Below are 100,399 nucleotides of genomic sequence, written 5' to 3' on the forward strand. Positions count from 1 at the left end.
ACGTCCTGCACTGGTCGACATGGCGACGAACAAGCCAAACCCGTGCCCGGATCAGCCACCACAGAAAGCGCGGGTATCACGACCTGTCGTTGTCGTACTAAGGCGAGCTCTATGAATCCGGGCACGCTCAGCCGGGCCGATACCTGTGGGGATCGGCGCGCGCAGCCGGCGCGGAACGCGTCCTGCACGTCGCCATCACCGCTCATGCTGGCTTCCCGGACACCACAGCCGCACCGGAGAGCGTGCCGTCGACCCACTGGACGAACTTCAGCGGCGAGCCGCCGAAATGCACGCGGACACAAGCCTGGATAGCACGCACATCGTGACCAGGCAGGAAGTCCCAATCGGACTTCTCGCCTCAATCGCAGGCGCACGGCCGCAGCAGGAACGCCTTCTCCTCGGGCAGTTCGCAGTAGCTGACAGGATTCTGTGAGCCGTTGGCCACCGGTCCGGCTTGCCGATGTAAGCGTCGTAAACGGAGTGTCCGGCCTGCAGTGGCTGGCTCTCCAGCGCGATCATCGCCGTGCACAGTGACCGCGGTGATCTCGCCGAACGGACGACGGCTTCAGTCGTCGGTGCCGGCAACTTGACCGTCTACCGCACGGTGAGCAGAAGCCTCGCCGGTCCGGGAACACTTCGCGGTGAAGACGGCCGTCGCGGCGACGAGCTGCCAGGTGGTGATCGCGTAGACGGAGCCGCGTTCCTACGTGCCGTTGTCGAACAGCAGGGACGTCCCGGAGGCGGTGGTGACGCCGAGCGCGAGCAGCGAGGTGATGCCGATGCCACCCAACGTGAAACCGGCGAGCCGGGTGAAGCGGGCTACGGCGTGCTGGTGGAGCAGGAAAGCCAAGGCGACGGTGGCCAGGTTGCCGCCGAGGATCGCCATCACCGCACCGATGGGGTGGAGAGCGGCGGTACCGCCGTCCGCCGCTTGCTGACCACTGTGGAAGGTGGCGACCAGGACGTTGCCGACCGCGTGCGCGGCCGCCAGCGCAACGAAAGCAGTACGGCCCCGGCCGGCGGGCAGTGCCCGGGCCGCGAACACCGCGCCGAGCAGGAAGAACAGGCCTTGGTGCAGGAAGCCGAGGTTCATGACCTCCGCCAGCGGCGAGTCGACCGACCGCTCGTTCAGAGGGTCCTTCCGCACGGCGCCGAGATCGCTGATGTAGTTGCGCGCATAGCTGTAGTTCGGGAAAGCGGACGCCGCAACAGCCTCCGACAGCAGGTACCAGGTACTTCCCAACACCCACAGCGCCGCTGCGGTGATCAACGGCTCGCGTCTCAGCCCACCCGGCCACGCCATCCTGCTCCTCAACCGCACCGATCACCCCCGTTGGAATCGGGCATCGACGGCACCCTGATCGCCGTGCCAACCCGTCCCAGGCGCCGATGGAGGCCGCCTGGGACGAGTCTGCGCCGAAGCGCGCCTAAGGGGTGGGAAGGCACGCTCCGGCGCGTGTGGCTGGCTTGGAGATCAGCGGCGGCCGAGGCCCAAGTCCAGGTCGATGCCCAGGTCCAGGTTCAGGCCGAGCAGGCCGCCCTTCCACGTCTGGAAGGCGCCACAGGCGGCCGGCGAGGTGGCTTCCAGGGGCAGGGACGGGTCCAGGTCGCTGGGCGCGCTGCCGTCGTAGGCGCCGCTGCGGTTGGGGTCGATGCCGTGTACGACCAGTACTGCCGTGCCGTTGCGGATGTTGGTCGCGACGTCGGCGGTCACTGTGATGGTGCGCCGGTAGTTGTAGGAGGTGCCGTCGGGCGTCGGGAAGCGGTCGATGGCCAGGCCGCTGGCGGGGCTGGTGTCGCCGTTGGTGGTCAACGAGGTGCCGATGTGGCCGTAGAAGGGGTGGCCTTCGATGGTGTTGACGATGCCGTCACCGCTGGTGTCGGCGCGTTGGGTGGGGCAACGCCCCTGTGCGCCGATGTGGATGTGCTGCGCGTGCGGGGCGTCGGCGAGCACGCCGCGCACCCGGAAGGCGATGTCGACCTGGTTGCCGCGCAGGACAAGAGCTCCCTGCCCGAAAGCGCCGCTGTGATTGAGCTGCCGAAGCTGCACCTTGGCCACCGTGGTGCCACCGTCACGCCCGGATCCGGTGCCGTGATCGCCCTCGTGAGCCGAGGCCACCGCGGGCGAGGCGAGAGCCATCCCCAGCGCGAGCGCAGGAACCGCCGCACGCAGTGCCTTCGTCTTGAACGCTGTCATCGTTCGTTCCTTCCACAGGTGGATCGAAACGATCTGCCTTACAGAGTGCGTTCGGCGCCGAGCCCGCTCCAGATTGCCCCCAACCACGAGATAACCCGCCACCGCGGACGCCGCAGCGGGAGGACGGAGCTGTACCCACGGCCCGATGTTTGCCAGTCCCACACACGGGAACTCGGCTCGGGAACTGCCTGATCGGGCCGAGCAGGCGACCGGCCAGTAAATCCCGGCCTCAATGAAAGTGGGAACGGCAATGAACGTTCTGGGTGCCGTGGGCGTAGGACTGGCCGCGGGTCTAGTTGGCACGGCCGTGCTGACGATCTCTGAGACGGTCGAGGCGCGGCTGACGAAGCGTGAGGACAGCACTGTGCCCGGGCAAGTCGGGGCGAAGTTGTCCGGGCGTGGGGAAAACCCCGTAGTCGTGAAGCGGTTGAACGGGCCGGTGCACTGGGCGCACGGAATTACCTTGGGCGCGGTACGTGGTCTGATCGGACTTACCCCGCTGGGGCCGGTGTCGGCCACGATCGCGCACTATGCCGTGGTGTGGGGTGGCGACGTGCTGCTCTACCGCAGTCTCGGCATCGCTGAGTGGCCGTCGAAGTGGCAACGCCGGGAGCTGGTCACGGACCTGTTTCACAAGGGCGTCTACGCCGTCGCCACGGGGGTGGCATTCGAGTCGCTGCGACCCGCGGTCTCCTGACGGCAGGAACCGCTGTCGGATCACAGCCACGACTGTGCGCCGACAACGGCTCGAGCCAAGGGCCGCACCTGGTGACAGCACCTCACGCGAGGACGGCAGTACGAGCAGACGAGCGTCGTCGGCCTGCGGGAACTTCGGGATCACGGGAAGACCGGCGATGCGAGCGACGCCGCGTACAGCAACGGGCGTCATTCCGGCCCGGTCGGCGACGGTGGCAACGCTGAGACATGGGCCGTGTGCTGTAACAACGTGACAGCGATCTGGGTGGGACCGCATCAGCCAGTCCCACCCAGATCGTAATCGCGCCGTACATGCAAGCACTGTGCACTCGCGGCTGGCCTGGGTCTGACGACGGTGTCCGCGTCAGGAGGGCGGGTACGGGGTGTCGCGCAGCAGACGGGCGAGGTGGGCGGCGTTGGCCGCGAGGGTCTTCGTGGCGGCGCCGGTGGTGTCGGGTTTGGGGCCGGCCCGGTCGTAGTCCAGGGTCTGCATCGCTTCGCCGACCCAGTAGGTGCCGCCCGCCGCGGGGATGGTGAACCCGACGTCGTTGAGCGCTTGAAAGACCTCGGCGGTGACGTGATGGGCCCCGTCCTCGTTGCCGACCACACCCAGGACCGCGACCTTGCCGTAGGTGCTCAGGCGTCCGGCGTCGTCGGTTTCCGACAGCTCCGCGTCCAGCCGTTCGAGCACCATCTTGCACACGCTCGACGGCTGCCCCATCCAGATCGGGGTGGCGATCACCAGGATGTCGGCCGCCATGATCCGCTCGTGCAACCCCGGCCAGCCGTCACCGTCGCCCTCGTCGAGGCTCACCCCGAACCGCACGTCGTGATCCACCACCCGGACCAGATCGCCGTCGACATCGTGATCGGCCAACGCGGCGAGAATCTCCCGCGCGATCAACTCCGAACTCGACCCGGCAGGCGACTTCTTCAACGAGCAACACAGCGCGAATGCGCGCAACGACATCTCAGGCCTCCATGAACGTAGGTCTCGATCGTGTCATCGACTCGACCGGTACGCCTGTCGACGAGCCTGGGGGATCTCGGTCTCGTGTTCCGGAGTACGGCGACCTGCGGCGGGGCGGGCTGAGCTACACGGCGAACACGAAGCACATGACCGACCGTCCCGGTGGTGGCCTAGGAAAGCGTGCCGGGCGCGCGGCCACGCAAAGACCTGCCCACTCGGTTTCACGGCACACGGTCGCGACACCGGCCGTGCGGGTGTCGGTTGTGACGGGCACGACCGGTGACGTCATGTGCTGTCCGGTGTCGGTCAGGGGCGGGCGTTGATCAGCGTGGCGTAGGCCACGATGTTGTCGCGATAGCTGCTGCGTGAGCTGTCGAATTCGCCGCCGCAGGTGATGAGGCGAAGACCTGCGTGGTCGATCGCCCCGTAGACCTCGTCGGTCGGGAACGCATCCTTCGGGTACTGCTGCACCGATGTCACGGCGAACGTGGCGGTGCTGTCGTCCTCGCGACGGACTTCGATCTGGTCGCCCGGCCGGAGGGCTCCGAGCCGGTGGAACACGCCGGGTTCGCCCTTCCAGTCGACGTGGCCCGCGATGACCGCCGGCCCCAGCGCACCGGGGGTCGGGGCGCCGGTGTACCAGCCGGCGTCTTCGCCGTTGACGGGAACTTCCATCGCGCCGTCGTTCTGCAGACCCAGGTCCACCAGCTGGGAGGACACCGCCAAGGCGGGAATGGTGATCTCGACCGGAGTGGCCGAGTCCATCAGCGGCCCCGTGGTCAAGGCGCGAGGTGCCTCGGGTGACGGCTGTGCTCGCGTCGAGGTGGTCGAGGTGGTTGATGTCGGTGGCGCGGCGGCTTGCCCGGCCGGTGCCGGCGGTGCCGCCGGACGGGCCAGCAGACCGAGCAGTAGCAGCACGACACCGATCACGGCGAGGCCGACGGCCGCCACCACGCCCCGGTGGGCGCGGCGACGGTCGCCGGAGGCTTGCAGGGTCATCACAGGGTGTCTCTGCTACTGCCGGCTGGTGCGTCGGCGCACCAGCGCCATCCCGGCCGCGCCGAGCAGCACGAGCCCGCCGGAGAGCAGCAGTGCCTGCCTGCCGGTGTCTGCGCTCGGACCGGATCCGGTCTCGACACCGCCGACCGGCACCGAGCCTGGAGCCGCGCCGGAGACCATGCCGCAGGTGGCCGGGTTGGTCGCCTCCTCCGGGATACCGTTGACCCCCAGCGACTTGGCGAAGGTCGACTCGCCGAGAGCTTCCATGTCGTAGGTGCCGTTGCCGTTGACGTCGATGCCGTGCTGCACGACATGCAGGTCCTTGAGGTGTTCGATGGTGCCGGCGGGCAACGCGCTCGCCTCGATGGTGCGCTCGTAGGTCAGCACGCCCTGGGCGTTGGCCATGGGCATGCGGTCCACCGCCAAGCCGCTGGCCTTGGTTGTGTCGCCCTGCGTGGTCAGCGAGACGAAGATGTCGCCGTAGGCGGGCAGACCTTCCTCGGTGTTGACGAACCCGTCGCCGTCGGCGTCAGCGGACTTGGTCGGGCACATGAAGTCGTGGCCCGACGCCGATCCGTGGATGTGCTGGGCGTGCGGCGAGTTGGGGGTCATCCCGCTCGCTTTGATCGACACCGTCAGCGCACCGCCGGCGGCCGGCGTCAGGGTGGCGGTGCCGGTGGCGCCGGTGCCGTTGAGGTCCTGCAACTGGATCTGGACCGCTTCCTGCTGGGCATGGGCGACAGGGCCGAACATCAACGCCAACCCCACCGCAGGCACTGCCAATAGAGCGTTTCGTGACTTCATCGTCGAAGTACCTTCCGATCGCTCGAGTCTGATACAGGTAGTTCGTCGTCGTCGGCGGATCGGTTCGGAGCAAAGACGGCAGGCACCCGGCCGGCGCCGCGACAACGCCTGGGCGCCAACCAACCCGACCGGAGCATCGAGTCGGGCAACCTTGGGGCGCTCCGCTCTCCCGCGCAGGGACGACCGGAGCGGCGGTACCACCCTGTTTCCGGCCACGCCGCCTGCGTCCGTGGCGCCGGGCACGTGCGCGTGAACACGGCAAGGCCGCTTTCGGGCGGACCGGCCGGCTCCGGCACGGGGAAAGTTGAAACTCTGCAGGAAGCGCGGCGGTTCGAGGAAGCCACGGAAGGACTGCACGCGTTCGGCGACGCGGCGGCCGGCGAGGGCGAAGATCAGCAGCGGGATGGCGGCGCCGACGGCGAACGTGAGCGTGAGGATGACGCAGATCCACGGCCACCACTCCTGACCCAGGCGTCGTGGAACGGGCGCTCTGGGTGCCGCCGGAGAAAAAGATGACGGGCAAACAAATAACGGAGTGCTCATGTGGCAGAAGTGCCTGCGACATAGAGGAGTGAGTCGCAGTGACTGTCGACTGTGGATGGTGGCTTTCCGGCGCGGTATCTGCCCTGTTCGCGCGTGATCCGCAATCTCGTTGTAACAGATCGATAACCAGACCCATCCGTTCTCCGAGGGGCGGCGAATCACGAGCAACAACCTCCCCCGTTCACTCCTTGGAGATGTCCGTCATGAACAAGACCGTCCGCAACACCGCTCTCGCCATCGGCACCGCTTCACTCGCGCTGTTCGGCGCGGCGTGCGGTTCGGGTGACATGGCCAGCAGCAGCTCCAGTACCGCGCCCACCTCGGCGACCTCGATGGCGCCGTCGTCCTCAGTGATGGCCGACCCGGCCTCGAACCTCGTCGGTCCCGGTTGTGCCGACTACGCGAAGCAGGTTCCGTCCGGTTCTGGCTCGGTGTCGGGCATGGCCGCTGACCCGGTCGCCGTCGCCGCGAGCAACAACCCGCTGCTGACCACGCTGGTGAGCGCGGTGTCGGGCAAGTTGAACCCGAAGGTGAACCTGGTCTCGACGCTCAACGGTGCTGAGTTCACGGTGTTCGCGCCGGTCGACTCGGCGTTCGCGAAGATCGACGCCGCGACGATCGAGAAGCTCAAGACCGACGACGCGCTGCTGACCAAGATCCTCACGTACCACGTCGTCCCGGGCCAGATCTCGCCCGACAAGATCGCTGGCGACCAGAAGTCCGTGCAGACCCGGCACTGTGAAGGTCACCGGTTCCGGCAACGCGATCAAGGTCAATGACGCCAACGTGATCTGCGGTGGCGTGAAGACCGCCAACGCCACCGTCTACCTCATCGACTCGGTCCTGATGCCCGCCTGACATCTCCAGGGCAGCAGTACCGCGACTCCGGGAACCGCGCTGTACAGGCGGTTTCCGGAGTCTTCATGTCTGCCGGTCGTCTGGGGGTTGTTGCTTGTGGACGGTCACGATCCCGTCGGAGGTGAAGATCGCGTGGTTCACCGGTTCGCGGATGACGACCACGATGAGGGTGTCGGGGTTGAGTGGCCGGACCGCTCTCGTGATCAGGAACGCGTTGAGGTCGTCCGGGACCGCGACGATGACACGATCGGCGATGTCGGCTGCAGCTTCGTCGAGAGCACATCTGTCTCGCCCATCACCGACCACCGCGGCGACACCGTTGGCCGTTGCCTCGACGGCGGCGAGAAAGTCGATGTCCAACACGGTCAGCCGCGCGTCCGACTGTGATGCCAGCACGGAGTTCACGGCGCTGCGTCCGGTGTCGCCGTAGCCGATGACGAGAATGTGATCGGTCACAACCGGGATTCGGCTTGCTGCTCGAACCGGATTGCGTCCGATTCAGCGAAGAGCGATGGTGAGAACCCGAGAGCCGGTCGGGCTCGGGGAACCGCCCGCCAGCTCGACGGTGAGAACGGCTTCGCCGGCCCCCTCGATCCCGCTCACGAACAATGAAGTTACATTGCCCGCCGGACGCGCGATGCCCGCTGATCGCGAACCGTGGTCGTCGATCAACCACAACTGGTAGACGCGGTCGCGCGACAGCGTGTGCAGGCCGTGTGCCAGGAAGAGCATCTCGTTGCGGCCGGGCGACATCGCCGCGGTAGCCGCCGGCTCTCCTGTCGTGACGAGCCGCAGGTCCGGCGCCGCCAGCAGATCACCGATCTGCGTGCGAGGAGAGGCGGCCACAGGAGTGATCGCTGACGTGGTCGCTGCGCCGTACGCACCGCCCACCGCCGCAGCGACCACGCAGGCAGCCGAGATGAGCATCGCGGCGCGTCGAAAGCTCTGGCGCGGCGGAAGAACTCTCTCGAGCTGAGGGGTCGGCGGCACCTGCCTCGCGCGCCGGATCGCGCGCAGCACCTCTGGCCGAAGGGCTGCGGGGACGACGTGGCCCACGGCGCTGCCAAGTCGGGCCGCGGTCTCAGCCAGTCCGGCCATCTCGGCCGTGCAGCCCGGGCATCTGTTCAAGTGTGCTTCGAACTCGGCTCGCTCGGAGTCTGGCAGCGCGCCGAGCGCGTGAGCACCGGTCAGCAGGTGCGGATTGGTCGCACGTGTCTCTCCCGGTTTCACGCATCCTCTTCGTATCCGCTGGCTGATCGGATTGCACACCACCTGTTCATGGCGAGCCTCATTGTCCCGATAGGACTGTCTTCGTAGGTAGGTTCACATGAGCGCAGGGCCGCAGCACTGATCAGCAATTCGCCTATCACTTCTGCGGCCCGCGCGCGGCTTTGAGAGCGGCTCACCCAATTGGTGTGACACACGACGGGCTCCGGTCGCTGTATCGGTTCTGTCAGTTCAGTTTGCGGGTGTCGGAGGGTAGGCCGCCGCCCGAGTAGACGTCCTCGGCGAGCTTGGCCAAGGCGGTGAGTGCGACGTTCTGGCTCCACGGCCCGTAGGACACGCGCGAGATGCCGAGCTTTTGTGCTGTGGCCAGGGGGATCGAGCCGGGGATGCCGATCAGGTTGACCTTGCGTTCGCCCAGCCCTTCGACCAGCCGCTCGACCTGTGTGGTGTCGAGCTTGCCAGGGACGAAGACGTTCGAGGCCCCCGCGTCGAGGTAGGCGCGGCCACGGGCGATCGCGTCCGTCAACACGTCCTCGGGGTCGCGGTCACCTGCTTTGACAAATGCATCGGTGCGGGCGTTGAGCACGAAGTCGACCCCGGCGGCCTGTGCGGCGGCGACCGCGGCCTCGACAGCCCGCACCGACTCGTCGAGCGGCTTCATCTGGTCTTCGAGGTTGGCGCCCACCGCACCGACGTCGATGGCCCTCGCGATGGTGCCGCCCGGGTCGTCGTAGCCGGCTTCCAGATCGGCACTGACCGGCAGGTCACCGGCTACGCGCACGATCAGCGCGATCTCGGCGATCATCTCGTCACGAGGGATCTTCTCGCCATCCGGATAGCCGCGGACGCCGCGATGCCATGGCTCGGCGTGGCCAGCGCCTGAGTGCCGGGCGCCTCGGCGATCACTTTCGCGGTGATCGCATCCCAAACGTTGACGACGAGCAACAGCTCCGGTGCCGCGTGCAGGGCCTGAAGGCGCGTGGCCTTGTCTGCCGTTGAGGTCATGTCAGCCTTTCTACAGTCACTTGGCCGGACGCGTCGGCTTGAGCGACCAGGGCGGCGTTGCGGCTGCGGTGGCGTTGGTGGACTTCACCGGATCGCCTGTGTGGTCCACATCGCGTTTGGCATAACGAGACCGCTCATGGCCAGTACTGCCCGTCGCCGATGGCCAGCGAGGAGAGCTGATCGGAGTCAAAGGACTCACCTACGAGCGCCTTAACGCGAATTTGACAACGATGATTCGGAACGCGTTCGCGCCTGGATTTGTGATCACTGTGCGTTGACGCGGTCGGGTAGATGACGTGTCGCAAAGTAGTCAAAAATACATGTTTCGAACTTTTTCACCTCGCTGATCTGCGACAACAGAAAACTTCCACTTTCGAGTGAACCGGCGCGGGAGTGGCTCCGAATAAGAGCATGTACGGGTGCTGATTCGTCGGAAGGGGGTGATTACATGAAGACGACGTGCTCTACAACGCTAAGGCGCACACTGGGTATAGCCGGCTTTCTCATCGGTTTCGGTCTGCTCTCGGCGGGAGTCGCGAGCGCTGATGAGGGCGACTCGCCCGGCTTGCTGGGTGGGGTTGGCGCGCTCATCTCCCCGGTGACCGACGTGGTGGCACCGGTGGCACAGCAGGTGGCGCCGGTGACGAGAGGTGTTGCGGCGGTGACCGATCCGGTGCTCAAGCCGGTTTTGAAGGCCGCCGCGCCGGTGACCGAACCGCTGCTGGCACCGCTCGCACCGGTCGTTGACACCGTGGTGCGGCCCTTGAACCCGGTGCTGGATTCACTTCAGCCCGTCACGGCGCCGCTGCTCGCCCCTGTGGTGGGCACGGTGCAGGACGTGCCGGTGGTGCCGCGGATTGCGGAACCGTTGGTGACACAGCGATCCGCTCCGGCGGATGTTCCGCAGCCGGCTCCTGTGCTCGAGGTTCCCGTTGGCGTGCCTGCGGTTCCTGAGGCGCCGTGGACGCCGGTCATCGCGCCGGATGCCTACGCTGTGGCGCTGCCAGACCGAGTCGCGGTGGCGATGTTCGATCAGCAGCAACAGATCTCCGCATCTGATGTGGTGCCACCGGCCGAGGCGCCGCTTCCACCGTCACCTGACGTGCCGTTCGCTTTGCCCGGCACGATGGGATCGGTGTCGTCGAGTGGATCGACGAGTCCCGCTGTCTCGGATCTCCCCGCGGGTTCAGGAGTTCGTCCGGACAACGGATCGCTTGTGGTGAGTGCAGATCACCAGGTCTACGGGTCGTGGTGCTACTACTACGGCCGAAGTCATCCCAGTTGATCAGTCCTGACAACCAAGCCGACAGATCACCAAGCTTGTTTGACAGGAAGGTTCGACAATGCACAGCTCTGTGCGACGCGGTCTGATGGCCGCAGTGTTCTCGGGAGGCTTCCTCCTGGCCGGCTCGGCAATCGCAAGCGCTGACACGGGCGGCAACGGCCTGCTCGGCGGCGTCGGCGATGTCGTGCACTCGGTCGTGAACGGTGGCAACGGCGGTAACGCGGGCAACGGCGGTAACTCGGGCAAGGGCGGCAACGCCACTAGCTCGAACAACGCCACGACCGGCAACTCGGGCAACTCCGGGAACTCCGGCGCCACCGGTGGCAACAGCGCCTACGGCGTCTGCGTGCTCGCCAAGTGCAACACCCAGGTGAGCTCGGGCAACTCCGGGAACACGGGCGCGACGGGTTCGACCGGCGACGCCTCCAACCACAGCAACACGGTGGGCGGCAAGTCCGGTGCGGCAGGCAACGGTGGCGACGCCACCGCGGCTGGTCGTTCGCAGAACACGAACGCGACCGCGGGCAACGGCGGTAACTCGGGCGACGGCGGCAACGCCACCAGCTCGAACAACGCCAAGTCCGGCAACTCCGGTAACTCGGGCAACTCGGGTGCCACCGGCGGCAATAGCGCCTACGGCCTGTGCGTGCTAGCCGAGTGCAACACCCACGTCACCTCAGGCGACTCGGGCAACACCGGTGCGACGGGTTCGACCGGTGACGCCTCCAACCACAGCAACACCGTGGGCGGAAACTCGGGTCCCGCCGGTGACGGCGGTGACGCGGCGGTCGTGAGCAAGAACCAGAAGTGGAACAACCACGGCAGGTCTGGTTCGGCTGAGGCGACCGCGGGCAACGGCGGTAACTCGGGCAAGGGCGGCAACGCCTCCAGCTCGAACAACGCCAGGACCGGCAGTTCGGGCAACTCCGGGAACTCGGGCGACACCGGCGGCAACAAGGCCGTTGTCCGCTCGATCGGCTCGGACAAGGGCCACGGCAAGTCCTGGAACAGCACCAAGTCCTGGACCACCGTCACCTCGGGTGACTCGGGTGACACCGGCGCGACGGGTTCGACCGGTGACGCGTCCAACCACAGCAACACCGTGGGCGGCAACTCCGGCCCGGCCGGCGACGGCGGCAACGCCTGGGCCGTGACCGAGCAGGGCAAGTCCTGGAACCACGGCAAGTGGAGCCACCGCAACAACAACTCCGGCTCCACGGACGCCACCGCGGGCAACGGCGGTAACTCGGGCAACGGCGGCAATGCCACCAGCTCGAACAACGCCACGACCGGCAACTCGGGCAACTCCGGGAACTCGGGCGACACCGGCGGCAACACGGCAGTGGTGAAGTCCGAGAACAAGAAGAACAGCTGGAACAACCACGGCTGGAAGCACGACGGCTGGAAGAACAGCTGGAAGCACGACAGCTGGAAGCACAACAGCTGGAAGAACCACGGCACCAAGTCCTGGACTGAGGTCACCTCGGGCAACTCCGGTGACACCGGCGCCACTGGTTCGACCGGCGACGCCTCCAACCACAGCAACACGGTCAGTGGCCACTCCGGTCCGGCGGGCGACGGCGGCAACGCCAAGTCCTGGACGCACGGGAAGCACTCCGTGAAGGCGTGACCACGAGGTGATCACAAAGGGCGGGGCCGGTGGAAACCGGCCCCGCCTTTCACATGCGAGCTGGAAACGTCAGCGCCGCGAGAACGTCGAGGCCAGCGTGATCATGCCGGTGGCGTCGCGCACGACGAAGCCGGACGCGTCCGAGCGCAGCACTGAGCTGTTCAGGTTGCAGTGCATGAGGTTTGCGCCGGTGCCGATGAACGAGCCTGCGGAGACTTCGGCGCCGTCGTTGCCGGTGACGGAGACCTGGTAGGTCTGCCCGGAGGCGAATCCCTGTCCGTCGAGTTTGATCTCCACTCCCCAGATGTGCGGGACGATGGACGCCTCCGCGGTCACTCCCGGAGCCTGCTGGACGAGCGCGACCGGTTCGAGTGGTGCGGCAGGGCGCAGGTACCACCAGGCCGCGCCCGCGATCACCACCGCGGCAGCGGCGGTGAGCAGAAACGTCGTACGCGTCCGCCGTCCGCGCCTGGCATCGATCCGCCGCACGACCAGCTCTTCTAGATGCGCGGGCACGGTGACGTTGTCGGCGTTCACGCCGGCCAGCGCGCGTGCCACAGGAGCGAGCTTGGCGACCTCGCCCTGACATTCCGCGCAGTCGTCGAGATGGTCCAGCACCGCCGCGAGCTCAGACCCCTCAAGGTGGTTCAGGACGTAGGCGCCAAGCAGTTCGGTTCGCCTCCGGTGCACGAAGTCGTTCACAGCCGCACCCCCATCTCCTCCATTGCCAGCCGCAGCGCCTTCAAGCCGAAGAAGACCCGGCTGCGCAGCGTCACCTGCGACACGCCCACCTCGGCGGCGACGTCCCGGTAGGACCGGCCGCGTAGATAGGTCTCCACGAGCGCCACGCGGTGGTTGTCGCTGATCCTCAGCAGCGCTTCCTCCACTAGGCGCTGATCGAGCACCGCGTCGGCGAAGTCGGAGATGTTCGTGGGCGGGTTTGCTGCCACCGCGTGGAGTCGCCGGTTGTGCCGGGCCCGCGCCCGCGCTTCGTCGATGACGACGTTGCGGGCGATCGCGAACAGCCACACGCGCAGGCTCGCCCGGCTCGGATCGAACCGTTCGGCGGACCGCCAGGCTCTCAGGAACACCTCCTGCACGGCTTCCTCCGCTGCCTGACCGTCCCCGAGCTGCCGGAGCGCGAAGCGATAGATCTCCGGGCCGTGCGCGGCGTAGACCTCCCGGAGGTCCAGATCCCCCCGCTTGCCAGTGATCGCCATGAGCTCCCCGTCGTCGCTCCTGAAAGCCAGTTCGGCGCCGAGGAGGGGTCGGATGGGTCTGAATTTGTTTTGTTGGCGCTTCAACATCGGCCATGGACGTTGCCGTATGCACCCGTGTTCCGCGTTCACAGCCCTGGGAGAAACCATGCGCATCGCTCGCACGACCGCCATCGCCGCAGCGGCAGCACTGCTCGCCGGTGTCCTCGGCGCGGCGCCGGCCTCGGCGTCCAGCGACCGGCTCCGCGTCCACCTGCTCACCGACGACGGCGTGCTCAGCACCCGGACCTGGGCGTCCCCGCTGTTCGCCCAGCACCGCGTCCGCGTCACCGGCCTGAAGGCCCACGAGCGGCTCGTCGGCATCGACGTGCGGCCTGCCACCGGCGTGCTCTACGCGATCGGGCGCTCCGGCCAGCTCTACACCCTCGACATCCGCACCGGCCGCGCCACCGCCGTCGGTGTCCCGATCACGCTCAACGGTACGGCGGTCGGCTTCGACTTCAACCCGGCCGTGGACCGCATCCGTCTGGTCACCTCGACCGGCCAGAACCTGCGTCTGGTCCCCGACACGGGCGCACTCGCCGCCACGGACGGCCTGCTCGCCTACGCGCCGGGCGACCGCGATGCAAGCTCCACGCCCAAGGTGTCTGCCGCCGGCTATACGAACAGCGTCGTCGGCGCGACGTCCACCACTCTCTACGACCTTGACAGCCGCAAGGACACGCTCGTTACCCAGGGCACCGGGGCTGGTGTCACCCCGGTCGTCTCGCCGAACACCGGTCAGCTGTTCACCGTTGGCAAGCTCGGTGTCGACGTCGACAAGGCCAACGGCTTCGACATCGCCACCGTCAACGGCCGACACCACGCACTCGCCGCCGTGCGGCCGAGCCTGTCGTTGCTGGGCGGGTCGCTGCTGGTGAAGATCAACCTGGAGACCGGCCGAGCCTCGGTCGTCGGACTCGCGGGCGGCGAGGTCGTCGGCGTCGCGTTCGCGAAGTAGCTGTCGAACTCCAGGAACAGCGCCACGACGCTGTTCGTGGAGTTCATCGGCTCGCGAAGGCCTGACGCAGGAACTCCAGCACGACGAAGCGCGCGGTCTGGGCGGAGATCGAGCGCCAGATCAGGTCGAAGCAGTGGTCGGCGCGCTTGAGAGCGACGAGCGTCGGGAGTTCCGGCGCCACCATGTACGGAGTGATCGTCTCCAGTGGAACCCACTGGTCGCGTGCCCCGGTGACGACACAGACGTGCGCGGGCGCGGACTCGACATGGGCGATGGGCGAACTCCACTCCCAGCGCTCCGCCACCTCGTGCGGTGTACCGCCGAGGAAATCCACCAGCGGAGACACCTCCCGACCGGCCCGGCTGATGCGCTTGCGGCGCAAGGCGTCGTAGAGCGACAGCAGATCTACCGGCCCGTACACCGACACGACCGCGCGGGGCCGCGGTTGTTCACCGAGACTCGCGGCGAGCAACGCCAGGTGTCCGCCCGCGGACGAACCGAACAACGCGATCCGATCCGGATCGACACCGAGTTCGTCGGCGTGCGTTTCCACCCAGCGCACCGCGTCGATCACGTCGAAGGGAGCGACGTCCCAGCGTGCCGGGGGACCCAGCCGGTAACTGATGCAGACCGCGCGATAACCGTTGTCCGCCAACCAGTTCGCGTACGCGCGCAACTGCCGCCAGTTCCCGCCCGCCCAACCTCCGCCATGCACGAGCACGACCGCGGGCCCTGTCTCCGTGCGATCGGCGGGATGCCAGACGCCAAGCGGAAGACGTGCGCCGTCCCGTGAGACGAGCTCGTGCGTTTCCGGCGCACGCGCGCGAAGGAACCCGGTGAGGTCGAAGAGTGCGGCGAACAACGACGGGCGCGCACCCATCGCTAGTGCTTGTCCCCACTGCGCTCCAGCCACGCAGACCTGTGCGCCTGCGGTGACCGCCGCAATGACCGCGAAGACGAGATATCCGTTGAACACGGCCACGACCGCCATCGCTGTAGCGAGAAGGGCCAGGGGAGGGGCCAGGCTCAGCGTCAGAGCGGTCGCGGGCTGATTCGGATGACAGCAGACACGACTGAACCCGGTGGGTGTGGCGCGCCGATGCTGGCTCCGTGAGCCGTTGGAGGCCAGCGGCGGCGGCATTCCCTCCTAGCGGTAGGTGATCTCGGTACGTGCCGCCGCCCTGGCCGGACCTCGGGGAGGGCACCACCCTGCGCGAGATCGTTGTGCGGAGGGCCGGACTTTGGGCGGGAGTACCAAAGGATGGGAGCAGTGCTGACCTGCGGTTTCGTATCGACAATCTAGTAGTCGAGTCGCGTTTCGAGTTGTCGTCGCATTCGTGACGGCCATCTGGGGCGGGACAACTGGCCCGCCCCAGATGGCAGGGTCGCCTGTCAGGCGGCCCGCGAGACGTCTTACGCCGCTTGTGTCCAGCAGTTGCCTTGGCGATCGCGCTTGCCGTGCTTCGTGTTCGTCCTGATCATGCCGCGCGGCGTGGCCCTTCGTAAGATCGGTGACAGGGACGGGTGCGGATTTCTCAGTGAGGTGTTCAGTGACTGCGAGCGAGACGGCGTCGACGGCCAGCGTTCAGACCAGCGACCGCGACGGCGTGCTTGTCGCGGTGATCAGCGGCGAACTGGACATGGTCACCGTTGATGCGATCGGAACTGCCCTGTTCGATCACTTGGGCAGTCATCCGGGCGGCTTGGTGGTGGAGTTGGCCGTGGATTTCATGGGCTCGTCGGCGTTGTCGATGCTGCTGGAGCTGTACGGGCGGGCACAGCGCGAGGGAGTGGGATTTGCCGTCGTTGCCGTGCAGCCTGCGGCGGTACGGCCCATGATGGCCAGCGCTCTGGGCCAAGTGCTGCCGGTATGTCAGTCGGTGGACGATGCCTTGAAGTTGATCCAAGAGGGGCGGGAGTCGGGTCAGCAGTCCGTTTAGTGATCCTGCGGTGGCGCAAGCCTGGACCAGTCGGTGCGGTGCTCCTGGTTCGCGACGGCCACGTTGCCCGCCTCAGTCTCCTCGTCCGGATCGACGACGGTGCCGCGTTCGGCAGCGGGTAGCTTGAACCAGCCTGAGCACCCGTTGACGCACGGGTGGTTCATCTCGGTCAAGGTCAGCGCGTCGTCAGGACCGGTCACCGGTTGTTGCCAGGTCATCGTGCCTGTGTCGCCGCACAGGTCGCAGGACGGATCTTGCTCCACGCGGTTCAGCGTGCCTCACAGTTCGACAAAATCCGAATCGTATCGCTGGAACGGGCTAACAACGACCTGCGTGCTCCGTTGATACTGCCGGCGTATGCGACGCATTACCGGGTACATGGTGGGGTGCCGCACCGGGGGTGCCCATCGGCACCAGGAGGCCGTGGCCCGCATCGAGGGCAGCGCGATGACCAGTCGGTTCTTTCAACACACACGCGTGCCCACCTTGCTGCAGACCGAGGCCTACCGGCTCGCGGTCCATGGAAACACGCCGGCGCGGGAGCAGGAAGCTGTGATCAACGCGCTGCAGGTTCGCCGCAGCCACATGGACGACCTCGGCAAGCGCTTCGTGTTCGTGCTCACCGAGGCCGTATTGCGCTGGCGGATGGGGCCTGCAGAACTGATGTGCGGGCAGCTCGACCATCTGGTCGAGATGTCACGACGACCGAGCGTGCTGCTCGGCGTAGTGCCGTGGTCGGTGAACATGGTCACGGTCGCCCCAGCGGTTTCCACGTATATGACGAACGTGTCGTCACGTTGAGCGTCCTGACCGGTAATGCCACCATCATCGACCCGCACGATGTAAGTGAATACCTCGCGATGTTCGCACGACTGGAACGGCTCGCGGTGCGCGGCGAGATACTGAAGGACTTGCTGGACCAGATCGCCAGAGACCACCGCAACCTCGGCTAACGATCATCCTATTCAGGCGCGGCGTGCCGACACGCGGGCCGCCGCCCGCTTGGGGCAGAACAAATCTGGACGTGTCGTGAACATTCGATCACACATGCCAAATAGGCAGGTAGTGAAAGGCTGGCCGACTGCCGCTTTGGCGGCGATCGCTCACCGGTACTTACTCATCACCAACCGCGAAGGAGTCGGTAACGATGCCCAACAGCGAGTCTGCCAAACGAACGGCTCTGGCTCGTAGTCGGTGGTGATGTGGAGTAGTTGCTCGCGATCATGATCTTGTGATGGCTGTCGATTCCCTTATGGGGGCTGTGTTCTCCGGTGCCAACCGAGTCACCGGCATCGCGCATAACGGCACCCAGGCCACAGGCGTCGCACCGTTCCAGCGGATGGGCGGCTTCCGCCGTGAGAGCTCAGGACGCTTCCTGACGGATCGCTCTCAGAACTGGTCGATGTTCCGACATGATCCTGCTGTGCACGGTCCTGCTGTTGCTCGTCGTAGCCACCAACCGTAGCCATGCCTCCCGGACTATCCATCCGGTCGTGAGCGATGGGTGGCGAGTGATGCCGGTGAGCCGGGAAGTCGGACCCGGTGTGCAGCGGTCCGGTCACCGACGCGGCCGTCCCGGGCGCCGATGGAGGGCGCCCGGGACGGGTTGGGCGCGGGAGCGCGGCTAAGGGGTAAGAGGACGCGCTCCCACATGTGTGGGAGGCTCGGGGGGTCAGCGGCGGCCGAGTCCCAAACCGAGGTCGATGCCCAGGTCCAGGCCGAGGCCCAGGCCGAGGTCACCGCCCTGCCAGGTGCGGAACGGGCCGCAGGCGGCCGGCGAGGTGGCCTCCAGGGGCAGGGACGGGTCCAGATCGCTGGGTGCGCTGCCGTCGTAGACGCCGCTGCGGTTGGGGTCGATGCCGTGTACGACCAGCACTGCCTTGCCGTTGCGGATGTTGTTCGCGACGTCGGGGGTCACCGTGATGCTGCGCCGGTACTTGTAGGAGTTGCCGTCCGGGGTCGGGAAGCGGTCGACGGCCAGGCCGCTGGCGGGGCTGGTGTCACCGTTGGTGGTCAGCGAGGTCCCGATGTGGCCGTAGAACGGGTGGCCTTCGGTGGTGTTGACGATGCCGTCACCGCTGGTGTCGGCGCGCTGGGTGGGGCATCGGCCCTGTGCCGATGTGGATGTGCTGTGCGTGCGGGGCGTCGGCGAGCACGCCGCGCACCCGGAAGGCGATGTCGACCTGGTTGCCGCGCAGGACAAGAGCTCCCTGCCCGAAAGCGCCGCTGTGATTGAGCTGCCGAAGCTGCACCTTGGCCACCGTGGTGCCACCGTCACGCCCGCCATCGCTGCCGTGGTCACCCTCGTGTGCCGAAGCCACTGCGGGCATCGCGAGCGCGAGTCCGAGCGTGAGCACCGGAACCGCCGCACGAGCAGCCTTGGTTGTGAACGCTGTCATCGTTCGTTCCTTCCTGAAGGGGTCGAAACGATCTGCCCTTGCAGGTGGCATTCGGCGTCCACTCCCATGCGGATTGCCCTCACCACGCAGTAACCTGATGATCCCGACGCCACGACGGGACGACGCACCTACTTCACCTCATCGGGTGATCTGTCGACAGCGTGAGTCCGAAGCCCGTCGTTGCTGGCTGACCAGCCTCGACGCGCGGGACTTGCCGACCAGTCGGCTATTGCGCACCGAGCGATCCGGAACGGCAGGAGCGCAGTCTTGGTTATCCGGGTTCTTCGAAGCAGGCGTTTGCCGACCTCACCCGATCCGGCACGCGCCTCCGGACCTGGTGTCCTTTGGACCGGACGATGACCCTGACCTGCTGAACAGGTCCGAAGCATCCAGTACGGCCCGGTGGGACTCACGCTGGACCCGGATGTGGCCACATCGTGTAGTCGTGGATCGAATGACGTGCATGCTCCGGGATGACGGCGAGACAGTGGCGGGTTGGTGGCGCAGCCGGTGCATCGCCGACAGCCGCAGCCATGGCGCCCTTCCGGAACGACCGTGGCCACGTTCGCGCAGGACGGTCGTGTCGGTGTCCGCGCCGCATCCGGGCGTGGGCGAGTCGGTGGTCGCCGGAGACCGGTGCGGCGGGAGTTTTGAGTGATCCGCACGGGAGAACCCACTACCGGAGGGTCTACTCGTCTGGAAGGCAGGCTCACATGACCACAGGCCTCACCTCCGCGACACGAGATCCTGCTACCCGGCGCGGCAGCGATTTCGCGCGCTTGACGCAGGAACTCAAGGACGCCGGCCTGTTGGACAGGCGGCGGGGCTACTACGCCCTGAGGATGGCGGTCAACGTCCTGTTGCTCGCGGCGGGCGGCTCGGTGTTCGTGCTGGTGGGTGACTCGTGGTGGCAGGTGCTGACCGCGGTGTTCCTGGCGCTGGTGTTCACCCAGTTCGCGTTTATCGGCCACGACGCCGGGCATCGGCAGATCTTCCGCGGTCGCCGCCGCAACGACCTGGTGGGGCACCTGCACGGCGCCGTCACCGGGATCAGCTACCAGTGGTGGGTGGGCAAGCACAACCGCCACCACGCCAACCCCAACCACGAGGACGAGGATCCGGACATCGAGATCCACGCGATCGCCTTCAGTCGCGAGCAGGCCGGCGACAAGCGGGGCCTGTACCGGTGGATCACCAAGTACCAGGCCTTCCTGTTCTTCCCGCTGCTGCTCGCCGAGGCCGTCGTGCTGCGCCTGTCCGGCCTGCAGGCCCTCCTGCGCGGCGAGCTCAAGCGCCCCTGGCGGGAAGCCGCGCTGCAACTCCTCCCGGCGGCCGCGTACCTGACTGCGGTGTTCTGGGTGCTGTCCCCGCTCAAAGCGGTCGTGTTCATCGCGGTGCACCAGGGCTTGATGGGCGTCTACCTGGGCTGCTCCTTCGCCCCGAACCACAAGGGCATGCCCATCATCGCCCAGGGGCAACGCCTGGACCACCTGCGCAAACAGGTGCTGACCTCCCGCAACGTCACCGGCGGCCGGTGGGTCGACGCGCTGCTGGGCGGCCTGAACCACCAGATCGAGCACCACCTGTTCCCGCACATGCCGCGGCCCAACCTGCGCCGCGCCCAGCCCATCGTCAAGCCTTCTGCGCACGGCACACCATTCCGTACAGCAAGGCGAGCCTGCGCTCCTCCTACGCCCAGGTCCTGCGCCATCTCCACGACGCCGGGGCACCCCTGCGCCGCCGCCGGACCGCGTAGAGCGCTGCCGCCGCGGCGTGTCGCCTTGCTCGGTGCAGGGAAACTTCGCATCCGGGAACTGCACACGGCGCGGGGCACATGCTCCAGCGGCAGCGCCCGGCACTCGCAGACGTGGCCTTGGTCGAGTGCCTGGGCTTCGGTCAGGCCGCTGAGGCGATTCGCGGGCTGGTCGCGATCGCGGTCGGAGTGGCTGTCGACGGGCTCGTGGTGATCCGGGAGTGCGGTGGCGTCGTCGCGGCATCGGCCCGGACCTGGGCTGCTGCCACCCTGTTCCAGGACCAGCACGGCTCGTGAGCCCACACATCGAGGACCGGGCGTCCGTTGTTCGGCCCGTCGTCGACCGCCGCGCCACTTGCCGCCGGTACGACGCGCGCGCTCGCCGTCGGCAACGGGAGCCGGCAATCGGCCGGACAGCCGTCTCGTGTCGTCGGCCGTCACGGAAGCGATACGACTTGGCCGGGCAAGTTCACCCATAGGTGTGACAACCGCTTCTCGGATTTCTCCGAAGTCAGGATGACTGGGGTGCAAAAGCTGCTTGTAGTGCTGGAGGCGACTGAAGACCGTAGCTACCCGCGCGTTCGACCGTAGCGGCCGTTATCGGGACGATGTGTGTGCTCGATCGCAGATCGTCATTCCGGCTGTGTCCCCAGGCTGGCGTTCGACCTGGGGCGCCGTCGGTGACTGACCACCCGGACCCCGTCCCCACGGTGTCGTCCGATCCCGGTGGGGTGCTTTTCGTGCTGGTGGAGCCGACCGGAAAGCTGGTGCGGCGCAGGGTGTCCGGCCGGGTGGTGGACGACGGGTGGGGCGGGAACTTCCAGCCGGAGCTGTGGGCGGCGGTCGCCGCCGCGGTGGATCCGCACCGGGGCCTGGTCAACGGCGTGGCGTTGGTGGAGGGGATGTGGGCGAAGGTGGTCGACGTCTCCGAGGACGCCGCCGCGCTGCTGTCCGACCTGTACCCGCCCAACCCGGTCGCTTGGACGATGCTGACCGCGCTCGGGCACCCGGCGCGGCGCTGGTTCGGCACGATCGCCCTGCTGGGCACCGAGAACGAGGACGGCGTCACCGCGTCCCTCACACCGGACCAGCTCGACCTGATCTCCATGCCCACCGCAAGGCCCTTCAACCCCGCCAGTGACCCGCACGGCGCGCCCGGCCCGCTCGTGCGGGGCGAACCCGTCGCGCAGCCCGACGGCCTCCCGCCGGCGGTCGCGTCCCTGGCCTCAGACCGCGGGTGACCGGCACGCGCCGGAGGACGCCGGTGGGGCCACCGCAGCAGGGTGCGCAGTTGTTCCAGTGCGGCGTGTACCCGGCTATTGACGGTGCCCAGCGGCACGTCCAGGGTGTGCGCGGCCTCCCGGTAGGTCAGGCCGCCGTAGTAGGTCAGCAGGAGCGCCTCGCGGTGGCAGCGGCTCAGTGCCCGGACGCACTCGTGGACGCGGCGGCGTTCGGTGTTGTCGATCACCGACTCGGCCGCCTGGTCGAACGGGCCGGTGTAGTCCCAGGCGGCCACGACGTAATCCCGCTCGGCGCTGCGCTGGGCGCTGCGGACCCGGTCGACCGCACGCCGCCGGGTCAGCGTCATCGCCCAGGTGGTCGCCGTGCCATGGTCGGCCCGGTAGCGCGGTGCGGTGCGCCACAGTTCCAGGAACACCTCCTGGGCGACCTCCTCGGCCTGGGCGTGATCACGCACCACCGCGTGGGCCAGCCCCAGCACCGACGGCGCCAACCGCTGGTAGAGCGCGGCGAAACTATTCCGGTCACCGGCGCCCACCGCGAGCAGCAACTGCTCCTGCGTGGTGGACGGATCCGACAGATCCCGCGCTGCATCCACACCGGGTAATCCTTTCGCACCGTCTGCCCCTCTGCCACTTGTACGGGGACCGATCGCGACCATCGGCCTACCGTCAGTCACCATGCTGGGCGGTCGGCGGGGATGCCGCCGGAGGAGGGGACGTGGGCGAAGAGCATCGATGTCTTCGAGGACGTCGATGCTCGGCTGCCGTCCTATCCCCGCTCAACCCTGCCACCGCGACGATGCCGACCGCACCGGTCCGTCCAGGCCGCCGCTGGTTCGGCACGACCGTCTCGGTCGCCAAGAGCTCGGCACCGAAGACTCCGACGGCATCATCGCCTCGCCCGACCTCGTCGGCTCGACCTGATCGCCCGCGTCCGCCACGAGGCGCTTCGAAACCGCGGATGACCTCCCGGCCGGACCGGTCCAGGGAACAGTCCTGTCGGCGGCACTCCGGCGCGGCACCGCCTCACCGGTCCGGTGGAGCGCGATGGTCACACCGGTGCTGTGCCCGGCGGTGACGGCCGCCGTCGCGGCCGTCGTGGTCGATTCCGACGGCCCGGTTGCCGCGGGTGCGTGTCGACCCTGGCGACGATCGCCGGCCACCCGCCGGTCCAGCCCGCGGAGGCGGACCCGGCGGGCGCACCCCGCGTCACCGGCCAAGAAGGCCGGGGTTCATGTCTGCGGTCGCGTGCGGGGCCGGTGGAGGACCGGCTCCGCGGGGTGGTGTGCCTGTCGCCTGTGGATGCCGGGCGCGCCGGGTCAGTGGTGTGAGGTCGCCCGCGCGTTCGCGGCCTTGCCCAGCACGAGCCCGACGGCGAGCATCCCGAGGCCGAGCACGAGGTGCAGCACGTTGTCGGCGGGGTTGAGCGGGACGAAGTTCGCCGGGCTGTCGTGGCCGATGACGAGCCCGTAGACGGTCAGAGCGAGGTAGATCGCGCCGCCGCCGATCAGGAACCACCGCGCGGCGTCGACGGTGCGTGCGGCGAGGACGCCGGCCACGCCGAAGAGCAGGTGCACGATGTTGTGCAGGACGCTGATCTGGAACAGACCCAGTAGGTGGGCCTCGGACTGGTGCCCGGCGAAGGCGAGCTCACCGAACTGGGTGGTGATGCCGGGGACGAACCCGAGCACACCGACGAGGGCGAATACCGCGCCGGTGAGCAGTGCGGCGGTCTGGACGGGGTGGCGGTTCTTCATCATCTCTCCTGGTAGGGGTGACGCGGTGACTCACGGTCGGGAGCTGTGGTGGAAGAGTTGGTGCGGCGGTGCTGAGGGCGCAGTCGTCGCCCGTCCACGAGGAGCGGAACGGGGCCGGCCTCAGCCGGCGTCCTTCTTGTCCGCCGGGAACAGGTCGGTCTCGGACTCGTGCCACACCGGGGAATCGGTGGCGGTCTCGACGTTGAACCCGTGGTCGTAGACCAGCGATCCGCCGATGGCCGCACCGATGCCGGTGAGCCCGGCCGCGACCAGGGACAGCACGAGCACCGGTGCGGGGGTGGCGGTCGCGTCGGCGTAGACGGTCAGACGCAGGGCGATGGTCGCCAGGACGACGAGGGTGACGATGGTCATCACCAGCGCGTGGGCGTTGACGGTGCGCCACGCCTGGGTGCGGCGCGGGGTCGAGCCCAACCAGTCGGCGACGCCGGTCGCGGCGGCGAGCAGGGAGACCGCGCCGCCGCCGATCAGGGCGAACGTACCGGCCCGGTACAGGTCAGCGGCCAGTTCCCCGCCGGTGAGCACCGAGATGACGTCGAACGCGGCGGCCAGCACGTAGGCGCCCACGGGGATGTCGGTCAGCGGCGGGTGCAGGGGCTTGCCGGCCAGACCGCGCAGCCCGTGGGCCTTGCGACCGCGGAGGGTGAAGGCGGGGCGGAACGAGAACAAGCGCATCGCGTCCTCCACAGGCACCAGTGATTTCCGACAACGCACATTGTCTAATGCCGGAACCGTCTTTTTGTCAACACTGGTTGTTAGAACGCGACGTGCGACCTACCGTGGTGACATGGAGCCAGGAGCGGACGACTTCAGCGCGCTGGGTGTGCTCGCCGAGCCGCAGCGCGCGCGCATCTACGCCCAGCTGGCCGCGGCGACGCAGCCGCAGACCCGGCAAGAGGTGTGCGAGGCGCTCGGACTGGGGCGGACACTGGTCGCGTTCCACCTCGACAAACTGCAGCGGGCCGGGTTGGTGCACGCGGTGCGCCCCGAGGCCGCGCCCGGCGCGCGGGGACGCCCGCCGCAGCGGTACGCGGCCACCGACCGCGAGGTGATCGCGACGGTGCCGCCGCGGCGCTACGAGCTGCTCGCCCAAGTCCTCCTGCGTGCCACCCGCGAGCAGGCACCCGGAGAGCCGATCCACGCGGCGGCCGTGCGGGCCGCGCGGGCCCGGGGCGTCGAGCTGGCCCAAGGGCTGGAGCCGGCCGGCGAGGACCACAGCGGGACCGCGGAGGACGCGCGGCCGTGGGAGGCGCTCACGCGGCTGCTGTCCCGGATTGGCTACCAGCCGCGCCGCGACGGGGACGCGCTCATCCTCACCAACTGCCCGTTCCAGCGACTGCGCGTCACCGACACCGAACTCGTCTGCTCGATCAACGCCGCCCTCAGCGCCGGCTACCTCGACGGGCTCGCGATGAACGAAGCGGTGACCCCCCGGCTGCGCCCCTGCCCGGTCAATTGCTGCATCGTGCTCGAACCAGCGGCATGAGCACAGACCACCCGACATGACAGACCACGACGCCACGAGCGCGATCTCCCGGTGATAGTGTCCCTAACCCCGCCGGTGGAGGCGCCGCGCCGTAGCGGTCAGCGCTGCCAGGACGCGGATGACGACACCCCGGCACGCTCACCGCCGCCTTCACCCGCCACGCCGCACACCGCCTGACCCGCGGTCGTCACGAACTCGGTCGGCCACACCGCACCCCGTCGACCCGATTCGGGCACGTCCGCATTTTCCGGTTACCACCGGAACCTCGGGGCCGACGCGACGGCGTGGCGTGCCCGCGACCGGTTGGTGCGCCCGGTGCCACGGCCTGGCCCTGTGTGGGCGCCGACCCTGTTCACCGACGGGACCCGCACCCGGCTCGCCGCAGCCAAGCTTCGCTGCACGTGCGGTTCCGCCGGTGTTGGCGACGGGAGTGGAAGTCTTGAAGGCTCGGCGGAGATTGTCCGCCGCGTGACAGTTGCCGGGTTGGCGGGTGTGCGGCGGGGAAGTCTGTGACCGATGGGACCGGGGGTCCCCGGCGGCCGTGCCGGTACCCCCACCGGGCCGCAGACAGGAGAGAAGTTCATGTCCACCCACAGCAAGCCCGCCACATCGTTCGATCCGAGGCGCACGGCGGTTCTGGTGATCGATCCCGTCAACGACTTCCTGCACGAGGACGGCGCCGCGTGGGAGATGACGAAGTCGACGGTGAAGAAGAACGACGTCGTCGCCCAACTCGCGCGGCTGGCCCGAGGCGCCCGTGAGGCGGGCGTGCCGGTGCTGTTCGGGCCCATGGCCTACACAGCCGAGGACTACGCCAACGAGGAGTTGCAGCGCCGCAGCGGTATCAACCGGCTGATGTTCGAGAACAGGATGTTCCTCGCCGGGTCCTTCGGCGCCGACTTCCACCCCGACATCCAGCCGCAACCGGGCGACATCATCCTCGCGCCGCACAAGGGCACCGACGTCCTGCAGACCGACCTGCGAGAACACCTCGACCGGCTGGGCACGACACACCTCGTCATCGCGGGGATGACCGCGAACCTGTGCGTGGAGTCCACCGGCCGCCACGCCACCGAGCTGGGCTACGACGTCACCTTCCTCTCCGACGCGATCGGCGCGGAGAGCCTGCCCGCCTACGAGGCGTCGATCCACCTGAACTTCCCGCTCATCGCCAACGCGGTGCTCGAAGTCAACGAATTCCTCGGCTCGATCGCGCCCGGGATCACCCCCACCGAGCGGGGTGTGCAGCCCGGCGACACCGTGTACGGCTCGGACCGCGGCGAGGTCGGCACCGTGGAGGACGTCGTCGCGGCGACCGAGGACGTGCCGGGGTACCTGGTCGTGCAACGGGGAGCCATCTTCGACAAGCACCTGTTCGTGCCGCTGGACGCCGTCACGCACCGCAGCGGAACCAGCACCTTCATCAACATCCCCAAGCTCGTGGTCTCCAAGCTGCCCTGGGACGAGCGCCCCACGGCACAGACCGCCGCCGCCAAGCTCGGCACACCGGCCGCCGAGATCGCAGCGCTCTACCGCAGCCACGCACCGACCGGCGGCTGAGACAGACGACTCGGACCGGCGCAATCCCACCGTGGCCGCATCCCGCTGCCCTCAGCTTCAGGTGATTGTCCGGATCTGCTCATCGAGATTCCCCGCAGTCTCGTGGCGCGGTGCCGGCGCTGATCCCTCGATGATCGGGCACACCGCCGCGTCGCTGTTCGGACCCGGCCTCACGGCACAGGCGGCTTCCAAGGCTGTCCGCAGGGCCAGCAGGTCCTCCACGGCCGCGTCGATCTCGGCGATCCGGGTACGGAGCAGTCCCCGCACCCCAGCGCACGGCGCGGCGTGGTCGTGCTGCTCGGTTACCAGGACGTCCTGGATCTGGGCCAGTGACATACCGAGTGCCCGTGCGCGGCGGATGAACACCGCGAACCGGACCGTTTCGGGCGTGAACAACTGGTAGCCGGTGCTCGTGTGGCCACACACGGTGAGCAGGCCCCGTTGCACCCAGACCCGGATGGCCTTGCGGCTCACCCCGGCCGAGGCGGCCAGCCTGCCGATCGTCAAGGTGTCCGTCGGCATGCATCCTCACCTCCTGCGGACCAGTGATGATCGTTCCGCTGGGGCACGGTTCTGGGGTCGGTCTTGTCCACATCGGATGGCAAGTGATGGAGGTGCGTGATGCCCTTGCGGGAAGGCGAGGTCTACCGCTGCCCGGACGAGGCGTGCGGATGCGAGGTCACCGTGACCAAGGGCGCCCCGGCCGACTGCGCCGGGCAACAGAACCCGACGTGCTGCTGCGGCCGGACCATGACCAAGATCAGCGCAGCGGCTGGAGCAGTGTCCGCGGGCTGACACTCGCGCTGCGCCCGGTCGTGATCCCTGGTGGGCTGGTGCTCACGGGTGGACCACGACCGGAAGCGGGTGCGGCGCATGACATCGGCAAAGCGGGATCGCGACGAGGTGTTCATCGAGTACACGAAGAGCATCTGCCCGGTGTGCAAGGTCGTGGTCGATGCTCAGGTCAACGTCCGCGACGACAAGGTATACCTGCGTAAACGCTGCCGCGAGCACGGGCGGTTCGAGGCGCTGGTCTACGGCGACGCACAGGCCTACCTGGCGTCGGCGCGGTTCAACAAGCCGGGCACGATTCCGCTGACCTTCCAGACGGTGGTCAAGGACGGGTGCCCGTCGGACTGCGGGCTGTGCCCGGAGCACAAACAGCACGCCTGCCTGGGAATCATCGAGGTCAACACCAACTGCAACCTGGACTGCCCGATCTGCTTCGCCGACTCCGGCCACCAGCCCGACGGCTACTCCATCACCCTCGAGCAGTGCGAACGGATGCTCGACGTGTTCGTCGAGTCCGAGGGCGAGCCGGAGGTGGTGATGTTCTCCGGCGGCGAGCCCACCATCCACAAGCACATCCTCGACTTCGTCGACGCGCGCAGGGGTCTGTTCCCCAAAATTGACCACACGCAGCACCAGAAGTCGCGCTGGTCAATTTAGGGAACAGACCCCTGCAGGGCCGTAAAGGTCCGATGACTCCCTTAGGGCTGGGAGCAAGCGTCGTTTGTCCAAAGCGTTGATCTCCGCAAGAGAGTCAACACCATTGTTGGCGCTCGGTTGTTGCCAGGCGAGGGCAGAGCTGGCTGAGGCCGCCCTCCTGCCGCGAGTAACGCTGGCCATGTGGCCTGCGATCCCGGTGAGTAAGTGATCCGCTGCGTGCAACTTCGCGATAGAAGGAGGTGAAGGATGGCACGGAGTAATCCCGCTGCCCGGTTTCTGGGCAACCTCAATCCTGCACATCTCGGTGACTCGTTGACCGAGATCGGCCTGTTTCGTGGTTGTTCAGCGCGCGGATCCGCTGGCCCAGTCGAGTGACCTCGGCCTCGACCGTGGAGTACGTCGGGATGACGGTGAAGTCGAGGTTTCCTGATCATGCGGGTGTTGCTGGCGCTGGCGCGGATCATGGCTCGGCTGCCGGCCGCGCGGCCGTGACCACTTCTGCGACGCAGCCGCGTCAGGCCCTCCAAGCCCGTCCGCGTAGCAATCGCATGCCATTGAGCGCCACGAGGACGGTGGATCCTTGGGCCTTGGGGCCGTGCATCGGTTCGGCCGCGGCGGCGCAATTCGGCGCGGCACCGCCGAGTGGGACGTCACGCGTCGGGCCACTCCTGCCGCCGCCCAGGCATTGGGCGTACCGGCCTTGGGGCGGTGGCCGGGGTCGGCTCGGAGTGTGGTGGTGTCAGGCGAGGTGGACGGTGATGATTTGGTCCAGGCCGCCGATGCGCAGCGCTTTGGCGATCTTGGCGGGGACGGCGCTGATGGCCAGGGTGCCGCCGTGGGCGTGCAGGTGTCTCCAGATCCCCAGCAGGGCGCTCATCCCGGAGGAGTCGCAGAACCCGACGCCGGAGAAGTCCAGCTGCAGGTGGATCGTGCCGCCGCTGGTCAGGGCAAGCACGTCGTCGTGCATCCGGTGGGCGGTGGCGTGATCGATCTCGCCACCGACGCCGATGACGACCCGGTCTTCGGTGGCGGTGGTGAGGGAGACCGTGACCGCGGGCTCGGGAATCATCCGTGGTCCCCGACTTCGGTGGTGGCGGTGGTCTCTGTCCGCGTGACGCCGTCGTGTGCCGAGGTCGGCGGCATGCTCAGGGTGAGCAGGGCGACATCGTCGGCGCGGCGCGGGTCGAACCGGTCCAGCAGCGTGACCAGGTGTCCGGTCAGCTCGGCGGCGCGGCATCCAGTGTGGGTGGCCAGGAATTCCTCCAGTGGCTGCTCGCCGAACTCCTCGCCGGTGTGGGTACGGGCTTCGGTAAGTCCGTCGGTGTAGAACACCAGCGCGTCGCCAGGACGCAGCCGTGCGGTGCAGGTGATGAACCGCGCGTCGGGCAGCATGCCGATCAGCATCCCGTGCGGAGTCGCCAGCGCCTGCGCGCCGCCGGCTGCTGGCAGCAGATAGGGCGGCGGGTGCCCGCCGGCGGCCACGACCACCTCGAACTCCGTCGGATCGCCGTCGTCGGGGTTCGGGGAAAGCACGGCGAACGCGGCGGTGCAGAACTTTGGAAGGGTGTCGAGACTCTGTTCGGCGATCATCGCGGCGTTGAGCTCCGACAGCACCGCGACGGGGTCGTCGTGGTGGGTGGCCAGCGATCGGAGGGTGTAGCGGATGAACGAGGTCAGCGACGCCGCCGCGGCGCCCTTGCCGCAGACGTCCCCCAGCACCACGGCCCATCGGCCGCCGGCCAGTGGGAACACGTCGTAGAAGTCGCCGCCGACCAAGCGGGCGGAGGCGGTGCGGTAGTGCGCGGCCAGTTCCAGGCCGGGGATACGGGGCAGGGCGGGCGGGACGAGGCTGCGTTGCAGGGTGGTGGCGAAGGATTCGATCTCGGCACGGTCGCGTTCGGCCTGCTCGCGCAGTTCGCGTTCCAGTCGCAGCCGGTGCAGCGCCGACAGCCGCAGCTCCAGCTCGTCCATCACTACCGCGGCCAGATCCCGCAGTGTGGCCATGCCTGCCTCATCGATCCCGCGCGGTTTGGTGTCGATCACGTTCACGGTGCCCAGCCGGTGCCCGTCGGCGGTGGCGATCGGCGCGGCGGCGTAGAACCGGACCCCGAGTTCACTGGCCACCAGCGGGTTGTCGCACGCGCGCGGATCGTTGACCGCGTCGGTGACGACATAGGTGTCATCGTCCAGGATCGCCGACCCGCACAGCCCGGGGTCGCGCCCGATCTGGGTGACGCCGTCCAGGCCGTGGGCGGACTTGAACCAGATCCGGTCCTCATCGACGATCGTCACCGACGCGATCGGCACGTCGAACCAGCGGGCCGCCAACCGCGCGACCCGGTCGAACGCGCCGTCCGGCGGGGTGTCGAGGATGTCGTATCGGCGCACCGCCTCCATCCGCGTGGCTTCCATCCGCGCGGCTTCCACCTGTGCGGCTTCCGCCGCAAGCGGCGAGGCGTCCCGCTGGCCCGCCACCACGCTCGAGGTCCACGACCCCTCGTGCCGAGCGATCCCCACCTCGAACCCCACCCCTCGCGAGCTTCCTCGGCTTCGCCGCGAGCGTCGCACACTGTCCGGTTACCTGCCAGCGCCGGTTCGTTTCCGCGCGCAGGACGACCGTACCGGCCGGGCCGATCCCGGCTAACGGTCCTTACCTGCACCAACCGTGCCGCAGACGCCATGCCGGGTCATCCGCCCCTGCCCATCGGCGGGCCGTGCTGCACCGCCACCTCGCCGCAGCCCGCGACGCCTAGATGATTGATTCCTGGATCTTCAGTGGTCATAGGCGATCAGTGAGCGTTTGACGGCGACCCGCGGGCCGACAAGTCGATGACCGAGGAGAAACGCCGGGACTTCTCGAACTTGATACTTCTGTGCGGCTACCACCACGAGGTCGTTGACGGTGAGGAGACCCGCGACGAGTACACGGTTGAGATGCTGACCGAGTGGAAGACCGCGCGGGAGAGCGAACTCGGAGTCGACCTCAGTCCTCTCAACGGTGTGCTCAACGAAGGCAACCTGGAAGCGCGCTGAAGGCCACGGTCACGAACGTCGTCATCCAGACAAAGACTGAGGTACTTGGGGCGATAGAGCGAGTTGAGGATCTCGGTCAGGAAAGCGTTCGCTTGCTGCGAGCCCTGATAGAAGAGGTCTTCGACCGGCCCTACATCGATCTCGACGCGGTTGCTTCGCTGGCCGAGTCGGCACAGCTGCTTGAGCATCTCCCGGCCACGGCCGGCGTGCTTCAGGAAACCTCGCGTTCCTTGAGTCACCTGCCGGACAGCGCAGACACGTTGTCGTCCTCGTCTACGCGACTCATCTCGACGACCGACTACATCGGGATGCTCAGCACCGCAGTGCATTGCCTGCCTGACTACACAGAGCAGCTGCGATCAGCCCTATCGCCGCTGCTGGACCTGTCTGATCACACGGGCAGCTTGGTGTACTTCGCCAATAGTCTCACCGAGACTCGTGACTCGATCAGCGACTCCATTCGCGAGATCAGTTCATCATGTTGGCGCGTTGGAGCTTACCCGACCGCATAAGTGACCTGTGGGACCGGAGTACGGCACGTCCTGCCCGCCTTCCTTTTGCGCCCAACTGGGGTTCGTTGCGATTGTCCTCGTTGAGGGAGTCGGTCGGCGCGAAATGACGCTTGTCGCCCTTCGTGGTCCTCTTGCGGATGGCTCGCCGGGCTGACCGGCGTGTGCCTTTTCTGGGCAGAAGGGCTCCCGCGTGCCATGGGTAGCGGAGGGGGCAGGGCCAGCCATGGTGGACGGCGTGAGGTTAGACCAATCCCTCTCCTGGAGGGTCTATTGTGGACGGCAGTAGCCGTCCACAATAGACTTCCCGGTGCATTCTGGGGGCATTTGACGTCGGGACCCAATGGGAATCTATGGGGTCTGACCAGGTATGACATGCCTGTGGGGCCGTTTTCGGAAGTTGTCCCGAAAACGGCCTCATCGTGACCCGTCAGGTCTGGCCGGCCCACCACTTCTGGCCGGCCTCGCCCAGCGTCGAGATCGGGTCGTAGTAGGGGTAGCGGCGGTCGAGCGCCTCGGGGTCTTCGAGCTCGATTCCGGTGCGGTAGTTCTTGGTCCAGTAGGAAATGCCCAGCTCACGGTCATATTCGGCGAGCTGGTGCACCCACCGCTTGCCCACGTACGGAACGTCGCACACGATCCGCGGCGTGGCATAACCGGGCAGGTAGCCCATGATCGCGTGCTGAAGCTCCTGGGCTTCCCAGACGGACACCCTCCAGTGCTCTGCGTTGGGGATCATGTCGCACATGTAGAAGTAGTACGGCAGGATGTTCGCTTCCCCTTGCAGCGCGAAGCAGAGGTCCAGCAGGTCGTCGGGTGTGGCGTTGACGCCCCTCATCAGCACGCCCTGGTTGCGCACGTCCCGCACGCCCACCTCGCGGGCGGTTCGCGCGGCCTCGGCGACCAGCGGGGTCACGGACTGGGCGTGGTTGACGTGGGTGTGGATCGCGAGGTTCACGCCGCGGCGTGCGGCCGTGCGGGCCACGCGTTCCAGGCCTTCGACGACGCGCGGCTGGAGCCAGTGCTGGGGCAGGCCGGCCAGTGCCTTGGTGGCCAGGCGGACGTCGCGGACGGTCTCGATGTCCAGCAGGCGCATCAGGAACGACTCGAGCTGCGGCCACGGCACGTTCGCGACGTCGCCGCCGGAGACCACGACGTCGCGGACGCCGGGGGTCTTCTTCAGGTACTCGATCATCTGGTCCTGGCGGTCGACCGGCTTCAGGGACAGCTTGTGCTTGTCGACCAACGGCGTGGAGTTGCCGACGAGGTCCATGCGGGTGCAGTGCCCGCAGTACTGCGGGCAGGTGGACACCATCTCGGCGAGGACCTTGGTGGGGTAGCGGTGGGTCAGCCCTTCGACCACCCACATCTCCGCCTCGTGCAGTGAGTCCCGCTGCGAGTGCGGGTGTGACGGCCAGCGCGGGTCGCGGTCGGAGGAGACCGGCAGCATGTAGCGGCGGACCGGGTCGGCGAGGAACGCCTCGGTGAACTCGCCGGGGGTCAGGGCGGCGTCGACGGCCATCGTGTTGACCATCTGCGGGGGGATCAGCATCGACATCGTCGCGAGCTTCTGCTGGTCCGCGGCGAGGTCGTCGTAGAACTCCTCGGTCAGCAGGTCGCCCGCGACCTTGCGGAGCTGCTTCACGTTCTTCACGCAGTTCACGCGCTGCCACTGGGCGTCGCGCCACTGCGCCTCGGTCACGTGCGCCCAGCCGGGGAAGCGCCGCCAGTCGGGTTCGACCAGCTCACGGCGGACGTACGTGTACGGCTGTCGGTCGAGCCGCTCCAGCGCGGTGGGGGCGTCGTGCAGCGCGGTCATCCGTACTCCTCAGCGTCGAGGTGGCGTGAAGATATCCTGTCACACCGCTAGGTCGCCGTAAATATTTCTGATCAAGCCCTGGTGGAGTCCTGGTCGGGAGCAATTCGGCGGGTCCGTGCGTTGTCCAGGCATGGCCCTCTTCGCGCTGCTGCTGCTCGGGTTCTTCGCCGAGGTCGCGGTCCTGGTCGCCGTCGGCAACGCCATCGGCGGGCTGTGGATGATCGCGCTGCTGTTGCTCGGCACCCTCGTCGGCCTGTCGCTGGTGCGCAGGCAGGGGGCGCAGACGATGGCCGCGTTCTCCGAGACGGTGTGGAAGCGCCGGCAGCCGCACCAGGAGATGGCCGACGGCGTGCTCATCGCGGCGGCCGGGGCGTTGATCATGGTGCCGGGCTTCCTCAGCGACGCGGTGGCGTTGTTCCTGCTGTTCCCGCCCACGCGCCGGCTCGTCAGCAGGCGGATCGCCCGCAAGGCCGAGGCGGCGGCGCTCAAGTTCGAGCACGAGCGGCGGTTCGGGGCCGGTCAGGTCGTCGAGGGCCAGGTGGCCGACGTCGACGCGGGTCCGGTGATCATCACGGAGCGGCGCGAGCTGACGTGATCCGCGCGTACCGGCCGGCCGATCTGGGCGCGCTCTACGACATCTGCCTCGACACCGGCGACGGTGGGCGGGGTGCACGTCATCTGTTCGACGACCCGCGGCTGCTCGGTCACGCCTACGTCGGGCCCTACGTGGCGTTCGAGCCTGATCTGGCGTTCGTGGTGGAGGACGACCTCGGCGTTTGCGGCTATGCGGTCGCGGCGTCCGACAGCGAGGCGTTCGAAGACCGCTGCGACCGCGACTGGTGGCCTGACCTGCGCATCCGCTACCCGTTGGGGACGAACGCGAACCGGGTCGTGCAGCAGATCCACCACCCGGTGCGTGTCGATCCTTTCCTGGTTCACGACTATCCGGCGCACATGCACGTGAACTTGCTGCCGCGCGCGAAAGGCAAGGGGTTCGGCCGTGGACTCGTCCGGACCGTGCTCGAACGCCTGGAAAAGGGCGTCCATGTGCACGTCCGGCGCCACAACACACACGCGCTCGGCTTTTGGGAGCACGTCGGCTTCCGTGTGATCGACTCCGCGGACGAGCTCGTGCTCGGGCTGCGCCTCTAGGCGAGCAGGTCCTTGAGCAGCAGCTCGAAGTCGACGACCTCGGCACCGGCCGGCACCGCCGCGTAGGTGGACCGCAGGAACCGGCGCAGCTCGTCGGCCGGCAGGTGGAACACGGCGTGCGAGTCCTCGGTGTGCAGCTCCAGCACGAGGACGTCCCCGTCCGCCGGCCTCAGCCGCACGTCGCCGAGCCCCGCGGGGGACAGCAGGCCGTTCGACAGCAACTCGCGGCCGACGAGCCACGTCGACTCCTGGTCGTGTGCGTGGAAGCGCATCGTCACCGCGTGGGGATCGTCCGACCGGTACTGGAGGTCGACGTCCATCGGCTCGATCGTGCCGTCCGGCCGGATGAACTCGACGACGGTGGCTGTGCCGACCCGGGTCTCGTTGAACATCGCCGTTCCTCCTCCGCTTCGAGGGTGCTGAGGTACACACGGACGTCGTCCCGGATCGGTTCAAAGCTTCTAAAACCGGCACATTGGGTACTGAAGGCGCATGACCGTCTACGGCATCCACGCATCACACGAGCAGATACACCCCACCGACCTGCTCTCCGCAGTGCGCAGGGCCGAGGAGGCCGGGTTCGGCGCGGCGATGAGCTCCGACCACTTCTCACCGTGGAGCTCGCGCCAGGGCCAGTCCGGGTACGCCTGGTCCTGGCTGGGCGCCGCGCTGCAGGCGACGAGTCTGCCGTTCGGCGTGGTCACGGCGCCGGGCCAGCGCTATCACCCGGCCATCAGCGCGCAGGCGATCGGCACGCTGGCCGCGATGTACCCCGGCCGGTTCTGGGCCGCGCTCGGCACCGGCGAGGCGAGCAACGAGCACATCACCGGCGACGGGTGGCCGCGCAAGGACATCCGCACGGCCCGTCTGCGCGAATGCGTCGACATCATCCGTGCGCTGCTTTCCGGCGAGGAGGTGAGCCACGACGGCCTGGTCACCGTCGACCGCGCCAAGCTGTGGACGTTGCCCGAGCAGCCCCCGTTGCTGATCGGCGCGGCCGTGAGCCCGGAGACCGCGCGCTGGTGCGCCTCGTGGGCGGACGGCCTGATCACCGTGAACGCCTCTCCCGACCGGCTGCGCAAGGTGGCCGACGCCTACCGCGACGCCGGCGGCCGGGGCAAGCTGCACCTGCAGGTGCACCTGAGCTGGGACCCCAGCGAGGACGCCGCGATGGAGATCGCGCACGAGCAGTGGCGCACCAACGTCTTCCGCCCGCCGGTGTGCTGGGACCTGGAGATGGCCGAGCACTTCGACGTGGTCGGCGAGCAGGTCAGCACGGAGCAGGTGGCCGAGGTCGTCAACGTCTCGTCCGACCTGAAGTGGCACGCCGAACAGCTCCACGCGTACGCGGAGCTGGGGTTCGAGGAGATCTACCTGCACCACGTCGGCCAGGAGCTGACGCCGTTCATCGATGCGTTCGGCGAGCACGTCCTGCCGGAGGTGACCGCGTGATCAGCACGTCTGACGTCTGGTGGAAGAACGCCGTCCTCTACTGCCTCGACGTGGAGACCTTCTCCGACAACGGCTTCCGCGGGGCCACCGAGCGCATCGACCACCTTCACTCGTTAGGCGTTACGTGTGTGTGGTTGATGCCGTTCTACCCAACCCCTGAGCGCGATGACGGCTACGACATCACCGATTACTACGGCGTCGACCCCCGGCTCGGCTCGCTCGGCGACTTCGTGGAGTTCGTGCGCGCGGCACGCGACCGCGGCATGCGCGTCATCGCCGACCTCGTCGTGAACCACACGTCCGACCAGCACCCGTGGTTCCACGACCCCGACAAGCGCGACTGGTACGTCTGGGTCGACGAGCCGCCGGCCGACGGTCCGCAGGGGATCACGTTCCCGGACGAGGAGAACAGCCTCTGGGAGTACTCGGAGGAGGTCGGCAAGTACTACCTGCACCGCTTCTACAAGCACCAGCCCGACCTCAACGTGTCGAACCCGGCGGTGCGCGACGAGATCGCGCGGATCATGGGCTTCTGGATGGAGCTCGGGCTGAGCGGCTTCCGCGTGGACGCCGTGCCGTTCCTGCTGGAGCACACCGACCGCCTGGACGCCGCTGCGCTGCCCGACCCGCACGACTACCTCACCGACCTGCGGGCGTTCCTCAACCGCCGCAACGGTGAGGGCGTGCTGCTGGGCGAGGTCAACCTGCCGTACAAGGACACGATGGCGTTCTACGGCCAGGGCGTCGGTGACGAGCTGACGATGTGCTTCGACTTCGTCGGCATGCAGGCGATGTACCTCTCGCTGGCGCGGCAGTCGAGCGGACCGCTGGTCAAGGCCCTGCAGGAACGCCCGGAGCCGCCCCGCGACGGGCACTGGGCGACGTTCGTGCGCAACCACGACGAGCTGACCTTGGACAAGCTGCCCACCGACGAGCGCCAGGAGGTCTTCGACGCCTTCGGGCCCGAGAAGTCCATGCAGCTCTACGGGCGGGGCCTGCGCCGGCGGCTGCCCGGCATGCTCAACGGCGACCAGCGCCGCATCCGCATGGTCTACAGCCTGCTGTTCACGCTGCCGGGCACGCCGGTGCTCTTCTACGGCGAGGAGATCGGGCTCGAGGAGGACCTGTCGCTGGAGGGCAGGCTCGCGGTCCGCGTGCCGATGGACTGGGAGGCCGTGGGCAAGCAGCGCCACGACCCCGACTCGCTGCTGGGCTGGATGCGGCTCATGATCCAGCGCTACCGGGAGTGCCCGGAGCTCGCGTGGGGCACGTTCCAGGTGCTCGACACGGAAGAGCCGTGCGTGTTCGCGCACCGCGCCGACTGCGACGGCGGCTCGGTGATCGCCGTGCACAACCTCGCGGACCAGGACGTGACCGTGCGGGTTCCGGCCGAGGGCGTGCTCGCGGACCTGCTGACCGGCGGCACCGTGAAGCCGGCGAAGAGCGGCGCCAAGGTGGACCTCGCTCCGTACGACTGCCGGTGGTACCGCCTGATCACCGAGTGATGCTTGCGGGATCTCCTCGGTTCACGTGAAGATATCTTCGAGACAGCGTCGTCGACCGAAGGATTTTCAGGTGAGCGCGTATGGACTGCACCGCGTCCTCGAGCCGGCGGGCGTGCTGCCCCAGCAGGCGTGGCGGCTGGACGCGGAACCCGTGCCCGCCGCCGACGAGGTGATCGTCGCGGTCGAGCGGCTCAACCTGGACGCGGCCTCGTTCCGGCAGCTGCGGGAGCAGCACGGCAGCGGCGACGCGGTCCGGCAGGCCGTGCTCGACATCGTCGGCGAGCGCGGCAAGATGCAGAACCCGGTCACGGGCTCGGGCGGCATGCTCCTCGGCACGGTCCTGGAGGTCGGGCCGTCCTCGCCGCTCGGGCTCAGGGCGGGTGACCGGATCGCGACGCTGGTCAGCCTCACGCTGACGCCGCTGAGGATCAACGACGGGTTGCAGGACTGGTCCGGCGAGGACGAGCAGGCGCCGTGCCGGGGGACCGCGGTGCTGTTCGGGCGGTCGATCGCGGCCGTGCTGCCGGACGACCTGCCCGACGAGCTGGCGCTCTCCGTGCTCGACGTGTGCGGCGCACCGGCACTGACCGACCGTGTGGTGAGGAAGCACCCCGGTGGGTCGGTGCTGGTGCTCGGCGGTGGCGGCAAGTCCGGATCGCTTTCTCTCGCGGCGGCACGTCAGGCGGGTGCTTCGCGCCTCGTGGCGTTGGTGCCCACCGAACGTGAGGCTGCGCAGGTCCGTGCGGCGGGTCTGGCTGACGAGGTCGTGATCGCCGACGCGCGCAATCCCGTGGCTGTGGCCGAGGCGGTCGGCAAGCAGGTCGACGTCACGGTCGTGTGCGTGGACGTGCCGGGTTGCGAGCACGGCGCCATCCTCGCGACCGCGGACGGCGGGACCGTGATCTTCTTCTCCATGGCGACGTCGTTCAGCGCCGCGGCACTCGGCGCCGAAGGGCTGGCGGCCGACGTGGAGATGCTGGTCGGCAACGGCTATGTGCCCGGTCACGCCCAGTTTGCATTGGACCTGGTCCGCACGCAGGCGGGTGTGCGCTCGCTGTTCGAGCAACGGCAGACTGCGTGACGTGAGTACGCAACTTTTGGTCGGCGGTCGCATCTACGCACCGGAGGCGACGGCGATGGCCGTCACGGACGGTGTCGTCGTGTGGATCGGACAGGACTCGGTCGGCCGTGCGCTGCACCCCGGCGCCGAGGTCATCGAGCTCGACGGCGCCTTCGTCGCACCGGCGTTCGTCGACGCCCACGTGCACGCGACGTCGGCGGGCCTGCTGCTGACCGGCCTCGACCTGACCCGCACGTCCTCGGTGGAATCGGTGCTCGACCGGATCCGCGCCGCCCCCGGCCCGCTCGTGTGGGGGCACGGCTGGGACGAGACGCGCTGGCCGGAGAACCGGCCGCCGACGCGCGCGGAGATCGACGAGGCCGCCCAGGGCAAGACGGTGTACCTGTCGCGCATCGACGTGCACTCGGCCCTCGTCTCGTCGAACCTGATCACCGACGAGGCCCGCGACGCCGACGGGTACTCGGCCGACGGTCCTCTCTCGCGGGCAGCCCACCACCACGTGCGCGGCACCGCGAAAGCAGCCATCACGCCTGAGCAGCGCAAGGCCGCGCAACTGGCGTTCCTGCGCCACGCCGCGTCGATGGGCATCGCGTCGGTGCACGAGTGCGCCGGTCCGGACATCTCCGGCGAGGACGACCTGCGGGACCTGCTCCAGCTCGGCGAGGGCCCCGAGGTCGTCGCGTACTGGGGCGCCCACGACCTGCCCGGGGTTCCCGTGCGGGGCCTGGCTGGTGACCACTTCGTCGACGGAGCGATCGGCTCCCGCACGGCCGCGCTGGTCGAGCCCTACGCCGACGCGGACACGTCCGGCGCGCTCTACCTGGACGGCCCGCAGATCGCCGACCACCTGGTCAGGTGCACGGGACTGGGGGTGCAGGCCGGGTTCCACGTCATCGGCGACGCGGGCATGGCCGCGGTCGTCGAGGGCTTCGAGATCGCCGAGAAGATCCTCGGCGCGCCGGCGCTGGCGAGCGCGCGCCACCGCCTGGAGCACGTGGAGATGGTCTCGGCCGACCAGGCGGCCAAGCTCGCCGCGTGGGGCGTCATCGCCTCCGTCCAGCCCCTCTTCGACGCCGAGTGGGGCGGCCCCACCGGCATGTACGTCCAGCGCCTCGGATCCGAGCGCGGAGTGGGGCTCAACCCCTTCTCCCGCCTGGCCGCGGCCGGCGTGATGCTCGCGTTCGGCTCGGACACCCCGGTGACCGCGATCGACCCGTGGGCCGCCGTCAAGGCAGCCGTGCACCACCGCACCGAAGGCCACGGCATCTCACCGCGGGCCGCTTTCACCGCGCACACCCGCGGCGGCTGGCGCGCGGCGGGCGTGGACGACGGGCTGACCGGCACGTTGCAGCCCGGCGCGCCCGCGACCTACGCGGTGTGGGAGACCGGCGACCTCGTGGTGGCCGCGAGCGACTCGCGGGTGCAGCGCTGGTCCACGGACCCGCGGTCCGGGGTGCCCGGGCTGCCCGACCTCACCGGTCCCGCGCCGGTCTGCGTGCGCACCGTCCTGAACGGCCGGACGATCTACGAGAGGAAGTGACTTCATGGCGTTGCTCGGCCTCGACCCGAAGGTGGTCGCCACCGCGCGCGAGCTCGCGGCGCGGGCGGCCGAACCGGTGGTGTCCATCGCGAAGGCGCACACCACCGTCGCCGTCGAGCGCGCCACACTCCGCCTGGCCGGCATCACCGGCGCGGACTCCACGCACCGCGCCGGTGACGTGCCCTGGGTCAACCGCGTGATCGACGCGGTCCGCGAGCAGTGCGGGCTGGAGCACGGCGTGGTGCTCCCGGCGTTCCACGCGCTCCGCCGGCACGACCTCGGCAGCCTCACCGAGCTCGCGGAGGCCACCGCGGCGGGCCAGGTCCGGTTCACGATCCCCACCGGCAAGGAGCTGACCGCGGCGAAGAAGGCAGCCACCGGTGCTGTCGCCAAGGGGATCAGGACGATCGACCGCAACCGGGTCCAGCGGGACAAGCTCGTCGCGAAGCTCGGCGACCCCGCGCAGCGCCCGTGGATCTACCTGATCGTCGCGACCGGCGACATCGACGAGGACGTGGTCCAGGCCCAGAACGCGGCGCGCGCGGGCGCCGACGTCATCGCCGTCATCCGCTCGACCGGGCAGTCGCTGCTCGACTACGTGCCGGAAGGCGCGACGCACCACGGTTTCGCGGGCACGTACGCCACGCAGGAGAACTTCCGGATCATGCGGGCGGCGCTCGACGACGTGTCGAAGGAGGTCGGCCGGTACGTGCGGCTGACCAACTACGCGTCCGGCCTGTGCATGCCCGAGATCGCCGTGCTCGCGGGCCTGCAACGGCTCGACATGATGCTGAACGACTCGATGTACGGCATCCTGTTCCGCGACATCAACCCGATCCGCACGTTCGTCGACCAGCGCTTCAGCCGGCAGGTCCACGCCCGCGCCGGGATCATCATCAACACCGGCGAGGACAACTACCTCACCACCGCGGACGCCGTCGACGCCGCGCACACCGTCACGGTCTCCCAGCTCCTCAACGAGCACTTCGCCCACGAGGCGGGACTGCCCGACCACCTGCTGGGCCTGGGGCACGCCTTCGAGATCAACCCGAAGGTGCCCGACTCGTTCCGCCTCGAGCTCGCGCACGCGCTGCTGGCCCGCGAGCTCTTCCCGGACGCGCCGCTCAAGTGGATGCCGCCGACCAAGCACATGACCGGCGACGTCTTCCAGGGCTACCTGCTGGACGGCTTCTTCAACCTCGCGGGTGTCCTCACCGGACAGTCCATTCTGCTCGTCGGCATGATGACCGAGGCCGTCGTGACGCCGTTCCTGTCCGACCGCGACCTCGCCCTGCGCAACGTCCGGTACGTGCTCGACGCGGCGGGCAGCCTCGCGGAGGACTTCCGCCCCGCACCGGACGGGCTCATCGTCAAGCGCGCGCACCAGGTGCTCGGCGAGGCCGTCGACCTGTTGGAGCGCATCGTCGCCGACGGCCTGCTCAACGCGATCGCGGACGGCACGTTCGGCCTGATGAAGCGCCCCGCCGACCAGGGCAGGGGCGCGGACGGCGTCGTCGAGAAGGCCGAGGCGTACTTCAACCCCGCGAGCGAGATGCTGGAGGCCGGAGCATGAGCAGGTACGTGAGGCCGTACGGCGACACGACCGGGGACGGCATGGTCCAGACCTCGTTCACGCTGCCGGTTCCCTTCGGTCCCAGGGCGGACGGCGCGGCGCAGCAGCTCGCGAACAAGATGGGCATGGACCCCGCGATGGTGGTCCACTCGCACCCCATCGGCGACGACTTCACGTTCTTCGTCGTCTACGGCTCGGTCAAGCACCTCGTGGACATGGACGAGGTCCGGGTCGTCGAGCGCGAGTACCCGTTGCTCAGCCCGGCCGAGGTCAACACGACGGTGAAGAAGGTGTTGCGGCGCAAGCTCGTCGTCGTCGGCGGCTGCATCGGCACGGACGCGCACACCGTCGGGATCGACGCGATCCTCAACATCAAGGGCTTCGCGGGCGAGAAGGGCCTGGAGTACTACCGAGAGCTGAAGGTCGTGAACCTCGGCGCGCAGGTCTCCGTGCCGGAGCTGGTCAGGCGGGCGCGTGCCGAGAAGGCCGACGCCGTGCTGGTCTCCCAGGTGGTGACCCAGCGGGACGCGCACATCCTGAACACCCAGGAGATGTCCGCGGCGTTCCGCGAGGCGATGGGGGACAGGCGCCCGCTGCTGGTCGCCGGCGGTCCGCGGTTCGACCCGCTGATGGCGGGCGAGCTGGGGGTTGACCGGGTCTTCTCCCGGGGTACCACGCCGGGCGAGGTCGCGAGCTACCTGGTGCACGCGATGCAGGAGAAAAAGGGGGTGGCCGCGTGAGCGGGGCTTTGGTCGAGGGTTTTCAGGTGACGCACCGCCGTTATGTGCCGCACTCGCACGCGCACTACGGCGGAAACCTGGTCGACGGTGCCTACGGGCTCGGCATGTTCGGCGACGTCGCCACCGAGCTGCTGATCCACACGGACTCCGACGAGGGGTTGTTCGCCGGGTACAGCTCCGTGGAGTTCGTGGCGCCGATCCAGGCCGGTGACGTCATCGAGGCCACGGCGACGTTGGCGCGCATCGGAAAGCGCTCCCGGGAGATCGAGTTCGAGGCGCGCGTGGTGTGCCGCTCGGCGCCCGAGCGGGGGCCTTCCGCGGCGGACGTGCTGGATCAGCCGATTGTCGTAACCCGCGCCCGCGGAACGGTGGTGGCGCCGAAAGCCGCCGAATAGCAAGGAGTTCCGCGCGGGCCCGCACGCGTTCGTTGCGACGGCGAGGAACTCGGCCCCAATCTCCGCTGATTCGACCGCAACCTCGGCCGCCCTGGTCCGTTGGTCACTGCAGAGGCAGTGATATGCCGGGGAGGACGGGGAAGCAGTGAAGATCGACCACCAGGGTGAGACACCTCCGTACGAGCAGGTGCGGGTGCACTACGCGCACGCCATCTCGAACCGAGAACTGCCGGTGGGCGCCAAACTGCCGACAGTGCGCGCTTTGGCGAAGGATCTGGGGCTCGCGGTCAACACGGTGGCCCGCGCCTACCGCGAGCTGGAGGAAGCCGGGCTCGTCGAGACGCGGGGCCGCGCGGGCACCGTGGTGAGCGCGAACGGTGACAGCAACCGTGAGCGCGTCCGTGCGGCGGCGGCCCAGTACGCGGCCATGGCCGCGGAGCTGGGTCTGTCGTCGCAGGAGGCGCTGGAGATCGTGCGGGCCGCGCTGCGGCCCTGACCGGCGTCGTCGCACGGGCGCATCGCGGCACCGCCGCGCCGCGATCCGGCCCTGCACGCGCACGCGGTGTCTCCGCCGCGCTGGTACCAGGCCAGCGAGAACGAGCCAGGTCAGCGAGAACGAGCTGGTCCACCTGATCGGGGTGCTCGGGCCCGTCCGCGGCGTGGACCGGCCCTTGCCCGCGGTTCCCGAGCACGCCGTGAACGAGCGGACGCGCTTGTCAACCCACCGATCGGCGATCTGTGGACAACCCTGCGTGTGCCTGTCTTCGCGCAGGCCTTGAGCGGCCTGTTCATCACCCGTTCGCGACCTTCCGAAACGTCCCGCCGCAGTTAGGCTCCCCGGTGGATCAGGAATAACTGACTCGTCAGTCAAACTAGGGGTGCGAGATGGGGCGGACCGTCCGCGACGGCCTGCGGCTCACTGCCGAACAGCAGCAGTTCGTCGAGCTCGCCAGGGACTTCGCCGCGAGGGAGATCCGCCCGCGGGCGCGTGCCGTCGACGAGGCCGACACGGAGTCACCGCTCGACGTCTGGGAGAAGGCGGCGGAGCTCGGGCTGACGAGCTTCATGATCCCCGAGAAGTTCGGCGGCGGTGGCGTCGGCGACCTGCTCACCCAGGTGCTCATCCAGCAGGAGCTCTGCCACGGCGACATCGGCATCGGCAACCTGATCACCTCCAACGGCTTCTTCAGCGCGCCGATCGAGCACCTCGGCACGCCGGAGCAGCAGGAGCGGTTCCTCGGCCCGCTCGCGACCGGGAGCCCGCTCACCGCCGTCGCCGTCACCGAACCCGGCAGCGGGTCGGACGCCGCGAGCATCCGGACCTCGGCCAGGCGCGCGGGGGACGAGTACGTGCTGAACGGCCGGAAGACCTGGATCTCCAACGCCCCCTACGCCGAGCACTTCGTCATCTTCGCCACCACGGACCCGGCCAAGCGCGCCAAGGGGGTGACGGCGTTCGTCGTGCCGCGCGACAGCCCGGGACTCGCGGTGGGGCCACCGTTCCCGAAGATGGGGCAGCGCGCGATCGTGAACGCCGAGGTGTTCCTCGACGACGTGCGCGTGCCCGCGGAGAACCGGCTCGGCGAGGAGGGGCAGGGGTTCGCCGGGCTCATGCGGACCTTCGACGCCTCGCGCATCCTCATCGGCGCGGCCACGACCGGGCTCGCCCGCGCGGCGCTCGACTTCGCGAACGAGTACGCCCGCGAGCGGACGCAGTTCGGGGTGCCGATCATCCAGCACCAGGCCGTGGCGTTCCGGCTCGCGGACATGGCCACTCGCGTGGACACCTCGCACCTGCTCACCGTGCGTGCGGCGACGTTGTACGACGGAGGGCACCCGGTGACGCAGGAGTCGGCGATGGCGAAGCTCGTCGGCTCGGAGAACGCGATGTGGTGCACGCACGCGGCGGTGCAGACGTTGGGCGGCTACGGGTACTCCCGCGAGTACCCCGTCGAGCGCTGGATGCGCGACGCCAAGCTCGAGGAGATCGAGGAAGGCACCTCGGACATCCAGCGCCTCGTCATCTCGCGCGGCCTCGGTGCGAGATGATCTTCTCCGATCCCGCCTCGGTCGCGGTCGTCGGCGCCAGCGACAACCCGGCCAAATGGGGTCACTGGCTCGCGCGCGGCGCGCTCGTCGGCCGTGATCGCCGCGCTGTGCACCTCGTGAACCGCGGCGGTGGCCCGGTGCTCTCCGAACCGACCGTCCGGTCCCTCTCCGAGCTGCCGGAACCTCCCGAGCTCGTCGTCTTGGCCGTGCCGGCGGCGCACGTGCCGGCGGTGGTCGACGAGGCGCTGGCGGTGGGCGTGCGCGGCTTCGTCGGCATCCCCTCCGGCATCGAGGACGGTGTGGTCACCCGGATCCGCGAGGCGGGGGCGCGGCTGCTCGGGCCGAACTGCCTGGGCGTGTTCGACGCGGCGACGTCGCTGCACCTCGCGTGGGGGCGGTTCCAGCCGGGCTCGCTGGGCGTCGTGTCGCAGAGCGGCCAGGTCGGGCTGGAGGTCGCGGGACTCGCGGCCTCGTCGGGCACCGGCGTCTCGCGGTTCGTCTCGGTCGGCAACCAGGCCGATGTGACGGCCGCGGAAGCGTTGCTGGAACTGGTCTCCCACGACCTCACCAAGGTCGTGGGCGTCTACCTGGAGAGCTTCGGCCCGGGGATCGTGACGGCCATGTCGGAGCTGCGCGCGGCCGGGAAACCGGTGGTGCTGCTGACGGTCGGTTCCTCGGTGGCGGCCAGGGAGGCCGCCCGCACGCACACCGGCGCGCTGACGTCCTGTTTGGACGTGGTGGACGCCGCCTGCCGGAGAGCCGGCGCGGTCAGGGTGGCGACCCCCGCCGCCCTGGTCGACCTGGCGGCGGTGCTGACGTCCGGAACGCCGCGCGGCCCGAGGGTCGGAGTGATCTCCGACTCCGGCGGCCAGGGCGCGATCGCGGCCGATCTCGCCGTCGCCGCCGGGCTGTCGGTACCGGCTCTGTCCGCTGTGGACGGGCTGCCGGAGGGCGCGGCGCGGCGCAACCCGATCGACCTCGCCGGCGCGGGGGAGCGGGACCTGCGGAACTACGCTCGCGCGGTCGAGGTCCTGCTGCGCGGGGGAGAGGTCGACTCCGTCGTGCTGTCCGGCTACTTCGGCTGCTACGGGCCGGACACGCCGTCGCTGGAGGTGCCCGAGGTCGCGGTGGCGCACCGGATCTGCGCCCTGGCGAGGGAAACCGGCGTTCCGGTGGTCGTGCACAGCATGCGCGAGGACTCGGCGGCCGTGCGGGCCCTACGAGCCGGCGGTGTGCCCGTGCAGCACACGGTCGAACGCGCGCTGGCCGCGCTGGGCGACGCGACCCGGCTCGGCCGGAGCTCGCCGGAGGTCGTCTCCGGCCGTGCGGCGACCACGACGCCGTTCCGGCCCGGCTACCTCGCCGCCCGGGAGCTCCTGGACTTCGTCAGGTTCCCCGCCGCGCACGCCGTGAGATCGGCGGCGCAGGCGCGGGCCACCACCCTGACCGGCCCGTACGTCCTCAAGGCCGACCGGCTGGCGCACAAGAGCGAGCACGGCGGCGTGCGGCTCGGCGTCACCGATCCCGCGGCGGCGTTCGAGGAGATGCAGGCGAGGCTCGGCCCCGGCACCTACGTCCTGGAGGAGATGGACACCCGCGAGAACACCGTCGAGCTGATCATCGGCGCGAAACGGGACCACTCGTTCGGCCCAGTGGTGCTCGTGGGGGCCGGCGGCGTGCACGCGGAGTTGTTCAGGGACACCGCGATCGAGCTCGCGCCCGTGACTCCCGCCACAGCGCGGGACATGCTGGCCCGCCTCGTCTGCGCCCCGCTGCTCACCGGCTGGCGCGGCGCCCCTGCCACCGACGTGACCGCGTTGGCCGAGGTCATCGCCCGGATCTCCGAGACGCTCGCGGCCCGCCCCGACCTCGCCGAGATCGAGCTGAACCCCGTGCGCGTGGGCCCGGACGGCGTGCTGGCCGTGGACGCCCTGATCGTCCCTTCGGGCGACGCTTTGAACGATTCCGGTGGCCTGTACGTGGCATGAGCATGATCCCACCTCGCATCAGCGGCGGTGACGCGCTGGTGCGCGCACTCGTCGCGCACGGCACCGAGCTGGTGTTCGGCATCCCCGGCACCCACAACCTCGGCGTCTACCGCGCTTTGGCCGAGCAAGGCGTGAAGCACGTCACCTCGCGCCACGAGCAGGGAGCCGGCTTCGCGGCCGACGGCTACGCCCGCGTGACCGGCAAACCTGGGATCTGCCTCACCACGAGCGGCCCGGCCGTGCTCAACGCGATGACGGCCGTCACGCAGTCCTATTCGGACTCCGTGCCGGTGCTGCTGATCTCCCCGGGAATGCCGCTGCACCACCCCGGCCGCGGCAACGGCACGCTGCACGAGGTGCGGCACCAGAGCGCCGCGCTGGAGGCGGCGATCGGCTACTCGATCCGCGTGCACAGCGTCGCCGAGATCCCCCTCGCCGTCGCCCAGGCCTTCGCGCACATGACCTCGGGCCGCCCCCGGCCCGCGCACCTGGAGATCCCGCTCGACCTCATCGACACCGTCGACAGGGTCAGCGACGTGCCCCCCGTCCTGGTGGCCCACCCGCCGGCGGACGCCGTCACGGTCGCCGCGGCCGTGAGGCGCCTGAACTCGGCCGAACGCCCCGGTTTCATCGTCGGCGGCGGCGCGAAGGGAGCCGCCGAGGAGCTCACCACCCTCGCCGAACGCCTGGGCGCCCCGGTCGTCAGCACCGCCAACGGCAAGGGCACCTTCTCCGAACGCCACCCCCTCTCCATCGGCGCCGGCCTGCACCTCAAGGCCGTGGCGGACTTCGTGGCGGAGTGCGACGTGGTCGTCGCCACCGGCACGGAGCTCGCCTCCACCGACCTGTGGCACGGCCCGCTCAAGTTCGCCGGCGACCTCATCCGCATCGACGTCGACCCGGCCCAGATGATCACCAACGCCCTCCCCGACTACCGCCTGGTCGGTGACGCCCAGGCCACCGTCGCGGCCCTGAACCAGCGCCTCGGCAACGGCAAGCCCGGCGAGGAGGCCGCCCAGCGCGCCGAACGCTGGCAACGGCTCTTCCGCAAGCACGCCCGAGCCCAGGGCGCCGCCTGGCTCCCCCTCGTCGAGACCGTGCAGGACGTGCTGGCCCCCGGCGCGATCATCGCCGGCGACAGCGCGATGGCCTGCTACTACGGCACTTTGTCCAACCTCCTGCTCGAACGCCCGGCAAGTTTCCTGTACCCCACGGGTTTCGGCAGCCTCGGCTACGGCCTGCCCGCGGCCATCGGTGCCAAGCTGGGCAGCCCCGACCGCCAGGTGGTCGCACTGCACGGCGACGGCGGCGTGATGTTCACCCTGCCGGAGCTGACCACCGCGGCCCAGGAACGCCTCGCCCTGCCCGTGATCGTCTGCGACAACGGCGGCTACGGCGAGATCCGCCGCGAGATGGTCGAACGCGGCGACCCCGTGCACGGCGTGAACCTGCCCGGCGTCGACTTCGCCAAGGTCGCCAAGGCGCTCAACTGCCACGGCGTGACCGTCAGCACCCAGGACAAGCTCGCCACCGCCCTGCGCAAGGCGTTCACGGCCGACCGGCCGACCGTCATCCACGTCGTGGGCGACCTGGCGGGCTCCTGAGTCCTTGTTTTGGCATGAAATGGGTCCCGCCGACGTGAGACCATGCCTCGATGGCGCGCGACGACCTGGACTTCACCACCGGCGACGTCAGCGGCACGGTGTTCCAAGCCAACAACGTCCACGGCGACGTGCACCTGCATGTGGGCAAGAGCGCGAGACCGGCCTACGACCCGCCGTCGACCTGGGCTGAGGCGCGGCAGCCCGCGCCGGAGATCCAGTCGTTGCTGTGGGCGCAGATCCAGGCGGCGCACGAGACCCCGTACCGCCTGCCGGGCGCCCGCAAGCCGTCGCTGGACACCATCTACGTCCGCCAGGACCTCGGCAACGCCGTCGACGAACCCGACGAACCGGACCAAGCACGTCAGGACCCCGTCCTGGACGACGAGGGCAGGCTGATCGAGGCCCCGGTCCGGCCGGTCGTGCGCTTCACCGTCCGCCCGCCGTCGCGCACGATGGCCGAGGCACTCGACGGTGATGCGCACCTCGTCGTCACCGGAGGCCCCGGTCTCGGCAAGTCGACCCTGACGCTGCGCCTGGCCGCGGACATCGCCCGGTACTGGAGCCATCGCGACGACGACGCCCCGTTGTCCGAACCGGTCGTTCCGCTCAAGATCACCGCTCGAGCCCTCGCCGTTCGCCTCGGCGTCCCCTTCGCCCAGGCGCTGGCCGACAGCGCCAACGCGGAGTACGGCTCGTTCCTGCGCGAACCCGTCGACAAGGACCTCTTCACCGGGCGCGTGGCCGGCTGCCGGTGGCTCCTCCTCGTGGACGGTCTCGACGAGGTCGCCGACACCGACCAGCGCTTCCGCCTCGTCGGTGCCCTCGCGGCCTGGGCGCAGGACGGCACCTACCGGATCCTGCTCACCACCCGTCCCACCGAGGGCGGCGCCCTCGCCCCACTGCACCGCATCGGCGCCGTCCGCTACGAGCTGCAGCCCTTCGACGCCGCCGCGCTGGCGCGTTTCGCCGCCAACTGGTTCCCCGAGGACGACGCCCAGCGCTTCCTCCGCCAGATCCGTGAAGCGCACCTGGACGAGCTCGTCCAGGTACCGCTGCTGGCCACGATCGCCGCGATCATCCACGGCGAGTACAGCGCCGAACCGCTGCCCGGCAACCAGTACTCCCTCTACGAGACCTACCTCGCCCACATCCGCCGCGACACGCCGGACCGGTTCGACCGCGAACGGCTCCTCGAGCACCTCGCGCGTACCCGCCTCGAGACCGACACCCCGTTGCTCGCCGCCGCCCGCGACTGGGTGGCTGGCCGCGAGACACCGCAGTCCCCGGCGTGGCAGGAGGACCTGACCGCTTACCTGCTCTCGGTCGGCCCGTTCGTGCTCCGCGGCGGCGACCTCGCGTTCCTCCACCAGAGCTTCGCCGAGCACCTCGCCGCGACCTCCTGCGCCAGGGAGCTGCCGGACGAGTTCTGCCCCGACGTCTTCGCCGACCTCCTGCACGCCGCCGACGCCCGCGAGTCCGGCCGGTTCGCTCGTGCCGTGCTGCTCCACCACACGCGCCTGCACCCCGGCGAGGCCGATCGCCTCCTGGACTGGCTGCACCGCGGCAACGCGGGCCAGCACCTTCTCGCGGCCCGCCTGCTGGCCCACCACCTGCCGGCCTCGGCGCCGAGGACGGAGGCATTCCTCGACACGGTCCGGGACTGGGCCATGACGACGCACTACAGCGCGGCCGACATCCTCGCCGAGGCTTCCCGGGCGACTCGGTTCCCCGACCTGGCGGCGTGGCTGCGCTGCCTGCTGGACTGCGCCGAAGCGCCGCGGTGGTCACGGGTCGAGGCCGCCACCGCCTTGGCGGTGCGCGTGCGTGGCCCGCACACCCCGGAGGCCCTGAGCTTCCTGCACCACGTCGTCGAGGACTCGCGGGCTCAGGTGTCCGACCGGCTCATGGCGGCAGAGGCGTTGGCCCAGTGCGGCGCCGGTGAACGTGAGGTCGCCGAGTGCGGCCTGCGTGCGGTGCTCACCGACCCGAACGCCTCGGGCGCATCCATCCGAGCCGCTGCGGTGATCTTGGCTGCGTTCGATGGCGACGCGCGCGCGTTCGCGGTCGACGCGTTGTCCGCCGCCTTGGCGGATGACGATGCCTCGCCGCTCCGCATCGTCGAAGCAGCAACGGGCCTTCTCGAGATCGACCCGGCTTCCGCCGATGTCTGTGCAGAGTTTTTCCTCTCGGTGCTCAGGAATCCGGCCAACACAGCTCTCGGGTGGTACGACGCTGCGATGGGGTTGGCCTCCATCGGTCCGGACCGCCTCGATGAGGCGGTCGTCGAGCTGATTGCACGCATCACCGAGCGTCTGAGAACTCCCGGTCGCCAGGTGGCCGCGGCGCGGGCTCTGCGGGAGCTAGGACTGCAGCACAGGCAGACGGCGGGTGAGTTGATTGCGGCGGCGGCCGGGTTCGCCGTTGGAGGGTTGAATCGCTCGCTGTTGCTCGGCCACCTGGTCACGTACGCATCCCAACGTGATACCGCGCTGGCCGGTCTGCGGAAGCTGATGGCCGAGTGCCATCAAAATTGGAACACCATCAGGCGCGCGGCCGTAGCCCTGGGCAAGGCGGGGCCTTCGTTCCGGGACGAGACGGCCGCCGCGTTGTCGAATTCCGGTGCGCCGGTCGGCTCCCATGACAATGTCACGATTCTCGACGCGCTCGTCGATCTTGGTGAGCCGTATCGCGCACAGGCATTGCGTGAACTGCACGGCTTGCTCGCAGACCCCGACGTGCACGTTGAGGTCCGGTGCCGCGCCGCCAACACACTGATCAGGTCTGGGCCTGATCACCACCCACAGGTGATCAGGCATCTCAGGCGAATCGCGACGCCGGACGCCTACCAGGAACTGGCCCGCACATGCGCCGGCGACGAGGCACTGGCAGCGCTCCTGGACTGTGCCCTTTCGCCGGACGCTCCCGACGACGCGATGTCTCTGCTGGCCAACGCGGTTTCAGGCCAAGACGCTGTAAGGGCGGAGGAAGCGGCTGAGGCGCTCCGCGCGGCTGCGCGTGATGCGCGACGGCCGATGCGGATTCGGATCACCGCCGCGAATGGGCTCTCCTCACTCGGCAGTCGTTTCGATCGCGAGTCAGCCGTGGAGCTGAGCCGCATCATCCTCGGCGAGCCGATGATCAATGATTTCCGCTATGTCGCCTTGCACCACTCCGGCAGCGGAGTCGGTCCGCGTCGGGAACTGGCCAAGGCGTTGCTGGACGTCCTGGCGGACGAACGGACGTCGGCTTTGCGGGAGTGGAAAGCCGTGGCGGTCCTGGATGAGTTGGGACATGGTGGTGACCACGAGGTCATCGCGGCGTTGCAGGGACTTGTAGACTTTCCCGGCCTCGCCGGTGATGAACGTGCCGCCGCGGCAGTCCTCCTCGCATCTCGGCTGCCGCACCAGCTCAACCGCGTTGCTGACCTGGTGGTCGCCGGGGCCGAGATCACTCCACTGGAGACGCTGAAAAGACACGTTCGAGACTTGCGATTGTTCGGCACGGACGTATCAGACAGGTTCCGCGCCAGACTGACGAGCGCTGACCGTAAGCCGATGGAAGTCATAGGCGCCGCGACTGTGCTCGGGGAATCTGGTGAACTGCGGAAGCTCGTGCAGGATGATCTGTTGCAGTTGTCGCGGCGATGCTGGGCGTACAACTGCCTGGCACTGGTGGAGCCGGCGGCGGTCAGTGAGGCGGTTGACTACTTGCGAGTCGTCATCCACGACGCCGACGCTCCTGCCGATGAGCGTGGAATGGCGGCCCTTAGGCTTGCTCACATCGATCGGGCAACCACTGCGACATCAGCCTCCACGCTGTGGCGTTTCGCCGAAGCCCCAAGCGCTCCGTTGGACGAGCGAGCGGCCGTTCTGATGAACCTGGACTTGCTTCTGAATCCGTCACCCCGGCGCTATGAGCAGGCGGTAACAGACATCTTGCGCAGACCGGAGGTGACCGCGAAGGCATGGCGGATGCTCATCAGCGTGCTGCCTCGGCCGGTGCGCACGGAAATGGAGCGAACACTGCTGCAAGACCGCTCTGTTCCGATCAAGGACAGGGTGCCGTCCGCGGACCAGTGGGACGATCTGCCTTTGCGTGATGAGGTGGTGGCAGCGATCCGTGAGGTGATCGCGGCGCCGGAGGAGTGTCCGCGCGAACGAGCGGATGCCGCAGCCGCGCTCTCCAGCGTGTCATCGACCTACCAAGCCGAGGCGGTCGCTGCTCTCGAGCAGTTGCCTCGGAACAGCGCCCGATCGGGTCTCGCGGGCATGAGCAGGGCGCACTGGTGGCGTGTGCACGATGAGGCGCTGGCCGAGGTCGCGGATGAAAGCCTGCCGTTTCGGCTGAGGTACACCGCAGCATGCCTGCTCGACGACATCGGCGCCGAACCTGGGGCTGCCGCGGTCGAAGTGCTGTGTTCGGCGCCTTCTTGGCGGCAGCGCCTCGACGGTCGGCTGACGTCCGGGAAGGTCGACGCCGTCCGGAGAACGCGGGACGACGTTGACGAACCAGCCGTGGTGCGGGTTCGGGCGGCGTGGAAGCTCAGGGCGTACGCGGTGGATGACCGAGCAGCCGGTGTCCGGGTGCTCGCGGACGTGGTCGGCGACAGGGACGCACGTCCCGCGCTTCGCCTGCGGGCGCTCAAGTACCTCGGCGATTTCGGTGTCGCGGGACGGAAGCTGGCGGCGCCAGCGGCGCGCGAGATGTTCAGCGATGTCGAGGTTCCCGTACTGGCCCGCGCCGGTGCGGCCGTGGTGCTGCATCAGGTCGAGCGGTCCGCCCGGCGCGAGGTGCTCACCTTCCTGACCGAACTCGTGCCTCAGGTAGCAGCTCTACGGCGAGTGCAGGTTCTGAGCCGTATCGGTCAGTTCGACTCGACCCGGGCCATGTTGCACCTGCAGGAAATGGGGAGGAGCGAGCCCAGTCCCGTGGTGCGGATGCGGTGTGCTCGGACCCTCGTGGAGATGCGGCGGGACCAGCGCGAGCAGGCATCGGTCATCGCCAGGGCCGTCGCCTGGGACGAGACGGCGCCGCGGCACGTCCGGCGCGGCGCTGCACGCGACCTCGCCCGGTGGAGTGAGCTGATGAGGGAGGACGCGCGGGCCTTGCTGGTCCGGTTGCGGGATTGCGGGGCTCGGTAGGTTCTCCTTCAGCGACGTGAGGAGGCCCCGGTGCTGGCTGTGGTGGTGCTGCTGGCCTTCCTCGTTCCGCCGCCCGGTCCCGTCACCATCGACGTCGAGAGCCTCAGCGGCTCCGGGTGCCCGGCCGGCTCGGCGACGGTGGCCATGTCGGGGGACAACCAGGCCTTCACGGTCACCTACAGCGACTTCCTGGTGCAGGGCAACGGCGGTGAGGCCAAGAAGAGCTGCACCATCGCACTCCGGATCACCCATGCCGCCGGGTACACGTTCGGCATCGCGGCCACGGACCACCGCGGGTTCGCGCACCTGGCTGAAGGCGTGAAAGGCACCCAGCGGAGCAGCTACCGGTTCCCCGGCTTCCCCACCCGGCACAGCACGCACGTGTACCAGGGGCCGATGAGCGACAACTGGCAGGTCACCGACACGCCCGACGTGACGCAGCACGGGCCGTGCAAGGACCGGAAGCCGTTGACCGTCGAGGCCGAGCTGAAGGTGGCCGGCAAGGGGAGCGCCAGCTTCATGACGATGGACTCGACCGATTCGAGCGTGAGCACCACGTTCCGGATCGCCTGGAAGAAGTGCGCGGAATAACGGGCGCGGTCTTGGCGTTGTCTGCTACAGTCCGTTCGTGACCGGCGGTGCGCCAGGTGGCGCACGTAAGTTCCGGCTCGCTGCTGGACCTCTCGACTCCGCAGCGACGATCCCCAGCATCTGACGCTGGCGGACCCGTGCAGATGCCCTCCCCACGAAGAGCATCTGGAAGCGCTCTCCCCCGAGCACGAGCAGTTCGCTCTGCGCACCGGGGTTGACGAGGCGCGTCTTCCACAACCTTCCCGAAAGGACACACCCGATGCACATCGGTGTACTCGACATACGCAACAACAAGGCATTTCTCGTTGACGGGCCGCTGGTGCCGCAGAGTCTCGTCAAGCACCACGACCTGCGCAGGGGTGACCGGATCAGCGGCGAAGCCCAGGACGACAGACTGGTCGGCGTCGACACGGTCAACGGGCGCGCGCCGCACCGGCGGCCCCGGTTCGAGGACCTGACGCCGCTCTACCCCAACGAACGGCTGCGGCTCGAGCACGATCCGAACGAGCTCACCAGCCGGGCGATCGACCTGGTCATGCCCGTGGGCAAGGGGCAGCGCGCGCTCGTCGTCGCTCCACCCAAGGCCGGCAAGACCGTTGTGCTGCAACAGATCGCGCAGGCGATCGCCAAGAACAACCCCGAGTGCCACCTGATCGTGGCGCTCGTCGGCGAACGGCCGGAGGAGGTCACGGACCTCACCGGCAGCATTCCCGGCGAGATGTTCGCCTCCACGTTCGACGAGCACCCCCGAGACCACATCGCCGCGGCGGAGCTGGCTGTCGAGCGGGCCAAGCGGCTCGTCGAGGACGGGCAGGACGTCGTGGTGCTGCTCGACTCGCTCACCCGGCTCGGCCGCGCCTACAACCTGGCCGCGCCGAACGGCGGGCGCATCCTGAGCGGTGGTGTCGACTCCACCGCGCTCACTCCGCCGAAGCGGTTCCTCGGCGCCGCGAGGAACATCGAGAACGGCGGCAGCCTCACGATCTTCGCGACCGCGCTGGTCGAGACCGGGTCGACGGCCGACACCGTGATCTTCGAGGAGCTCAAGAGCACCGGCAACGCCGAGCTGAAGCTCGACCGCAAGGCGGCGCAGCGCCGGGTCTTCCCCGCGCTCGACCTGCACCAGTCCAGCACGCGCAAGGCGGAACTCCTCGTCAGCAAGGAGGAGCTCGCCATCACGGACGCGATGCGCCGGGCCATGGCCGACCGCGACATCGACGTGCTCCTCGAAGGACTGCGCAAGACGCAGAGCAACGCCGAGTTCCTCATGCAGATGTCGAGGTGACGTCCCGCGCACGGGTGGGCGCGCCCAGGGCGTGGAAGAGGAAGCCGATGCCCGTCACGATCAGCAGCGGCACGACCTGCGACAACGTGTAGGAAGCGCGTTCTCCGGCGAAAGCCGCGGGCAGCTCCACCGGCCAGATCAGCACGACAACGGTGAACGCGACCAGGCCGGTCGTGAGGACCGTTGCCAGTACAGCGAAAGGCGCGCGGAACGGACGCGCGGCATCGGGCCTGCGGCGGCGCAGCACCAGCAGCGACGGGAACGTCAGCAGGTAGCTGATGAACGTCGTCGAGATCACCAGCGCGAGCCCGGCGGTGAAGTACTTCTCGGAGTCGCCGCCGGTGAGGTTCAACGCCGTCACCAGGACGACGGACGCCAGCAGTCCGGAAAGGACGTTCACGCGCACGGGGGTGCCGTGACGAGGGGACAACCGGCCCAGGTAGGCGGGTCCGGCGCCGTCGGCGCACGCGACCGCCTGTGCGCGGTGGGCGCCGATCGCCCAGGAGACCGCGGAGGTCAGCACGCCGACGATCAGGCCGGCGGCGCAGACGGCTCCGAGGACCGCGCCCGCGCCGGTCAGCACGACGGTCCCGTCCGGGGAAACGGAGCCGCCGTAGACGGTGAGCACCTGCTTGGCGGCGTCGATGAACCCGCCCAGGCCCTCGATCCGCGACGCCGGCACCACCAGCAGGATTCCCAGGATGGGCCCGCCGTACAGCACGAACGCCGTGAAACCGGCCCGCAGGACCGCGAACGGCACGGTGCGCTGCGGATCGGTCATCTCCTCGGTGGCGGTGGAGGGCAGCTCGAAGCCGACGTAGTTGAAGATCAGCACCGGGACCAGGGCGACGAACCCCGACCACGTCGGCACGAAGTCGGTCCCGGACAACGGTTGTACGCCGTTGCGCAGCGCGTACAGCACCACCGAGACCATGAAGAAGCCCAGCAGCGCGATCCGGGCGAACGCCCCGGCGATGGGCACCCACTTGCCGATCCGCAGGGAAGCGGCGACGGCGAGGACGCCGGCCCAGACGAACACCAGCCCGGCGACGTGCTTGCCCACCAGCCCCAGCGGCAGGAAGAACGCCTCGAACGTCGTCACCGCGATGATCGCCAGCGTGCCACCCGTCCACAACGGGTTGGACAGCCAGTAGAGAACCTGGTTGACCCCCGCCGCGAGCCGTCCGAACGCGAGCTTGGTCCACACGTACGGGCCGCCCTCGACGGGGAACGCCGTGCCCAGCTCGGTGATGAGGAGCCCGTACGGCAGGAAGAACACCACCGCCAGGACCACCATCCACACGAGACCCTGGGGACCGTGAGCGGCGGCGCTGCCGATCGTGTCCAGGCCGACGAGGGTGCAGACCAGGTAGAACGTCACGTCCGTCCGGCGCAGGGTCCGCCGCAGGTGGGTGCGTTCGCCCAGCCAGTTGCCGCTGAGAGGCTGTACCTGGCTCACTGGGCCTCACAAGCTGAAGTCGCGGGAAGGGTTCGATGAGTTTTCTGCAGGTCACCTGGACCGACCCGGCCACGGGCGCGCGCGGCTACCTCGTCATCGACCGGCTGGTGCGCGGGGTGAGCAGCGGTGGGCTGCGGATGCGCACCGGCTGCACGCTCGACGAGGTGCGCGGGCTCGCCGAGGGGATGACCGCCAAGGAGGCGCTCAACTACGACCCCGGGGCGCGGTACGTGCCGCTCGGCGGCGCCAAGGGCGGCATCGACTTCGACCCCCGCGACCCGCGGGCCGAGGACGTCCTCACGGCGTACCTGTTCGCCATGTCGCCCTACGTCGAACGGTTCTGGACGATGGGGGAGGACCTGGGCCTGCGGCAGTCCACCATCGACCGGGCGATCGCGAAGATCGGTCTGCGGTCGTCGATCCAGGCCGTGTACCCGCTGCTGGACGACGAGGACGAGGCCCGCCGGCGCCTGAGCGACGCGTTCGGGGTCGTCGTCGACGGTGTGGGCCTCGACGAGCTCGTGGGCGGCTACGGGGTCGCGCAGGCCGCGCTCGCCGGCATCGAGCGCCTGGGCCTGACCAGCCCGACGGCGGTGGTCCAGGGCTTCGGCTCGATGGGCGGCGCGACGGCCCGCTACCTCGCCCGGGCCGGCGTCGCGGTCGTCGGGCTCGCGGATGTCCACGGTGCCATAGCAAACCCTGATGGGCTCGATGTGGAAACCCTTTTGCTCTCCCGGGATCCGCATGGTGGCGTAGATCGCACCAAGATCAGGAGAACCGACCTCCTGCTCGACCGCGACGAGTGGCTCGACATCGAGGCCGACGTGCTCGTCCCGGCCGCCACGAGCTACGCGATCGACGTGGGCAACGCGCACCGCGTCCGGGCGCGGCTCGTCGTCGAGGCCGCCAACATGCCGATCACCGTCGAAGCGGAGGAGCTGATCGACGCGCTGGTCATCCCCGACGTCGTCGCGAACTCCGCCACCAACTCCTGGTGGTGGTGGACCCTGTTCGGCGACATCGAGCCCACCGCGGAGGCCGCGTTCGCCAAGATCGGCACGACCATGCGCCGGCTCGTCGCGAAGATCATCGGCGAGCCGTCACCGCGCGCCGCCGCCGCACGCATCGCCGCCGAGGCCGTCCGGGAGATCGAGCAGCGGTTCCAGCCCGCTGCTCTCACAGGGGATCGGCCTACCGGGTGCCGGTCCTGACGCCCGCGTCCCCGGTCACGGCCGGCGCAGCCAGGTGGCCCACCGCCACAGGTGCTCGAGCGGGCCGTGGCGGTGCGCGCGCAGCCAGAGGGCCGACCACAGCCACTGCAGCGAGATGATCGAACCAGTGACTGCCAGGAACACGGTCACGGGCCACGTCGTCGCGTCGCCGCCAACCAGCCGGGCGGCCGCCAGCACGAGGACCGTCGCGGTCAGGTAGTTGGTGAACGCCATCCGCCCGAGCGGTGCGAACACCGCGTCCAGGACGGGCCGGAGCGGTGTGTGGCACAGGAGCAGCAGGACGCACACGTACAGCCCGGCGCCCAGCAACCCGGCCGCTGTCAGCGGCAGGTGGTCGGCGAAAGGCAGCGACACGGCGAACGCTGCGCCCAGCACGGCCGGTACCCGGACGGACTGTTCCACCCGGTCGACCACCCCGTACCGGACCAGGGCCGCACCGAGGAGGAAGAGCCCGGAGACCACGACGAACCGGCTGTCGCCGGTGATGAGAGCCGTGGCGAGGAACGCCGCTCCGAGCCCGGCGACGGCCCAGCGCGGCAACCACGTCGACGGCAGCAACACCAAGAGGCCGACCACCGCGTAGGTGGACAGGATGTCGCCCCACCAGAGCAGCAGGTGCGCCGCCCCGGCCACCCCGAGCGCCAGCAGCCGGCGGAGCAGGACCAGCCGGGGCCTGTCGACGCGTGTCGCCGCGGACCGGTGGAGCAGCGCGAACCCGATGCCGAACAACAGCGAGAAGATCGGGAAGAACCGGCTGTAGACGTGCCCGAGCCACTGGTACTCCGCGCCGGGCGGGCCGGTGGTGGCGGCCAGGGTGGCGTGCGCGATCGGGTGGACGTTGGCGAGGAGGACCCCGCAGAGGGCGAAGCCCCGCACGATGTCCAGCGCACCGATCCGCTGCTGACCGGGAGAGGCGTCGGACATGGACCTGAGCGGTGTCATGGCTTGATCGTCTGGCCGTGCCGGTCACCCGGCACCGGTCGAAGGTGCGGTTGGAGCGGTTCTTCCGGCCGGTTCGGGCGACCAGTCCGTCGAATCGGTACTTTCGGCCAGTCCACGCCGCCCGTGATCATCCGTAGCCTGCCGGACGTGGATGAGCGAAACCGGGCCGGGATCGCTGCGGACGCAGGGCTCGGGGTCGTGTTCTCGGTGGCGGTCCTCGTGCAGGCGCTCGCGCTCGCGGACAGCTGGGGTGTCGGCTACTGGTGGTTCGGCGGCCCGGCCGCGGCGCTGGTGTGCGGGCTCGCGGTCGTACGCCGATGGCGCCCGGCGGTGCTCGTGGCGATCGTGGTCGCGGCGATCACCACCGTGGTGGCCAGGGTCGCGGATCTGCCCAGTGAGCCGGGGGTCGCGATGGCGCTGGGGTTGTCGGTGCTGGTCGGTGCCGCGGTGCGGACCTTTCCCGTCCGGTCGGCGGTCGCGGTGGCCGCCGGTGCCGCCGTGGTGGTCGCCGTCGGCTGGGTGGCCGCGCGGCCGGACGCCGCGGGTTTGCCGCCCGCGGTGGCGCTCAACCTCGCCGGGTGGCTCACCGCGCTCGTCACGGGCTTGTGCCTGCGGTTGCTCGACCTCCGCAGCCAAGCCGCCGCCGAGCGGGTGCGGCGTGACGAACGGCTGGAACTGGCACGCGAGCTGCACGACGTCGTCGCCCACCACGTCACCGGCGTCGTGCTCCAGGCACAGGCCGCACGGGTTGTTCAGCGCAAGCACCCGGAACGCCTCGACGACTCCCTCACCGGCATCGAGGCCGCCGGCACCGAGGCGCTGGCCGCGATGCGCCAGGTCGTCGGCTTGCTGCGGGACACCGGCGACGTGGTGTCCGCCGCGCCGGGACCGGAACCCCTGGGCGAGCTGGTAGGCCGCTTCCCGGGGCCACCGGTGCGGTTGCGGCTGCCCGCAGGCGAACCGGCGTGGTCGCCGGAGGTGACCGGCACGGTGTACCGGGTCGTCCAGGAGGCGCTGACCAACGTCGGCCGGCACGCGCCCCGCGCCCGCTCGGTCGCCGTCACCATCGCCGACGACGGGCAGGCGGTCACCGTGGAGGTCACCGACGACGGGCCTGCGCCGACCCGGTACCACCACCGCCGCGGGTACGGCCTGGTCGGCATGCGGGAGCGCGTCGAGGCGCTCGGCGGCACGCTGCGCGCTGGTCCGCACGGTGCGGGGTGGTCCGTGAGAGTGGTGCTGCCGGACGGGAAACGCCGGTGACGATCAGCGTTCTCCTCGCCGACGACCAGGCGATGGTCCGCAGCGGCATGCGGCTCCTGCTCGAGGACCAACCGGACATCCGGGTGGTCGCCGAGGCGGTGGACGGCGTCGAGGCGGTCGCGCTCGCCAGGCGGCTGCGGCCGGACGTGTGCCTGGTGGACGTCCGGATGCCTCGTCTCGACGGCATCGAGGTGACACGCGCGCTCGCCGGCCCCGGGGTCGCCCGCCCGCTGCGGGTCGTCGTGGTGACCACCTTCGACCTGGACGAGTACGTGTACGGGGCGCTGCGCGGCGGCGCGGTGGGGTTTCTCCTCAAGGACGCCGGACCCGCGCTGCTCGCCGAGGCCGTCCGCGCCGCGAGCGCCGGGGACGCGCTCGTCTCGCCATCGGTCACGATGCGGTTGCTGCGCCACCTCACGCCGGCGTCGGCCGCTCAGCCGGCGCGGCCACTGTCCGAACGGGAGTGGGAAGTCGTCCGCGCCGTCGCGAAGGGCCGCACCAACGCCGAGATCGCCGCGGAGCTGTTCATCTCGCTGAGCACGGTCAAGGGGCACGTGTCCGGCATCCAGACCAAGCTGGGCGTGCGCAACCGGGTCCAGATCGCCGCGTGGGCGTGGGAGAACCGGGTCGTGACGCAGTCGTGAACCCGTTGCGGCGGTGGCCGTTCACGGCTGTCGGACCAGACCGTCCCCCGCGCGGAAGACCCAAGCCGGCGAGATAAATGCGTTGCGCCCCGGACGGCCGGTTGGCCATCGTGGCGCACGTGAAGCAGTGACGTACGCAGCAGCTCACCCGCACTGTCCGGACGGTGCGGGTTTTCCCGTACGCCACTGACTCCTGGGGACTCGTTGAACCTGAGGGCTGACTTCGCCGACCGCAAAACCCTGTGGGTGGTCCGCGAACTGGGACTGCCGGCCATCGTCAAGACCTGCGTCTCGTGCCGGACCGCGCGGCACCACCCGACCGGCAAGATCCGGGTGAACGCGAACGGCAAGATCCTCGACGTCTGGCTGCTCATCGGCTGTGAGCGGTGCGGCCGCACCTCCAAGATCCCTGTGCACGAGCGCGTTCACGTGCAGACGCTCGACCACGAGCGGCTGGTGAGGTTCGAGGACAACGACCCGGCGATCGTGCGGCAGCTCGCGATGGACTCCGGCCTGATCGGGCACCGTCTCGACTGGACCGGCACGTGGGAGCTGGAGACCGGCATGCCGTTCTACGACGTCGTGAACGACCCGGAGCCGCTGGAGGTGGTCGTCACCTTCGAGCTCCCCGTGCCGATCCGGGTCGAGAAGCTGCTCGTGGCCGGGCTCGGCCTGAGCCGGTCCGCGGTGGCGGACGCGGTCGGCTCGGGCCGGATCCGGCTGCCGGTGGCGGCCGGCGCCAGGGTGCGCGCCGACTTCGTGTTCCTGATCGGCCGTCAGCGCTTCCGGCGCTGCGAGGGCGCGCCCACGTAGTCGGCCAGGTGCTCGCCGGTCAGCGTCGACCGGCCGGCCACCAGGTCGGCGGGCGCGCCCTCGAAGACGATCTTGCCGCCGTCGTGCCCGGCGCCGGGACCGAGGTCGATGATCCAGTCGGCGTGCGCCATGACGGCCTGGTGGTGCTCGATCACGATCACCGACTTGCCCGCGTCGACGAGCCGGTCCAGCAGGCCGAGCAGCTGCTGGACGTCGGCCAGGTGCAGACCCGTGGTGGGCTCGTCGAGGACGTAGATGCCGCCCTTGTCGGCCATGTGCGTGGCGAGCTTCAACCGCTGCCGCTCGCCGCCGGACAGCGTCGTCAGCGGCTGCCCCAGCGACACGTAGCCGAGGCCGACGTCGTCGAGGCGGCGCAGGATCGCGTGGGCGGCGGGCGTGCGCGCCTCACCGGAGCCGAAGAACTCGACGGCCTCGGAGACGGGCATCGCGAGGACCTCGGAGATGTCCTTGCCGCCGAACTCGAACTCCAGCACGGCCTGGTCGAACCGCTTGCCCTCGCACACGTCGCAGGGCGACTCGATGGTGGCCATGATGCCGAGGTCGGTGAACACCACCCCGGCGCCGTTGCAGTTCGGGCACGCCCCCTCGGAGTTCGCGCTGAACAGGGCCGGCTTCACGCCGTTGGCCTTGGCGAACGCCTTGCGGATGGGTTCCAGCAAGCCGGTGTAGGTCGCGGGGTTGGACCGGCGCGAGCCCTTGATCGGTGCCTGGTCGACGACGATCGCGCCGGCGTCGCGCGGCATCGACCGGTGGATCAGCGAGGACTTGCCCGACCCGGCCACCCCGGTGACGACGGTCAGCACGCCCAACGGGATGTCGACGTCCACGTCGCGCAGGTTGTTCGCCGACGCCCCGCGGATCTCCAGGACACCGGTGGCCTCGCGCACGGACGGCTTCAGCTCCGCCCGGTCGTCGAGGTGGCGGCCGGTGACGGTGCCGGACTCGCGCAGGCCCTCGACCGAGCCCTCGAAGCAGATCGTGCCGCCGCCGCGGCCGGCGCCGGGACCGAGGTCGACGACGTGGTCCGCGATCGCGATCGTCTCCGGCTTGTGCTCGACGACGAGGACGGTGTTCCCCTTGTCCCGCAGGCGCAGCAGCAGGGTGTTCATCCGCTGGATGTCGTGCGGGTGCAGACCGGTCGTCGGCTCGTCGAAGACGTACGTGACGTCGGTGAGCGCCGATCCGAGGTGCCGGATCATCTTGACGCGCTGCGCCTCACCGCCGGACAGCGTGCCCGCGGGCCGGTTCAGCGACAGGTACCCGAGGCCGATCTCGACGAACGAGTCCAACGTGTGCGCGAGCTTGTCCACCAGCGGCGCCACCGACCTGTCCCGCAGCCCGCGGATCCACTCCGCCAGGTCGGTGATCTGCATGTCGCACAGGTCCGCGATCGAGACGCCCTTGATCTTCGACGACCGCGCCGCCTCGGTCAGGCGGGTGCCGGCGCAGTCCGGGCACGTCCCGAACGTCGCAGCCCGGTCCACGAAGGCCCGGATGTGCGGCTGCAGCGCCTCGCGGTCCTTCGACAGCACGGACTTCTGCAACTTCGGGATCAGGCCCTCGTAGGTGAGGTTGATGCCGTTGACCTTGATCTTGACCGGATCCCGGTAAAGGAAGTCGTGCAGCTCCTTCTTGCTGTACTCGCGGATCGGCTTGGCCGGGTCGATGAACCCGGACTGCGCGAACGTCTGCACGGTCCACTGGTTGTCGACGTTGTAGCCGGGCACCTTGATCGCGCCCTCGAGGATCGACTTCGCGGAGTCGTAGACCTCGGTCAGGTCGATATCGGAGACCTGGCCGCGGCCCTCGCAGCGCGGGCACATGCCGCCGGTGATCGAGAACTCGCGGCGTTCCTTGACCTTCTGGCCGGCCTTCTCGATCGTCACGGCGCCCGCTCCGGAGATCGAGGCGACGTTGAACGAGAACGCCTGCGGGCCGCCGACGTGCGGTGTGCCGATGCGGCTGAACAGGATCCGCAGCATCGCGTGCACGTCGGTCGCCGTGCCGACGGTCGAACGCGGGTCGGCGCCCATCCGCTGCTGGTCGACCAGGATGGCCGTGGTGATGCCCTCCAGCAGGTACACCTCGGGCCGCGGCAGCGCCGGCATGAAGCCCTGGACGAACGCCGAGTAGGTCTCGTTGATCAGCCGCTGCGACTCCGCGGCGATCGTGCCGAACACCAGCGAGCTCTTGCCCGACCCGGAGACACCGGTGAAGACCGTCAACCGGCGCTTGGGGATCTCCACGTCGACGTCGCGCAGGTTGTTCACCCGCGCGCCCCGGACGCGGATCAGGTCGTGGGTGTCGGCCTCGTGCGCCGTCGGTGCTGTCCTGGTCATGGCGCAGAACCTAGTCCGGGCGCCTACGCCGTGCCTTCTCGATTCCGGATTGATTGCCCGCGGAGCCGGTAGTGGTAGGTGCACACCTCCCGGAACCCCGTCCGCTCGTACAACCGGAACGCCGTGGAGTTCGCCTTGTCCATCTGCAAGTACATGTGGTTCGCCTCCCGCGTGGCGGCCCACGAGGCCAATGCCGCGAGAACGGACCGTGCGGCGCCCTGACTCCGTGCCGATGGCAACGTTGTCATTCCGAACACGCCCGCCCAGCCCTGCTCGGCCACGGCCCGCCCGACGGCCACGACCTGACCGTCCACCCTGGCGCACGCGTACGCGCTCGGGTGCTCGACCCGGCTGAGCAGGTCGCGTTCGGCGCTCACGTCCCGTGTGGTCACCACCTGCCAGGCCGCCAGCCACTCGTCGCTCGCCCGCCTGGTCACCTCACCGGCGTCGGCGTCGGCCTGGCGCAGAACCTCCGCGGTCGAGGCGATCTGCAACGACATGGCGCGGCTGCGCTCGTAGCCCCGGCCGTCGAGCTGGGCGTCGAGCCCGTCGGCGCACACGCCGGGCGTGATCTGGAACCGCGCCGCGGACCCGCGTTCGGCGCAGAACTCCTCGGCGAGGTCCACCCGGTCCTCGCGGTCGTGCGGGAGCACCGAGCCCACCCACCAGGCGTCACCGGGGGAGTGGCGCAGCCACCAGCCACCGGCCTCCTCGACGTGGGCTGCGGGCTGGGCGCGCGCCGCGTACTCCTGCAGCGTCTTCAGCAGCACGTCAGTCCAACGACCCCAGCAGCCAGTTGCCCGCCTTCGCGGGGTCCTCGGAGAAGTAGAACTCCCGGATCGCCTCCAGCAGGGCGTGGGTGGACAGCAGCCCGTCCTCGTCGGACAGCAGGTCGTGGATCCCGCGCGCGTCGGCCTCCGAGAGGTTCATCAGCGCACCGGTCCACCTCACGTGCTCTTCGCAGGTGAGCTTGCCGTCGCCGTCCTCGTCGGCGATCGCCATCACCGCGTCCAGGAACGGCACGTACCCCGCGTCGAACGACTCCGGCGTCTCCAGCAGCCCGTCCGCGAACGCCTTCTTGTACTCGTCCAGGCTGATCCGTCCGCCTGGTTCCCGGTTCGTGACCGACGAGAGCTGGTCCCACAGCCCGATCAGCATGTCGTGGAAGCGGACGGCTTTCGGGTCGTCCGCGGCCAGGCCGAACGCCTTCGTCGTGCGGGTCCCCGCCTGTGTGAAGTCCTCGCGCTCGATGAACCCGTCGCCGTCGACGTCGTAGGTGCGAAACCGGCGAGCCAGCTTGCGGTCCAGGAAGGCGGTGATCTCCATGTGCTTCCTTTTACCGCATTCGGCACTGGAGCGACACGCCCGTTTTCACAGCGTGAAAGCGGGCTCTCGCAGGCGTCACCGCCTGCCCATGCCGGACAGCGCGCTGGCCACGACCGCCATCCCGACCAGGCTGATCACCGCCGCCACACCGCCGACCGCCGGTTTCGAGAGCTGCTGGGAGTGGGCGACCGGGTGCGGAGGAGCCGGCTCGGCGGGCGCCGGCACCGGCGGGGGCGGCGGTGAGGGCTGCCGCGGGGGCGGTGGTGCTGTCACCGACGCGATCCGCACGACGGCGCTCTCGCTGATCGCCTGCCCGGCGCCCGCGCCGGACACCGTCAGCCGGGAGTTCACCGGTGCCGTGACCTGGCACGTGTAGGTGATGCGCTCGCGCGGCCGCAGGAGGGGGAACGTCCGGCGGCACGCGGCGGGCTCGCCGCCGACCCGCACGTCCCTGATCTCGTGGTCCGACGGGTTGCCGACCGTGATCGTGACGGTGACCAGCTCGCCGTCCGCCGCGGTGTCCTTCGACCAGACGGCGGTGATGGTCAGCCGCGGGTAGACGACCACGACCCGCAGCGAGGCGCTCGCCTCGACCCTGCCGCCGATCCGGTCGGCGGCCGTGACGGTCGCGGTCAGCGCGCCGCTCTCGTCGCCCGCCGGCGCCGTGCAGTCCACGGTGGCGGCCGCGCCGGGGTCGAGCCGGCCCTGCATCGGGGCGCATCCGCCGGCCGCGCGGGCGCTGAGGTCGTGCAGCGAGGTGTCACCGGTGTTCGTGACGGTCGTCGTGAACTTCACGGTCTGCCCCGGCAGCGCGGTCACCGGTTCCGCCGCGGTGGCCGCGTGGAGAGCCGGGTGCAGCACGTCGACGGTGGTGGTCCTGCCCGCGGTGAGCGGGTCGCCCGCGAGACTGGTGCCGGTCGCCGTGGCGGTGGCCGGGTAGTCGTCGGCGGCGGCCGTCGACGTGCACGTGCGGCTCGCTTTCGCGTGCGGCGCGATCGTGCCGATGCTCTGACCGCACACCGACACGTCGGCGGCCGGCGCGGCACCGGCGTTGGTGACGGTCGCGGTCTGCTGGACGCTGTCCCCGGGGTGCGCCGCCGGTGCCTCCGGCTCGACGGCCAGCGTGAGCTCGGGCAGCGGGAACGACCAGGCGACGCTCTGCACCACGAACGCGTCGTCGTCCCTCCTGAACTGCAGTTCCGCGCTCTTCGTACCGGGTTGGAGGACGCCCTCGGCGAGGGTGAGGGTGCGCGCGTCGACGCTCATGTTGTTCGGGAGCGGGGATCCTTGCGCGGACGAGACGAAGGCGTTGCCGCCCGCGACGGACGTGCCGTTGACCAGCAGCTGGTCGCCCTCGGTCGCCCAGTCGCCCTCGTACGCGGTGACGCTGAGCTTGACCGGTCCGCCCGCGGGGTGCGTGGGCGCGATCGGCGTGGTCACGGCCGGCCGCTTCGTGGGGAGGCGGACGTGGCCGCCGTGCACCGCGACGTGCCGCTTGGCGGGTGCCGCCGGGGTGGCGTTCGCGAACTTCCACACGACGGTCAGCGACCAGCCGCCGAAGCAGTCGAACCCCTGGGGCGCCCAGACGTTGCCGACGGTGACGTCCGGGGTCGTGAGGAGGTGCGTGACGTCGGCTTCCGCGCTGTAGAAGGCGTTGTCGGTGGACGAGAGGCCGCCAGGGTCGTCGACGGCGAAGCGGCCGGGGGCGACGCGGGTGCCGTTGAAGGTGACCGGGTCCTGCGGCCTACCGGGGGCAGCGGTGGCGTCGTCGCAGGTCGCGCTGCCCGCCCAGCCCAGCTTGGCGTAGGCGACGGTGGCCCCGGCCGGGATGCCGACCCGGGCGCTGGAGGAGTTGAACGTCGCCGGGTCGGCGTCGACGTCGGTCCACGACATGCGGTGGACGTTGTTGCGCGCCGCGGGCCCACGGCCCTTGCGGTGCATCGCGTCCACACAGGACTGCGGCGGGTACTTGGGGTGCGGCCCGGCCTGCTCGGCCGTCGGGCAGGTCAGGACGGAGTTGCCGACGACCGCGACGTCCCCGTACACCGCCTCGTCGAACTGCGTGTGCCACACCTCGGCCGCCGCGACCGGCGGGCCCGGGGTGAACAGCGCGAGCAGCAGCACGACGGCGATGAGGGTCGGTCCACGCATGCCACGCCTCCGAGTCGAGTCGGCCCAGGTTGGCATGCCTGGTGGTGGTTGTCACCGCAGGTGGAACCCCGCGCCCTCACCCTCCGTGCAAGGCCGCGGGGGTGCGGTTCTCCCGTTCGTGTCGAAGGCTGTCATCGCTGGGTCCGAAATGGACTTTCCGTGCGGCTCAGCGGACACCGATTGCTCTCGATGGGCGGGTGAGACCGCCGGGAAGCGTGGTGTTGGTGGAGAAACGGTGGCCGCTGTGGGGAGATGGAGGTCATGTGGAACGTGTTGGTCATCGTTCTCGCGTCGGTGGCCCTGACCGCCGTCGCCTGTGTCCTGTTCGGACGCGCACGCGACCACGAGCAGGCCGACGACCGGGACGCCGACTCCCGCGGGTTCCTCGGCGCGGTGATCAGCGGCCTGTTCATCGTCGCGCTGGCGTTCTACGTGGTGATCGTCTGGGAGGAGAACGGCGCCGCGGCGGACAACGCCTCCCGCGAGGCCGCCGCCGTCGCGGACGCCTACTGGCAGACGTCGGTGATGCCGCAACCACAGCGCGACCAGATCCGCGGCCTGCTCAAGGAGTACCCGAAGCTCGTCGCGGACCAGGAGTGGCCGCGGCTGCAGGCGGGGGAGTCGGACGAGCGCACGACGGAGGCGTTGAACTCGCTGCACGCCGAGGTGCTGGGCCTGCCGTCGACCCCGGACGAGGTGAAGACCGCGCGCGAACGCTCGTTGGAGCGGTTGCGCGAGATCACCGACCTGCGGCGGGACCGGCTCGACTCGGCCGGCGGACTGGACGAGACCGGCAAGCTGATGTTGATCGGCACCATCGGCGGCGCCGTGGGAATGGTCTTGTTCCCGCTGTTGATCGGGTTCACGGCCCGTAAGCGGCACATCGTGCAGATCTGCATCACCGCCGCACTGCTGGCACTTGTGTGCGTGCTGTGTGCCGGGGCGACGCAGCCGTTCGACGGGATGTTGCGGGTCGAGCCCGACGCGTTCACGAGCCTCACGGAGGAGTTGGCGGGAATACCCGCCGAGGAGACCCGGTGAAGTCGTAGAAGGCTTCCACGCCTGCTACTTTCCGGTCATTTCGGCGCCGCGGAGTTGGAGGCGGTGGGAGGTGCGGCGCTAGTTTCCCCGGCATGCCAAAAAGAGTGTCCACTGTGCTGGGACGCGAGTTCGGCGCCAGCCTGCGGGCGACGATCGCCCGGACCGGTCTGAAGGAGGCCGAGCCGGCACGCAGACTCGGCTGGGAACACGCGAAGGTCTCGGACCTCGTCAACGGCAAGGGCGGAACGTCCTTGGAGGAGTTCTCCTTCTTGCTGGGGTTGTGCGGCGCCAGGCCGGACGAGTTCCAGTACCTGAAGGGGCTCTTCCTGGAGTCGCGGGAGAAGGGCTGGCTCCAGCTGTACGAATCGGCCCTGCCGCCGCATGTCCGAACACTGATCCAGCACGAGCGGATCTCCAAAGAGATCGTGCATTGGAGTTCGCTGTACCTGCCGGGTCTGCTGCAGGTCGAACCGTACACGCGCGCCCTCGTCGAAGATTCGCCCTTCGTCAAGCCGGAGGACGCCCCGAGCTGGATCGCGGCGCGGATGGAGCGGCGAACGATCGTGGCCGGGCACAGGAAGTTCGTGTTCTACCTCTACGAGCCGGTCCTGTACTCACCGGTCGGGGGTGCCGACGTGCTGGCCGAGCAGCTTCACGAACTTCTGCGGATGTCGGTGCGGCCGTACATCAGCCTGCGGGTCCTGCCCGCCGGGCGGGCGCTGACCGGTGACTTCACCTTGTTGAAGTTCGAGAAGTGGGAGCCCGTCGTCTACCAGGGCAGTCTGAACTCGGCCCTGTTCCTCGACGACAAGGCGTCCATCGCCATCTACCAGGAGGCGCTGAAGGTGATGGACCGGCTCGCGCTCGGTAGGGAAGAATCGAGGGAGTTGATCACCAGGATCGTGTCCTGAGGAGGGGCCTCGAATGGCGGAGTGGCACAAGAGCAGCTACAGCGCGACTGATTCCGACTGCGTCGAGGTCGGCCACCGCATCGGCATCCGGGACTCGAAGGCGCCCGCCGCCCACGTGCCGGTCAGCCCGGCAGCGTGGACGGCGTTCCTGCGGTCGGTCAGAAACCGCGGTCGGGCATGATCACCCAGAGCACGAGGTAGACGACGAACTGCGGTCCCGGCAGAAGGCAGGACAGCAGGAAGAGAAGCCGGACGGTGCTCGGCTTCCATCCCCAGCGCTGGGCGAGCCCCGCGCAGACACCCGCGATCATCCGGTTGGTCCTGGGCCTGCTCAAAGCAACTGTCGTGGTCATACACCCACAATGCGCCCTGAGGGCCGTGTGTTGCATCCGGGACCAACCCTGGTTTGACCCGGATGAGCTACCGCACAGAACCCCTAGCCGACGCTCGCGGTGGAGAGCTGGTCGACGAACCGCAGGCAGGTGGTGCGCATGGTGTCCACCGTCATGGCCCGCGAGCCGGCCAGCACCTGCAGGGCCAGGCCGTCGAGCATGCTGATCATCATGTTCGCCAGCTCGACCGGGTCGCCGGACGGGTGGATGTCACCGGACTCCTGGCCGTCGCGGAAGATGCTCGCCACGATGTCGCGCCATTCGCCGTAGAAGCGCTCGTTCAGCTCCTGCAGCTCCGGGTTGCGGATGGCCTCGACCCACAGCTCCACCCAGACCTTCCAGGCCTCGACGGTCTCCGCGCCCTCCGGCAGGTACGACTCGACGACCATGCGCAGGCGGGACAGGGGAGGCTCGTCGGACTCGAGGATCCAGCGGCGGCGGCTGACCGAGAGCTCGAAGCAGTGCTCGAACGCGGCGTCGGTCAGCTCGCGCTTGGTCTCGAAGTAGTAGTGGACCGTGCCGCCGGAGACGCCGGCGTCCTTGGCCACGTCCGAGACGCGGAGGTGGCGAAAGCCCTCGGCCGCGATCACCTTGCAGGTGGACGCGAGGATCTGCGCCTTGCGTTCGGCTTCCACGCTTGGACGGGGCATCCGTCACCTCCTGATTTATGCCGAACCATACCGAAACGGGCGACCCACCTTGCGATAGTCGGTCAATTTCCGTCTCGATTGGTGGCGGTCGGTAACCGGTTGGGACGCCTCTGGCCTGGTCCGGTTCACCCAGTTCGGTGAGTGTCGAATCGGAAATCCTGTCGAAATCGACATCCTGTCGAAACGTGACGAAATGCGGCGCGCATCGTCGGGTGCGGCATTCGGCGCAGTGTGCGCCGCCGCCCGGCACAAGATCGGCGCGGGCCGGTGCGCCGGAGGTGCCGCGGGGGCTCGTAGGCTGCTCGGGTGGCCGCACCCCCCATCGCGCCGGATTCGCCGGAACTGCCCGCTCGCAGGCGGCGGGTGAGCCGCCCGGTGCTGGTGCGCGCGGCCGTGGCCGTCGCCGGCGGCGCGCTGGTCTACCTGAGCTTCCCGCCGCGGCCGCTGTGGTTCCTCGCGCCGCTGGGGTTCGCCCTGCTGGCGCACGTCATCCACGGACGGCGCGCGCGGGCCGGGTTCGGGTACGGGCTGGTGTTCGGTCTCGGGTTCATGGTGCCGTTGCTGCGCTGGACCGGGGAGTTCGTCGGGCTGATCGCGTGGCTGCCGCTGGCGCTGGCGTGCGCGCTGATGATCTCCGTCGGCACGGCCGCGATGGCCTTCGCGTCGCGGGTGCCGGGGTGGCCGCTGTGGGCGGCGGCGCTGTGGGTGGCGGACGAGGCGCTGCGCGGGGTCTTCCCGTTCGGCGGGTTCACCTGGGGCAAGATCGCGTTCGGCCAGCCGGAGGGCTGGTACCTGCCGCTCGCGTCGCTTGGCGGGGCGCCGCTCGTGTCGTTCGCGGTGGTGCTGACCGGGTTCGGGCTGTTCTGGGTGCTGAGGAACTGGAAGCTGGGTCTGCCGCTGGTCGTCGTGCCGCTGGCGGCCGGGCTGGTCGTGCCGGTGGGCGTGGACGCGTCCGCCGGGACCGTCACCGTCGCCGCGATCCAGGGCAACGTGCCGCGCGCCGGGCTCGACTTCAACGCCCAGCGGCGGGCCGTGCTCGACAACCACGCCCGCAGGACCGTGGAGCTCGCCGCGGACGTCGCCGCGGGCCGGGAGCAGCAGCCCGACATCGTGATCTGGCCGGAGAACTCCTCCGACATCGACCCGTTCCGCAACGCCGACGCCGCCGCGGTGATCGACGCGGCCGCGGCCGCGATCAAGGCGCCGATCGCGGTGGGTGCCGTCGTGGTCGACCGCGGCGACAACCTGCCGCGCAACACGGTGGTGCTGTGGGAGCCGGGCAAGGGGCCGACGGACACCTACACCAAGCGCAAGCTGCAGCCGTTCGGCGAGACGATGCCGATGCGGTCGTTCTTCCGGCTGTTCACCTCCGACGTGGACCGGGCGGGGGTGTTCCAGCCCGGCACGGACCCCGGCGGTTTCGTCATGGGACCCGCGAAGGTGGCGATTGACACGTGTTACGAAGTGGCGTTCGACTCAGTGGTCCGCGACACGGTGACGGCCGGTGCGACGATCATCGCGATCCCGACGAACAACGCGACGTTCGGGTACACGGAGATGACCTACCAGCAGCTTTCCATGTCCCGCGTGCGCGCGGTGGAGCACGGGCGGGCCGTCGTCGTCGCGGCCACCTCGGGGGTCAGCGCGATCGTCGAACCTGACGGTTCCGTCACACGCAGGACCGGTCTCTTCGAGCCGGGTGCCCTGGTCGCGACACTGCCGTTGCGGTCACAGACTACGCTGGCGACTTGGCTAGGAGCCTGGCCCGAGTGGGTGCTGACCGCTGCGGGCCTAGTGGCGTTGGTGCTGGGCTTCACCCGACGACGGAAGGACTCGAATGGCGCAGCAGCCTGACCAGGAACTCGGGCAGGTGCTGGTGGTGATCCCGACCTACAACGAGCGGGACAACATCGGAAAGATCGTCAAGAGGCTGCACACGGCACTGCCCGACGTGCACGTGCTGGTGGTCGACGACGGCAGCCCCGATGGCACCGGGCAGCTCGCCGACGAGATGGCGGCCGCGGACGACCGCGTCCACGTGCTGCACCGCACCGAGAAGGCCGGGCTGGGCGCCGCGTACGTCGCGGGGTTCCAGTGGGCGCTGGAGCGCGAGTACGGCGTCGTGTGCGAGATGGACGCGGACGGCTCGCACGCGCCGGAGCAGCTGCACCGCCTGCTCGACGCGCTGCCGCAGGCCGACCTGGTGCTGGGGTCGCGCTGGGTGCCCGGCGGCGAGGTCGTCAACTGGCCGACGCAGCGCAAGCTGCTGTCGCTGGGCGGCTCGCTGTACTCGCGGCTCGCGCTGGGCGCGAACGTCCGCGACATGACGGGCGGCTACCGGGCGTTCCGCGCGGACACCCTGCGCAAGCTGAACCTGGCCTCCGTCGCGTCGGCCGGGTACTGCTTCCAGATCGACCTGCTCTGGCGCACGATCGAGCTCGGCTTCCGGGTGCGCGAAGTGCCGATCACGTTCCAGGAGCGCGAGTTCGGCGAGTCGAAGATGAGCGGCAACATCGTCCGCGAGGCGCTGATCCGCGTGACGAAGTGGGGCCTGCGCCGGCGTGGCACGCAGCTCAAGGAGCTGGTCACCGGCAAGAAGAGGTAGCGAGCGCGCCACAACGCCGGAACGGCCCGTGCTGGGCCGTTCCGGCGTTCGCCTATTACGATTCAAAATCGACGCGGCGGAGGTGAGTGGTGGAGTGGAGCGCGGGAGCGGTCGCGGGGATGCTCGGCATCGCCCCCACGACCCTGCGCACGTGGGACCGCCGTTACGGCCTCGGTCCCAGCACGCGGCACGAGGGCAAGCACCGCCGCTACAACGAGGACGACGTCGCGCGGCTCAAGCGCATGGTCGAGCTGACCGGCGCGGGCGTGGCCCCCGCCTCGGCTGCCGCGTCGCTGGTCGCGGAAGGCGATGACCTGGACTTCGTGGCCGCCGCCGAACGGCTCGACGCGGCCGGGATGCGCCGGGTCGCGGCCGCCCTGATCGCCCGCCACGGCGTCGTGCACACCTGGGACGCGGTGCTGGCGCCGTTCCTGGTCGAGCTGGGTGAGCGGGTCGCGTCGACGGCCGCGGGTGTCGAGGTCGAGCACGTCGCGAGCGGCAGCATCGCCGATGCGATGCGCACGTCCGGGGTCTCCGGCGGAACGCCCGCGGTGCTGCTCGCGTGCGCACCCGACGAGCAGCACAGCCTGCCGTTGGACGTGCTCGCGGCGGCCCTGGCCGAGAAGGACTGCGTGGCGCGCAACCTCGGTGCCCGCGTGCCCGCCGACGCGTTGGTCAGCGCGGTACGGCTGCTGATGCCGCGGGTGGTGCTCGTGTGGGCGCACGACCGGACGTACGCCGATCAGGTGCCGCTCGCCGATCTCGCCGATGTCCCCGTGCTGGTCGCGGGGCCGGGATGGCAGGAAGTGCCACTACCGGGCGGCGTCCGAGCGGTGGACACGCTGGAGACCGCTGTTGAAACGATTCTGAGTCGAATCTAGACTGACCGGCATGGGCCTCGCCGACCGCATGATCCGCCTCCTGTGGGCGGTGGGTGGCGAGGACGTGGCCGAGCGGGTCCTGCGCTCGCACTGGCGGGTGCTGCCGTCGGACGACCTCGCCGGGCGGGCGTTGCGGGGACGGCTGGTCGGGGAGCTCGCGCGCGAGCTGCCCGGCCGGCTCACCGCGATCCGCGAGGCCGTGCTCGTCGACGAGCTGTCCCTGCTCGACGCCACCGAGCGAGCCGCGCCGAGCCGTGCGACGGTGCTCGCCATAGTCCGCGCTCTGCCGGTGGGGAGTCCTTCATGAGCACGTTGTCCCTGAGCCGCGACCACCCCTTGCGGGTGCTGCTGGTGTTCGTCGCGGCCGTCGTCGTGACCGCCCTCGTGGGATCGCTGTTCTCGGTGTCCGCCGGCGACGAGTACCTCGGGCTGCGGCGGCCGGGGTGGGCACCGCCCGCCTGGCTGTTCGGCCCGGTGTGGACCGCGCTCTACGGGCTGATCGCGCTGTCCGGCTGGCTCGCGTGGCGCAACGGCGCCCAGCGCGGCGAGCTGGCCCTGTTCGGCGCGCAGCTCGTGCTGAACGCGGCGTGGACGCCGTTGTTCTTCGGGCTCGGCTGGTACGAGGCCGCGTTCGCCGAGATCATCGTGCTGTGGCTGACCGTCGTCACGCTGATCGTCGTCTTCTCGTGGCGCAGCAAGACCGCCGCGGTGTTGCTGGCGCCCTACTTGGCCTGGGTGAGCTTCGCGGGCGCCCTCAACATCTCGATCGCCGTCCTCAATTGACGGGAGACTTGCTGCGCGAGCGCTCGACCGCGGTGGTCGCGACGCCGAGCAGGATCATCACGGCGCCGAGGCCGAGGTGCAGCCAGTTGTCGGCGGTGTTGACGGGCAGGAAGTTCGCGCTGGTGTGCTCGCCGATCGCCGAGCCGTAGACCCACAGGAACACGTAGAGGCCACCGCCGACCACCAGGTACGCGCGGGCGAACTGGGACGACCTGGCCGCGAGCAGGCCTGCCGCGCCGAACAGCAGGTGCACGAGGTTGTGCAGGACCGAGACCGCGAAGAGGCCGAGGAGCAGGGCGCCGGAGTGGCCGGCGAAGCTCAGCTCGTCGTAGTGGGCGGTGATGCCGGGGATGAATCCGAGCACGCCGACGAGCAAGAACGCCGCCCCGACCGCCGCCGCCGCTTTTTGTACTGGTCGCATACCGGCGGATACCCGGCGGCGGACGGGATGAACGTGTGCTTTCAATCGGTTGGAAAACATCGCGCTTTCGGTCAGGGTAGTGCCATCAGCGCAGGTCAGGCGGTTCCGAATTGACCTGCGGCATGGTGGAGACGGGGCTGTGGAGCCTCGCCCGTCCGTAAAACGGGAGCCTCGCGCGAAGGCGGTTCGACTCCGTCCTCCACCACTCCCGCCGCGGCGGTTCCGACCCCGGCGACGACGTCCCGGCGGTCACGGCCTCGGCCCGCATCGGGCTCGAATCCCCGTCGAGCGGGCCCGCACCCCCGGTCGTGAGTTCGGACACGGGCTCAAGCGAGGCTGTGCCGAAGACCTGGTGGCTTGTTGGTTTCATACAAACCACGCTGCTCAACTCGCTTCGATCTAGCGGTTTTCCTACCGGTTAGTAGACGAGAGTGTGTACATCGATTGGGCGGCGACTGCCGCTGAGGTCGTTATGTCCGCGAGGAGCCAAGTCGTTGTTCAGTCGTGTAGCGATCGTCAACCGCGGAGAAGCCGCAATGCGGCTGATCCACGCCGTCCGTGAGCTCGCCGCCGAGTCAGGGGAACGGATCGAGACCGTTGCCCTGTACACCGATGTCGACAAGTCGGCGCCCTTCGTGAGGGAAGCCGACCTCGCCTACAACCTCGGTCTGGCGGCTGATCGTCCGTACCTCGACCTCGGGGTGCTGGAGACCGCTCTCGTCGAGACGAAGGCCGATGCCGCATGGGTCGGCTGGGGCTTCGTCGCCGAGATCCCCGAGTTCGCCGAGCTGTGCGAGAAGGTCGGCGTCACCTTCGTCGGCCCGTCGGCCGAGGCCATGCGCAAGCTCGGTGACAAGATCGGCTCGAAGCTGATCGCCGAGGAGGTCGGCGTTCCCGTCGCGCCGTGGAGCCGCGGCGCGGTCGAGAACCTGGAGCACGCGCTCAAGGTGGCCGAGGAGGTCACCTACCCGTTGATGCTCAAGGCGACCGCCGGTGGTGGTGGCCGCGGCATCCGGAAGATCACGTCTCCCGAGGAGATGGCGGAGAACTTCGACCGCACCAGCATGGAGGCCGAGCGCGCGTTCGGCTCCGGCGTGATGTTCCTGGAGCGCCTGGTCACCGGCGCCCGGCACGTCGAGGTGCAGGTCATCGCCGACGGCCAGGGCACGGCGTGGGCGCTCGGCGTCCGCGACTGCTCGGTGCAGCGGCGCAACCAGAAGATCATCGAGGAGTCGGCCTCGTGCGTGCTCGAGCAGCACCAGGTCGACGAGCTGAAGGCCTCGGCCGAGCGGCTCGCGAACGCCGTGGGCTACCGCGGCGCGTGCACCGTCGAGTTCCTCTACCACCCCGGCGAGAAGCTCTTCGCGTTCCTCGAGGTCAACACCCGCCTACAGGTCGAGCACCCGATCACCGAGATCACCACGGGCTTCGACCTCGTCAAGGCGCAGCTCCACGTGGCGGGAGGAGGCAGGCTGGAGGGCGCCAAGCCCGTCGAGCAGGGCCACGCCGTCGAGGCCCGCCTGAACGCCGAGGACCCGGACCGCGACTTCGCGCCGTGCCCGGGCAAGATCGTTCGCCTGGAGCTGCCCGCGGGCCCCGGCATCCGCGTCGACACCGGCGTGGCCGAGGGCTCGCAGATCCCCGCCGACTTCGACTCGATGATCGCGAAGATCATCGCGTACGGGCGCGACCGCGACGAGGCGCTGGGCAAGCTGCGCCGCGCGATGGCCGAGACGACCGTCATCATCGAGGGCGGCACGACCAACAAGAGCTTCGTGCTCGACCTGCTCGCCGAGCCCGCCGTGATCGACGGCTCGGCCGACACCTCGTGGATCGACCGCGTCCGCGCCGAGGGCGGCCTCGTCTCGCACCGCCACTCCGCCATCGCGCTCGCCGCGGCCGGCATCGAGGTGTACGAGGACGAGGAGCAGCTCAACCTCACCCAGCTCCTCGCGTCCGCTCGCGGCGGCCAGCCCCGCACGAACCACGAGGGCGCGCGCAAGCTGGAGTTCGTGCTGCGCGGTCAGTCGTACGTCGTGCACGTCGCCCGCGTCGGCGCCACGAAGTACCGCGTCGGTGTCGGGGCGGCGGACTCGGACACCCTGCTGGCCGGTGACGTCGACGTCGAGCGGTTCGACCACCACGTCGGCCAGATCACCGTCAACGGCACGCGGTTCCGCGTCGTCACCGGCACGCACGGCCCCGTCCACCAGGTCGAGGTCGACGGCGTCACCCACCGCGTCACCCGTGACGAGGGCGGTGTCCTGCGCGCGCCGATGCCCGCGCTGGTCGTCGCGACCCCGCTGGAGGTCGGCGCCGAGGTCGAGGCGGGTGCCCCGGTCCTGGTGCTCGAGGCGATGAAGATGGAGACGGTGCTGCGCGCACCGTTCCGCGCTCGCCTCAAGGAGCTGAACGTCGGGGTCGGCACCCAGGTGCCCGCCGGCGGCGCGTTGCTCAAGCTGGAGGAGGTCGAGGACGCGTCGGGTGCCGCCGAGCAGCAGAAGTCCGAGCCGTCGGTCGAGCTGGAGCTGCCCGCCCCGCGCACGGACGTCCGTCCGGAGGAGCTCGTCGCTCGCGGTCATGACGACCTGCGGGCCCTGCTGCTGGGCTTCGACACCACCGCCGCGGAGACCGAGCGGGTGCTGACGGAGTACATGGGGGCGCGGCACGACCTGCTGGAGCGGCCGCTGGTGCGGGAGGCCGAGCTGCTCGGCATCTTCGCCGACCTGTGCGACCTCTCCCGCAACCGCCCCGCCGGCGAGGAGACCAAGCCGGAGAACCACATCCACTCCCCGCGCGAGCACTTCCACACCTACCTCAAGACGCTCGACGCGGACCGCGCGGCGCTGCCGGAAGGCTTCCGGGCCCGCCTGCGCAACGTCTTCGGCCACTACGGCATCACCGAGCTCGACCGCACGCCCGAGCTGGAGCAGGCCGTCTTCCGCATCTTCGCGGCCCTGCGCCGCGGTGTCTTCGACGCCGCCGTCGCGACGACGCTGCTGCGCCAGTGGGTGCAGGAGGCGCCGCCGGTCGAGTCGGAGCGGGTCCAGATCGGCCTCGTGCTGGAGCACATCATCGCCGCGACGCAGGTCCGCTACCCGGCGGTCGCCGACCTCGCCCGCAGCGTCGTGTTCACGTGGTTCGCCCAGCCGCTGGTGCGCCGCAACCGCGCCCGCGTGCACAGCGAGGTCCGCAAGCACCTGATCCACCTCGACGCCGAGCCGCGGGCCCACGACCGCGAGGAGCGGATCGCGGCGATGGTCGCGTCCGCGGAGCCGCTGGTGCGCCTGCTCGGTCAGCGCATCGGCAAGCCCGGCGCGGACAACACCCCGCTGCTCGAGGTGCTGGCCCGCCGCTACTACACCAAGAAGGCGCTGGCGAACCCGCGCGTGAGCGGGGCGTTCTTCCTCGCGGAGAACGAGCCGGAGCAGACCCGGCTCGTGTCGACCGCGGTCGAGTTCTCGGCGCTGCCCGACGCCATCGGCGACGTCGTCAAGCACGGCGAGGGCAGCGCGGTGGTCGCGGACCTCTACGTCCACTGGGCCGACGGCCCGTCCGACCAGGACGAGATGGCCGCGGGCCTGGGCGCGGCGCTGGCGGCGCACCAGCTCCCGCCGACGATCACCCGCATCACCACCACGGTGGCGGGCCGTCGCGGCGAGTCGATGCACCACCACTTCACGTTCCGCCCGTCCTCGAACGGGTTCGCGGAGGAGAGGCTGGTGCGCGGGCTGCACCCGCGCATCGCCGAACGCATGCAGCTCGAGCGGCTGCGGGAGTTCGACCTCACCCGGCTGCCGTCCGTGGACGAGGACGTCTACCTGTTCCGCGCGGTGGCCAAGTCGAACAAGTCCGACGAACGCCTCGTCGCGCTCGGCCAGGTCCGCGACCTGACGCCGTTGCGGGACGACGATGGCCGCATCGTCGCGCTGCCCGCCGCCGAGGACGTCCTGGCCGCCTGCCTGGACGGGATCCGGCGGGCCAGGGCGCAGGCCGGTGGCCGCACGCGGCTCGCGACCAACCGCGTGGTGCTCTACGCGTGGCCGCCCACCGACCTGTCCTCGAAGGACCTCGACGCGATCGGTCAGCGCGTGCTGCCGACGACCACGGGCCTGGACCTCGAGGAGGTCCTGTTCCTGGCCCGCCGCAGGGACCCCGTCTCCGGCGAGCTCTCCGACATCGGTGTGCGGATCGCGCAGGACGCGGGCGCCGGCGTGCGGTTCTCGTTCGTGCAGCCGCCGGCCGAGCCGATCCAGCCGCTCGACGACTACCGCCAGAACGTCCTGCGCGCCCAGTCGCGCGGCACGATCTACCCGTACGAGCTGGTCGACATGCTCGTCGGCGACGGCGGCTCGTTCGTCGAGCACGACCTGGTCGACGGCGCGCTGGTGCCGGTGGACCGCCCGCGCGGCGGCAACAAGGCGGGCATCGTCGTCGGTGTGGTCACCACGCCGACGCCCGCGTACCCCGAGGGCATGAAGCGCGTGGTGCTGCTCGGCGACCCGACCAAGTCGCTGGGCGCGCTGGCCGAGCCCGAGTGCTCGCGGGTCATCCACGCCCTGGACCTCGCGACGGAGCTCTCCGTTCCGCTGGAGTGGTTCTCGCTGTCGTCCGGCGCGAAGATCTCGATGAGCTCCGGCGTCGAGAACATGGACTGGGTCGCGGCCGCCCTGAAGCGGATCGTCGAGTTCACCCAGGCCGGCGGCGAGATCAACGTGGTGGTCAACGGCATCAACGTCGGCGCCCAGCCGTACTGGAACGCCGAGGCCACGATGCTCATGCACACCAAGGGCATCCTGGTCATGACCCCGGACTCGGCGATGGTGCTGACCGGCAAGCAGGCGCTGGACTTCTCCGGCGGCGTCTCGGCCGAGGACAACTACGGCATCGGCGGCTACGACCGCGTCATGGGCCCGAACGGCCAGGCGCAGTACTGGGCGCCGAACCTGCGTGCGGCGTTCGACGTGCTGCTGGCGCACTACGAGCACAGCTACATCGCGCCGGGCGAGGCGGGTCCGCGCCGGGTGCCGACCTCGGACCCGTCCGACCGCGACGTCTCCTCGTACCCCCACGTGGTCGGCGACAGCCCGTTCACGACGGTCGGCGAGATCTTCTCGGTCGAGGCGAACCCCGACCGCAAGAAGCCGTTCGACATCCGCACGGTCATGCGCGCCCTGTCCGACCAGGACCACGACGTGCTGGAACGCTGGGCGGGCATGGCCGACGCCGACACCGCGGTCGTCCAGGACGTGCACCTGGGCGGCATCCCGGTGACGCTGCTGGGCATCGAGTCCCGCGGCGTCGCCCGCACCGGCTTCCCGCCCACCGACGGCCCGGACACCTACACCGCGGGCACGTTGTTCCCGAAGTCGTCGAAGAAGGCGGCCCGCGCGATCAACGCGGCCTCGGGCAACCGGCCCCTGGTGGTGCTCGCGAACCTGTCGGGCTTCGACGGCTCGCCGGAGTCCATGCGGGAGCTGCAGCTCGAGTACGGCGCGGAGATCGGCCGGGCGATCGTCAACTTCCGCGGTCCGATCGTGTTCACCGTGATCTCGCGGTACCACGGCGGCGCGTTCGTGGTCTTCTCCAAGGCCCTGAACCCGTCCATGAAGGTCCTGGCGGTCGAGGGCTCGTTCGCGTCGGTCATCGGCGGCGCGCCGGCCGCGGCCGTGGTGTTCGCCAGGGAGGTCGACGGCCGCACGGCCAACGACCCGCGGGTGAAGAAGCTGGAGTCCGCGGTGGCCGAGGCCTCCGGAGCCGAGCGGGCCGCTCTCACCGCCGAGCTGACCGCCACCCGGCAGTCGGTGCGGACGGAGAAGCTGAACGAGATGGCCGCGGAGTTCGACCGGGTGCACAGCGTGCAGCGGGCCGTGGAGGTCGGGTCGGTGGACGCGATCATCTCGCCCGCCGAGCTGCGGCCGGCGATCATCAAGGCGATCGAGGACGGGCTGGTCCGGTAAGGCCGTTCTCGGGGGAGGAGCCCGGTCACTCGGTGGCCGGGCTCCTCTTCGTCGGTGTGCGGACGGTCACCACAGGGGCAGGAGTTTTCTGGTACGGTCGTGCCAATGTACTGGGTCGTACTGGTGGCATCCGGGGTGCTGGAGGCGGTGTGGGCCACGGCGCTCGCGGCTTCGAAGGGCTTCCGCCGGCCGTGGCCGGTGGTGGTGTTCGTCGTGTCGACGACGTTGAGCGTCGTCGGGCTCGCGTGGGCGATGCGGGGGATCCCGGTCGGCACGGCGTACGCGGTGTGGGTCGGCGTGGGGGCCGTGCTCACGGTGCTCGTCGCGGTGGCACGCGGTGAGGAGAAGCTGGGGACCGCCAAGGCGTTGCTGCTGGTCCTGTTGATCGGCTGCGTCGCGGGCCTGAAGGTGGTGAGCTGATGCACTGGGGTGTGCTGCTCGTCAGCGCTGTGCTCGAGGCGGTGTGGGCCACCTCGTTGTCCCAGGGGAACTACGTGGTGTTCCTGCTGGCCGCTGCGGTCAGCATGGCCGGGCTTTCCTTCGCCATGAAGCGGATTCCGGTCGGGACCGCGTACGCGGTGTGGGTCGGTGTCGGTGCGGCGCTGACCGTGGCGTGGGCGATGATCACCGGGGAGGAAGCGGTCTCCGCGTGGAAGGTCGTGTTCCTCACCGGGATCATCGCCTGCGTCATCGGGCTGCGGTTCCTACGCGAACGTCCAGCGCTGGTTGGCGGTTCCGGCGCAGTCCCAGAGCTGGAGCCTGGTGCCGTCGGCCGAGCTGGGGCCGGTGGCGTCGAGACACCTCCCTGACGCCGCGTTGCGGAGCTGGCCGTTGGCCTCGGCGGTCCACTGCTGGTTGCCCGCGCCGGTGCAGTCCCAGAGCTGGGTCACCGCGCCGTTGGCGCTGCCGGACGCGTCGAGGCACTTGCCCAGAGCGCGCAGGGTGTTGCCGTTGCGGGACCACTGCTGGGCGTTGGTGCCGTTGCAGGTCCAGAGCTGCACCGCGGTGCCGTTGGCCGGGTTCGCGCCCGCCACGTCGACGCACTTGCCGTCGAGGCCGACGAGCGTGCCGCCGGTGGGCGGAGGGGTGCCGCCGCTCGCGGTCTCCCAGATGGCGTTGAGCAGGCTGGTGCTGCCGGTCGTGTCCTGGGAGAGCTCCCAGTTCATGACCCCGCCCGCGTTCGCCAACGCCCACTGCGTCTTGCGGCGGATCGTGGGCAGGCCGTTGTAGCAGTTGCCGTTGTAGCAGTCGCGGTTGGCGTTGGCCGGGTCCTGCGCGACGAGGTCGCGGTAGGAGATGTAGGTCGGCCGGCTGTAGAACGGCACGCCGAGGACCGCCTTGCTCGCGGGCAGGCCGCGGCCCTTCCAGAAGTTGACCGCGTTGATCGACCAGTCGTAGTTCGCGTGCGGGCTGCCTCCGTCGTAGGCCATGATGTTCAGCCAGTCGACGATGCCGAACACCGCCGGCTGCACGCCGTTCGCCGTGGCGCCCTCGGAGATGACGGCGGCGGTGAGCAGCTTGCCCCGGCTGTGGAGCTGGTCGCCGAGCTGGCGCATCAGCAGCGTGTAGTTGTCGCCCTCGACGCCGGGGTCCGGGTACTCCCAGTCCATGTCGACGCCGTCGAGGTTGTACTGGCTCACGAGGTTGAGCAGGGAGTTGACGAACGTCGTGCGGCTGTTCGCGTTGGCCGCCAGGATCTCGAAGTTGTCGTCGTTGCCGTCGTTCCAGCCGCCTACCGCGATCGAGACCTTGACGCCGTTCTGGTGGCCGAGGCTCACCAGCTGCTGGAGCTTGCCGGGGTCCGGCAGGCCTTGGAGCGTGCCGTTGGAGTTCGGCAGCACGAACGAGTAGTTGATGTGCGTGAGCTTGCTGTACTGGATGGAGCTGACGTTGCCGGCCCACGACGGCATGTAGCCGACGCTCTTGAACCCGGCGGGGTAGGCGGCCTGCGCGGCAGGCGCCAGAACGGTCAGGGTCGCCGCGGTTGCGGCCAGCGCTAGGCCGGCGGCACCGAGACGTGCGCGGAATGAACGCATTGCAGGGGGTTGCCTTCCACTTCGTCGTACGCCCACCGCGACGGTAGTGGTCTAGACCGATTGTCGGGAGATCGACCGGAGACCGGAACTGGTTCCGGTCGACCGGTCCGGCGATCAGCGCAGGTGGGAGGCCCCGTTCACATCCATGATCGCGCCGCTGGCCCACGTCGCCGCGGGGCTCGCGAGGAAAGCGACCGCGGCGGCGACCTCCTCCGGTTCGGCGACGCGCCCGAACGGGCTCTGCGCCCGGATCGCCTCACCCTCCGCGCTGTCGAGCAGCTCCGCGACCATCTCCGTGCGCACGAAGCCCGGCGCCACACCGGCGACCGCGATGCCCCGTGGCGCGAGGGACTGGGCCAGTGACTGGGTCATCGAGTGCAGGCCGGCCTTCGCCGCGCCGTACGCGGGAGCGTCGGGCTCACCCCGGTAGGCGCCGCGCGAGCCGACGTTGATGATGCGGCCACCCTCGGTCATGTGCCCGGCCGCGTGCCACGTGAGCTCCGCGGGACCGAGCAGGTTGAGCTCGACCGTGCGGCGCCAGGCCTCCCGCCACTCGGCGAAACCGGTCGTCGCGATCGGGTGGTGGAAGTAGGTGCCCGCGTTGTTGACGAGGACGTCGAGACCGCCGAGCTGCTCGACGGTCTCGGTGACGACCTGCTCCGCCTGGCCCGCGCCGAGGTCGCCCTGGACGGTGACGTGCCCGTCGCCGGGCAGGGCGTCCACCACCTGCCGGGCCCTGGCCGCGTCGGAGCGGTAGTGGACGGCGATCCGGTGCCCGTCCTGCGCGAGGGCGTGAGCGATGGCGGCGCCGATGCCCCGCGAGGCGCCGGTGACGAGTGCGAGTCGGGTCATGCGGGGATCATGCCTGGTTGTCGATCATCCACTTGCCGTTCTGCTGCACGAACGTGTACGTGTGCGTCTCCGTCGAGGCGACGGCCGAGCCCTGCAGGTACTCCACCGTCACGGTCACGACGTTGTTGCCCTGCGGCGCGAAGTTGGACAGCCGCACCGACGTGTACTGGCTCCAGAACGTCTGGTAGGTCTGGAAGGTCTGCTGGCGGCCCGCCTTGAACCTGTCGGTGAGCAGCGACCAGCCGGTCTGCAGGTCGCCGGGCATCAACGCGTAGTAGGCGGTGATCGCCTCCTGCGCGTTCTGCGGTCCGGCGGGAGGGGGCGGCGGAGCCGGGGTGGGGGTGCTCGTCGCGGGGTTCGTCTGCGACTGCGCCGGGGGCTCGGCCTGCGGCGACGACTGCGGTGAGGACTGCTGCGACGCCTGGGCCTGCGTCGAGGACTGGGGGTTCGTCCCCGGAGTGGGCGAGCCGCTCGTGGACGGGTTGTCGTTCGCCTGCGGGTCGTCGCCCTTGGGCCACAGGAAGAACGCGCCGACGCCCACCGCGATCACGAGCAGGACGACCGCGATCGGGACGAGGGGGATCCTGCGGCGGTCGCGCTCGGGCTCGGCGGGTGGGGGAGTCGGCGGGACGTCCCGCGGAACCGCCGCGGGAACGGGTGCCGGCGCCGCGGTGTCCGCGGGCGGGGAGGCTGCCTCGGGTGCGGGCTCCTCGACCGTGACCTCGTCGACGGGAGCGAGGACGACGGGTTCGGCGGCGGGTTCAGCGCGTGCGGACTGCTCGGCCGGCTTCTCCGCCTCGGGCTCGTGCGCCCCTGCCGCGTCTGCCTCCGATTCCGCGGCCTGCTCGGCCGCTCCCGGCTGCGCGGGCGGCGAGGTCAGTCCGGCGGCCTCGGTCGCGGCGGCGCCCGCGACCAGCCCGGCGGCGGCAGCGGCGGCGGTCCGCTTGGCCTTCTCCTCCGGCTGCGCCTCCTTCGGCAGCTCGACGGTGGCGGGGATGACCGCGGTCGCCTCGGCGTCCTTCGGCGACTCGTTCACCACGGCGGCCAGCAGGTGGACGGCCTCCTCCATGGTGGGACGGCGTTCGGGGTTGTTGGACATCAGGCGGAACAGCACCGGGGACAGCAGCGGCCCGGCGTTGGCGGGCGGCATGATCGACCCGCCGGCCACGCGGTGCAGCATCGCGAGGTTGTTGTCCGCCGTGCCGAACGGCGGCCCGCCCTCGACGGCGTTGTAGAGCGTGGCGCCGAGCGAGAAGACGTCGGAGGGCAGGCCGGCGTCCTCGCCGCGCGCGACCTCGGGGGAGAAGAAGGCGGGGGTGCCGACCGTGCCGGTCGCGGTGGCGGTGCCGTCGGCGCCGTCCGTGGCGCGAGAGATGCCGAAGTCCGTGATCTTGACTTCCTGGTCGCCGATCAGCACGTTGCCGGGCTTGACGTCGCGGTGCTGGATGCCGTGGCGGTGCGCGGCGGCGAGGGCGGCGGCGGTGTAGCACCCGATGCGGGCGACCTCGCGCGGCGGCAGGGTGCCCTGCTCGGCGATGACGGCGGCGAGGCTGCGGGAGGGCAGGTACTCCATGATCAGCCAGGGGCGGCCGTCCTCCTCCACGACGTCGTAGACGCGGATGGCGTTCGGGTGTTCGAGGCGGGCGGCGAGACGGGCCTCCCGCATGGCCCTGGCTTTCGCGCGCTCGATCGTGGCCGCGTCGAGGCCGTCCAGCACGAGCAGTTCCTTGGCCGCGACCACGCGGTGGAGCTGCTCGTCGTAGGCCTGCCAGACGACTCCCATCGCGCCCTGGCCGACCTTCTGCCTCAACCGGTAGCGGCTCGCGATGAGCCTGCTGGTCTCCTCCACGCGTGTGCTCCGTCCCCTTTGATCACTCACAAGTGTGACGGTTCGCGCAATCTCCGTTGACTGTAACCCCACTTGGGGGTACATATGGGGTTATGCCGAAAGTCAACGTGTACCTGCCGGACGACCTGGCGGACGCGGTCAAGGAGCTCAACCTCCCGGTGTCGGCGATCTGCCAGCGGGCACTGGAGGTGTCGGTGAAACGGCTCGCGTCGGTGCGCGGGCTGACCGTCGCCGACCTCGACGGGGAGCGCGGCGCCCAGCTCACCCGGCGCCTGCGCGACGTGCTCCGGCTCGCCGCCGGGTCCTCGGTGGCCGTCACCACCGCGGAGCTGGCGCGGGCGCTCGTCGACGAGGGCGGCAACCTCGCCCTGGACGTGCTGCGCGCGATCGACGTGGACCCGCGGACGCTGAGCTTCCCCTCGCAGGCCGCGCCGGGTGAGGGGTTCGCGGCCGACGCGGTCAACGCGCTGGAGCTGGCCGTCGTCGAGGCCATCGCGCTGGGCCACAACTACGTGGGGTGCGAGCACCTGCTGCTCGGGCTCGTGGCGGAGCCGGAGGGCAAGGGGGGCGAGGTGCTGCGCTCGGCCGGCGCGGACCTGAAGGGCACCCGCCGTGCCGTTCAGACGGCGCTGGCCGGCATCGTGCACCACCAGCGGCAGCAGCAGAACCAGCAGCAGGCGGGGACGGACGCGGCGAAGGTGCTGGAGATGATCATGGCTCGGCTGGACCGGCTGGAGGAGCGGGCCGGTATCGGCTGACCAGCTCGGCCCCGATCCGCGCGAGGTGGTCGCCGACTTCCGCTGACTCGACGGTCGCCGACTCGACGGTGACCAGGCCGCCCCAGCCGGCGACGTTGCGGGCGATGTCGAGCGGGCGCGGCGCCGTCAGCTCGACCCTGGTCCGCTCGCCCAGGTCCTCCACGACCGTGCAGTGGCGGCCGTGCTGGCGCCGGAACACGTCGAGGAACCGCGTGGGCACGAGGATCGACGCCGTGGTCCGCGACCGCCGTTCCTCCACCGTGTTCACGACCTCCTCCCAGGCGCCGGCCAGGTCGAAGTCCGGTGGCCGTGCGGCGGGCTCCCCGGTCGGGGTGGCGTCCAGGACCCGGTCGAGCCGGTACGTGCGCCGGCCCCGGGCCGTGCCGGCGACGAGGTACCAGGTGCCGTCCTTGTCGACGAGGCCCCACGGGTCGACCACGCGTGCGGACGGCGCCTCGCCGCGCTTGCGGTAGGTCAGCCGGACCCTGGTCTGCTTCACCACGGCTGCCTGCAGAACGGTGACCAGCTCCGGGCGGTCCTCCACGTCCTCGCCCCACCCCGCGGTGTCGACGATCGTCGCCTCGGCGGCGGCCTGCGCGTCGGCGCGGAACGTCCGCGGCAGCGCGCGCACCAGTTTGCGCAGCGCCGACTTGATCTCCGGGGCGACGGCGGCGGTGGGTCCGGCGACCAGGAACAGCGCCTGCGCCTCCGCCGAGGTCAGGCCGCTGAGATCGGTGCGCGCGCCGCCGATCAGCGACCAGCCGCCGCCCCGGCCCGGCCGGGGGTACACGGGGACGCCCGCCGCCGAGAGCGCTTCGAGGTCGCGCCGGGCGGTGGCCGGTGAGACCTCGAGCTCCTCCGCCAGTTCGGCGGCGGTGATCTGACCACGGCCCTGCATCAGCAGCAGGGTGGCGACGAGGCGGTCTGCGCGCATTTCTCCAGGCTTCCGCTGAAAGTGCTCACTGGATGAGCACTTTAAGGCCGAGGGTGGTGGACATCAGCCGGACGAGTTCAGGAGCCGAGATGTTGCGAGGAATGTCGACCGTGTCCTACTTCGCCGACGACGTGGCGCAGGCGCGTGCCTGGTACACGTCGTTCCTCGGGGAGGCCTACTTCGAGCGGCACGCGCCCGACGGCGTGCTGGCCTACGCCGAGTTCAGGATCGGTGACCACGAGGCGGAGCTGGGCATCGTGGACCGCCGCTTCGAGGTGACGCCGTCCGCGGGGCCGGGCGGGGAGGTCGTCTACTGGGCCGTGGACGACCTGGACGCGGTGTTGACCAGGTTGGCGGAGCTGGGCGCACGGGTGCACGACGAGCCTCGCGTGCGCGGTGAGGGGTTCGTGACGGCGTCCGTGGTCGACCCGTTCGGCAACATCCTCGGTGTCATGACGAACGCGCATTACTCGTCGATCGTGGACCGCCACCGCGGCTGAGCGAATATCCTGCGGTGATGACGACTCGGCTCGCCATCACCGGACATCGTGGCCTCTCCGCCGAGATCGAGGCGGAGATCGACCGCATGATCCGCGCCGCCGTGGCGGAGAGCGGCGACGTCGTGGGCGTGTCGTGCCTGGCGGACGGCGCGGACGCGGTCTTCGCGGAGGCAGTGCTCGACGCGGACGGATCGCTCATCGCCGTGCTGCCGGCCGTGGAGTACCGCGCCACGCTGCCCGACGCCTACCAACCCGTCTACGACCGGTTGCTGGCCCGTGCGGACGAGGTCGTGCAGCTACCGTTCGTCACGCCCGACCCCCACGCCTACATGGAGGCGGGCAAGCGAATGGTCGACGAGTCCGACTCGTTGCTCGCGGTCTGGGACGGGCTGCCCGGCCGCGGTGCCGGCGGCACGGCCGACGTGGTCGCCTATGCGCGGTCGAGGGGAGTGCCCGTCACCGTTCTCTGGCCCGAGGGGGCCCAGCGGTGAGGACGCGCCGGAAGGCGGCCGGGGTGAGGACGAAGAGTGGGGGTTCTCCGATGAGAACAGTGGAACTGCCCGACGGCGCTGTCGTCACCGGGCGCGGTCTGCGGAACGGCACGCTCGTGTCGCCGCACCCGGACTACGGGGTGTACTTGCAGCCGCGCGCCGTCGACGTGCCGTGGCCGCACGACTGGATCGACTGGCCGGACTTCCGCCTGCCCCGTGACCACGGCGCCGCCATCGCGATGATCCGCGCGTTGCACGCACGGGCGCTCTCGGGTGAGCGCGTCGAGGTGGCGTGCAGCGGTGGCGTCGGGCGCACCGGAACCGTGATCTCGTGCCTCGCCGTCCTGGCCGGTGTGCCGGCGGCGGAGGCCGTGGCGTGGACGCGGGCGCACTACCACCGGCGAGCGGTGGAGACGCCGTGGCAGAAGCGCTGGGTCAGGCGGTTCCCCGCCGGTTAGGAGTCGAGCGTGGTGCTCGTGCGCCTGTGCACGAGCTCGACCACCTCCGGCGGCACCGAGTCGCCCGCCTCCAGCAGCCTGGGCAGCAGGCCGGCGTCGGTGAGGAGAGCGCGGAAGAACAGCCCGACCGTGATGTCGTGGTCCGGCCGGTGCACCACCGCGATCTCGTCGCCGGTCGCGACCGAACCGGCCTCCAGCACGCGGAAGTAGGCGCCGGGCCGCTCCGCGCGCGTGAACCGCTTCACCCACCCGCGCTGCTCCAGGAACCCCGCGAAGGTCTTGCACGGGATGCGCGGCGCGGTGACCTCCAGCAACGCGGTGCCGACCCGCCACCGCTCGCCGACCAGGGCGTGCGTGTGGTCGATGCCCTGCGTGGTGAGGTTCTCGCCGAACTGGCCGTTGCGCAGCTCGGCGCCGAGCTCGCCCTGCCACCAGTCGAGGTCCTCGCGGGCGTAGCCGTAGACGGCCTGGTGGTCACCGCCGTGGTGGGCCTGGTCGGCGATCGCGTCACCCTCCACACCGCTGCCGGAGCTGCCCTTCGGGCCGGGTGCGCTCACCCGCAGCGGCCCCGGCACCGGGCGCTTGTCGATGCCGGTGGTTCCCACCTGGGCGTAGTCGACCGGGAGCGTCTGCTGGGCGATGTTGAGCGAGAGCACTACGGGCATGGTCCGAGGTTATGTGCCGACGGCGCCGGGGGCGATCGAATTGACGTAGTCCTGGTAGCGGCCCACCTTGCGGGTGATCAGGTCCAGGCACCCCTGAAGCCGCTCCATCCGCCGGCGGACGCGGTCCTGGTGCTCCTTGAGGATGTCCAGGCGCTGCGGCTCGTTGCCGTCGCCCTCGCGGACCAGCTCGGTGTAGCGGCGGATCTCCTGCACCGGCATCCCGGACATGCGCAGCATGACGCACATCCGCAGCCAGTCGACGTCCTGCTCCGTGTACACCCGGCGGCCGCCCGGTCCTCTGTGGACTTCATGGGCGAGGATGCCTTCTTTCTCGTAGAAGCGCAGCGCGTGGACGCTCAGCCCGGTGCGTTCGGCGACCTGCCCGATGCTCAACTGCATGCGTCCGAGCACAGGTGCGCGTCCTCGGCCACGGCCGCTCTTGGCCTCGAGTCCGGGGAGACCGTCGGCAAGCTCCTCAAGGGCCGCCGCGACGACGCCGTGCCGGCCACGAAGGTGCACTTCCCGCTGGGGAGGGCGCAACCGCAGCGGCAACTCGCGGCGCTACGTGCTCTGCGCGGTGGAGGACGGCCTGCGGCGCCAGGGCACCGGCTGGGTCGACGCCTACCGGGTGCACCGGCCGGACTACCGCACCGACGTCGAGGCGCACCACATGCCGCTCGACCGCGGGCTGATGCGGTTCCGCGCCGAGCAGCCGCCGTACTCGCTGCCGGCGCGCGGCGGCCGAGGCGTTCCGCGCGACGCTCACCCCGGAGCGGTTCGACGAGTCGCTGCCCGGCAACGTGGAACAGTTCGCCGCCGTGGAGCAGTTCGCTCAGCTCGCCGACGAGATCGTGCCGCCCGGCGTCGACACCTGCCACGTGCACGGGGTCTGGAAGCCCGCGTCGCCGGTGGACGTGCACCGGCGACGCAGGCCCCTCGATCAGCGCTGACTCACCACTGCTGGGTGCTCAGGCCGGTGCCCTGGTAGATCTGGTCGAACCCGTTGCCGTCGTTGTCGTCGGTGTAGACGACGGTGATGCGGCCCCACGGGTCGACGCCGACGGCGGGCTCGTCCTGCCTGCCGGTGGCGGTCGAGACCGTGAGCTGGGTGGTGGTGCCGTCGGGGTTGTAGACCTGCGTGTGGACGTCCTGCGCCTCCGCCGTGGTCACCGCGACGCCGAGCTGGTCGTCGATGCCGATCTGCGGGTCGGCGCCGGTGGTCACGGCGTCCGCGGTGCCCCGTGCCGCACCGGCGGCGGTGAACGACCGCGAGCGCACCCCGGACTGCTCCCAGGCGACCGCGAAGTCGCCGTTGAAGCTGGCCGCCACGGCGGGGCGCTTGCCCTGCCCCGTCGTGGTCTGCGCCTGCTTCACCCCTCCGGACGGGGTGACGATCTTGCGGGCCACGGCCGCGTCCGCCTCCCACACCACGACCGCGTTGCCGGCGGCGCCCATCGCGACCTGGGGCTTCGCGTGCGTGCCGCCCGCGTTGTTGAGCTGGGCCTCGTAGGACTTCGACGAGATGGACGCGAACATGCCGACCCGCACCGTGGACGGGCCGGTGCCCTGCTGGTCCTCCCACACGACCGCGAAGCCGCCGGTGTCCGGGTCCGCCGCGACGCTGGGGAAGTGCTGCTGGCCGTCGGCGCTGGCGTTGGCCCTGCCCGAGCCCGACACGGTCCCGGACGCGCTGACGGAGCGGACCGCGATGTTGTAGTAACCGTTGCCGTCCGCGTCCTCCGACCACACGACGACGGCGGTGCCGTTCTCGTGCAGCGACACGTCGGGCTGCCAGTGGCGCCAGTTGCCGGTGCCGCCGCTGGAGAGCTTCTTCTCGTAGACGGAGGTTCCCTCTTTGTAGAGCCGGATCCAGACGTCGGAGTGGAGCGGGTCGGCGGGGTCGGTGCTGTCCCGGTCGTCCTCCCACACGACGGCGGTGTAGCCGTTGCGGGTGGCCGAGACGGACGCGTTGTCCTGGTCTCCGGCCGACTCGCTGTTGACCGTGGACCACGTCATCGGGGCGGGGGCGAGCAGGAGGCTCGCGATCAGCAGTGTCTTCACGGTGCCTGCAATCCGGGGTTGTCCGCCTCGACGACGTAACTGCCGACGGTTCTTCAACTCGAGTTACACCGCTCGTTTGACAGACCCGGCATAGGAGCTAGGCCGTCATAGCAACCGGGACAAGGCGTTCGACCAGGCGATGTCGCAGCACATGGCCGAGCGCGTTGGTGCGGAGATCACCTACATCGCGGCGAGCCACGCCTCTACGCGACGTAACCCGGCGTCGCCGCCGAGGTCATTGCCAACGCCGCGAACACCGCCACCAGCGCCGGTTGACGTACGGCGATCTCATCGTGCCTCCGCACGAGTTGGCCCCGTGTTCCGGAGAGTGTTCCGAACGCCGATCATGCCCTTCCAGGTTGCGCTGTGGATCGAGCTGCTCGCGGCGGGACAGGGAGGCCTTCAAGGTGCTCTTCTCGCTACGGGAGAACGGCATCGACGCATCGACGTGCTCGGTGTCGTCGCCATCGGACTTGTCGTCTCGCTGGAGGCAGCCTGCTGCGCGGACATCGTGCTCGGCCAACAACCGGGAGTGCTCTGGAAGAACTGGTACCTGCTGGTGGTCGGCTGCGATCTTCGGCATGACGCTGCAGCCGGTGCTCGCACGAGTCGACTGGATGATCACAGGCCTCGACGCGGTGGAATTACTGTCGGCCCGACGGCCAAGATGGTCCCTGCAGGTTAGGTACTGCGAGGACACTTTTGTGATCTTGCGGAGTCCTGCTGGGTCGAGCATCATCCGGCTGCTCCGGCGCACATCCCGTGTGAATGTCTACGTTGTACTGTTGGCTGGTCTTCTTTGCCACGGACCAAATGTGCCGCCGGGTAGCCGACCTCACCGGTGTCACCACCTCCAGATGCCGTGGGCGAAATGCCGTGTCCAGTGCCGCAGCTTCTCTCCTCTCCTGGTCATGCGCCTGAGGCCATCTGGCGGCGCCTGGCATCCGAACGGGGGAGCGCGCGGCAGCGCCTTGTGATCCGCCAGGCGCTGGCCGATGCCCGGCTCACTCCGGCAGACGTCGACGTGGTCGAGGCGCACGGCACCGGAACTCCGCTCGGTGACCTGATCGAGGCGCAGGCCATCGCTGCCGTCTACGGCGGGTCGCGGCAACGGCCGCTGCGTCTGGGCTCGATCAAGTCAAACATCGGGCACACCCAGGCGGCGGCCGGTGTGGCCGGCGTGATCAAGATGGTGCTGGCGATGCGACATGAAATGTTGCCCAGAACCCTGCACGCGGAACGACCGCTGAGCCAGATCGACTGGGAGGCGGCCTCGGTGTCGCTGCTGACCGCGAGCGAGGCCTGGCTGTCGCAGGACCGTCCGCGCCGCGCCGCGGTGTCGTCCTTCGGCATCAGCGGCACCAACGCCCACGTCGTCCTCGAGCAGGCCGCGGGCAAGGCACCCGCTGACGAGCACGCCGGTGCCGTGCCGGTGCCAGTCCTGCTTTCGGCCCGGTCCGCCGGCGAGCTCGACCAGCACGCCGCCCGTCTGCTGGCCGCGATCGAGAGCACGCCGGAGCTGGGGGTCGCGGACGTCGCCGCCACGCTGGCCGGTCGCTCGACCTTCCCGCACCGCGCCGGGTTCGCCGCCGCCGACCGGGCAGAACTGTCGGCCGGACTGCGCTCCCTCTCCGGCCGGCACGCCGCCGGTGAACCCGTGACGGCCTTCCTCTTCTCCGGACAGGGGTCGCAGCGCTCGGGGATGGGCCGCGAGCTGTCCTGGCACCACCCGGTGTTCGCGGACGCGCTGGCCGAGGTGGCGGCGGGGTTCGGGATCTCGCCGAAGCGGTTGACCGGTGACCAGGTGCACGAAACCGATTTCGCCCAGCCCGCGCTGTTCGCGTTCCAGGTGGCGCTCTACCGCCTGCTGGAGTCGTGGGACGTCCGGCCCGACTACGTCGCAGGCCATTCCCTCGGTGAGATCACGGCCGCGCACGTGGCGAATGCGCTCACGCTCGACGACGCGTGTGAGCTGATCGCCATCCGCACCAGGTGGACGCAGCGGATGCCGGACGGCGGGGCCATGGTGTCGATCCGGTTGCCCGAAGAGCAGGTCCGGCCCCACCTGACCGCAGGCGTCGACATCGCCGCGGTGAACAACAGCCGATCGGTGGTGCTGTCGGGCGTCGAGTCCGAGGTGCGGGCGATCGTCGAAGTCCTCGGTGCGAAGCACACCAGGCTTCAGATCAACCGCGCCTTCCACTCGCCGCTGGTGGATCCGGTCCTGGACGGCTTCGGACGTGACGCCACCGGTGTCGTCGCGTCGCCGCCGGGGATCCCGCTGGTGTCGACGGTCACCGGGAAACTGGTGACGGGCGAGATGACCTCGCGGCACTGGGGCGAACACCTGCGTGGCACGGTGCGCTTCGCCGACGCAATGGCGGAGTTGGAATCGCTTGGTGTCACGACATTCCTGGAAGTCGGTCCGACCGCCGCACTCACGGCGACGGCCGACCTGCCCGTCATTCCGGTGTGCACGCGCGATCGACCGGAGGCCGCCGGATTCGCGGAAGCGCTGGCCCGGATGTTCGACCGCGGCGCACCCGTCGGCTGGAACGCCCGTGGCCGACACGTCGCGTTGCCCACCTACCCCTTCCAGCGCGAGCGGTTTTGGGCCGCGCGGTCCAGGCGCGCCGCGGGAGGCGCGCACCCGGTGCTGGGCACGTGGGTAAAGCTCCCCGACGGCAGCCACGCCGCCACGGGAACGATCTCGACCCGCGACCTGCCCTGGCTCGCCGACCACGAGGTGCAGGGCCGCACGATCCTGCCCGGCACGGCGTACGTCGACCTGCTCGCGTCAGCGGCGCGCCAGACCGGCCACCAGCGGATCGGTGAGCTGGTCCTGCACGCCCCGCTGGTCGTTCCGGACGGCACCCCGGTCACGCTGAGCGTCGTCGTCGCGGTCGACGGCGCGGTCGAGGTGCACGCTCGGGACGAACACGGCGAGTGGGCGTACCACGCCAGCGGAATGTTGCTGGAGAACGGGGTCGCGGCCTCCTCCGCGCCCCCGTGGCCGTCTACCGAGGCCCGGCGACAGGAAACCGACGGGTTCTACGACCGCCTCGGCGAGACCGGGTTCGGCTACGGGCCGGCGTTCCAGGGTGTGCGTGAGGTGTGGACCGACGACAGGCACGTCTACTCCCGTGTCGTGCTTCCGGTGGCCGCGGACGCCTTCGTGCTGCACCCGGCGTTGTTCGACGCGGCGTTGCACGCCGGGGGTTTCGCTGGACCGCCGCGCACACCCGCGGTGCCGTTCACCTTCACCGGGGTTCAGGTGTACGCCGAAGGGAAGGGCGAACTGCGCGTCCGGATCACGCCGACGAGCAAGGACACCTTCTCCCTGATCGCCACCGACCCGTCGGGTGCGGTCGTTGTGACGGTGGAATCGCTCGTGATGCGACCTGCCGCCGAAGCCGTGCCGGTCGCCGCCCCGCTCGTCCTCGACTGGGCGCCCCTGCCCCTGACCGAGGGCGCCGCGGTCGAGCACGAGGTCGTCCGGCTGGCGGCAGAGCCCCGGCTGCACGACGTGCTGCGTCTCGTCCAGGACCGGGCGCGGCGGCCGGAACCGCCTCTCCTGGTGGTGGTCACCTCCGGCGCGACGGGGATGGGCGGGAGCACTGCGGATCCGGCCGCGGCGGCGCTCTGGGGCTTGGTCCGCGCGGCGCGTGCGGAGCACCCCGGCCGCTTCGTGCTGGTCGACGCCGAACCCGGCGACAAGCTCTCCGCCGATCTCCTGGCTCGGATCGCGCGCAGCGGTGAACCCGAGATCCAGAAGGAGTCCCTCAAGAAGGACGTTGACAAGGTCACCGGCGGCCAGCCCGTGATCCAGTCGGTCGGCAACCCTGAGCACGAGGGTTTCTGGGACTGGGTCGAGCGCAAGGTCAACAGCATCGACTGGGCCGAGGTCGGTCACACGATTCTCGACGTGGTCGGCATGATCCCGGTGGTCGGCGAGATCGCGGACGGCATCAACGCCGTCTGGTACCTCGCCGAGGGCGACTACGTGAACGCGGCCCTGTCAGCAGCAGCGCTCGTGCCGTTCGCAGGCGCCGCAGCAACCGGTGCGAAGCTTATCGGCAAGGGTCTGCAGAAGTACGGCGACGAAGCCGCCGGCCTGGTCAGCAGCTGCATACGCACTAATAGTTTCGTCGCCGGCACACGAGTATTGCTGGCAGATGGTTCTACGAGACCGATCGAGGATGTTCAGCTCGGCGACGAGGTTCAAGCCACAGATCCGACAACGGGTGAGACAGGACCATATGCGGTTACCGACCTGGTGGTTGGCACGGGCGAGAAGACACTGGTCGAGGTCACCATCGACACGGACGGTGCAGTAGGAGACAAGGTCGAGGTAATAACAGCCACGGCTGGCCATCCATTCTGGATCGGTGACACAGGTGTGTGGCGCGAAGCGCGGGAATTGGCGCCAGGTGACGATGTTCGGACGGCAGAGGGTTTGTTGCTTGAGGTAGTCGCCACCGCCACTCGCGCTGAGTACCTGACTGTCTACAACTTGACAGTGGACGGCCTGCACACCTACTACGTTATGGCAGGAAACACGCCTGTCTTGGTTCACAACCAGGGTGCTCTCGGTCCTGGGCAGATCAACCTCTGGCGGGCAGTTCAAGAGCCGGAACTGGAAGCAATCCGTAACGGTCGCTCCTTCGTCAACCCGCCCGGTGTGGAGACAAAGTATTTCTCGTTCACTGAGCGCGGCGCGTCTGAGTATGCGCGGCGCGCATACAGTGCGTATCCGAGTGAAGGTCCCTACACTATCGTCCGCACCGTCGCAGATGAAGCAGACATTCCCAGGAGCAGCATCATGCCGTATACCGCTGACGTCGTCGACGGTGGAGCCGCGCTGCCGTCCGAAACGCTTGGAAAGCTGGGGCGACCCAGGATAATGCCAGGAATGAGCACTGGAATCGGATGTTGAGCGAAGGATCGTGGTCATGAGGTTCGTTGTGGCGTCGGCGCACGCGCACAGGCTGGAGGAGGTGTCGCGGAAGCTGAACGATGTGTTGCGGGTTGAGTTCAGGCTCGGGTCTATCCCGAACGCCGGATTCGATTGTAACGCAGGCATTGTTCACTACACCCTCGCTCATGATCGCTACGGCGGGCGGCCAGTTGTTGGTCGGGCGCAAGTGCTTCAGAATTTGCGTGGCGATGGGGCTCCTCTGGTTATTTTGGCCACGCCGCCTCTCGAGGACGACACTGGTCTGGGGCTCGATCGCAATGTGAAAGTTGAAAATCGTGTAATTCGCATGCTGGGAATGTGTATCGATGAATGGGTATTGTCCGGCGAGTCGGTCGGCACGGATTCGACCTGTTTGGTGCACATGGAGGGGTCCGGGCTTGACTTCGATGAATCCGGCGCGGTCGTCGCAGGTCTTGAGAGAATTATTGCTCAATATGTTTGAACTTGGTTTCAAAGATAAGGTTATTTAGGGTCTTCGGAGTGAATTCTGCAGCGGCGACACCATCCGCTGCAACTCCGATGCTGTTGGCTGGCTACTGGTTTCGGTGTGGATATGTGTCCTTACGGGACGGCCATTCCGGTGGACGCCGATTACATCGACATCTGCAAACCGGACAGCTGGGACGCTCTTGTGTAAGGGTAGGTCAGGCTGTTTGTTGACGGGATCCTCCACGGGCTCGTTGCCCCGCCTCCAGACTCCAGCGCAGGCGGGACTGCCGCTCTGAGTAGCGGAGCGAAAGCGTCGGTGAGGAAATCAACCACTACGGCCGCAACACGGATCCGGCCAAGGGCACCCCGTACGTCCGCATCGGATACCTAACGCGCATCGAATGAGGTGAGAGTGCCGTTCCGTGTCGTCGGCGGAGTGTCCTATCGGCGAGGTGCCCGCTTGCGCAGGGTCCGACGGATCAGGCTGAGGAGAAGGCTCACGCCCCATCCGGCGATGAGCAGTCCGCTGAGGAACATCGACCAGCCGCCACCGCTGCGCAAGTCGAGGACTCCGGCCGCGAGTACCACGGCACCTGCGGCCGCCGAGAGCACCGCGAGCGCCCACACCGGGGTGTTGAACCGCCTGGGCGCGTCCGCTTCATCGGTGGCCGGTGACCGGTTCCGGTACAGCCAGAGGTCCGTGCCCAGCACGATCACCACCAGTCCGAGGAACCAGCCCCCTAGCGCCACGCAGGCCAGCGATACAGCCTGGCGCTGGCCGCTGAACACGCCGATCGCGATGAACCCTCCGCCGAAGAGCGCCATCCCCAACCGCACCACGATTGGCTTCACGTGCAGGTGCCAGCGGTCCCCGGCGCCACGCCATTCTCTGACCAGCGTGGCAGGGATGGGGCTCAGCCTCCTGCTGGCGCGCAGAAGGCCCCATCCCAGCGCGCCGACGACCACCGCTGGGCCCGCGAGCCCCATCGCGTGGGCCACCGGGGCGTCCAGCAGCATCAACACGCCGAGCAGCAGCGCGAGTCCGCCGAGGCCAAGCAGCAATCCCCCGACCCCGCGGAGCATCACCCCGGCCCAGGCCCGTACGAGCGGCGTCCGTCGGTCAGGTCGTTCCATCAGCACTGGTCCCTTTCGCTGCCCCCAGCGGGTCGGTGACGAAGGCGGTGCCGTCCGGCCCGATCGCGACATCGTTGACCGATTGCGCGCCGGTGGGCTCGCCGGACAGGGTGATCAGCTGTTCGCGCTCGCCGGTGTGGAGGTCGTAGACAGCCAGCCCGAACCTCTCGGCGGCGGCCGGGTTGCCCGCCACGGCCACGATCCTGGCCCGTCGCTCATCGACCTCGAGACCGAAGAAGCCGCGCACCTCCGGGTCGCTGACGATGGTCCATGGCTCCCCGTCCCGGCCGACCGCCGAGATCGTCGGCACCGGTGAGGTGGGGCTGGCGAAGGACCCGACGAGCAGCGCCCGCCTGCTCGGATCCCACGCCGCCCCCTCCGGGAACAGGTTGGCCGCACCCGGTCGCAGCACGCCGGGGAAGCCGCAGGGCTCGGCCTGGGCAGGCGCAGCGCCCACCGAGCTCACGGCCAGGGATGCCGCAATCAAAAACGAACGTCGTCGCATCTACGTCTCCCCGGTGTGTGACCTTGTGCTCGGCGAATCAAGTTTGGCCGAGGGGACAGGGGCAACCGCGAGCCTGACAGGAACAGGACAAGCTTCTCCTGCACGGCGTGACGCTGGAGGACGCCGACTTGTCCGATCACCGACTCGACGGCATGTCCGTCGCCAACGGAAGCAGGCTTGTGCACTGTGCCTTCCGCAACGCAAAGGTGCGCGGCGGAGTTTGGGTGGAGGTTTCGAGCCGAGTTTCTACATCGGCTGTGTCTTCGACGGCCGGCACATCGATGGCCACTGGCAGACGTGCTCGACATCGGCGCCGGAGTGCTGCCTGCTCCATCATGGGGTGTACCTGGACCAGGCATCCACAGAACGCGGTCCGCCAGCCATTCGATGATGGCTGGCGAGGGTCCGGCGACCTCGTATGCGACCAATCCTCGCGGCCATCGCCACATGGCCTTCGCTGTACGTCCTGTTCGCCGTTGCGCGACGAACAGCGTGAACTCTCGATCCAGGGTCGGCGCGGGTTTGGCTACGACAGGCGCGGGTCGCGGAGGACTTCCTCGACGCGCTGCGCGGTATCGCCACGGACTGCAGGAGCAACCCATGACCACATCGCTGTCGCGCAATCGTGCCCACCGGTTGCTGTGGGCCGGCAGACCCTGTCCCGCGAGAACGTCGATGGCCCTGCGGGGCCACTTCGCCGTGGCAAACAGAGGCCGATCCCGGTATGACGGATGACGATGATCATGCTTGGGCGTCAGAAACTACGGTGCCCACGATCGCCCGCCTGGTCAGCGCACACGGGGACGACGCGCACGACATGGACCACACGTAGAACCAGTGAGCGCAGGCGGCGCTGGACCCCTCAGCGGGGTGCGAATTTCTTCGTGCTGAGGCAATCCGCATCGGGCCCGGCGCCGAAGAGTTCCTGTAGGGCAGATCGTTTCGACCCCACAGGAGGAACGAACGATGACAGCGTTCAAGACCAAAGCGGCACGTGCGGCGGTTCCGGTGCTCGCGCTGGGGATGGCTCTCGCCTCACCCGCGGTGGCCTCGGCCCACGAGGGCGATCACGGCACCGGAGCCGGGCGCGACGACGGCACCACGGTGGCCACCGTGCAGCTCCGGCAGCTCAACCGGAGCGGAGCTTCCGGGCAGGGAGCCCTCGTCCTGCGCGGCAACCAGGTCGACATCGCCTTCCGGGTGCGCGGAGTGCTCGCCGACGCCCCGCACGCACAGCACATCCACATCGGCGCACAGGGGCGTTGCCCGTCCCAACGCGCCGACACCAGCGGTGACGGCATCGTCAACACCACCGAAGGCCATCCCTTCTACGGCCACATCGGCACCTCGCTGACGACGAGCGGCGACACCAGCCCCGCCAGCGGCCTGGCCGTCGACCGCTTCCCGGCGCCCGGCGGCACCTC

At 69.5% G+C, this 100,399-nt stretch carries 90 protein-coding genes, 1 tRNA gene and 6 pseudogenes; 57 read left to right on the forward strand and 40 right to left on the reverse strand.

The genetic code is table 11. From position 1 onward, the window contains the following. Positions 1-703: 703 nt before the first annotated feature. Positions 704-1,303: a DUF998 domain-containing protein gene (locus tag BMW88_RS31455; RefSeq protein ID WP_089957823.1), complete on the reverse strand. Its 600-nt coding sequence runs from the start codon at positions 1,301-1,303 to the stop codon at positions 704-706. Positions 1,304-1,474: 171 nt separating this feature from the next. Further along, a complete protein-coding gene (locus BMW88_RS31460; RefSeq protein ID WP_177221506.1) occupies positions 1,475-2,299 on the reverse strand; it encodes a hypothetical protein in 825 nt (274 codons plus the stop codon). Between the two features lie 148 nt (positions 2,300-2,447). Between BMW88_RS31460 and BMW88_RS31465 the strand changes: the two genes are divergently transcribed. Beyond that, positions 2,448-2,894 (forward strand): hypothetical protein, encoded by a 447-nt coding sequence (locus BMW88_RS31465; protein WP_089957826.1) that lies wholly within the window; start codon positions 2,448-2,450, stop codon positions 2,892-2,894. A gap of 363 nt (positions 2,895-3,257) precedes the next feature. Here the strand turns inward: BMW88_RS31465 and BMW88_RS31470 are convergent, their stop codons facing one another. The 3 genes from BMW88_RS31470 to BMW88_RS31480 all read right to left on the reverse strand — a co-directional run bounded on the left by BMW88_RS31470 (position 3,258) and on the right by BMW88_RS31480 (position 5,615). Beyond that, positions 3,258-3,863 (reverse strand): flavodoxin family protein, encoded by a 606-nt coding sequence (locus BMW88_RS31470; RefSeq protein WP_089957829.1) that lies wholly within the window; start codon positions 3,861-3,863, stop codon positions 3,258-3,260. Positions 3,864-4,169: 306 nt separating this feature from the next. Beyond that, positions 4,170-4,814, reverse strand: coding sequence for a class F sortase (locus tag BMW88_RS31475; RefSeq protein ID WP_245778182.1), 645 nt, complete (start codon positions 4,812-4,814; stop codon positions 4,170-4,172). 63 nt (positions 4,815-4,877) lie between these two features. Next, positions 4,878-5,615: a hypothetical protein gene (locus tag BMW88_RS31480; RefSeq protein WP_218148270.1), complete on the reverse strand. Its 738-nt coding sequence runs from the start codon at positions 5,613-5,615 to the stop codon at positions 4,878-4,880. Between the two features lie 1,034 nt (positions 5,616-6,649). Between BMW88_RS31480 and BMW88_RS43635 the strand changes: the two are divergent. Next, positions 6,650-7,067 (forward strand): annotated as a pseudogene (locus tag BMW88_RS43635) (fasciclin domain-containing protein). 63 nt (positions 7,068-7,130) lie between these two features. On the opposite strand, the gene BMW88_RS31490 reads toward BMW88_RS43635, so the two are convergent. From BMW88_RS31490 to BMW88_RS31500, 3 genes and pseudogenes are all read right to left on the reverse strand, one after another. Continuing rightward, positions 7,131-7,523, reverse strand: coding sequence for an NAD-binding protein (locus BMW88_RS31490; RefSeq protein WP_281249473.1), 393 nt, complete (start codon positions 7,521-7,523; stop codon positions 7,131-7,133). A 42-nt stretch (positions 7,524-7,565) separates the two neighbouring features. Continuing rightward, entirely contained in the window at positions 7,566-8,297 is a 732-nt protein-coding gene (locus tag BMW88_RS31495) for an anti-sigma factor (RefSeq protein ID WP_177221508.1), read from the reverse strand. Between the two features lie 223 nt (positions 8,298-8,520). Continuing rightward, a pseudogene (locus BMW88_RS31500) lies at positions 8,521-9,299 on the reverse strand (isocitrate lyase/PEP mutase family protein). 448 nt (positions 9,300-9,747) lie between these two features. Between BMW88_RS31500 and BMW88_RS41270 the strand changes: the two are divergent. Both BMW88_RS41270 and BMW88_RS31510 read left to right on the forward strand, forming a co-directional pair. Beyond that, a complete protein-coding gene (locus tag BMW88_RS41270; RefSeq protein ID WP_143116359.1) occupies positions 9,748-10,584 on the forward strand; it encodes a hypothetical protein in 837 nt (278 codons plus the stop codon). A gap of 85 nt (positions 10,585-10,669) precedes the next feature. Further along, positions 10,670-12,214: a serine-rich family protein gene (locus BMW88_RS31510; protein WP_177221509.1), complete on the forward strand. Its 1,545-nt coding sequence runs from the start codon at positions 10,670-10,672 to the stop codon at positions 12,212-12,214. A 69-nt stretch (positions 12,215-12,283) separates the two neighbouring features. On the opposite strand, the gene BMW88_RS31515 is transcribed toward BMW88_RS31510, so the two are convergent. Both BMW88_RS31515 and BMW88_RS31520 read right to left on the reverse strand, forming a co-directional pair. After that, positions 12,284-12,916: an anti-sigma factor family protein gene (locus BMW88_RS31515; RefSeq protein WP_245778185.1), complete on the reverse strand. Its 633-nt coding sequence runs from the start codon at positions 12,914-12,916 to the stop codon at positions 12,284-12,286. Beyond that, a complete protein-coding gene (locus BMW88_RS31520) occupies positions 12,913-13,521 on the reverse strand; it encodes a sigma-70 family RNA polymerase sigma factor (protein WP_245778186.1) in 609 nt (202 codons plus the stop codon). The genes BMW88_RS31515 and BMW88_RS31520 overlap by 4 nt, the downstream gene beginning before the upstream one ends. A gap of 58 nt (positions 13,522-13,579) precedes the next feature. Between BMW88_RS31520 and BMW88_RS31525 the strand changes: the two genes are divergently transcribed. After that, positions 13,580-14,431, forward strand: coding sequence for a DUF4394 domain-containing protein (locus BMW88_RS31525; RefSeq protein ID WP_089957849.1), 852 nt, complete (start codon positions 13,580-13,582; stop codon positions 14,429-14,431). Between the two features lie 43 nt (positions 14,432-14,474). On the opposite strand, the gene BMW88_RS31530 is transcribed toward BMW88_RS31525, so the two are convergent. After that, positions 14,475-15,422 (reverse strand): alpha/beta hydrolase, encoded by a 948-nt coding sequence (locus tag BMW88_RS31530; protein WP_177221510.1) that lies wholly within the window; start codon positions 15,420-15,422, stop codon positions 14,475-14,477. Positions 15,423-15,981: 559 nt separating this feature from the next. On the opposite strand from BMW88_RS31530, the gene BMW88_RS31535 reads away from it, so the two are divergent. Then, on the forward strand, positions 15,982-16,371 hold the full coding sequence (locus tag BMW88_RS31535; RefSeq protein WP_177221511.1) for an STAS domain-containing protein: 390 nt from the start codon (positions 15,982-15,984) through the stop codon (positions 16,369-16,371). Here the strand turns inward: BMW88_RS31535 and BMW88_RS31540 are convergent. Continuing rightward, positions 16,368-16,634, reverse strand: coding sequence for a hypothetical protein (locus BMW88_RS31540; RefSeq protein ID WP_089957858.1), 267 nt, complete (start codon positions 16,632-16,634; stop codon positions 16,368-16,370). The genes BMW88_RS31535 and BMW88_RS31540 overlap by 4 nt on opposite strands. Positions 16,635-16,794: 160 nt before the next feature. Here BMW88_RS31540 and BMW88_RS31545 point away from each other — a divergent pair, with 160 nt between their 5' ends. Together BMW88_RS31545 and BMW88_RS42345 are read left to right on the forward strand one after the other, a co-directional pair. Then, the gene (locus tag BMW88_RS31545; protein ID WP_143116360.1) at positions 16,795-17,172 is read left to right on the forward strand and encodes a Scr1 family TA system antitoxin-like transcriptional regulator; all 378 of its coding nucleotides are present in this window, start codon (positions 16,795-16,797) and stop codon (positions 17,170-17,172) included. Beyond that, on the forward strand, positions 17,169-17,324 hold the full coding sequence (locus tag BMW88_RS42345) for a hypothetical protein (RefSeq protein WP_177221512.1): 156 nt from the start codon (positions 17,169-17,171) through the stop codon (positions 17,322-17,324). The genes BMW88_RS31545 and BMW88_RS42345 overlap by 4 nt, the downstream gene beginning before the upstream one ends. A gap of 719 nt (positions 17,325-18,043) precedes the next feature. Here BMW88_RS42345 and BMW88_RS42350 read toward each other — a convergent pair. Further along, on the reverse strand, positions 18,044-18,574 hold the full coding sequence (locus BMW88_RS42350; RefSeq protein ID WP_089957863.1) for a hypothetical protein: 531 nt from the start codon (positions 18,572-18,574) through the stop codon (positions 18,044-18,046). Positions 18,575-19,483: 909 nt separating this feature from the next. Here BMW88_RS42350 and BMW88_RS31555 point away from each other — a divergent pair. From BMW88_RS31555 to BMW88_RS43645, 3 genes and pseudogenes are all read left to right on the forward strand, one after another. After that, positions 19,484-20,526: pseudogene (locus BMW88_RS31555) on the forward strand (fatty acid desaturase family protein). Positions 20,527-20,637: 111 nt separating this feature from the next. Further along, positions 20,638-20,820, forward strand: coding sequence for a hypothetical protein (locus BMW88_RS31560; RefSeq protein WP_143116363.1), 183 nt, complete (start codon positions 20,638-20,640; stop codon positions 20,818-20,820). Between the two features lie 383 nt (positions 20,821-21,203). After that, complete coding sequence (locus BMW88_RS43645) at positions 21,204-21,764, forward strand: hypothetical protein (protein ID WP_177221494.1); 561 nt, start codon at positions 21,204-21,206, stop codon at positions 21,762-21,764. A gap of 50 nt (positions 21,765-21,814) precedes the next feature. Here BMW88_RS43645 and BMW88_RS43650 read toward each other — a convergent pair. From BMW88_RS43650 to BMW88_RS31575, 3 genes and pseudogenes are all read right to left on the reverse strand, one after another. Then, positions 21,815-22,444: pseudogene (locus tag BMW88_RS43650) on the reverse strand (sigma-70 family RNA polymerase sigma factor); the annotation flags it as partial. 639 nt (positions 22,445-23,083) lie between these two features. After that, entirely contained in the window at positions 23,084-23,521 is a 438-nt protein-coding gene (locus BMW88_RS31570; RefSeq protein ID WP_218148272.1) for a DUF4383 domain-containing protein, read from the reverse strand. Positions 23,522-23,641: 120 nt separating this feature from the next. After that, a complete protein-coding gene (locus BMW88_RS31575) occupies positions 23,642-24,214 on the reverse strand; it encodes a DUF2231 domain-containing protein (protein ID WP_089957871.1) in 573 nt (190 codons plus the stop codon). Between the two features lie 112 nt (positions 24,215-24,326). Here BMW88_RS31575 and BMW88_RS44130 point away from each other — a divergent pair, with 112 nt between their 5' ends. Beyond that, the gene (locus BMW88_RS44130) at positions 24,327-25,025 is read left to right on the forward strand and encodes a helix-turn-helix transcriptional regulator (RefSeq protein ID WP_177221513.1); all 699 of its coding nucleotides are present in this window, start codon (positions 24,327-24,329) and stop codon (positions 25,023-25,025) included. Between the two features lie 582 nt (positions 25,026-25,607). Then, complete coding sequence (locus BMW88_RS31585) at positions 25,608-26,585, forward strand: cysteine hydrolase family protein (protein WP_089957877.1); 978 nt, start codon at positions 25,608-25,610, stop codon at positions 26,583-26,585. A 57-nt stretch (positions 26,586-26,642) separates the two neighbouring features. Here BMW88_RS31585 and BMW88_RS31590 read toward each other — a convergent pair whose 3' ends face one another. Then, positions 26,643-27,107: a MerR family DNA-binding protein gene (locus tag BMW88_RS31590; protein ID WP_089957880.1), complete on the reverse strand. Its 465-nt coding sequence runs from the start codon at positions 27,105-27,107 to the stop codon at positions 26,643-26,645. Between the two features lie 99 nt (positions 27,108-27,206). Between BMW88_RS31590 and BMW88_RS42360 the strand changes: the two genes are divergently transcribed. Together BMW88_RS42360 and BMW88_RS31595 are read left to right on the forward strand one after the other, a co-directional pair. After that, positions 27,207-27,380, forward strand: coding sequence for a hypothetical protein (locus BMW88_RS42360; protein WP_177221514.1), 174 nt, complete (start codon positions 27,207-27,209; stop codon positions 27,378-27,380). Positions 27,381-27,458: 78 nt separating this feature from the next. Next, a complete protein-coding gene (locus tag BMW88_RS31595) occupies positions 27,459-28,034 on the forward strand; it encodes a radical SAM protein (RefSeq protein WP_245778187.1) in 576 nt (191 codons plus the stop codon). A gap of 739 nt (positions 28,035-28,773) precedes the next feature. Here the strand turns inward: BMW88_RS31595 and BMW88_RS31600 are convergent. Both BMW88_RS31600 and BMW88_RS31605 read right to left on the reverse strand, forming a co-directional pair. Beyond that, positions 28,774-29,103, reverse strand: coding sequence for an STAS domain-containing protein (locus tag BMW88_RS31600; RefSeq protein WP_089957883.1), 330 nt, complete (start codon positions 29,101-29,103; stop codon positions 28,774-28,776). Next, positions 29,100-30,512 carry a PP2C family protein-serine/threonine phosphatase gene (locus BMW88_RS31605; RefSeq protein ID WP_245778188.1) on the reverse strand — a complete coding sequence of 471 codons (1,413 nt, stop codon included), beginning with the start codon at positions 30,510-30,512 and terminating at the stop codon, positions 29,100-29,102. Before BMW88_RS31605 ends, BMW88_RS31600 begins: the two co-directional genes overlap by 4 nt. A gap of 351 nt (positions 30,513-30,863) precedes the next feature. Here BMW88_RS31605 and BMW88_RS31615 point away from each other — a divergent pair, with 351 nt between their 5' ends. Both BMW88_RS31615 and BMW88_RS31620 read left to right on the forward strand, forming a co-directional pair. Next, positions 30,864-31,067, forward strand: a complete 204-nt coding sequence (locus BMW88_RS31615) for a hypothetical protein (RefSeq protein WP_089957889.1) — start codon at positions 30,864-30,866, stop codon at positions 31,065-31,067. A 92-nt stretch (positions 31,068-31,159) separates the two neighbouring features. Beyond that, positions 31,160-31,579 (forward strand): hypothetical protein, encoded by a 420-nt coding sequence (locus BMW88_RS31620; protein ID WP_089957891.1) that lies wholly within the window; start codon positions 31,160-31,162, stop codon positions 31,577-31,579. A gap of 427 nt (positions 31,580-32,006) precedes the next feature. Here BMW88_RS31620 and BMW88_RS31625 read toward each other — a convergent pair whose 3' ends face one another. Then, positions 32,007-33,395: a KamA family radical SAM protein gene (locus BMW88_RS31625; RefSeq protein WP_089957894.1), complete on the reverse strand. Its 1,389-nt coding sequence runs from the start codon at positions 33,393-33,395 to the stop codon at positions 32,007-32,009. A gap of 130 nt (positions 33,396-33,525) precedes the next feature. Between BMW88_RS31625 and BMW88_RS31630 the strand changes: the two genes are divergently transcribed. Both BMW88_RS31630 and BMW88_RS31635 read left to right on the forward strand, forming a co-directional pair. Next, positions 33,526-33,990 (forward strand): FxsA family protein, encoded by a 465-nt coding sequence (locus tag BMW88_RS31630; RefSeq protein WP_089957897.1) that lies wholly within the window; start codon positions 33,526-33,528, stop codon positions 33,988-33,990. Further along, positions 33,987-34,547, forward strand: coding sequence for a GNAT family N-acetyltransferase (locus BMW88_RS31635; protein ID WP_089957900.1), 561 nt, complete (start codon positions 33,987-33,989; stop codon positions 34,545-34,547). The genes BMW88_RS31630 and BMW88_RS31635 overlap by 4 nt, the downstream gene beginning before the upstream one ends. Here BMW88_RS31635 and BMW88_RS31640 read toward each other — a convergent pair. Continuing rightward, entirely contained in the window at positions 34,544-34,939 is a 396-nt protein-coding gene (locus BMW88_RS31640; protein ID WP_089957903.1) for an SsgA family sporulation/cell division regulator, read from the reverse strand. The two genes, BMW88_RS31635 and BMW88_RS31640, sit on opposite strands and share 4 nt — an antisense overlap. A 100-nt stretch (positions 34,940-35,039) precedes the next feature. Here BMW88_RS31640 and BMW88_RS31645 point away from each other — a divergent pair, with 100 nt between their 5' ends. From BMW88_RS31645 to rho, 14 genes and pseudogenes are all read left to right on the forward strand, one after another. Beyond that, complete coding sequence (locus BMW88_RS31645) at positions 35,040-35,999, forward strand: TIGR03885 family FMN-dependent LLM class oxidoreductase (protein ID WP_089957907.1); 960 nt, start codon at positions 35,040-35,042, stop codon at positions 35,997-35,999. Beyond that, positions 35,996-37,504 (forward strand): alpha-amylase family protein, encoded by a 1,509-nt coding sequence (locus BMW88_RS31650; RefSeq protein WP_089957910.1) that lies wholly within the window; start codon positions 35,996-35,998, stop codon positions 37,502-37,504. Before BMW88_RS31645 ends, BMW88_RS31650 begins: the two co-directional genes overlap by 4 nt. Before the next feature lie 70 nt (positions 37,505-37,574). Then, positions 37,575-38,585: an L-erythro-3,5-diaminohexanoate dehydrogenase gene (gene kdd / locus BMW88_RS31655; RefSeq protein ID WP_089957913.1), complete on the forward strand. Its 1,011-nt coding sequence runs from the start codon at positions 37,575-37,577 to the stop codon at positions 38,583-38,585. After that, on the forward strand, positions 38,578-40,125 hold the full coding sequence (locus tag BMW88_RS31660) for an amidohydrolase (protein WP_218148281.1): 1,548 nt from the start codon (positions 38,578-38,580) through the stop codon (positions 40,123-40,125). Before kdd ends, BMW88_RS31660 begins: the two co-directional genes overlap by 8 nt. A 4-nt stretch (positions 40,126-40,129) precedes the next feature. Continuing rightward, a complete protein-coding gene (kamD, locus tag BMW88_RS31665) occupies positions 40,130-41,698 on the forward strand; it encodes a lysine 5,6-aminomutase subunit alpha (protein ID WP_089957917.1) in 1,569 nt (522 codons plus the stop codon). Beyond that, complete coding sequence (gene kamE, locus BMW88_RS31670; protein WP_089957918.1) at positions 41,695-42,438, forward strand: lysine 5,6-aminomutase subunit beta; 744 nt, start codon at positions 41,695-41,697, stop codon at positions 42,436-42,438. Before kamD ends, kamE begins: the two co-directional genes overlap by 4 nt. Then, entirely contained in the window at positions 42,435-42,833 is a 399-nt protein-coding gene (gene kal, locus BMW88_RS31675) for a 3-aminobutyryl-CoA ammonia lyase (protein ID WP_089957921.1), read from the forward strand. The genes kamE and kal overlap by 4 nt, the downstream gene beginning before the upstream one ends. 145 nt (positions 42,834-42,978) lie before the next feature. Then, positions 42,979-43,329, forward strand: a complete 351-nt coding sequence (locus tag BMW88_RS31680; protein ID WP_089957924.1) for a GntR family transcriptional regulator — start codon at positions 42,979-42,981, stop codon at positions 43,327-43,329. A 389-nt stretch (positions 43,330-43,718) separates the two neighbouring features. Next, the gene (locus BMW88_RS31685) at positions 43,719-44,882 is read left to right on the forward strand and encodes an acyl-CoA dehydrogenase family protein (RefSeq protein ID WP_089957927.1); all 1,164 of its coding nucleotides are present in this window, start codon (positions 43,719-43,721) and stop codon (positions 44,880-44,882) included. After that, the gene (locus BMW88_RS31690; protein ID WP_089957930.1) at positions 44,879-46,870 is read left to right on the forward strand and encodes an acetate--CoA ligase family protein; all 1,992 of its coding nucleotides are present in this window, start codon (positions 44,879-44,881) and stop codon (positions 46,868-46,870) included. Before BMW88_RS31685 ends, BMW88_RS31690 begins: the two co-directional genes overlap by 4 nt. A gap of 2 nt (positions 46,871-46,872) precedes the next feature. Continuing rightward, a complete protein-coding gene (locus BMW88_RS31695; protein WP_089957932.1) occupies positions 46,873-48,474 on the forward strand; it encodes a 5-guanidino-2-oxopentanoate decarboxylase in 1,602 nt (533 codons plus the stop codon). A 50-nt stretch (positions 48,475-48,524) separates the two neighbouring features. Continuing rightward, positions 48,525-53,615: an NACHT domain-containing protein gene (locus BMW88_RS31700; protein WP_089957935.1), complete on the forward strand. Its 5,091-nt coding sequence runs from the start codon at positions 48,525-48,527 to the stop codon at positions 53,613-53,615. Between the two features lie 30 nt (positions 53,616-53,645). Next, entirely contained in the window at positions 53,646-54,206 is a 561-nt protein-coding gene (locus BMW88_RS31705; RefSeq protein WP_089957938.1) for a DUF4360 domain-containing protein, read from the forward strand. 268 nt (positions 54,207-54,474) lie between these two features. Further along, positions 54,475-55,491: pseudogene (gene rho, locus BMW88_RS31710) on the forward strand (transcription termination factor Rho); the annotation flags it as partial. Here the strand turns inward: rho and BMW88_RS31715 are convergent. Then, a complete protein-coding gene (locus tag BMW88_RS31715; protein ID WP_218148273.1) occupies positions 55,472-56,950 on the reverse strand; it encodes an APC family permease in 1,479 nt (492 codons plus the stop codon). The pseudogene rho and the gene BMW88_RS31715 sit on opposite strands and share 20 nt — an antisense overlap. A 35-nt stretch (positions 56,951-56,985) precedes the next feature. Here BMW88_RS31715 and BMW88_RS31720 point away from each other — a divergent pair, with 35 nt between their 5' ends. Continuing rightward, on the forward strand, positions 56,986-58,161 hold the full coding sequence (locus BMW88_RS31720) for a Glu/Leu/Phe/Val dehydrogenase dimerization domain-containing protein (protein WP_089957945.1): 1,176 nt from the start codon (positions 56,986-56,988) through the stop codon (positions 58,159-58,161). Between the two features lie 15 nt (positions 58,162-58,176). Here BMW88_RS31720 and BMW88_RS31725 read toward each other — a convergent pair whose 3' ends face one another. Then, positions 58,177-59,124, reverse strand: coding sequence for a DUF418 domain-containing protein (locus BMW88_RS31725; protein WP_089957948.1), 948 nt, complete (start codon positions 59,122-59,124; stop codon positions 58,177-58,179). A gap of 147 nt (positions 59,125-59,271) precedes the next feature. On the opposite strand from BMW88_RS31725, the gene BMW88_RS31730 reads away from it, so the two are divergent. The 3 genes from BMW88_RS31730 to BMW88_RS31740 all read left to right on the forward strand — a co-directional run bounded on the left by BMW88_RS31730 (position 59,272) and on the right by BMW88_RS31740 (position 61,844). Continuing rightward, a complete protein-coding gene (locus tag BMW88_RS31730) occupies positions 59,272-60,387 on the forward strand; it encodes a sensor histidine kinase (RefSeq protein ID WP_218148274.1) in 1,116 nt (371 codons plus the stop codon). Beyond that, a complete protein-coding gene (locus BMW88_RS31735) occupies positions 60,384-61,031 on the forward strand; it encodes a response regulator (RefSeq protein WP_089957951.1) in 648 nt (215 codons plus the stop codon). Before BMW88_RS31730 ends, BMW88_RS31735 begins: the two co-directional genes overlap by 4 nt. Positions 61,032-61,235: 204 nt before the next feature. Then, positions 61,236-61,844: a DUF1062 domain-containing protein gene (locus BMW88_RS31740; RefSeq protein WP_245778189.1), complete on the forward strand. Its 609-nt coding sequence runs from the start codon at positions 61,236-61,238 to the stop codon at positions 61,842-61,844. On the opposite strand, the gene BMW88_RS31745 is transcribed toward BMW88_RS31740, so the two are convergent. From BMW88_RS31745 to BMW88_RS31760, 4 genes are all read right to left on the reverse strand, one after another. Beyond that, the gene (locus BMW88_RS31745; RefSeq protein WP_089957957.1) at positions 61,808-64,204 is read right to left on the reverse strand and encodes an ATP-binding cassette domain-containing protein; all 2,397 of its coding nucleotides are present in this window, start codon (positions 64,202-64,204) and stop codon (positions 61,808-61,810) included. The two genes, BMW88_RS31740 and BMW88_RS31745, sit on opposite strands and share 37 nt — an antisense overlap. A gap of 23 nt (positions 64,205-64,227) precedes the next feature. Then, positions 64,228-64,974, reverse strand: coding sequence for a GNAT family N-acetyltransferase (locus tag BMW88_RS31750; protein WP_089957960.1), 747 nt, complete (start codon positions 64,972-64,974; stop codon positions 64,228-64,230). A gap of 1 nt (position 64,975) precedes the next feature. Then, entirely contained in the window at positions 64,976-65,530 is a 555-nt protein-coding gene (locus BMW88_RS31755; RefSeq protein ID WP_089957963.1) for an EF-hand domain-containing protein, read from the reverse strand. Positions 65,531-65,605: 75 nt separating this feature from the next. Then, a complete protein-coding gene (locus BMW88_RS31760) occupies positions 65,606-67,681 on the reverse strand; it encodes a hypothetical protein (protein WP_089957966.1) in 2,076 nt (691 codons plus the stop codon). 261 nt (positions 67,682-67,942) lie between these two features. Between BMW88_RS31760 and BMW88_RS31765 the strand changes: the two genes are divergently transcribed. The 3 genes from BMW88_RS31765 (at position 67,943) to BMW88_RS31775 (ending at position 69,814) form a co-directional block, all read left to right on the forward strand. Continuing rightward, positions 67,943-68,722, forward strand: a complete 780-nt coding sequence (locus BMW88_RS31765; protein ID WP_177221515.1) for a bestrophin-like domain — start codon at positions 67,943-67,945, stop codon at positions 68,720-68,722. A 92-nt stretch (positions 68,723-68,814) separates the two neighbouring features. Beyond that, positions 68,815-69,633 carry a DUF5753 domain-containing protein gene (locus BMW88_RS31770; protein ID WP_143116365.1) on the forward strand — a complete coding sequence of 273 codons (819 nt, stop codon included), beginning with the start codon at positions 68,815-68,817 and terminating at the stop codon, positions 69,631-69,633. A 13-nt stretch (positions 69,634-69,646) separates the two neighbouring features. Beyond that, on the forward strand, positions 69,647-69,814 hold the full coding sequence (locus BMW88_RS31775) for a DUF397 domain-containing protein (protein WP_089957975.1): 168 nt from the start codon (positions 69,647-69,649) through the stop codon (positions 69,812-69,814). Here BMW88_RS31775 and BMW88_RS31780 read toward each other — a convergent pair. Together BMW88_RS31780 and BMW88_RS31785 are read right to left on the reverse strand one after the other, a co-directional pair. Next, positions 69,792-69,986 (reverse strand): PspC domain-containing protein, encoded by a 195-nt coding sequence (locus tag BMW88_RS31780; RefSeq protein WP_089957978.1) that lies wholly within the window; start codon positions 69,984-69,986, stop codon positions 69,792-69,794. The genes BMW88_RS31775 and BMW88_RS31780 overlap by 23 nt on opposite strands. A gap of 83 nt (positions 69,987-70,069) precedes the next feature. Next, positions 70,070-70,675, reverse strand: coding sequence for a TetR/AcrR family transcriptional regulator (locus tag BMW88_RS31785; RefSeq protein ID WP_089957982.1), 606 nt, complete (start codon positions 70,673-70,675; stop codon positions 70,070-70,072). Positions 70,676-70,981: 306 nt separating this feature from the next. Here BMW88_RS31785 and lnt point away from each other — a divergent pair, with 306 nt between their 5' ends. The 5 genes from lnt to BMW88_RS31810 all read left to right on the forward strand — a co-directional run bounded on the left by lnt (position 70,982) and on the right by BMW88_RS31810 (position 74,944). Beyond that, entirely contained in the window at positions 70,982-72,529 is a 1,548-nt protein-coding gene (lnt, locus tag BMW88_RS31790) for an apolipoprotein N-acyltransferase (protein WP_089957985.1), read from the forward strand. Next, complete coding sequence (locus BMW88_RS31795) at positions 72,513-73,280, forward strand: polyprenol monophosphomannose synthase (RefSeq protein WP_089957988.1); 768 nt, start codon at positions 72,513-72,515, stop codon at positions 73,278-73,280. Before lnt ends, BMW88_RS31795 begins: the two co-directional genes overlap by 17 nt. Positions 73,281-73,369: 89 nt before the next feature. Then, entirely contained in the window at positions 73,370-74,161 is a 792-nt protein-coding gene (locus BMW88_RS31800; protein WP_218148275.1) for a MerR family transcriptional regulator, read from the forward strand. Between the two features lie 10 nt (positions 74,162-74,171). Further along, a complete protein-coding gene (locus BMW88_RS31805) occupies positions 74,172-74,468 on the forward strand; it encodes a hypothetical protein (RefSeq protein WP_089957994.1) in 297 nt (98 codons plus the stop codon). Next, positions 74,465-74,944 (forward strand): TspO/MBR family protein, encoded by a 480-nt coding sequence (locus tag BMW88_RS31810; RefSeq protein WP_089957996.1) that lies wholly within the window; start codon positions 74,465-74,467, stop codon positions 74,942-74,944. Before BMW88_RS31805 ends, BMW88_RS31810 begins: the two co-directional genes overlap by 4 nt. Here BMW88_RS31810 and BMW88_RS31815 read toward each other — a convergent pair. Further along, positions 74,937-75,365, reverse strand: coding sequence for a DUF4383 domain-containing protein (locus tag BMW88_RS31815; protein ID WP_089957998.1), 429 nt, complete (start codon positions 75,363-75,365; stop codon positions 74,937-74,939). The two genes, BMW88_RS31810 and BMW88_RS31815, sit on opposite strands and share 8 nt — an antisense overlap. 124 nt (positions 75,366-75,489) lie before the next feature. Here BMW88_RS31815 and BMW88_RS42365 point away from each other — a divergent pair. The 4 genes from BMW88_RS42365 (at position 75,490) to BMW88_RS31830 (ending at position 82,134) form a co-directional block, all read left to right on the forward strand. After that, a tRNA-Tyr gene (locus BMW88_RS42365) sits at positions 75,490-75,570 on the forward strand. Between the two features lie 289 nt (positions 75,571-75,859). Then, a complete protein-coding gene (locus tag BMW88_RS31820) occupies positions 75,860-81,325 on the forward strand; it encodes an ATP-binding protein (RefSeq protein WP_089958001.1) in 5,466 nt (1,821 codons plus the stop codon). Positions 81,326-81,430: 105 nt separating this feature from the next. Further along, the gene (locus tag BMW88_RS31825; RefSeq protein ID WP_089958004.1) at positions 81,431-81,745 is read left to right on the forward strand and encodes a DMT family transporter; all 315 of its coding nucleotides are present in this window, start codon (positions 81,431-81,433) and stop codon (positions 81,743-81,745) included. After that, positions 81,745-82,134 (forward strand): DMT family transporter, encoded by a 390-nt coding sequence (locus BMW88_RS31830; protein WP_089958007.1) that lies wholly within the window; start codon positions 81,745-81,747, stop codon positions 82,132-82,134. Before BMW88_RS31825 ends, BMW88_RS31830 begins: the two co-directional genes overlap by 1 nt. Here the strand turns inward: BMW88_RS31830 and BMW88_RS31835 are convergent. From BMW88_RS31835 to BMW88_RS43660, 3 genes are all read right to left on the reverse strand, one after another. Beyond that, positions 82,030-83,361: a glycosyl hydrolase family 18 protein gene (locus tag BMW88_RS31835; RefSeq protein ID WP_089958009.1), complete on the reverse strand. Its 1,332-nt coding sequence runs from the start codon at positions 83,359-83,361 to the stop codon at positions 82,030-82,032. The two genes, BMW88_RS31830 and BMW88_RS31835, sit on opposite strands and share 105 nt — an antisense overlap. Positions 83,362-83,475: 114 nt before the next feature. Further along, a complete protein-coding gene (locus tag BMW88_RS31840) occupies positions 83,476-84,213 on the reverse strand; it encodes an SDR family NAD(P)-dependent oxidoreductase (RefSeq protein ID WP_089958012.1) in 738 nt (245 codons plus the stop codon). 7 nt (positions 84,214-84,220) lie between these two features. Then, positions 84,221-86,062 carry a serine/threonine-protein kinase gene (locus tag BMW88_RS43660; RefSeq protein ID WP_245778190.1) on the reverse strand — a complete coding sequence of 614 codons (1,842 nt, stop codon included), beginning with the start codon at positions 86,060-86,062 and terminating at the stop codon, positions 84,221-84,223. Positions 86,063-86,154: 92 nt separating this feature from the next. Here BMW88_RS43660 and BMW88_RS44135 point away from each other — a divergent pair, with 92 nt between their 5' ends. Further along, complete coding sequence (locus BMW88_RS44135) at positions 86,155-86,820, forward strand: Clp protease N-terminal domain-containing protein (RefSeq protein ID WP_089958014.1); 666 nt, start codon at positions 86,155-86,157, stop codon at positions 86,818-86,820. Here BMW88_RS44135 and BMW88_RS31860 read toward each other — a convergent pair. Beyond that, the gene (locus tag BMW88_RS31860; RefSeq protein ID WP_089958016.1) at positions 86,774-87,754 is read right to left on the reverse strand and encodes a helix-turn-helix transcriptional regulator; all 981 of its coding nucleotides are present in this window, start codon (positions 87,752-87,754) and stop codon (positions 86,774-86,776) included. The two genes, BMW88_RS44135 and BMW88_RS31860, sit on opposite strands and share 47 nt — an antisense overlap. An 89-nt stretch (positions 87,755-87,843) precedes the next feature. Between BMW88_RS31860 and BMW88_RS31865 the strand changes: the two genes are divergently transcribed. From BMW88_RS31865 to BMW88_RS31875, 3 genes are read left to right on the forward strand one after another with little or no spacing between them, the layout of a single operon-like run. After that, on the forward strand, positions 87,844-88,254 hold the full coding sequence (locus BMW88_RS31865; protein WP_089958020.1) for a VOC family protein: 411 nt from the start codon (positions 87,844-87,846) through the stop codon (positions 88,252-88,254). Between the two features lie 17 nt (positions 88,255-88,271). Then, entirely contained in the window at positions 88,272-88,745 is a 474-nt protein-coding gene (locus tag BMW88_RS31870; RefSeq protein ID WP_089958023.1) for a hypothetical protein, read from the forward strand. A gap of 50 nt (positions 88,746-88,795) precedes the next feature. Then, positions 88,796-89,203, forward strand: coding sequence for a protein-tyrosine phosphatase family protein (locus BMW88_RS31875; protein ID WP_089958026.1), 408 nt, complete (start codon positions 88,796-88,798; stop codon positions 89,201-89,203). Here BMW88_RS31875 and BMW88_RS31880 read toward each other — a convergent pair. Both BMW88_RS31880 and BMW88_RS31885 read right to left on the reverse strand, forming a co-directional pair. Further along, the gene (locus BMW88_RS31880; protein WP_089958029.1) at positions 89,200-89,868 is read right to left on the reverse strand and encodes an MOSC domain-containing protein; all 669 of its coding nucleotides are present in this window, start codon (positions 89,866-89,868) and stop codon (positions 89,200-89,202) included. The genes BMW88_RS31875 and BMW88_RS31880 overlap by 4 nt on opposite strands. 9 nt (positions 89,869-89,877) lie before the next feature. Next, positions 89,878-90,267, reverse strand: coding sequence for a MerR family transcriptional regulator (locus BMW88_RS31885; RefSeq protein ID WP_089958074.1), 390 nt, complete (start codon positions 90,265-90,267; stop codon positions 89,878-89,880). 419 nt (positions 90,268-90,686) lie between these two features. Between BMW88_RS31885 and BMW88_RS44140 the strand changes: the two genes are divergently transcribed. Beyond that, on the forward strand, positions 90,687-90,818 hold the full coding sequence (locus tag BMW88_RS44140) for a hypothetical protein (protein WP_281249475.1): 132 nt from the start codon (positions 90,687-90,689) through the stop codon (positions 90,816-90,818). A gap of 1 nt (position 90,819) precedes the next feature. Here the strand turns inward: BMW88_RS44140 and BMW88_RS31890 are convergent, their stop codons facing one another. Together BMW88_RS31890 and BMW88_RS43670 are read right to left on the reverse strand one after the other, a co-directional pair. Continuing rightward, positions 90,820-91,929: a hypothetical protein gene (locus BMW88_RS31890; protein WP_245778191.1), complete on the reverse strand. Its 1,110-nt coding sequence runs from the start codon at positions 91,927-91,929 to the stop codon at positions 90,820-90,822. 235 nt (positions 91,930-92,164) lie between these two features. After that, a complete protein-coding gene (locus BMW88_RS43670) occupies positions 92,165-92,512 on the reverse strand; it encodes a hypothetical protein (protein WP_143116366.1) in 348 nt (115 codons plus the stop codon). A 288-nt stretch (positions 92,513-92,800) separates the two neighbouring features. Here BMW88_RS43670 and BMW88_RS31895 point away from each other — a divergent pair, with 288 nt between their 5' ends. Together BMW88_RS31895 and BMW88_RS41295 are read left to right on the forward strand one after the other, a co-directional pair. Continuing rightward, complete coding sequence (locus BMW88_RS31895) at positions 92,801-96,865, forward strand: acyltransferase domain-containing protein (protein ID WP_089958031.1); 4,065 nt, start codon at positions 92,801-92,803, stop codon at positions 96,863-96,865. A 16-nt stretch (positions 96,866-96,881) separates the two neighbouring features. After that, the gene (locus BMW88_RS41295; protein ID WP_143116368.1) at positions 96,882-97,349 is read left to right on the forward strand and encodes a hypothetical protein; all 468 of its coding nucleotides are present in this window, start codon (positions 96,882-96,884) and stop codon (positions 97,347-97,349) included. Between the two features lie 428 nt (positions 97,350-97,777). Here the strand turns inward: BMW88_RS41295 and BMW88_RS31900 are convergent, their stop codons facing one another. Next, on the reverse strand, positions 97,778-98,470 hold the full coding sequence (locus BMW88_RS31900; protein ID WP_143116369.1) for a hypothetical protein: 693 nt from the start codon (positions 98,468-98,470) through the stop codon (positions 97,778-97,780). Next, on the reverse strand, positions 98,457-98,975 hold the full coding sequence (locus BMW88_RS31905; protein WP_143116370.1) for an SMP-30/gluconolactonase/LRE family protein: 519 nt from the start codon (positions 98,973-98,975) through the stop codon (positions 98,457-98,459). Before BMW88_RS31905 ends, BMW88_RS31900 begins: the two co-directional genes overlap by 14 nt. 966 nt (positions 98,976-99,941) lie before the next feature. On the opposite strand from BMW88_RS31905, the pseudogene BMW88_RS31910 reads away from it, so the two are divergent. Beyond that, positions 99,942-100,399, forward strand: a pseudogene (locus BMW88_RS31910) (hypothetical protein); the annotation flags it as partial.

The sequence above is a fragment of the Lentzea xinjiangensis genome (assembly GCF_900110955.1).
In the GTDB taxonomy this organism is placed as follows: Bacteria; Actinomycetota; Actinomycetes; order Mycobacteriales; family Pseudonocardiaceae; genus Lentzea; species Lentzea xinjiangensis.

Excerpts from the sequence above, each read along its gene's own strand:
- kamE (WP_089957918.1), top strand. The coding sequence starts at position 41,695 with ATGAGCAGGTACGTGAGGCCGTACGGCGACACGACCGGGGACGGCATG.
- BMW88_RS41295 (WP_143116368.1), top strand. The coding sequence starts at position 96,882 with ATGAGGTTCGTTGTGGCGTCGGCGCACGCGCACAGGCTGGAGGAGGTG.
- BMW88_RS31470 (WP_089957829.1), bottom strand. The coding sequence starts at position 3,863 with ATGTCGTTGCGCGCATTCGCGCTGTGTTGCTCGTTGAAGAAGTCGCCT.
- BMW88_RS31795 (WP_089957988.1), top strand. The coding sequence starts at position 72,513 with ATGGCGCAGCAGCCTGACCAGGAACTCGGGCAGGTGCTGGTGGTGATC.
- BMW88_RS31815 (WP_089957998.1), bottom strand. The coding sequence starts at position 75,365 with ATGCGACCAGTACAAAAAGCGGCGGCGGCGGTCGGGGCGGCGTTCTTG.
- BMW88_RS31905 (WP_143116370.1), bottom strand. The coding sequence starts at position 98,975 with ATGCGACGACGTTCGTTTTTGATTGCGGCATCCCTGGCCGTGAGCTCG.
- BMW88_RS31755 (WP_089957963.1), bottom strand. The coding sequence starts at position 65,530 with ATGGAGATCACCGCCTTCCTGGACCGCAAGCTGGCTCGCCGGTTTCGC.
- BMW88_RS31840 (WP_089958012.1), bottom strand. The coding sequence starts at position 84,213 with ATGACCCGACTCGCACTCGTCACCGGCGCCTCGCGGGGCATCGGCGCC.
- BMW88_RS31875 (WP_089958026.1), top strand. The coding sequence starts at position 88,796 with ATGAGAACAGTGGAACTGCCCGACGGCGCTGTCGTCACCGGGCGCGGT.
- BMW88_RS31810 (WP_089957996.1), top strand. The coding sequence starts at position 74,465 with ATGAGCACGTTGTCCCTGAGCCGCGACCACCCCTTGCGGGTGCTGCTG.
- BMW88_RS31765 (WP_177221515.1), top strand. The coding sequence starts at position 67,943 with ATGTGGAACGTGTTGGTCATCGTTCTCGCGTCGGTGGCCCTGACCGCC.
- kamD (WP_089957917.1), top strand. The coding sequence starts at position 40,130 with ATGGCGTTGCTCGGCCTCGACCCGAAGGTGGTCGCCACCGCGCGCGAG.
- BMW88_RS31455 (WP_089957823.1), bottom strand. The coding sequence starts at position 1,303 with ATGGCGTGGCCGGGTGGGCTGAGACGCGAGCCGTTGATCACCGCAGCG.
- BMW88_RS31590 (WP_089957880.1), bottom strand. The coding sequence starts at position 27,107 with ATGCCGACGGACACCTTGACGATCGGCAGGCTGGCCGCCTCGGCCGGG.
- BMW88_RS31510 (WP_177221509.1), top strand. The coding sequence starts at position 10,670 with ATGGCCGCAGTGTTCTCGGGAGGCTTCCTCCTGGCCGGCTCGGCAATC.
- BMW88_RS31575 (WP_089957871.1), bottom strand. The coding sequence starts at position 24,214 with ATGCGCTTGTTCTCGTTCCGCCCCGCCTTCACCCTCCGCGGTCGCAAG.
- BMW88_RS31525 (WP_089957849.1), top strand. The coding sequence starts at position 13,580 with ATGCGCATCGCTCGCACGACCGCCATCGCCGCAGCGGCAGCACTGCTC.
- BMW88_RS31775 (WP_089957975.1), top strand. The coding sequence starts at position 69,647 with ATGGCGGAGTGGCACAAGAGCAGCTACAGCGCGACTGATTCCGACTGC.
- BMW88_RS43670 (WP_143116366.1), bottom strand. The coding sequence starts at position 92,512 with ATGCCGAAGATCGCAGCCGACCACCAGCAGGTACCAGTTCTTCCAGAG.
- BMW88_RS31530 (WP_177221510.1), bottom strand. The coding sequence starts at position 15,422 with ATGGCGGTCGTGGCCGTGTTCAACGGATATCTCGTCTTCGCGGTCATT.
- BMW88_RS31645 (WP_089957907.1), top strand. The coding sequence starts at position 35,040 with ATGACCGTCTACGGCATCCACGCATCACACGAGCAGATACACCCCACC.
- BMW88_RS31615 (WP_089957889.1), top strand. The coding sequence starts at position 30,864 with ATGACCGAGGAGAAACGCCGGGACTTCTCGAACTTGATACTTCTGTGC.
- BMW88_RS31805 (WP_089957994.1), top strand. The coding sequence starts at position 74,172 with ATGGGCCTCGCCGACCGCATGATCCGCCTCCTGTGGGCGGTGGGTGGC.
- BMW88_RS44135 (WP_089958014.1), top strand. The coding sequence starts at position 86,155 with ATGCCGAAAGTCAACGTGTACCTGCCGGACGACCTGGCGGACGCGGTC.
- BMW88_RS31745 (WP_089957957.1), bottom strand. The coding sequence starts at position 64,204 with ATGACCAGGACAGCACCGACGGCGCACGAGGCCGACACCCACGACCTG.
- BMW88_RS42360 (WP_177221514.1), top strand. The coding sequence starts at position 27,207 with ATGCCCTTGCGGGAAGGCGAGGTCTACCGCTGCCCGGACGAGGCGTGC.
- BMW88_RS31830 (WP_089958007.1), top strand. The coding sequence starts at position 81,745 with ATGCACTGGGGTGTGCTGCTCGTCAGCGCTGTGCTCGAGGCGGTGTGG.
- BMW88_RS31720 (WP_089957945.1), top strand. The coding sequence starts at position 56,986 with ATGAGTTTTCTGCAGGTCACCTGGACCGACCCGGCCACGGGCGCGCGC.
- BMW88_RS31520 (WP_245778186.1), bottom strand. The coding sequence starts at position 13,521 with ATGTTGAAGCGCCAACAAAACAAATTCAGACCCATCCGACCCCTCCTC.
- BMW88_RS31640 (WP_089957903.1), bottom strand. The coding sequence starts at position 34,939 with ATGTTCAACGAGACCCGGGTCGGCACAGCCACCGTCGTCGAGTTCATC.
- BMW88_RS31700 (WP_089957935.1), top strand. The coding sequence starts at position 48,525 with ATGGCGCGCGACGACCTGGACTTCACCACCGGCGACGTCAGCGGCACG.
- BMW88_RS31725 (WP_089957948.1), bottom strand. The coding sequence starts at position 59,124 with ATGACACCGCTCAGGTCCATGTCCGACGCCTCTCCCGGTCAGCAGCGG.
- BMW88_RS41270 (WP_143116359.1), top strand. The coding sequence starts at position 9,748 with ATGAAGACGACGTGCTCTACAACGCTAAGGCGCACACTGGGTATAGCC.
- BMW88_RS31690 (WP_089957930.1), top strand. The coding sequence starts at position 44,879 with ATGATCTTCTCCGATCCCGCCTCGGTCGCGGTCGTCGGCGCCAGCGAC.
- BMW88_RS31630 (WP_089957897.1), top strand. The coding sequence starts at position 33,526 with ATGGCCCTCTTCGCGCTGCTGCTGCTCGGGTTCTTCGCCGAGGTCGCG.
- BMW88_RS31570 (WP_218148272.1), bottom strand. The coding sequence starts at position 23,521 with ATGAAGAACCGCCACCCCGTCCAGACCGCCGCACTGCTCACCGGCGCG.
- BMW88_RS31625 (WP_089957894.1), bottom strand. The coding sequence starts at position 33,395 with ATGACCGCGCTGCACGACGCCCCCACCGCGCTGGAGCGGCTCGACCGA.
- BMW88_RS31895 (WP_089958031.1), top strand. The coding sequence starts at position 92,801 with ATGCCGTGTCCAGTGCCGCAGCTTCTCTCCTCTCCTGGTCATGCGCCT.
- BMW88_RS31865 (WP_089958020.1), top strand. The coding sequence starts at position 87,844 with ATGTTGCGAGGAATGTCGACCGTGTCCTACTTCGCCGACGACGTGGCG.
- BMW88_RS31835 (WP_089958009.1), bottom strand. The coding sequence starts at position 83,361 with ATGCGTTCATTCCGCGCACGTCTCGGTGCCGCCGGCCTAGCGCTGGCC.
- BMW88_RS31760 (WP_089957966.1), bottom strand. The coding sequence starts at position 67,681 with ATGCGTGGACCGACCCTCATCGCCGTCGTGCTGCTGCTCGCGCTGTTC.
- BMW88_RS31480 (WP_218148270.1), bottom strand. The coding sequence starts at position 5,615 with ATGTTCGGCCCTGTCGCCCATGCCCAGCAGGAAGCGGTCCAGATCCAG.
- BMW88_RS31595 (WP_245778187.1), top strand. The coding sequence starts at position 27,459 with ATGACATCGGCAAAGCGGGATCGCGACGAGGTGTTCATCGAGTACACG.
- BMW88_RS31770 (WP_143116365.1), top strand. The coding sequence starts at position 68,815 with ATGCCAAAAAGAGTGTCCACTGTGCTGGGACGCGAGTTCGGCGCCAGC.
- BMW88_RS31785 (WP_089957982.1), bottom strand. The coding sequence starts at position 70,675 with ATGCCCCGTCCAAGCGTGGAAGCCGAACGCAAGGCGCAGATCCTCGCG.
- BMW88_RS31900 (WP_143116369.1), bottom strand. The coding sequence starts at position 98,470 with ATGGAACGACCTGACCGACGGACGCCGCTCGTACGGGCCTGGGCCGGG.
- BMW88_RS44130 (WP_177221513.1), top strand. The coding sequence starts at position 24,327 with ATGGAGCCAGGAGCGGACGACTTCAGCGCGCTGGGTGTGCTCGCCGAG.
- BMW88_RS31585 (WP_089957877.1), top strand. The coding sequence starts at position 25,608 with ATGTCCACCCACAGCAAGCCCGCCACATCGTTCGATCCGAGGCGCACG.
- BMW88_RS31695 (WP_089957932.1), top strand. The coding sequence starts at position 46,873 with ATGATCCCACCTCGCATCAGCGGCGGTGACGCGCTGGTGCGCGCACTC.
- BMW88_RS31465 (WP_089957826.1), top strand. The coding sequence starts at position 2,448 with ATGAACGTTCTGGGTGCCGTGGGCGTAGGACTGGCCGCGGGTCTAGTT.
- BMW88_RS31870 (WP_089958023.1), top strand. The coding sequence starts at position 88,272 with ATGACGACTCGGCTCGCCATCACCGGACATCGTGGCCTCTCCGCCGAG.
- BMW88_RS31860 (WP_089958016.1), bottom strand. The coding sequence starts at position 87,754 with ATGCGCGCAGACCGCCTCGTCGCCACCCTGCTGCTGATGCAGGGCCGT.
- BMW88_RS31600 (WP_089957883.1), bottom strand. The coding sequence starts at position 29,103 with ATGATTCCCGAGCCCGCGGTCACGGTCTCCCTCACCACCGCCACCGAA.
- BMW88_RS31885 (WP_089958074.1), bottom strand. The coding sequence starts at position 90,267 with ATGCAGTTGAGCATCGGGCAGGTCGCCGAACGCACCGGGCTGAGCGTC.
- BMW88_RS31685 (WP_089957927.1), top strand. The coding sequence starts at position 43,719 with ATGGGGCGGACCGTCCGCGACGGCCTGCGGCTCACTGCCGAACAGCAG.
- BMW88_RS31880 (WP_089958029.1), bottom strand. The coding sequence starts at position 89,868 with ATGCCCGTAGTGCTCTCGCTCAACATCGCCCAGCAGACGCTCCCGGTC.
- BMW88_RS31825 (WP_089958004.1), top strand. The coding sequence starts at position 81,431 with ATGTACTGGGTCGTACTGGTGGCATCCGGGGTGCTGGAGGCGGTGTGG.
- BMW88_RS31780 (WP_089957978.1), bottom strand. The coding sequence starts at position 69,986 with ATGACCACGACAGTTGCTTTGAGCAGGCCCAGGACCAACCGGATGATC.